Source organism: Microbacterium sp. CFBP9023 (assembly GCF_034045055.1).
In the GTDB taxonomy this organism is placed as follows: domain Bacteria; phylum Actinomycetota; class Actinomycetes; order Actinomycetales; family Microbacteriaceae; genus Microbacterium.
The window spans coordinates 1-87,702 of record NZ_JAXCWI010000004.1 but is presented as its reverse complement, the minus strand read 5'-3'; the positions used below and the strand labels follow the sequence as shown (position 1 = coordinate 87,702).

The following is an 87,702-nucleotide window of genomic DNA, read 5'->3' as shown; positions in this document are numbered from 1 at the left end:
GAGGTCACGGGATCGACGCCCGTCGGAGCCACAGGGTGATCATTACAGTCACCTTAGGAACCCTCGCCTAGCTTCTACATGGCGGGGGTTTCCGCTTTTTCCGGTGAGAGTCGGTGTCTGCTCCGCTCCCCTGGGCTGCTGGTTCTGTGCTTGTCGTCACGCGCACCAGCCACGAGACGACACGTCTCGGGACGACCGTCTCGATGCGTCGAGCAGGTGCACGGGCCGCAGGTCAAACACGCATCTGCTCGGCGGACAGCCGCGCCATACCTATGCGCCGTAATATACCGATATGGGACCTGAACTGCCCGTTGTGCCTGGGGCGCAGCGGAACCTCGGAGCTGAAGAGCTCTTTCGTCGACTCGCGACGTCGATCGCCGACGGCACCTACGCGCCTGGCGCGAAACTGAGCGACAAGGCGATCGCGGACGATCTGGGAGTCACCCGCACCCCCGTCCGAGAGGCCGTGCAGCGACTGGCGCGCGCCGGGCTGATGGAGGTCCACGCGAACCGCTACTCGATGGTCACCGACATCACCGACGAGCGGTCCCGCATCACCCGCGAGTTCGCCGCCTCTCAGGGCGGGGAGATCATCCGTGAGGCCGCGCTTGCGCTGTCCGAGGCGGATCTCGCCATCGCGTGCGAACTGATCGCCGACGCCATCCGGTCCGTCGAGACGGGCGAGGGATGGATCGAAGCCCATGTGGAGCTCTTCGAGTTCCTCACCGACCGCGCGCTCAACGATCTCTATCGACTCATGCTGAGCGACTTCTGGTATCTCGTGTTCCGCGACCTTTACCTCGGCGAGCCCCGGGTGGACACGAAGGAATCGCTCGAGGAGCTCGAGTTCGCGATGCGCGCCCGCAGCGCGAACGCCGGCGTGAAGGCCGTGCAGAGGATGCTCCGCCTGAAGTAGCGGCCACTCCCGAGGGAGTTGGTTCCGGTCCCCCGCGCCCGAACGGGGGGACCGGAGCAGTCGATGAGAAGGTCCGCAAGCGCACCCACCCCCATGTGGGCGCTCAAGACCGAGAGAACTCGAGGGCACCGTCTGGTTCGACCGACGGAAAGCGGCAGATGCTGCTCGTCGTGTTCTCAGCGTATGGCCGCACCCCGTCTTGACGCTGATCGGAGCTCATCCATTGACGCGGGCCCACTCCGACTGCTACGGCGGGACTCCCGCGCGCGGACCGTGCCGGTGGCGACGACGTGCTTCCGGGCTGGATACGCTCGAACCATGCTCGAGACGCTCACCGGATTCGCCGTCGTGGGAGTCGCGATCGCACTCGGCTATGTGCTCGGCCGGATCGACCTGCTCGGACCGCACGCCCGGCACGTGCTCGGGCGTCTGATCTTCTTCGTGCTGTCGCCGTTCCTGCTCTTCACCGTGCTCGCCCACGCCGATGCGAAGATGCTCTTCTCCTCGCTGCTCCCCGTGTCGGCGATCGCGGCCGTCGCGATCATCGGGATCTACACACTCATCGCGCGGCTCTGGTGGAAGCGTCCGGTCGGAGAGACCCTGATCGGAGCGCTGTCGGCGGGGCAGGTCAACTCGAACAACATCGGCATCCCGTTGTCGCTCTACCTTCTCGGCAGCGCCGCGTACCCCGCACCGGTGGTGCTGATGCAGTTGCTGGTGTTCACCCCGATCTCGCTGACGATCCTCGACGCCGTCACGAGCGATCGCGTCTCGCTGCGCAAGACGCTCGTGCGCACGGCGACGAATCCCATCATCATCGCGTCACTCCTCGGCACGCTCATCTCGGTGCTGGGCCTCACAGTGCCGCCCATCATCATGGAGCCGGCTCAGCTGATCGCCGATGCCGCCGTGCCGGTTCTGCTGATCAGCTACGGCATCTCCCTGCACGGCCAGCGCGTGCTCGGGGCTCCCGGCCACCGGCGGGACATCATCCTCGCCACCTCGCTCAAGCTCCTCGCGATGCCGCTGATCGCGTGGGTGGTGGCCGAGTTCGTCTTCGGGCTCTCGCCGGCCGAGGTGCTGATCGTCGTGATCCTCGCCGCGCTCCCCACCGCACAGAACGTCTTCAATTACTCGCAGCGCTACGACATCGGCGAGACGATCTCGCGCGACACCGTATTCCTGACCACTCTCGGCTGCCTGCCCGTGCTGATCCTCATCATGTTCCTGCTGGGCTGAGCACCGCGTCGATCCGGGACTCGCGCACGTCCGACAGCGTCAGCGGAAGATCGCGCATCACGACGACACTGTCGAACACCACTGAGCCGGCGGGAAGAGCGTCGAAGAACGACGAGCTCACGCTGTGCAGGTGTGCGTTCTCGACCCTCCACGCGTCGGTGGTGAGCGCGACCGATTCGACGCTGCGCCCTCCCCGCGCCGCCGACCAGCCGAGCCGACCGGCGCGATAGAAGTCCGAGGCCTCGTCGATCGAGGCGAAGAGAGAGCTCGACCATGCGCCTCCCACCTCGACATCCGCGCAGAGACTGTGCTCGCCGGCATCCATTGTGACCGCGTAGCGATCATCCCCCTCCTCGATCTCGAACCTCGCTCGGCGATGCACCCCCGGGAACAACCGTCCGCCGAAGATGACCGGATGCCACGCCGAGCTGTGCCGACCGACGATGAAGACGCCTTTCTGCACGCCATCCTCGGTGTCCCACTCGACGGCGACCCGGTGGGCGGCGTTCTCGGAGCGCAGACCCCACCGGCCCCGCGCCCAGCTCGGTCGGATCGACTCCAGCCCCAGCACGCACACGCCGGCCACCGCAGACCCGTCGACGATCTGCGGGCGGAATCCCGTGGGCAGCAAGGAGGAGGCGACCTCCGGCTCGACCCGATAGGTGATCAGGAGTCGCCGACGGAGCTGAGCACGGACACCGCGGATGATCGTCATGCTCCGAATGTAGCACTGGAGCTAAATTCCTCCAAGGCCTCGGGGACGAGGTGCACGTAGGTTGTATCCGTGGACAATCCGCTCATCTACATCGCCGCGATCGGCGCGATCATCGTGCTCGCGATCCTCCTGCCCCGCTGGGTCCGTCGCTCCACCGGCGCCGCCGGCGGCAGAGCAGGGCAGCGTCACGTGGCCGACCGCCTCACCGGGATACTCGAGGAACTGGGCACGACGCTCGTGCTGCAGACGTCTGAGGCCACGGCGAGGGAGATCGTCGACGGGGTCGTGCGTCAGCAGCCACGCAAGTTCACCCCGCTCGCGAGCGGAGGCTACGGTATCCGATTCGTCGAACCGGATGACGCGATCGTGCGGGTGGTCGACGATGAGAACGGGACCCGTCTGCAGGTGGAGAGGATCCGCGAGCATCTGGGCGTTCCCAACACTTCCGAGTTCTGGTCAGACCTGCGCTCCGCCGTCTCCGCCGCAGCACGCGCTGAGGGCGTCCAGGTCTCGCCCGGGCCGCCCTTGCGGCACCGGCGCGACGATGCGACCGAGTCGTGGATCGCGGAGTAGAGAAGCCCAGTGCGTACCGGAACATCGGGTGCATCTCACAGCCGTCGCAACTAGGCTGTGTTACTGCTGATCACGCACCGGCCAGCCCACAGCCGGCCTCGCGACGGCACCATTTCTCATCACAGCTCTCAGTCCCTGTGACCTGCGCCGGAAAGGCCGACCCATGAGTGAATCCCCCGACAACGACCGGACCCCCGACTTCTTCGACAAGCTGATCGAAGAGACGCCGCGCGAGCAGTCCGGCTTCACGGCCTCGTTCCGCGGCTACGACAAGGCGGAGGTCGACTCGGCCCTCAGCACTCTGCGCAATCAGCTGAAGCAGGCGAAGGCCGACCTCGCCGCCACCGAGGCACGCCACGAGGACGCAGTCGAGGCGCTTCGCGAAGAAGAGCGCATCGCCCGCGAAGAGCTCGAGGCGGAGCTCCTCGCCACCAAGGCGAAGGCTGCCGAGACCGAGCAGCAGGTCGCCACCCTCACCAACGAGCTCGTCGACACCCCGCGCGCGGATGGCCAGGAGGCACCGTCGCGGGAACAGTTCGAGGCGATCCTCCGGGTGGCCGAGGAGCAGGCCAACGTCCTCATCCAGAACGCCGCCGTGCAGGCCGACCGTCTGATGGCGGCCGCGCGCGAAGAGGTCACCGCACAGCGGGCCGAGGCGGATGCCGACGTCACCCGCATCATCGCGCACGCTCAGCACGACGCCGACCAGGTGCGCCTGAAGATCGACACCGAGTACACCGCCCACCAGGCGACGCTCGAGCGCGAGGCCGCGCACGCCGCAGAGCGGGTGCATCAGGCGACGCAGGAGGCCACGGCCATCCGCACCGAGGCGGAGAAGGGCGCTGCGGCGCTCCGCTCGCTCGTCACCCGCGAGACCACCCAGCTGCGCGCCGAGGCCGAGCGCGAGGTGCGCGAGATGAACGCCCGCGTCCTCGAGTTCGAGGAGACGCTCACCCGTCGGCAGGACGACGCTCAGCAGGAGTTCCTGGTGCTGCACAACCAGGCCGTCGCCCACGCCGAGCGCATCACCACCGATGCCAACGAGCAGGTGGCCGCTTCGCTCGATCACGCGCAGCGCATCTCGGCGAAGGCTGACGACTACGAGCGCCTGATGCGGTCGCAGGCGCAGACCATCGAAGCGGATGCTCAGGTGCGCGCCCGCGACACCCTGGACCGTGCCCGCGTGAAGTCGCAGAAGATCGTCGACTCGGTGACGGGTCACACGTCCGCCGTGCTGCGGGATGCCGAGGACCACGCGCGCCAGCTGCGCTGGCAGCAGCAGCAGCTCGCCAGCTTCATGGCCGAGGTGCGCGAGCTGATCCGCCCGGAGGGCATCTTCAGCGACGAGGCATCATCCGTCGGCTCTGCAGCGGCCGCGTCGCAGGTCGATGACGACACCGACGCCGAGACCGTCGAGGTCGAGGAAGCCGAGCTGATCGACGACTCCGACGACGCGGTCGACGAGGTCACCGGCGACGAGGAGTTCCGCGGTGACGAGGCGCTGGAGGACGAGCTCCTCGACGAGAACGCCGAGACGATCGACGGCAAGATCACCATCGAGGTCGTCGAGTCCGATCAGAAGGCCTCCCGCTGAGCGACTTCTCCTGACTGACCGAGCGGGGGCGTGGGCGGATATCCGTCCACGCCCCCGCTTCGTTCACCCGTCCTGCTATCGCTCGGAGCCGTCAGCGTGCACGCTGTACCTATGACAGACAGCGTGATCGAGGTGCGGGATCTCCGCAAGGAGTACGGGGGTGCCGTCGCAGTCGACGGCATCAGCTTCGACATCCGCCGGGGAGAGACCTTCGCTCTTCTGGGCCCGAACGGCGCGGGCAAGTCGACGACCATCGAGATCCTCGAGGGCTATCGTCACCGCACGTCCGGCGACGTGCGCGTGCTCGGTGTCGATCCCCAGCGCGGCGGTCTGGCGTGGAAGGCGCGACTGGGGATCGTCCTGCAGTCCACCGGAGAGGCCGGCAACTTCACCGTGCGGGAGCTGCTCACCGAGTTCGCCGGTTATTACCCCCACCCTCGTCCTGTGGACGAGGTGATCGCCGCCGTGGGGCTCGAGCACAAGCAGCGATCCAGAGCGGGCAAGCTGTCCGGTGGTCAGCAGCGCCGTCTCGATGTCGCCCTCGGGATCATCGGACGCCCCGAACTCCTGTTCCTCGATGAGCCGACGACCGGCTTCGATCCCGAGGCCCGACAGCAGTTCTGGCAGCTCATCCGCACCCTGAAGTCCGAGGGCACCAGCATCCTGCTGACCACTCACTATCTCGATGAGGCCGCCCGGCTGGGCGATCGCGCGGCGGTGATCACAGACGGGCGCATCGTGGCGATCGGCAAGATCGACGAGATCGGCGGGCCCGAGGCGAGGACGCCGATGGTGCGCTGGAGGGATGCCGCCGGCGTGCGCCACGAGCAGCGCACGACCGCTCCCGGTGCGGTCGTCTCCGAGCTTCAGCGAGCGGGCGGCGAGCCGGACGGCCTCGAGGTCGTGCGTCCCACTCTCGAGGACATCTACCTCGGCCTCATCCGTGAGCACGGAGCCGCATCCGATTCCGATCCGACCGCAGAGGCCCTGCGGGCAGATGTGGCGGAGTCCGCATGAGCACCACGACTGCCACGCCGAACTTCGGGCTCGCTCGCACGGTTCGCCTCGGGGTCCGCCGCATCCCGTTCGAACTGCGTCAGTACTTCCGCGCCAGCGACCAGGTCTTCTTCACGTTCCTGTTCCCCACCCTCATGTACCTCATCTTCGCGACGATCTTCACGGGCGACATCGGCGAAGGGCCCGACAAGATCAGCATGGCGACGTACTACCTTCCCGGTCTCGTCGCAGGAGGCATCTTCCTCTCCGGGATGCAGGGCCTGTCGATCGAGATCGCAGTGGAGAAGAGCGACGGAACCCTCAAGCGGCTGGGCAGCACGCCGATCTCACCGGCGACGTACTTCATCGGCAAGATCGGTGAGGTCTTCGTCACCGCGATCCTGCAGATCACTCTGCTGCTGGTCGTCGCGGTCGTCCTCTATCAGGTCGAGCTGCCCTCGGATGCTGAGGCCTGGGGTCGCTTCGCCTGGGTCTTCGTGCTCGGCCTGCTCTCGTGCACGCTTCTCGGCATCGCACTGTCTGCCGTGCCGCGGTCGGGCAAGACGGCGTCCGCCGTGGTGATCCCGGTCGTGCTGCTGCTGCAGTTCATCTCCGGCGTCTACATCGCCTTCACCGCGCTGCCGGAATGGCTGCAGAACGTCGCTGCGGTCTTTCCCCTCAAGTGGATGGCTCAGGGTATGCGCGCGGCGATCCTGCCCGAGTCGTTCTCCTCGGCAGAGCCGAGCGGATCATGGGATCTCGGGCTCGTGGCGGTCGCCCTCGCCGCATGGCTCGTGGTCGGCTTCATCCTCAGCCGCGCGACGTTCCGCTGGATCCGGCGGAACTGACCGTCTGGCATGCGAACGGCCCCATCCCGAAGGATGGGGCCGTTCGATGTGCGGGTCGGCTGCGATGCCGCGAGAGTGTTTACGCCCGGACGAACTGGGCCGCTGCGGGGCAGTCGAACGGATCAGCACCGGCGGCGAGACCGACGCGGTTGAGGTACTCGATCACGATCGCGTACGACCGGCCGAGGCTGGTCTCGGTGTAGGGCACGTTGTTGGCGGCGCAGTAGTCGCGCACGACCTCGCGAGCCTTCGAGAGGTGCGGGCGGGGCATGTTCGGGAACAGGTGGTGCTCGACCTGGTAGTTGAGTCCGCCCATGAGCCAGGTGGCCCACCATCCGCCGCGGATGTTGCGAGAGGTGCGCACCTGCTTCGAGAAGAAGTCGAGACGGGCGTTGGGATCGATGATCGGCATGCCCTTGTGGTTCGGCGCGAAGGACGCGCCCATGTAGACGCCGAAGACGGCGAGCTGCACACCCATGAAGGCGAATGCCATGCCGAGCGGCAGCATCAGGAACACAGGCACGAGGACGATCGCGAACCGGAGGGCGATGAGGCCCAGCTCGATCCAGCGGCCCTTGGCCTTCTTGCTGGTCACCAGGTGCTTCACGCCCAGGTAGTGGAGGTTCAGGCCCTCGAGCGTCAGCAGCGGGAAGAACAGCCACCCCTGCTTGCGCGTGATCAGACGGACGATACCGCGGGACTGCGCGGCGTCGGTCTCGAGGAACGAAATCGTGTCGACCTCGATGTCGGGGTCCTTGCCGACCTGGTTCGGGTTGCCGTGGTGCTTGGTGTGCTTGGAGTCCCACCAGGAATAGCTGATTCCCACCACGCCGGCGGCGAGGATGCGGGCGAGGCGGAAGTTCGCCGGGCCCGTGGAGAGGATCTGACGATGCGCGGCCTCATGGGCGAGGAACGCCACCTGCGTGAGGATGATGCCGAGAGCCCCGGCCATCAGGAGCTGGAGCCAGCTGTCGCCGAGAAGGATGAAGCCGGTGATGACTCCGCCCAGAGCCACGGCGATGCCGGCGGCCACGAAGATGTAGAACCATCCGGCGCGCTGGAGGAGGCCGGTTTCGCGGATGACCTGCGAGACCTGCTTGTAGGCGTGGGTCATCGGAGGAATGTCCGCATTGCCCGAATACGTCTGACGTACCGGTCCGAGAACTGCGTCGGTCTTTTCGACCTGTGAAATGGAGATGTTGCTCTCCCGTCGATCGGAGCCCTTGAGCTGATGTGAAGCCCAAGGCAGATCGCCGAACGCTTAACTCAGGCTAACCCTGCCCTCATGCGATTTGGGGAATACATCAGCATCCCTTGACGATTCACAGTTCCCCCGCATGGAACGGTCAGGCGCGTGCGCGACGCGGTCGGCTGCGGAGGGCGCGGCGAAAGGGAGAGCTGAGGCTGCGCGGGCGAGATCTCGGCGCATTCGCGCTCTCGAGGGCGTCACGGGCGGCATCCAGCGACTCGAACGAGCCGAGGTCGTCACCGCGCTGGTCGCGGGCGACATGCGCGGTGCCGTCGAATTCGACGAACCCGGCGAACTCGCCGCCGCGGGTCGCGACGTGCACATCTGTGTCGGCCTGTTTCCAGGTCAACGGATCGGAAGGATGAAAAGTGGTCGTGCTCATGGTGATACTCATTGCTGTGTGACGGGCACGCGTTGTCGCGACCCGCAAGATGTGAGATCGAAGGCGGATGCCGCGCGCATCGATGCGCTTGGTCCGTAATGGCCCTGATCAGTGGCTCCGTGGTGGCCTAGAGGGCGGCCAGAACTCACGTTGCTCCATCAGTCTAGCAGGTCGGCGCCGCGCACGCGGGCCTCCGCCTCAGCGGGCTCCCACACGCGCCGTGGATGACCGGACGATCCAGCCACGATCCAGCGCCCCTCGGGCTCCGGCTGCGGGGCCTCAGCGGCTTTCGAGCCGTCCGGCTCCTCCCCCGCACCCCACGCCTCGCGGATGATCTGCCTCGGGTCGTACTGCCGAGGATCCACGGCGGTCCATTCCTGGCGGATGCTCGCCACTCCGGCCTCCTGCTCGGCTCGCCGCGCCGCCTCGCCGACGGTGAGCGTCACCCGGCGGACGAGGGCGCCGAGACGGCCCGCATACTCCGGCAGTCGCCGAGGACCGATGATCACGGTTGCGATCAGCGCGACGAGGAACAGCTTCTCGATCGTGAGTCCGAACATCGTCATGCCTCCGTTGTGCCGACGGCCGACTCCCCGACCCTGCGATCATGCAGCCATGCGAGCAGCAGGGCGATCAGGAACAGCAGGGTCATGGGAATCGCGATCAGGAACATCGACAGCACGTCGGCCGCGGGGGTCACGACCGCACTGAAGAGGACGATCGCGACGACGACGAGACGCCAGCTCCGCGCGATCGCCGCCGCCGACACGACACCGAGCAGGTTGAGCATCACGACGAACACCGGGAGCACGAAGGCGACCCCGGTCGCGAGCACGATCTTGAGGATGAAGTCGACGTAGTACGACGCCTGCAGCAGCGTGCTGTCCTCGGTCGAGGCGAAGCTCGCGAGCAGCTCGACCATGTGGGGGAAGAGAAGGAAGCCCATCAGGCATCCGCCGACGAACAGGGGAACGGATGCCGCCAGGAAGCCGAACGTGTACCTCTTCTCTCTGGTGGTCAGACCCGGAGCGAGGAACGCGAGCAGCTCGTGCATCCAGACGGGACTCGACAGCGCGACACCGGCGAAGAGCGCGATCTTGAGCCGAAGGTCGAAAGCCCCGGTGATGCTGTCGTAGTTGAGGCTCGCATCGCGCGATTCGGCGAGCGCACTGATCGGTGCTCGCACGACCTCGAGGATCTGGTCCGAGAGGAGATACCCGGCGACCACCCCGGTCAGGAGCGCCGCCGTCGCACGGAACGAGCGCGTGCGCGCCTCCCGCAGGTGCGAGGACAGCGGCATCCGGGCCAGGGCGGGCGCGGTGCTCGCCTCGACGGCATCAGCGGCGAGCGAGGACACGGTTTACTCCGCGGGCCGCAGGACGGGCTGCGGGAGGTCTGCGGACTCCCGAGCGTCGACACGGTCCCGGCCCCTCGGCGTCGGCTCGACCCGTGCCTCGTTCGAAGGCTCGGCGACCTCCGATCTGAGGATGCGCATCGACTGGCCGACGCTCTTGGCGAGGGCGGGGAGCTTCGCGGCGCCGAAGACGAGGACGACGATCGCGAGGATGATCAGGGCGTGCCACCCTGTGAGGTTCTGGAGCATGGTCTCTGTTCTTTCGCGTGGAGGGGTTGTCGGGGTTCGGGTTCAGTCGGACGGCGGCTCGCCGCCACCGGGGCCGCCCGCGCCGCCCGACGGCGCGGAGCCTGCGCTGGGCGTCGTGGCCGTGTCGACGCCGACCATGAGCGTCGCGGTGTATCCGCTGCCGCCGCCGGTGACAGTGGCCAGCTGAAGGGCGCCGGAGTCGTCGCCGAAGACGTTGTCGCCGGAGAGGCTCGTCTGCGACAGGTTCTGCGTCGAGCCCGGGTAGCGGGAATCGGCGTAGACGGTGGCGCAGACCTCTTCGGGCAGTGCCAGCTGGGACGTGGCGATGGCGTTGGCCGAGTCGGTGATCGAGGCGAGGTCGGGGTAGACCTCGAAGTGGATGTGCGGCCAGCGGCCCGAGTAGCAGCCGGGGAAGATCGACGTGAACGAGACCTTCCCCTCGGCATCCGCCACCTGCACTCCTCGGAGGTAGGTGACATCCTCGAGCCCCGACGAGTACATCGAGTACTCCCCCTCAGCTGTGCAGTGCCATGCGTACACCGCGACGCCCTCGAAGGGGACGCTGCCGTTCGCGAGGTCGACCACCTGGAACTCGAAGGTCAGCGGGATGCCGTCGGCTGTCGCCGACCCGTCGATCGACGTCGTGATGTCCTGTCGCACGATGCCCGAATCCTCGAGGACGTCCGGTCCGTTCGATCCGTCTCCGGGGTAGGGACCTGCGGTCTCGTCGGGTATCTCGCCGGCCGCTGTCGCGGTCGACGATCCGGACGTCGTCCCCGTATCGCTCGTCGATGTCGACTCGCTCGTGCTGCCACTGCCCGACGGGGCGCACGCGGCGAGCACCATCGCGCCCACCCCGAGTCCGGCGAGTCCGAGAATGCCGCGGCGCGTCACCAGGGTGCGGATGTCGAAGGCGGCGCCCTGATCCACGACCTCCTCATCGGTACGGTCGAGCAGCCGCCCCTCGTAGGTCGGGCCCTCAGGGGTCTGTACGGGTTCGGGAATGCGGCTCATCATCGTGCTCCTCTCGATGTGGATGGGTGTCGATGTACCCATGGTCACGGAGGAGCCGATCAGCGAGCTATGCCGCGTCTATGCAGAATCTATGGCTCTCGACGCACCGGCGGATGGAGGACGAGGACGACCACGATCACCACGAGAACGAGGGCGCTGACCGCGACGGGGATGGGCAGCACGGCGTCGAGGAGGACGACAGCCGCACCGACCGGCACGACGGTGTTCACCACCCTGTCGGCGTTCTCGCGGATCGCGATCCACCAGACGCCGAGCAGGAAGATCGCGATCGGGATGGTCACGGTGAACGACGCCTGGATGGTGGAGAGATGGCTCTCCCCTATCAGGACGTCGAGTTCGACCTCGATGCCCGCCGAGAAGGCGGCGGCCGCGGCGAAGACGAGATAGTGCGTGTACCCGTAGCGGAGCGAGCGGCCGAACGTCGTGATCGCCCTGTGGTGCGGCGCCCAGAAGTAGATCCACCAGAGAGACGCGGTCACGACCAGGGTCAGCACGGAGATCGAGATGAGAGGGACGAAGGAGTCGAGTTCGTTCTTCGCGTCGATGATCGCATTGGCGGAGGCGAGGAGGCTCTCGCCGAGCACGATCAGGGTGAACAGCCCGTAGCGCTCGGTGATGTGATGCGGATGCCAGGGCGTCTGTCTGCGGTGCTCGGCGAACACGGGCACGCTGACCTCGACGAGAGCGAAGATCACGAAGGCCACGAGCTGGAGGGGGCCCGACGGGATGAGCAGGAAGAGCACCCAGAGCACCTGCACACCGGCGATCCCGATGGCGTACCGACGCGCGGCGGCCTTGAGATCTCCCGCACCGCGGGACGCCCGGAGCCACTGCGCGATCATGGCCACACGCATGACGATGTAGCCGATCACCGGGACGGTGAAGTCCCCCTCCTCGAACGCCGCAGGGATGCCGGCAGCGAGCACGAGCACCCCGCCCATCTGGATGATGGTGGTGACGCGATACAACCAGTCGTCTGTGTCGAAGGAGGTGGCGAACCAGGTGAAGTTCATCCACGCCCACCAGACCGCGAAGAACACCATCGCGTAGGAGGTGATTCCGTGCACGAAGTCGCCGTGGCTCAGCGCGTGGTGCAGCTGGGCGGAGGCGATGCTCACCGCGACGACGAAGACGAGATCGAAGAACAGCTCGAGCGTGCTGGCCGTGCGATGAGGCTGAGCCGGATCCCTCGGCAGCATGCGGCTGAGATGGAATCGAGGCGCTGAAGTGGTGGTCACGCGGTCAGAATATCGGGGCGGGGCTCCGACTTGGCATACCAAAATCGATTCCTCCAGTCGCCAGATTTACCTATCGCTCGACGCTCCCTTCCGCTAGAGTGATCGAAGTCTGCAGCGCCTGCTGCCAGCACCACCGTGTGGGACGGTGACCGCAACCCGTGATGTGGGATCACGGATGCAGCAGGACCCGAGGGGTCGGGAACGCAGACGATGCCATGGACGTGGGGTCCGTGGTCTGGGGAATATCTGGGGAAAAATATGGCGCACTGGGGAATTCTGCGTACATTCACGGCTCAAGGAGCCTCGGCATGACGTCCGTCGAGGATGCTGTGAGCATCACTCGCGCGGGTTCGGTCTTCACGCCGGTCTCTGCTCCGCGAGCCGCGAAGTCGGTCACGCGCACGGTGGTCACACCGCGCGTGTCCGCGACGCTGGAGCGACGCCGGCAGTGGGAGCGGCGCTATCGGATGCGACTGCGGATCACGGATGCTGGGGTCATCCTGTTCGCGGTCGGAATCACAGCAGGGCTCCAGGTGATGAGCGGTGTCGCAGGGGAAGAGGCCCTGCGCAACGGCATTCTGCTGGCCACGCTCTGGTATCTGATGCTCGGCGCGCTGCACACCCGTGACGCAGCGCTGTTCCGCGCCAGCGCCACCGAGTACCGCGGTGTGGCACACGCGAGTGGTTTGGCGTTCGGGATCATCGCCATGCTCAGCGTCGTGCTCGGCTGGCAGACGATGCAGCTCGTGCTGCTCGTCGGCCTGCCGCTCGGTGTCCTCACGCTGCTCGTCACGCGCTGGGCGTGGCGGCACTGGCTGACGGCGCAGCGTGCGCGAGGTCGTTTCGCCTCGCGCACGCTCGTCGTCGGCAACCGCGACGACGTCGAGTACGTCATCCGCACCCTGCACCCGATCGGCGCCTCCGGGTACCAGGTGGTGGGCGCGACGCTGCTCGACGGTAACGCGCGAGATGTCGAAGCCCGCGGCGAGCAGTACCCGGTGCTCGGCAACGTCAACTCCGTCTCCACCGTGGCTGCCGAGCTGGGTGCCGACACGATCATCGTCGCGAGCCGTCCCGACGGCGAGCCCGATTTCGTGAAGCACCTCAGCTGGCAGCTCGAGGGCACCGCCGCTCAGCTCGTGCTCTCGAGCCGTCTCACCGATGTCGCCGGCCCGCGCATTTCCTTCTCGCCGGTCGAAGGCCTTCCGCTCATCCAGGTGCAGATCCCCTCATACGAGGGCGGTCAGCACGTGCTGAAGCGCGCACTCGACATCGCTGTCGCATCCATCGCGCTCGTCCCGATCGCGCTCATCACGCCGATCCTCGCGCTCCTCGTCAAGCTGGACTCGCCCGGACCGCTGTTCTTCTCGCAGGAGCGCGTCGGTCGCGACGGTCGCACCTTCAAGATCATGAAGTTCCGCTCGATGAAGACCGACGCCGAGCAGCAGCTCGCGACGCTCAAGGAGCAGAACCAGGGTGCGGGCCTGCTGTTCAAGATGAAGGACGACCCCCGCGTCACGCGGGTGGGCAGGATCCTGCGCAAGCTGTCTCTCGACGAGCTGCCGCAGTTCTGGAACGTCCTCATCGGCGACATGAGCGTCGTGGGTCCGCGCCCGCCGCTGCCCACCGAGGTCACTGCCTACGACGGCACCGTGTTCCGTCGGCTCTACATCAAGCCGGGCATCACGGGCCTGTGGCAGGTCTCCGGGCGCAGCGATCTCTCGTGGGACGAGAGCGTTCGCCTCGACCTGCGGTACGTCGAGAACTGGTCGGTCATGAACGACCTGCAGATCATGTGGCGCACCGCCAAGGTCATGGTCCAGCCCAGCGGAGCATACTGAGTACATGATCAAGGGAAATGCCCTCACCATTGCGATGGTGGGGACACGGGGGGTGCCCGCGGCCTACGGCGGATTCGAGACGGCTGTCGAAGAGGTCGGTCGACGGCTCGCAGACCGAGGTCACGACGTCGTGGTGTACACCCGGGGTTCGCAGAGCCGCGAGAAGGAGTACCTCGGAATGCGCGTGGTCCACCTTCCCGCCATCCCGGTGAAGCAGGTCGAGACTTTGAGCCACACCGGTTTCTCGGCGCTCCACTTGATCTTCCGGAGGCGTCCCGACGCGGCGTTCGTGTTCAATGCCGCCAACTCACCGTTCGTCCCCCTGTTCCGCCTGCGGCGCGTACCCACCGCCCTCCACATGGACGGCCTCGAGTGGCGGCGATCCAAGTGGGGCCCGCGCGGCAAGGCGTACTACCGATGGGCGGAGCAGTTCGGCGTGCGCACGAGCGATGCGCTGATCGCGGATGCCCCGGGGATCGCCGACTACTACACGCATCAGTTCGACGTGCCGACCGAGATGATCCGCTACGGCGCTCCCATCCTCGACTCGGTAGCCGATGCCCGCCTCGACGAGCTCGACCTCCGCCCCGGCGGATACCACCTGGTCGTCGCACGCTTCGAACCCGAGAACCACGTGCTCGAGATCGTCGAGGGATTCCGCCGGAGCAACGCGACCCTCCCGCTCGTCGTCGTCGGATCAGCCCCGTACAGCAACGAGTACACCGAGCAGATCCAGCAGGCAGCTCACGGCGACGACCGCATCCGTCTGGTCGGCGGCGTGTACGACCAGGAACTCCTCGACGCCCTGTACTTCCATGCCCTCACGTACGACCACGGTCATTCTGTCGGCGGCACGAATCCTTCACTCCTGCGGGCCATGGGCGCAGGCACGGCGACGATCGCGTTTGATGTCGGCTTCAACCGCGAGGTGCTGGACAACCAGGGTTGGTTCTTCTCCTCCCCCGCCGAGGCCGCACGAGCATTCGAGGAGGCCGAAGCGAACTCTGAGACAACCACCCGTCGCGGCGATGCCGCGCGGAACCGCGCTCGCGCCTCGTTCAAGTGGGACGACGTCACTGACGCGTACGAGGCCCTGGCCCGCTCGATCGCTGACGGGACGTCGATCCATCGTCTCGCTCGCAACGCGCGCCGTCAGGTGGATGAGTGGGAATCGCCGTCGAGCATCGAGCAGACTCATCGATGAGCGCCGAGATCCCCACACGACGTACAGTCCTGCTGGTTCATCCCGGTGCCGAGATGTTCGGGTCCGATCGGATGCTGCTCGAGAGCGCGCGGGCGCTTCTCGCCGCCGACCGTCGCGTAGTCGTGGCGCTGCCGAGCCGCGGCCTCCTCGATGACGAGCTCCGGAAGGCAGGAGCGGAGGTTGTCGTCATTCCGATGCTCGTGCTGCGGAAGACCCTGCTATCGCCGCGTGGACTCCCAACTCTCGTTCGCGATTCGATCAAGGGCTTCATCGCGGCCTGGCGCCTCATCGGACGCCTCCGCCCGAACGTCGTATACGTATCTACAATCGTCGCCCCGCAATGGCCGGTCGTTGCTCGTCTGCGTGGGACGAAGGCCGTGAGCCACGTGCACGAGGCCGAGGCATCGGGCAAGCGACTCATTAACCGCGCGCTCTACCTTCCGCATCTGGCGTCAACGCGGACCCTCGTCAACAGCCAATTCAGCCTAGAGACCATCCGAGCGTCGCTGCCGGCTCTCGCGAAGCGAGCGACCGTGGTGTACAACGGCGTCACGTCTCCCCCCGACCCCACTCCACCTCGCGTGAGCGTCGACGGTGCGCTGCGTGTGCTCTATATCGGCAGGCTGTCCCCACGAAAGGGACCGGACCTTCTGGTCGACGCTGCCGCGCTGCTCCGTGCGCGCGGTCGAAAGGTGACCTTGACGCTCCTCGGAGCGGTCTTCACCGGCTACGAATGGTACGAGCGGGAGCTGCGCACGAAGGCGGCGACCGCGGGGCTCGACGTCGAGTTCGCCGGTTTTCACAGCGAGATCTGGCCGTTCCTGGCCTTAGCGGACGTCTTGGTCGTTCCGTCGCGGGTCGACGAGCCCTTCGGGAACACCGCGGTCGAGGGGGTGCTCGCAAGGCGTCCCGTCGTAGCAAGCAACAGCAGCGGCCTCCGCGAAGCCGCAGGCGGCTACTCGACCTCTCGACTGGTCCCCGCAGACAGCGCCGACGCCATCGCGTCAGCACTGGAGGACCTAGCAACACAGTGGGATGCCGTGGTTGCGGGAGTGGAAGAGAGCCGCCTCGAGGCACTGCGCCGTCACGCTCCGGACGCTTACCGTGTCGAGATAGCAGCTGCAGTCATCGGTGTCGAACGGCGCACCTCCAGCCGCCGCTGACTCCCCACCGTCGAACGGAGTCTGTCAGTCGGAGGTCTCGACGTGACGCGCACCGGCCCAGGCGCCAGCGAACATCATCACTGCCTCGGTCACGGCGCGGTAGACCTCGTCGTGCTTCCGCGTTTCGCCGATGTGCGCGTCAGGGATCGCGATGCCGTAGCTCGAGCGCAACGGCGAAAACCGGTGACGGCGCCGCGCCTCCGGAAGGTCCACCAGTCCGCGCTGCGCGTGCATACGAACGGCGAGCTCGCCGAATGACGTATCGACAGCGAGCGGAGAGACAGAACGTGCTCCGTGAGCCGCCTCCACCAACGTAAAGGTCTTCGGCCGCGCCTCTGGTGCGAGCATCGCGACCGCGGACCGCTCCGCCTCGGATGCGGTGAGGATCAAATCAGCCCGGTCGACACTGTTCACATCGAGTCGGGTGGCAACGTGCTCCTTCAAGAGATCCGCGTTGCCCGCGAAGGCCGCGATCCGTTCTTCCGTGAAACGGCACAGCGGATCACCAGCACGCGCGGTGACGCCAGCGCTCGAGACGTCCGCACCGGGGAGCTCCCGCCCAAGCAGGAACGCGGCGAAGGGTGAGCGGCAGACATTGGCCGCGCACACGACAAGCAGGCTGCCCCGCACTCCTTCAGACACAGCGACAACTCCGACTCGGCTAGACTCTCGACAGGGGACCAGGGGTAATCTTAGTTGCCCCGCTTGGAGGGGACATGACGATCGGTGACTACGCGCGAGCCATCCTTCGCAGTTGGCTTGTCATCGTTGTCCTGGCGGCCTTGGGCGCCGCGGGCGGCTACGGCCTGGCGAAGCTCACTCCCGACACCTACCGATCGACGGGAGCCCTCCTTGTCACAAGCGATCGCGGCGACAGCACGTCGGAGCTCGTCCAGGGAAGCGCATACGTTCAGAACCTCGTTGCCACCTACGTGCTTCTAGCTCGCTCCGAGCTCGTGCTGCAGCCGGTTATCGACGAACTCGATCTCGACACGACCCCTCGCGCACTCGCGTCCACGATTACGGCGGCGTCGCCTCTCAACTCGGTAGTCATCGAGGTCAGCGCCACCAGTCGTTCAGCCCAACTTGCCGAGAAGATCACCGAGGCGGTGATGGAGAGCCTGGCAACAGTAGTGTCGAGGGACGTCGCGCCGCAGGCAGACGGCCAACCTACCGTCCGACTCACGGTGATCCAGAACTCCGACGAGCCGCGCTTCCCCTTCGCGCCCAGCACTCGGAACTACGTCCTACTCGGATTCTTGGGGGGGCTCGCGGTCGGGATCGCCTTCAGCGTCCTCCGTGCTTTCGCGTGGCAGACAGTCCGCAGCCGCGCCGATATAAAGAGGCTTACCGGCATCCCCGTCCTCGGCGAGGTCGTAGAGACACGACGGGGCACCCGACTGTCCGCCGCTGTCTTGAAAGACCGCTTAGGCATCGAGGCCGAATCCGTGCGGGCCGTGGCGGCCAATCTCAATTTCCTGAAGGTGGACGGCGGACTTAAATCGGTTGTCATCACCTCCGCTGCGTCGGGTGAGGCCAAGAGTTCACTCGTGATCGCTCTCGGGGTCATGATCGCCGAGTCATCGCGACGCGTGCTCCTCATCGATGCCGACCTCAGGAGCCCCTCGCTCGCCGACTACACCCAGCTTGACGGCGGCGTAGGGCTCACGAATGTGCTGATTGGCGAAGCGACGCTCGCCGAAGCCGCGCAGGAGTGGGGCGCGGAAGGACTCAGCGTCCTGACTAGCGGCGCGGATGCCCCCAATCCGAGCCAGCTGCTCACTAGCCAGCGCATGACCGACCTACTAGAAGAGGCTCGCGCCGAGTTCGACTTCATCCTCATCGACTGCGCGCCCCTACTCGCCGTGACGGACGCCACGTGGCTGGGGAACCAGGCCGATGGCGCGCTTCTGGCGGTGCTTTATGACAAGACAAGGGTGCACAACCTGGAGAAGGTCGTCAACGCCGCCGCAGTCGGTGGGTTGAACGTGCTCGGCGCTGTTCTGACGCGCGTCCCCCGACGCGGCGTGAGCCGATACGGAGTCGGGAGCTACGGCGCTCGGACGCCCGCGGACAGCGGTCGGCAGCGCCGTAGATATCGGTCGACCGCGACGTAGATAACGGACGATCACGGGGCCTGACATCCTCGACGGGGTGTTCGAGCGCGCTGCCTCGAATAAGGTCGCTTCCAGCTTGCGCACAGGCTCTGCTGAGGTTACATTCAGGCAACGGTCCTGCAGAAGGTGCTACCTTCGGCGATGGCAGGGGGACCCCGATACGGAACTGCTCAGGATATCTATGACTTTCGCGACCCATGCGACACCCCACACCCGACGCTTTACCCGAATTCCCACAATCGCTACCGTGGCCTTCGCCGTCATGATCGCCGGAATGGCGGCCCCCGCTGCTGCATCCGGCGCGGAGACCGGCACGTACGCCGAAGATCACTTCGAGCGGACGAACGCCGCCGGCTGGGGCACCGCGCCCAGCGGCGGAGCTTGGTCGAGTATCAACCCGCCGGTGCTCGCATCGGCGGCTGGCGCAGGCGTCTTCCGGCTCAAGCCCTCGACCTTCGCTGTCAACACGCTCGCGACGGCACTCGAGCTCGACTCTTCGGTTAAGTTCTCATTCTGGTTATCCGAGCTGCCGAAGAGCGGGAATGGTGCGACGGCGTCCGCGGTACTTCGCGCCGCCGACGGACACTCGTACCAGGCCCGAGCACGAATCACGTCGTCCAATCGCGTCGCAGTGACGATAAGCCGCTACGACGGAAGCACGTCGCGGGAGTCCGTGCTCGTCACCGACACGATACTGCTGCGCGACATCACTGCGGCCGACCGATTCACAATCGAGTTCTCCGCGACAGGCGACGCCGAAGTGTCCCTCGCCGCGCGCGTCTGGAAGGCTGGCACGACCGCGCCCGCCTGGCAGCTGACGCACAAGGACCGCTCACCGGAGCGTATCGGCCGGGCTGGCGCTGCAGGAGTCGGCGCATACCTGTCCTCGAGCACTCAGGCCCTCGATCTGATGGTGGATGACTTCAGTGCGAGTCACGCAGCCCCGGCGCAGCCGACTCCGCCGCCCACCGAGCCCACGGTACCAACAGCACCCACAGCACCCACAGCACCCACAGCACCCACAGCACCCACAGCACCCGCAACGACCCCCGCTCCATCCGGCGTGGCCGGCTCGGCCGCCGTCGGATCCACCAAGTACGCCGTGCCGTCGGGAGCACTCTTTGTCTCCGCCAAGGGCACGAACTCAGGTAGCGGTACATCCCAGTCGCCGTACGGCAGCCTGGCCTATGCAGTCTCGAAGGCGCCGGCCGGGGCGACACTCGTGCTGCGCGCTGGCTCCTATCACGAGACCGTGACCATCCCCATCGGCAAGAAACTCACGGTTCAGTCGTATCCAGGCGAAGCCGTCTGGCTCGACGGCACCTCGAAGGTCACCGGCTGGCAGCAGTCGGGCTCCACCTGGGCCGTGAACGGTTGGAACCACAACTTCGACCGTCGCGTGTCGTTCAGCAAGGGCTCCGACGAGACCTCCCGCTGGACGGACTCCACCAACCCCTACGCCGGCTACCCCGACCAGGTCTGGATCAACGGTGTGGCGCAGCGCCAGGTGGGCAGCGCGTCGCAGGTGAAGGCTGGCACTTTCTACGTAGATACCGCGCAAAAGAAGCTCATCCTCGGTTCGAATCCGAGCGGGAAGACGGTGCAAGCGAGCACGCTACAGAAAGCGCTCACTATCGGCGGTGCGGGATCGACGGTGCGCGGTCTCGGCGTAAGAGGGTATGCAACAACCGTGAGCCAGATGGGCGCGATCACGGCTGAGATGCCGAGGATCACCCTCGAGAACCTGGTCATCACCCAGAACGCGAGCATCGGCCTGTACGCCTGGGCTGCGGATCATCAGTTTCGCAATTTGACGGTCACTCAGAACGGCCTCATGGGCATCGGTGCGAATAAGGCCGACCGCCTGTCGCTCAAGAACTCAAAGATCGACGGCAACAACGTCGAGCGCTTCAAGCCCGCCCCGGTATCCGGAGGAATGAAGATCACCGCTTCTAGCGATGTCGTGATCAATAACAACTCGTTCTCGGACAACGTGTCCTCGGGCCTCTGGTTTGACATGTCCGCCTACAACGCCACCATCGTCGGCAACACGATCTCCGGCAACGGGCGCTACGGACTGCTATACGAGGCGAGCGAAAAGGCTCTAATCGCTGACAACATCTTCACCAATGCGGGTCACACGGCGCTGATGATTTACAACGCCGGAAGTGTTCAAGTTTGGAACAACTCGTTCGCCGCCAACAGCCGATCTCTGTGGTTCATGCAGGACGAGCGTCGGCAGACAGACCCTACCCTGGCAACCAGGATCCCGTGGGTGGTCAAGAACATCACGGTAAAGAACAATGTCATCTCCTACGGGACAGGATCGTGCCCGATCCTGACGCAGGACATCACCGAGCGCTGGTATGGGAACGACTTCAAGATCACGATGGATTCGAACCTCTACCACCGCGCGACCACGTCGGCGCCCGCGAACTTCGCTTGCTGGGCGAACGGACCCGCCGGAACCCGCAGCTTCAAGACGCTCGCGGACTTCCAGGCACACACCGGCGGCGACAAGCGGTCGAAGCTGATCGAGGGCGCCTCACCTCTAACCGGGACGCAGACCCTCACCGCGTCTGCGCTCAGCCTTGTCTCAAGCATCGCCTCGCCGTTGCCGACGACTATCGCATCGCAGATCGAGGTGACTGGAGCGCCACTCGGGCAGATCGTGCGCTGACCGCGAGCAATGCAAGACGCAGCGCGGGCATACACGCAATTTGGTATGCCCGCGCTGCGTGCTTCCGACCTCCGTTGGTAGGCTTCAGTAGTCACGCAGGCCGCGTGGGACTGCTGGGGCGGTGGGAGGTGGTGTCTATGACCTCTGCGCCTGTCTCCGCACTCCCGCTCACAGTGGCCCCTCGCAACGAGGCCCGCTCCCCCGCAGCGCAGGCTATCGCACTCGGTGTCACCGCCCTCATCGCGATGCGCGTCGATGTACAGTTCTCGCTGACGGCTGGTGGAGCTGTCGCTCTCGTACTCGCACCGCTGTGGTTCGGCACTGCGGTGAGAACGCCGTGGGCACGGGTGCTCGGCCTTCTGTCCATACTCGCGGTGACTTCCGGCGCCATCCTCACCATGGTGAACTCGATCGATCACACGCAACTGAGCTACGATCTCGCATCGCGGACGGTGGCCCTGCTCCAGCTGACAGCCGTTGTCGGCTTCCTCGTCTGGTCCCACCGGGTCACCTCGCTCGCGAAGACCTCTGTGGCCTTTGCCGCAGGGCTCGCGGCATCGATCCCTCTCAATGTGAGCGACGACCCGAACATCTGGCGGTTCACCCTCTCCGTGCCGCTAGGGGTGTTTGTCCTCGCACTGTGTTCTCTGACCGATCGACTGATGCTGACGCTGGCTGCCATCGGTGGACTCGCGATCATCGGACTCCTCAACGACTCACGATCAAATTCCGCCTTTCTGCTGCTGACCGGTGTGGTGCTCATCTGGCAGCGTCTCTCCGTCGCAGGCTCACGGCGATCCCGCGGTTGGGGGGGTGTGCTGTCTCTCGCCGCCGCGGGCATCCTTATAGCGATGCTTCTCCAAGGAGCTATCCTCGAGGGTTACTTCGGCGAGGTTACTCAGACACGCACAGCGGAGCAGATCGCCCGTGGTGGCAGCGTGGTCGTCGGCGGGCGCCCTGAGGTCGCCGCGAGCGTCGCGCTCATCGAGCGGTATCCTTGGGGACTCGGCTCAGGAATCAAGGCGACGTACGACGATATCCTGGCCGCGAAGTCTGGGATGGCGGGTATCGGTTACGATCCGAACAACGGATACGTCGAGCGCTTCATGTTCGGAACCGGGATCGAAGTCCACTCGGTGGCGGGCGATTTCTGGATATGGTTCGGACTGGCAGGCGTAGCGATGATCCTGGCGGTTCTCGTGCTGCTGATCACTGCGATCAAGCGCGGATACGTCGCTGGCGCGCTAACGCCACTTCTCGTGTACCTCGTCATCCGGGCCTTCTGGGACATCCCATTCAGTCCTTTCGATTCCGCGCTCCGCCTTTGGCCACTAACGCTGTCGCTCGCCATCGGATACGCCTGCTACCTCTTCGCGCGGCCGCGAGCGGATCTGAACGTCCTCTCGCCGCGGCCCGCGGGCCGAGCCGTCCCTCGACCGAAAGCAGACTTATGAACGCCCCCGCGAAGCAACGGATCGACTGGGTCGATGCCGGCCGCGGCTTGGCGATCGCACTGGTCGTCCTGTTCCACTCCACGAACTGGCTCGGCGAGGCGGGCTTCGGAATCGCCGGATGGGATTTTTTCAACGAGACGGTCGCATCGATCCGACTTCCGCTGTTCTTCACGATGTCCGGCCTGTTCGCCGTCAAATGGATGCGAGCCAGTTGGCGCAACCTGTGGGTGTCCAAGGTCTCGTTGTTTGTATGGGTATTCGCTGTGTGGAGCGTCATCGCGACCTTTTCCTTCATGCTGGGCCTGAACCTCCAGGGCCAAGAGGGCAACTACCTCGGGCAGCTCAAGGACCTGCTCTGGGCTCCACTGCTGCCGCGATTCGAGCTGTGGTTCATCTGGGCACTCGCCGTCTTCTTCGTGGTCGCCAAGCTGATCCGACGGCTCCCCGTCGGCGTCCAGCTCGTCACAACCGGCCTCCTGTCGATCGTGGCGCTGTCCGACTTCTTGGTCGGCAACGTGGGGTGGATCGGCAGTGCCAAGTACTTCTTCTTCTTCCTGAGTGGAATTCTGCTGCGCGACGGGATCATCCGCTGGAGCAGCTCCACACGACCCGTCGCCCTCACATCTGTCTTCGTTCTCTGGATTGGTGCCGCGCTCGGAGGGAGCGCACTCGGACTGCGGTCCTTCCCCGGCTACTATTTCCTGTGTTGCGTGATCGGGGTCTTCGCCGGGGTTGCGGTCAGCCGAGTACTGGCCGGCGTGCCGGGACCAAGATTTCTCGGCACGCGCACTCTGCCGGTGTACCTCACACACACGACAATCATCCTCGTGGTCGTCTGGGTGCTCGGACGCACAGTACCTCTTCCCGACCTGGCGGCGCTCGGCGCTGTGCTTCCGCCCGTGCTCGCGGCGGTCGCCATCGCGGTGTCGCTGCTTCTCAGTCGAGCTGCCGCACGGAACCGCGTGCTGCGATACGCGTACGAGCAGCCGCGCTGGTTTGCTCGACGTTGAGTCGCTCCTAGTTTGCCGGATGCCTCACGAGACCCGAGCCGGCTGCGGAGCGACTATCGCCCGGCGACGACGCACGTCCAAGCGCACGTAAATCAGGTTCGGAATGACCTGGCACACAGCCACCGCAAACGAGACTGCAATGAGATTGCCTGCGGCGCCGAGCGTCGGGATTAGGAGCCAGGACCCACCCAGCGCGATCGGGATCATGATGATCGTCGGCAGCACCTGGAAGCGCAGGCCCGCGAGATCGGTCATGTACATTCCGACCGGGTACTTTGCCGACTGAAGCGTCACGAATACGACGAAGGTGATGATCAGCGGCCATGTCAGCTCAAGCGCACCATCGGAGATCGTCGACGCCAACCAGGGCGAGATCGCGGCCATCGATCCCGCGATCGCGAGACCTCCGCCGAGGAACCAGATGGTGGGAACCCACGGGCTCTCGACGCGACCCGCCGCGCGCGCTCGAGCGAATATCGGCCACAGCGCCACACCTGCTGCAGAGATAGTCTGCAGCGCGATTCCGAAGATCTGATATCCAAGGTTGTATTCGGCCAGCTCGGAGACGCCGCCAAGGTGACTGACCATGATGCGCCCTGTCTGCATCGCGATCGGCAGAGCGAGAAGCTGCACGAGCATCGGCCAGGCCATGTTGATCACCGAGACGCCCGGCGCTTTGCGCACGTGCAGCACCTCCCGGGCGAGGGTGCCCATCTGCGGCGATATCAGCCGCGCAGCGATCACGAGTGCGATTATCGCCACCACTGTGGAAGCAAGGTAGGCCGCAACGGCGAGGTACTGATCGGCCTGCACTCCGAAGATAACGCAGGCGCCGATCAGAACGAAGATGAGCGGAGCGGTGATCACCTGCGTAGCAATCTGGGTTGTGTTGCGCCCCAGCCCGATGAGGATGCGTGGCCCGAGCGTCAGCGGGAGGCTGATGCCGAAGAGCGCGAGGCAAGCGCCCGCCACGAGGTTGCCCTCGGGCATGAGTCCCTCTCCGAGGATGACCGGCCACGCGTCGAGAAGGGTGAGCAGGAAGGCGACGGTCACGACAACCGCGGCCGCGACGAGCAGCAGCCGGACGGTGCTGAGCAGCGCACGGCGCATCTTCGGATCACTGCGAGGGTCATCTGTTGCCGCGACGGCGTTGATGACGACTGCGGCCAGTCCGAGGTCGGCGAAAGGCAGCAGAGTCGGGAGACTCGCCAGCAGACCATACTGCGCGTACGCCTCGATTCCGAAGTTCTGGATGATCATCCGGCTCGTTATGAGCCCGACAAGGCCGGTGATCCCCATGACCGCGACCTTCACGACCGCAGCAGATCCGACGTTGCGCCACATGCTCATGCGTCCACCTTCGCGGTGACGATCCAGCGCTCGGCCTCGGCGCGTCCATCCTTCGTTGGAAGGTCCGCGATCACCTCGGCCGGCGTGCGGCCGCTTGTCAGCGATGCGATGAGCGCAACACTGAAGCGCTCGACATCGGCCGGTTCCTCGACGACCTCATGTCCGTGTTCCTCAAGCCAAGGCGCGAGGCCGGACTCCGACGACGTGACCACGAGGCATCCGCTTCCGAGAGCCTCCACGATCGGCAGGCCGACCTGCTCGCGCCACCGGGGCCGAGGCTGAGAGAGCAGGGCTAACACCTTTGTCGCACGCAGCGACTCGAAGATCAGTGTTCGCGGCGGATTGATCTCCACACGCACGGCAGGATCACGAGCGGCCAGCTCCTTTGCCTCGGCGGTGCCCTCGCCTTTGCCGATGAGAACCAAACGTGCCTCCGGGCACGCCTTCTTAACCGACGGCCACGCCCTGAGCAGGTGAGGGAAGCCCTTACGTTCGGAGAACTCACCGAGGAAGGTCACCACCGGTTCGCGCACCTGCACATCGGCGGCGCCGTCCTCGGCCACCGGTAGAGCCGGGAAGAGACGCTGATCTGCACGCTGGCCGCCGAGAAGGCGCGAATAGAGCTCCTGTGCCTGAGATGTTCCGAAGGCCACACGATCGAGCGACGCCCACAGCGGCCGAACCAAGAGATGCTGCGCCCGCAGCTTGAGCCGGGCCCGAAGCGGGAGAGTCCGAATCCCGTCCCGTGGGTCCTTGTTTTCGATCGCGTATGTGACTACGGCGAGTTCCGTCTGACGAATACCGGACCGAAGCCGGGCTCCCCAGATTGCAGCGAGCGATCGTGGCGCCGCTCTCACCAAGAGCGGCTCGGCCACTTCGAGCACTCCTATGTCGTGACGCAGGGTGAACCAGAAGGCTCCCATGACACCCGCTCGACGGGCTCCGACCCGCGCCGCCAGGGCTGAGTCGAAGTCGTAGCGACGTTCAGCATAGAGGACGATGGTCGCTGCATCTGACCGCACGATCCGCTCGAAGTGGGCCGTGCGAGCCACGTCATACAGTTGCACATGTGTGACAGGTCGCATGGCCTGCTTCTCGAGCCCTTCGGTCGTCACTGCGCTGCGGTTGGGTCCTTGACGGTGATCGCATCGAACGATACTCCACCGCCGGTCGGCGTGCTGGGGAGGTAGGTGAACACCGACACCGCTCCGGGCACCTGCAGTGCGGCGAGAGCGTTGGTGCCCTCGCGCTGCCACGCTGCCGGTTCGGCCTCGGACTGCTTCCACACCTTCGCCTTGATGGTTGTCGGGTTAGTGCCCGTGACCTCCATGCTCAGGACATACTTCTCGCCGGGCACGATGGTGATCGGTACCTGGAGCGTCGGAGCGATCGCGGTCGCGCCGTCCTGGAGGAGATACAGTTTGACCCCGCCGTCCGCCTGCAGCCTCAGTCGGGCGATGTAGTTCGTCGTGCCAACCCGTCGTCCAGTGACCGCGACGTACTGTCCCTCTACCAACGAGTCCACGCTGAACACAGCGTCGACCCTGGTGTTCGCGCTGCTGACTCCATTGAGATCGGCATACAGGGTGTTCGCCGCGGATGCGGGAAGAGCGATCTTGCCGAGCCCGCCCGTGACAGAGAACCGGCTGGCGGTTCCGCGAAGCGTCCACGCCCCGCCAAGATCCGCCGTGCCCCAGGCGTTCGCCACGGTCCGGTCGAAGGTGTCGGAGGCGATGAGTCCAACGACTGCCTTCGCCACTGTGACCTGAGCCGTCTTCTCCGCCGTCGCTCCGTCGTCGTCCGTCACCGTCAGGGTCACGGTGTAGGTGCCGGCCGCCGCATACGTGTGTGCGGCCGTCGCCGTCGAGGCGGTTGCGCCGTCACCGAAGTTCCAGGCGTAGCCCGCGATCGTCCCGTCGGGATCCGTCGAAGTGCTGCCGTCTACCGCGATGGACAGCGAGTCGATCGCGGGCGACGAGAACTGCGCCGTCGGCGCCTGATTCGGGATGGGTGCGACGGTCACCTCGGAGGTGGCCTGCGCCGTGGCCCCGTCGTCGTCTGTCACCGTGAGCTTCACTGTGTACGTTCCGGCGGTGGTGTACGTCTTCGAGACGGCGGCTCCGGTCCCGGACGTGCCGTCGCCGAAGTCCCAGCTGTACGACGCGATAGTGCCGTCGCTGTCCGTGCCTCCGCCGTTGAACGCTACGTCGAGACCGGTCACCACGGGTGCATCGATCGCCGCCGTCGGAGCAGAGTTCGGCAGCGAACCGGTCGTACCCACGCTGTAGTGCGAGGAGACCCGCGCCGCCGACAGCACCTCGTTGTAGACGGCCACCTCATCAAGAGAGCCTTCAAACTGCACGCTCGACGGAGCGCCCGGCCATCCACCCAAGTTATCGTTTCCGACCCTCCAGTAGCCCTGATAGGACTGCCCGGAAGTCGTATCTGCCCGCTGGTCCTTCAGATCGCCATCGACGTAGAGCTTCATGCCGTCCGAACCGAGACTCGCGACAACGTGGTGCCACTCCCCGTCCCGGTATGACTGAGAGGTGTTGACGGTGCGCGTGTCACCCGGATACACGCCGAAGTAGATCTGGCCCGAGTTGTTCATGTACACCTGACGGTCGTACGAACCCGAGTTACCGGTCTGCGAGTTGCCGAAGCCGATGATCTTTCCGCCGCTCGTCGACGTCGTGCGGAACCAGGCCTCGACGGTGAACGTGTTCGAGCCCTGTTCCGCCACCGTCGAGTATGCGTTGCCATTGTTCTGGCCGGCGAAATTGCTCGTGTTGAAGGCGATCGCTTTGTCCGTGTCGCCCGAGATCGCACCGGTCTCGCCGCGCGTCATCCGCCCAGCGAGATTCAGATTCGATCCGCCGACGAGGTCAACAGAGACGCCGGTGTCCTCACCGAGACGCCAGAGATGTGCGATGTCATCGCCCGCCACATTCTGCAGGTACGGCGAGGCGGTACCGGCCGCAACGGTCGCGCCTACCCAGTCGGACTTGAACGTGTTGCCGTATGGGTCGCTCACCACACTTCGCAGCTGGTGTGCGGAGCCGGGGGCGAGACCGGTGATGCTGGCGGTGAGGTTCTGGTACTGCCAGAACGGGGTATCAAGTTTGAACTCCCTCACGAGCCCTGCCGCGTTCTCCGAATCGATGTATAGGCGGTACGTCAGATCCGTGTCGTCACGGTCGAAAATCGTCGGGAACGAAGCCCGGAGGACACCGGGGATTGAGGAGTTCACCTTCGGGGCCCACCATGCGCTAAACGTCTGGCCGTTATCGTGTGCCTGACGTTCCTGCTCCTGTGACGGGCGGGGGCCCTGCTTGTTCGGCGCGTTCGACTTCACCGTGTAGCGGACCAAGCCCTGCTGGGACCCGCCGTTCACGGAGGTGAACTCGCCGCCGTAGACAACGTACTGCTCGTTGCCGTCGACCGACCAGACCGCCTGGTTCTTACCGGTGTACGTACCCGAGGGCGTGTACGGGAACCAGTACGTCAGCTGCGGGTGCGCGGTACCGGGGTGGTCCGGGTAGCCGTACGGGTCGGCAGTGTTGGTGCCCGCGATCTCCTTGCTCCACGCCGTGGAGTGGTAGAACGTCCAGCCACCCTGGTCGACCTGCGAGAATCCGCCCGAGTTACCGCAGTAGTGGCTGTGTGACGCAGTGTAGACGAGTTCGCCCACTGAGGCGATGTCATAGCTGTCGCCGTGGCAGTCCTCGATCCAGTTGAGGTCGCCGTTCGCCCAGTCGATGGAGAACGCACCCTCGATGGTGCCAGCAGAGCCCCAGTGGCCGCCGGTGCCGTACGCGTAGTCGCTGTCGGACGTGAGAGAGAAGATCCACGCGTTGCCGCCAGCGTTTCGCACCGCGCTGTTCGCATTGAGGGTGAGCGCCTTCGAACCGTCCGCGGTGTCAAACATCGCGATGCCGTAGCCCTGCGAGTTGCCGTCACGCCCGTTCGAGGTCGTGTAGGACGTGCCTCCCGCGCCGTTCGCGAAGGCGGCTCGCGTGAAGTTTCCGGCCGCCATGAGTTTCGTGCCTTCGTTGTTCACGGTCAGCGCGAGCACCTGGTTGTCAGGGATCGTTGGCTGGCGAACTCCGTTTGCGTCATTGAAGCGAGTCCGGAAGCCGGCGACGATGTTGCCGTTGGTGAGTCGGATCGCGCCGAGCCGCGCGCTGCTCTCGCCGTTGACGGCGCTAAAGTACCCACCGACGTAGGCGATTGTATTCGTCAAGGCGACCGACGAGGCCGGCCCGTTCAAATCGGGCGTTTTCGACAGCGGGGCGAGTTGACCGGTGGCCAAGTCGAAGACCGCGATGCGGTTGCGCGTCTGCCCACTCACCTGAGTGAAGTTTCCGACCACGACGAGCTTGGAGCCGTCGGGCGTGACGGCCACGTCCTTGACGGCCGCGTTGAAGGTGGGCGCGAAGGGGAGCAGCTCGCCCGTGGCGACGTTGAAGGCCAGGAAGTTGCCGCGGGGCTGCTCACTGACACCGGGGGCCGCGCCTGCGGGCCGCGCCGTGGTGAACTCGCCGACCGCAAAGCCGGTGTTGCCCGAGACCTCGACGCTCCAGATGACGCCGTTGCCGATCTGCACGGTTGGCAGCGCGTCGGCGGACACGGGCTCCGGCCAGTCCTCTCTGGGAAGCTGATCCTCCCATGAGGCGGCGTTCGCGGCGACCGGGACCACTGCGAGCAGCGTCCCGATGAAGGTCGCGACGACCACAGCTGCCAATGATTTCCAGAACGGCGTGTTCGCACGCATGGACATATCCCCAATTGCCATGAGGCCGCTCAGCGGCCAATCCCCAGTAAGAAGCTCACCGTTCCCCAACGGTGTAGCTCCTTGATACTAAGGCCAGGGGATCCTCTTGTAAAGGGCAAATATATCGGCGGATGCGCGATGCCTCGCCGAGACCTCGACGGGGCAACGATCGCAGTTCAGGCGACGGCGCCTTCGAAGAGCACGACCGGCAGGTCGACGGAAAGATCTACTTCGACAACCACCTGGCCGCGCGCAGCCTCGGGCACGCTGAAGGCGTATACCCCTTCCGCCGTCTCACCCGCTGGGATCTGCAGCGGGAGGTCCTTCCGCGGGCGGACGAGGATGTTCGCTGGCGTGCGCTCGGGGCCGTAGTAAACATTGACGATCATCGTGTCGGTGAGCGCCTCATCGTCGGACAGATTCGCGACGTCGACTGTGACCTGGAGCGCGGGCCCTTCCACCTCACCCGGCACGGATGCCTGTCCCGAAATGGCGATGATGGAAGCGAGCGAGACGCGCACCCCCTCCGCGGGCTGCGCAGGCTGGTCCAGGCCGACGGGAGGCGCGGTGACGCGAGGCTCCACTGCCGGAGGAACGTCGTCGCCCTCCTCCTCGGGCGAAGCCGTGGGCGACTCCCCCGGCGACGGCGACCCCGAAGGCGCGGGGGAAGGCGATCCGCTCACCGTGGGGTTCTGGTGGCTGTCCCCTTCGGTCGTGGGCGCCCCACTGCCCCATCCGTTCGCGATGCCGACGGCGCTAATTACGACGATCGCCAGGGCCGCAGCGCCGCCGATCCACCACCAACGACGGCTCCCGGGCAGCCCCGGGGAACTTTCTTCGTCTGTCACGATTCTCCCTGCCCGTCATCCACCGCGGTTACGTCGCTGTTCGAACTGTACCGGCGGCCGTCGTGTTCCGGCCCGAGCGGATGCAGGCTGCGCCGATTCGTTACGGACAGTCGGCGTCCGTCTCTCACCCCGCGATAAGCCGCGCGCAGCGGTTTCCACGGCCAAAGGAACTGGCGGCGACCGCCACGGAGGAGAACCTCCCGGGCCGACGCCCAGGCACCACGCCGCCACCGCTTCACGCTCTCGTCGTCCAGGTGCTTGACCGCGAACATCAACCGGTTCCGAATGTTGTAGTAGTAATAGGTTTCGGACTTCGCGCGCTCCAACGGCCCTCGGCCCTGTGTGCCGCCCTCGTCGTGCACGGCGGATGCCTCACCCACGACCTGAAGCGTTCCGCCAGCGGCGACGACCCGACGCGAGTAGTCGACGTCCTCCCAGTACAGGAAATAGTCCTCGTCGAAACCCTTTGTCGTGCGCCAGAGCTCGTCGGGCACGAGCAGGCAGGCCCCGGACAGCCATTCCCAGCGCTGTTCACCGGGGCGCGCGCCGCGACGTCGCACTCCCATCGTCCTCCCGTCCGAAAGGTAGAGGTCCGCTCCGTCGAACCACACCTTCCCCGACCCGTCGAGCACACGGGGTGCGAGCGCAGCCATCCGCGAGTCTTCGGCGCGCTCCTGCAGAGCACGGACCGCATCCGCGGTGATGGTGGCGTCGGGATTGAGCAGCAGGAGGTCCTTGGCACCCAGCTCCAGTGCACGCGCCGCTCCCAGGTTCATCCCGCCCCCGAAGCCGAGGTTCGCCTCCGTCTCCACCACGGTCCATCCCGCCGCGTCTGCGAGGGCCCGGACCGTGGCTCGTTCGGCTGCGGACGACATGTTGTCGACGACGATGACGTGCGCCGGCCTCACGTCGTCGACAGTGCGTGCCAGGTTCTGCGCCAACAGAGCCGATGAGGCGTAGTTGACGACGACTATCGCCAGGGGCACGGCCATGTCAGAGGGTCTTCATCTCTCTAAACCAGCGGACGGAGGCAAGGGCGAGAAACGCCAGGGCGGCTGCGGTGAGGAGCGCATAGACGACGATGAATCCTGTGGTCCAGCCCCAGAGCACGAACACCAGACAAACGATGCCGAAGTCCGTGGGCAGCAGAATTGTCGAGCGCAGAAGCGTGCCTCCGCCGCGCGAGTGCGTGGATGCCGCGTTGCGCGATGTCTTGAGCAGATCGTTCAACAGCATGCCGAAGAACGTGACCGTGGAGATCGCCGAGAACGCGAGCGGCACAAGCAGCCAGGCGGTGTCGCGCAGCGGGGTGTGCATCCACAGCCCGACGAGCACACCGAGGTGGAGCACGGAGAGCTTGGTCGCATCGACGAAGTGGTCGAGCCACTCCCCCGCGGCGCTGCCTCCGCCGCGCAGGCGGGCAACCTGGCCGTCGGCAGAGTCCCACGCGTATCCGCAGAGCAGAAGTGCCGCGATCAAGAGGCCGGACCACCAGGACGGCGGCAGGGCGACAATCAAAGCGATCCCGGCGAACGTGTGCACGGCGCTGATTGCGGTCACCCGGTTCGGCGTCCACCCACGTATGTACGCGAAGGCGGCGAAGACGCGGCCGATGCGGCGATTGACGTACACGGAGTACGCCGGCGCGCCCCTCGCGTGGCCCTTCTGCGCTGACTTCAGAGTCGCGAAAGCCTCGCGATAACTCACCGTCTGCCACTGCATCCGCCCCACGCTCCCTGTGTCCGCGGTATCTCTCGATCTCCGCATCCGTGCCGAACCCCGGCTCTATCGGATCCCGCCCCCACCGTATAGGTCTCGAGTGCGATTCCACGCACCCGAGAATCCGCCCCGTCCGCGCGCGCGCTCCCTCGCACCGGTGGCACCGAGTGCATCAGACCTCGTGACGGCGCCCATGGCGCCGCGCGCGACTCCCCCGATCCACCGCAGCGAGCCCGCGCTGATGGCCCTCGCTCTGACCACGGCCCTCTCTGTAGGGGAGCCTGCCAGCGCGAGCGCCACCCGCACCCCCGCGTTGGCCATTCCCCGCGCGCGTTCGAGCGCGTGCGCGCGGGTTCGGCGCTCGACCGGAAGGTGGTCGAGCACGACCGCCTCTGCGCACCAGACCATTTGCGCCCCCGCGGCGTGGAGCTGCGAGGTGAAGAGCGAGTCCTCTCCGCCGGTGCGACCGAACCGCGGATCGAACCGGATGCCGGTTCTTTCGACGAACCGGAGATCGAGGAGCAGGTTATTCGTGGCCGCTCGGGCGATGCGGTGTCCGGTGATGAGGCCGGTCCGGTGAGTCCTTGCGAAGAATCCACCGGCGACGATCCAGGGATCGAGCGATTCCTCCGCGACGGTGCGCACAGGACCCGCCACTACGGTCGCGTCGAATTCCCTGCGCGCGGCGAGGAGGTGGGCGAGCCAGTGCGCGTCGGCAGGGGTCTCATCGTCGTCGATGAAGACGACGATGTCGTGTCCCTTCGCCTCGTCGAGCGCGCGATTGCGCACGGCGACCACTCCACGCTCGGGTTCGACGACGTAGCGCACAGCCATTGTCGACGATCGCGCCGTCTGCTGGGCGCTCGCCGTCGAGTCGTTGTCCACCACGATCACCGCGATTTCGCCGAGCCGTCCGTCCGTCCTGGCCACGTCGACGACCGCCGGAAGCGCGTCGAGGAGTCGGGCGAGATCGCGTTGCCTCCGAAAGGTAGGGATGCAGAGAGCGAGAGACACCTCGTCTTCGTCGCGTGCGGCGCCGTTCCCCATCCGATTCCTCCCCATCCGGTGCCGCGCGCGAGCGAGCGGCTCTCGCAGACAATCCTGTATGACTTAGTATTCAACAGGTTCGTACGCCTGGGGAGTCGGTGAGCCCAGAGCACAGACGTAGGGGAGCGGGATGGATTCGGAAGTTCGTTCGGATGCGCCGCGGCGCCCCCGCGTTGTCATCGGCGGCTACGCCTGCGGCCCCGTGTCCGAGCCTGAGGCCCGCGCCGGCTGGGAGCTCGCTCGCGCTGCGACCCGTGACCACGACGTGTGGGTGATTACCCGGCACCGATTCCGCGACGCCATCGAGACCGCCTTTGCGGATGACCCCGCTCTCGCCGAGCGGCTGCAGGTGACCTACCTCGACCTGTCTCCGAAGGTCATGCGGTTCAAGCGGCACTCGTGGGACCTCTACTGGTATTACGCCGCGTGGCAGCGCGCTCTGGGGCGCACGGCTCAACGGTTGCATCGGGAGATCCGCTTCGATGTCGCCCACCACGTGTCCTTTGCGAACGACTGGATGCCGTGCGGTCTCACGACGCTCACCGGCGTTCCGCTAGTCTGGGGTCCGGTAGGTGGTGCGAGCACTCCCCCCGCGCTGAGGCTCTCCCGCTGGCTGGGATTGCGCGGGACGGCGACGGAGGTCGTGCGCGGATCGTTCACGGCGGTCGTGCGACGCTTCGTCGGCGATCGGGTCGCGCGTCACGCAGCACTCGTGATCGCCCAGAATCAGCAAGGCGCTGACCACTTCGCTCGGCTGTCGACCGCCGTCGTCGAACCGAACGCAACCCTCGACGAGCTGCCCCCGCGGGCCGACGACATCACACCGCGGCGGGCGGTCTTCGCCGGCCGCCTCATCGCCCTCAAGGGTGCGGCGATGGCGATAGATGCGATAGGACGCACCGATGACTGGACGCTCGACCTGTACGGTGACGGCTACGAAGAGAAGCGGCTCCGCGCCCGCGTGCACCGTCTCGGCCTCGACGACCGCGTCCGCTTTCTCGGTCATCGGCCACGCGACGAGGTGTTAGACGCCATCGCTCGCGCAGAGGTCTTCCTCTTCCCGTCGATGCGCGATCAGGCGGGGTGGGTCGTCGCCGAGGCCAGCACCATCGGCTGCCCCGTGGTGTGCCTCCCTCTCGGCGGTCCGCCAGCGTTGGCCGGCACCAACGGACACGTCGCGTCGCTTGAAGGCGATGTTGTGGGCAACATCGCCGCGAAACTCCGCGAGGCGGCCGCGGAGGGCGGCAAGCCGACCGATCGCTGGTCGATCTCCCGTCTTCCCAGCCTCGTCTCGGAGTGGTACGGGCGCGCTATCGCGTCTCAGAAATTCCCGCCGATGTCCCCTCGTGACAGCCGTCGGATGCGCATCCTCGCGTCGTATCGACGCCCCAAGAGCACGACGAACCCCTACATCACGCAGCTGTTCAACTCACTAAACGAGCGGGCGGACGTCATCCCGTACAGCCCCCGATCCGCGCTGTTTGGTCGATACGACGTCGTGCACCTACACTGGCCCGAACTGCTCGTCGGTGGCCACAATTGGCGCGGTCGGACCGTGCGACGCACGGTGACCTCGCTGCTCCTGCTGCGCTGGCAACTCACCCGCGTGCCCCTCGTCCGCACGGTGCACAACCTCGAGCGGCCGTCGAATATCAACGCCTTCGACCATCGCGTCCTGGATCGGATCGATCGCCTGACGACGTTGGATATCCGGCTGAATGAGCAGACTCCACCTCGCGAGGGCATCCCAGGGACAACGATCGAGCATGGTCACTATCGTGACTGGTTCGCCCCGTTTGCCGGCGGCGCGGCGATCCCAGGGCGCATCGGGTACGTCGGCCTGATCCGTCGTTACAAAGGTGTCGAGGACCTGGTTAGTGCCTTCAGGCGCATCGACGATCCGAGCGCGTCTCTTCATGTCGCCGGCAAGCCTTCGACCGACGACCTCGTCGAGGCTCTGCAGGAGGCCGCAGCGGGAGACCCCCGGGTGACAATGGATCCTCGATTCCTCGATGAGGAGGAACTCGTCCGCGCGATGACCGATGCGGAGCTCATCGTCCTGCCGTACCGCCACATGCACAACAGCGGGACCGCACTCGCTGCGCTCTCCGTAGACCGCCCCGTGCTTGTGCCGGACAACGAGGTCAACCGGGCGCTGGCCGCAGAGGTAGGTCCCGGATGGGTGCTGGTGTTCGACGGCGCTCTGACCACACAGACCTTGAGCAACGCGTCCCGGTCTGCCGTGGCACGCACATCGCGACCCGATCTCTCCGCACGCGAATGGTCTGTCTCCCGCGACAAACACCTCGCTGCCTTCCGCCGCGCCATCACCCTCGCCCACGGCTCGACCCAGTAGGACGACGCGACGGATCAGAGCTCGCCGGGCTTCATCGCCTCGGCATCGATCGCCCGTATGATGCGCAGCGTCGCCGTGTCCGGCTTCGGCTCCCCGTCCTCCGTCGCCTCCTTCGCCCGCCGCTGCGGCGCGTAGACCACGAGGGAGTGGAAGAGGAATCGCGCGAAGAAGGCGACGATGAGCGACAGCCCCGTCGCGAGCACGCTGGAGATATGCCAGGTCTCGACCATGAGCGCCATCACGGGGATCCGCAGTGCGGCTTCGACGTTGTTGAAGGTGAACGACGCGGCGAATCGGCCGCCCAGTCCGCGTGCGTCCGTGCGCATGTCTGCGAAGACGAACCGCTCCTGCAGGAGGAAGTTGCCGATGATCGTGACCTCGGCGCCGATGATCGCGGCCCATATATAAGGAACACCTGCGGCGGTGAGCAGCCACATGATCCCCAGGTTCGCGGCCGCGCCGATCACTCCGATGATCGCGAAGAGCGACATCTTGCCGAATCGGAGTCTGGCCAGGTGCGCGACGAAAGTCGCCCCCTGACGCAGGCTCGCTTTGGAGGTCCCGTGACGACGCTCGCCGAACTCCATCGGCACCTCGGCGATGCGGAGGTCCGTGCGAGCGAGGATCTCGAGGAGGATCTTGAATCCCTGCGGCTTGAGGGCTGCCAGGTCCAGACGCGACCGGTCGACGAGGAAGAACCCGGTCATCGGATCGGTGCTGCGGGCGAGACGGATCGGGAACATCGCCCGTGTCAGCCAGGTGGCCGCCCTGGAGACACCGAAGCGGACCGCCGTTCCCAAGCCGCTCGTGTCGCCGCCGCCGATGTATCTCGAGGCGGCCACGAGATCGGCGTCGCCTTCGCCGTGCCTTCCCAGGAGAACGGGAAGCAGCTCGGGCGGATGCTGCAGGTCGCCGTCCATGACGATGCAGAGATCGTGCTGTGCGGCCTCCAGCCCGACGACGACCGCTCCCCCGAGCCCGCCGGTGTTGTCGGCCCGGTGGATCACGCGCACGGGCAGCGGAGCATCGGCTGCCACCCGCTCGACCTCGGCGGCCGTGCTGTCTGTGCTGTCGTCGACGAACAGGATCTCGGCATCGTACGCGGCGAGCGCGAGCGCGGTGCGGGCCACCAGTTCAGCGACGTTGTCGCGTTCGTTGAAGGTCGGCACGATGACGGTGACCGCTGTCCCCACTGTCCGCCCCCTTCGCCTGTGCCGGCATCACTGCGGACTCCATAGTTCCATGTGTTCCTATGCGTCGGGAAACCGCGACCTGCTAGAGTGACGGGATGCGGCTGTGGGAGTCGCTGGGCGGATGGGGATCCGCCTCTGGGGAAATACTGATCTGGGGAGATCATGGGGACGCGCATCGGCTATGCCGTGGGTGCTTTCGACCTGTTTCACGTCGGGCATCTCAACCTTCTTCGTCACGCCAAGCAGCACTGCGACATTCTCGTCGCCGGTGTCGTCAGCGATGAGATGCTGCGGCAGGTGAAGGGCATCGAGCCCGTCATCCCGACCGTTGAGCGGGCGGAGATCGTCCGTCACATCTCGTTCGTCGATGATGTGTACGTCGAGACCACGCCGTCGAAGATGGATTCGTGGCGAGACGTGCAGTTCACGCACTTCTTCAAGGGCGACGACTGGCGGGGCACCGAGAAGGGCCTGCGGCTCGAGAGGGAGTTCGGGGAGGTCGGCGTCGAGGTCGTGTACTTCCCGTACACCGCGCACACGTCGAGCTCGTCGCTGCGTCGTGCGCTCGATGCGATCAGCGCAGGCGCGACCGTCGGCGGCGCTCCTGCGCTCGCGACGCGCTGACTGCCCCTGACTGACGGCGGGGCGGGCCCGGGCCGGACCCTGCCGTCAGTCAGTTCGCGACGCCGAGCAGGCTGCGCGCCATCCGTGCGACGTGCGGCGGCGTGTGCGCACCGAGCCAGACCGTCCATTGCAGCGCCGGCTCCGCGCACGTCCACTCGACGCACCAGGAGTGCACCGCGTTCGCGAGGCGCTCGCCTTTCGCATGCTGACGGGCACCGTCACCGCGCAGCAGCCACCGCACGGACACTCCCTCGGGCACGTCGATGTGGCGGAACTGGATGCGAGCGGCCGCCTCGATGAGGATGACCCCCTCGGCATCCCACGGCATGCGAGCGGCGATGGCGGCGATGGCCCCAGCATCGGTCGAATCACCCGCGATCAGCACGACTCCCTCGATGTTCTCCCAGTCCGGATCCTCGAGGTGCTCGCATGCGCTGTTCATACGCCCGAGTATAGGTAAGGGTACCCTTATCTATCAATGGCGGATCAGTCGCATCGCCGCATCCGCCGTCTCGGCGCCTGCCCAGCCGAGCGGCTCTACGCTGGATACATGACTTCTCCTGCAGACTCCGCCATCACGATGTTCGGTGCCGATTGGTGCCGCGACTGCATCCGCACCAAGAAGCAGCTCGACTCCCTCGGCGTGGAGTACACCTATGTCGACCTCGTCGCCGACCCCTCCGCGGCCGACGTCGCGAAGGAGATCTCCGGTCGCACGAACATCCCCGTCGTGGTCTACCCCGACTCCTCGCACCACGTCGAGCCGTCGAACGCGGACGTCGAGTCGAAGCTCCGCGAACTCTCCCTGATCTGACCTGAAGCGGCCTCGTCGCGCACCGATACACTGGCGCGATGAGCACCGCGGCTCGGCCCGAACGGGCGTCCGTCCGCCTGCCCGTTCGCACGGTCGCCCTGTACGCGATCGGCTCGCTCGGCACAGGCGGCTATGCCACGCTGCCCGGGCTCGTGCTGACGTACTTCCTGACCGACAATCTCGGCGTCGCCGCACTCGCGGCCGGTCTCATCGTGACCGCGGCGAAGATCTGGGACGTCATCATCGACCCCCTGATCGGCGCAGCCTCGGACCGCCAGTACGCGAAGACCGGTTCGCGTCGCGGACTCATGGTCGTCGGCGCTCTGACACTCCCCGTGTTCTTCGCGTTGACTTTCGCGGTGCCGCCGTCGTGGGGGCCCCTCGCCGGCGCGGTGTGCGTGCTGCTCGCGTTCCTCGCCACCGCGACGTCATTCAGCCTGTTCCAGGTGCCCTACGTCGCGCTGCCCGCCGAGTTGACGTCGGGGTACGACGAGCGCACCCGCCTGCTCGGGTGGCGCGTGGTCGTGCTCACCGCATCCATCCTGCTCTTCGGCGCCGGTGGACCCGAGTTGAGACGGGCGACCGCCGACCCCGTCACGGGATACCTGCTGATGGGCGTGGTCGCCGGTGTGGTCATCAGCATCGGCATGCTCATCGCATCGCGGACAGCCGATGCGGCCGCGCGGAGCATGGCCGCGGCTGACCGACCGAAGGCCCTCGCCCCCGTGGGCCTGCGTGAGCAGTACGCTGCGGGCCTGCGCACGTTGCGTCGCAGCCAGCCCTTCCGCGCACTGCTCGGCACGTTCCTCCTGCAGGCGCTCGCCACCGGCACGATGCTCGCCGGCGCGCAGTACGTGGCCACTTGGGTGCTGCGCTCGGAGGACGCCGTCACGCTGGTCTTCCTGGCACTCGTCGGTCCCGCCCTGGTGGCGACGCCCGGCTGGACGATCGTGGCGCGACGCCTGGGCAAGGAGCGGGCGTTCGCGATCGCGAGCGGGGTCTTCCTGACCGCCGCCGCATCGCTCGTCGTCGCGGTCTGGACGCCGGGAGCATGGATGTACGGCTCGATCGCGGTGGCGGGCATCGCCTACGCCGGACTGCAGTCGCTGCCCATGGCGATGCTCCCCGACGTGATCTCGCACGATGAGCGGCACAGCGGGCGCGGGCAGGCGGGCACCTTCACGGGAGTGTGGACGGCGGGAGAGACCATCGGGTTCGCGCTCGGAGCGAGCGCTGTGTCCCTCACCCTCGCCGCGACGGGCTACGTGTCGAGCGTCGCAGGTGCCACAGCCTCACAACCGGATGCCGCGATCACGGGCATCGTGCTCGCGTTCAGCATCCTCCCCTCGTTCCTGATGGCAGCGAGCCTGCTGACGCTCCGCCGCTACCGTCTGCGTCGCGCCGACATCGACACCCGACCGGAGTACGCGACATAAGCTGGGATCCCGTCCGAAGGAGACGCCGATGACTTCTGCGACAACGCCCGCCGCTTCGACGGCGAGCCCCGAGCTGGGTGAGGCCGAGCGCACTCGCCTCGACACCGCGATCGAGGACCTGCACGCCGGCACCCGAACCTGGGCAGCGCTGACGCTGGCTCAGCGGGTCACGCTCCTGCGGGCCGTCCGCTCGAGCGTCGCCGCCGCTGCTGAGGACTGGGCGCACACCGCAGCCGCCTCGAAGGGCCTCGACGCCCGGCATCCGCTGCGTGGCGAGGAATGGCTCAGCGGTCCCTACAGCGTTCTCGGCGCCCTCGACGCCTACATCGAGACCCTCGCGCGCCTCGCGCACGGCACCAATCCGCTCGACGGGATCACGATCGACCGCGCCCCCGGTGGACGCACCCGCGTGCATGCCTTCCCTCTCACGGGCCTCGATCGGTTCCTGCTCTCGGGCTACACGGGCGAGGTCTGGCTCGAACCCGGGGTGACCCCGAACGGCGCACGCGCCGCGGCCGGACTGGCCCAGCGCACACCCTCGGAATCGGGAGGCGTGGGGCTCGTGCTCGGCGCCGGCAACATCACCTCGATCCCCGTGCTCGACGTGCTCTACGAACTGCTCGCGCACAATCGCACGGCGCTGCTCAAGGTCAATCCGACCCAGGATGCGCTGGTGCCCGTCTACAAGCGGGCGCTCGCACCGCTCATCGGCCCAGGACTGCTGCGCATCACCCGTGGCGGGCCCGAGGTCGGCACCTACCTCACCGGCCATTCCGGCCTCGCGCACGTGCACATCACCGGATCGGCCGCGACCTTCGACACGATCGTGTGGGGCACCGGAGCTGCCGCCACCCGGCGACGCCGTGAGGACCGCCCGCTGCTGAAGAAGCCCATCACCGCCGAGCTCGGCGGAGTATCGCCCATCATCATCGTGCCGGGCGAGTGGACCGACGCCGATCTCACGTACCAGGCCGAGCACGTCGCCACCATGCGCCTGCAGAACAGCGGCCACAACTGCATCGCCGGGCAGGTGGTCATCATGTCCTCCGACTGGGCGCAGGCCGATGACTTCCGGGCGGCCCTCCGCCGCGCCTATGCGAACGCTCCGGAACGACCGATCTGGTACCCGGGCTCCCCCTCGCGGATGCACCTCGCGACCGACGCGTACCCCGATGCCCTCGTGCTCGGCGACAGAGTGCTGGTCGAGGTCTCCGACGGCGACGACGCCACGGCGCTGCAGAGCACCGAGTACTTCGCCCCGGTGCTGGGCGTCGTCTCGCTCACCGGAACCGGTCAGGAGTTCCTCGACTCGGCGGTGGCCTATGCGAATGACCGGCTGCAGGGGACCCTCGGGGCGAACCTGCTCATCGAGCCGTCGACCGAGAAGGCCCTCGGCGCCGGATTCGACCGTGCCATCGCCGCCCTGCGCTACGGGTCTATCGCGATCAACGGCTGGACCGCCTTCGGCTTCATCACCCCGACGATGACCTGGGGAGCATTCCCCGGCAGCACGATCGCCGACGTCGGCAGCGGCATCGGAGTGGTCCACAACGCGCTCCTGCTCGACCGCGTCGAGCGCTCGGTGATCCGCGGACCGTTCCGTCCCTTCCCCCGGTCGCTCCCGGTGGCGAATGGCGGCGGACGCCTCAGCATCCTCCCGAAGCCGCCGTGGTTCGTCTCCGCGCGCACGGGGGCGACGGTCAGCGAAGGGCTCACGCGATTCCGCGCCGACGGCGGTCTGATCCGGCTGGTGAAGACGCTGACTGCGGCTCTGCGCGCCTGACGCACTCCCTGCGGCCGCGAGCCGTCAGGCCGAGAAGCGGTCGGTCGCTGCACGCAGCGCTCGCTGGATGCCGGGCTCCGTCGCCGAGTGACCCGCGTCGTCGACCACGACGAACTCCGCCTCCGGCCAGGCCACGTGCAGATCCCACGCCGTCATCATCGGCGTGCACACGTCGTGGCGTCCCTGCACGATGACCGTCGGGATATGGCGGATGCCGTCGACACCGTCGATCAGCTGACCCTCGCTCCACCATCCGCGATTCACGAAGAAGTGATTCTCGATCCGGGCGAAGGCGATAGCCGTGTCCGGGTCTGACATCGCCTCGATCTGCGCGGCGTCCGGGCGAAGGGTCACGGTCGACGCCTCCCACCGTGACCAGGCCACCGCCGCCGGACCATGCACCGCAGGGTCGGCGTCGAACAGACGCCGGTGGTAGGCCTCGATCATGTGCGAGCGCTCGAGCACCGGAATCGGAGCGATGAACTCCTCCCACAGGTCGGGGAACAGCGCGGCGGCCCCGCCCTCGTAGAACCATTCGAGCTCTGCGCGCCGAAGGGTGAAGACGCCTCGCAGGATCAGCTCGCTGACGGCATCCGGATGAGCCTGCGCATAGGCGAGTGCGAGCGCGCTACCCCACGATCCCCCGAACACCTGCCACTGCTCGACGCCGAGGTTCTTGCGCAGCAGCTCGATGTCGGCGATCAGGTGCGCGGTGGTGACGAAGCGGAGGTCGGCGTCCGGCGCACTCGCGTGCGGGGTGCTGCGCCCGCAGCCCCTCTGGTCGAGCAGCACGATGCGGTAGACCTCCGGGTCGAAGAATCGTCGCTGCCAGGGCGAGGTGCCACTGCCCGGTCCGCCGTGGAGGAAGACCACGGGCTTGCCCTCGGGGTTCCCGCTGACCTCCCAGTACATGCGGTGTCCGTCACCGACGAGCAGCTCGCCCGTCTCATGGGGCTCGATGGGCGGGTACAGCGCGTCCAGGTCCATCGCGCCTGCCTACAGCTCTCCGCCGGACACGGTCAGCGGCTGCTCACAGACGTCCAGACCGTTGGTGTATCCCTGGGCGAACCAGGCCTTGCGCTGCACACTCGTGCCGTGCGTGAAGCTCTCGGGATTGACGGTGCCGGACGACTGCTGCTGGATGTTGTCGTCGCCGACGGTGTTCGCGGCGTTAAGGGCGTCCTCGAGCTCCGCCTCGGTCGGCGGCAGGAGGTAGGGAACCCCGTCGGGGTCCTTCTCCTTCGTCATCTGCCCGATCCACGCACCCGCATAGCAGTCGGCCTGCAGCTCGACGCGCACGCCGTTGCTGTCCGGCCCCGTGCCGTTGTTCGGGTACCTGTCCATGACGCCGGTGATGTACTGGATGTGGTGTCCCCACTCGTGCCCGACGATGTACAGCTGGGCGAGGTTGCCGGCGGATGCTCCGAACTGCTGCTCCATCAGATCGAAGAACGTGGGGTCGATGTAGACCGTCTCATCCGGCGGGCAGTAGAAGGGACCGACCGCGTTCGACGCGGTGCCGCAGGCGGTCGAGGTCGCTCCATCGACCACGATCAGCTGCGGCGGCCGATACGGATCGATGTAGTCCTCCCAGTAGCCGTCGAGCGCGAGCTGGGATGCGGCGACACGGCAGTCGACGTTCTCGTTGGCATCCTCGCCGGTCTGGCAGTTCTCGATCACACTGCCACCCTGCGGCTCCGTCCCGCCACCCGTCGTGCCGCCGCCCAGGAGGCCGGTCAGATCGATGCCGAGCAGGGGTCCGGCGATCAGGGCGATGATGCCGAGCAGGCCGACGCCGCCCGCTCCGGCTACGACGGCACCACGGCCACGTCGGCGGGCCGTGTTGCCGGAGACGTCTGCGTCAGGGTTGAAGGTCATGCCACGAGGGTACTCTGCACCACGGGCTCGCACCGTCGTAGGCTCGAGGCATGACGACCACCATCACGCTCACGGGTGCGGGCGGACAGATCGGCTACGCACTGCTCTTCAGGATCGCCGCGGGAGACCTGCTGGGCCCCGACGAGAAGGTACGGCTGCGGCTGCTCGAGATCCCTCAGGGACTCGGCGCCGCCGAGGGTGCGGCCCTCGAACTGCAGGACGGCGCCTTCGGACTGCTCGAGCACGTCGAGGTCACGGACGACCCGGCCGTCGGCTTCGACGGGTGCGATCTCGCTCTGCTCGTCGGCGCGAGACCGCGCGGGCCGGGCATGGAGCGCGGAGACCTGCTCGCGGCCAACGCCGGCATCTTCGGCCCCCAGGGTGCCGCGATCGCCGCCCATGCCGCGGATGGCGTGCGGGTCACGGTGGTCGGCAACCCGGCGAACACGAACGCGCTGATCGCGTCGGCCTCCGCGGACGGCGTTCCGGCCGAGCGATTCGCGGCGCTCACCCGGCTCGACGAGAATCGCGCCAGAGCCCAGCTGGCACAGACGCTCGCCGTGCCGGTCGACACCGTGCGACGTGTGCCGATCTGGGGCAATCACTCCGCGACGCAGTTCCCCGACGTCTCGCACGCGACCGTCGGCGGCAGGCCCGTCGCGGATGCGCTCGAGGCCATCGTCGGCGATGTGCCCACGTGGCTCGAGCAGACCTTCATCCCCCGGGTCGCGAAGCGAGGTGCCGAGATCATCGAGGTGCGCGGCTCATCGTCCGTCGCCTCCGCCGCGAACGCCACGATCGAGCATGTGCGCGACTGGGTGCGCGGCACCGACGACTGGACCTCGGCCGGCGTGGTCTCGCATGGCGAGTACGGCGTGCCCGCCGGCCTGATCTCGTCGTTCCCCGTGCGGTCGGTCGACGGAGAATGGCAGATCGTCGAGGGGCTCGAGGTCAGCGAGTGGGCCCGCACGCGCATCGACGCCTCGGTGGCCGAGCTCGTCGAGGAACGGGACGCGGTCACAGCCCTCGGGATGCTCTGAAAGGTCACCGCTCCGGCTCCGCGCAGGGCAGAATGGATGCCGGAGGTGCGCGATGAGCGAGACGATCGATCCCATGAAGGCGACGGCATCCGTCGACGAGGCCCTGACGAGCCCGCTGCATCTGCCGCACGCGGCTGCGGAGTGCCCCAAGTGCTTCACCGAACTGCAGCAGAATCGCGACTTCTGGCTCGCACGCCCGGACGGTTCACGTCTGGTCGGGCTCGTGGTCTCCCGCGAGGGCATGCCCTCGGTGGTCGAGCAGCGCGACGATCTCACGCGTTTCGGGGTGCCGATCGAAGGATTCCGGCACCCCGCTCCCGACATCCTCGAGAGCTGGAGCGATCGGCTGTCGCGATTGATCAGCACACTGAAGCCCGGTGACGTCCTGGTCGTGGCGAACATCAACGCTCTCGGCCGCGACTCCGAAGAGGGCGCGCGTACCGCCAAGGAGCTGCGTCGCCACGGCATCATCGTCAAGGTGCTGAGTCACGACGCGCGTCATCTGGCCGACGCCACGCGCTGAGCTCGCGGGTTCACATGTCTCGCGCTCAGAAGTCTCCCGAGCGAAGTCGAGCGAGAGTTCCCGCTCCGATCTCGGCGCGGGCCTCGGGGCGTTTCCCGTAGAAGGAGACGAGTTCCGCGAGGATCACCGGATCACTCGCGAGATCGCGCGTCGCCCACGAGGATGGTCGCGTCGTCGTCGTCCGGACGACCACGCGATCGCCCTCCAATGATGCAGCCGAGATCTCATCCCAGGCCGCATTCACGCGGTTGCGTGGAATCCGCAGCTCGACCCCGTCACGACGCAGGGTGAGGCGATGGCCGTCGAGAGGACGGAACCACGAGCGCACGCCGACGGTGAGCAGGATCAGCCCGATCACCGGCACGCCCAGCAGAGTCAGTATCGTCATCCGTTCGGCAGGAACGGTGAAGATGCTCCACGCCCATCCGGCGAGGAGCAGCGCTCCGGCTGCGACGAACGCGCGCAGCGGCCAGACGACCTCCGCCGCACCGCCGAACACGACCGTCGATCCGTCGACCGCAACCCGTACGACCCTCACCCGTTCGATCCGGAGATGAGCGGTCAACAGCCACGCCGCGACGCCGACCGCCAGCACGACCCCCGATCCGAGGACCTTCATGGCCGGGGCGGGGTCAGCCAGCAGTGTGACCGCATAGAAGACGACTGCTGCCGTGAGCACGACGCCGAGCACCACCAGCCCCGTCGTCGACCCCTTCTGGCCCTGCCATCCGGCATGGCCGGGAACCCAGACGGTCTCCGCGGTCTTCTCCTGCCCCATCACCCGAACAGACCCTTCCACGCCTTCCCGACGCCGTCACCGACGTCGCCGACGAAATCGGTGGTGTTCTCCCACGCGTCCTCGGCGAAGTCCGTGGTCGCGTCCCATGCGTTCTCCATCCCTGCATCGATGGACTCCCGCACGTCCTGCGGCACCCAGCTCTCGTACGCCCAGACAGCGCCGGCGCCCACTGCCACCGCAGCCCCGCCGACGACGACCGCAGTGCCCCAGACCGGCAGGGTGATCACGCCCGCCGCGGCGAGAGCCGCAACGCCGGCGGTGGCAGCGATGCCGCCGACGACACCGCCGCCGATCTCCACAGCAGTGGAGGAGGGGTCGTCACCTGTGGACATGTCGGAACCCAGGTTCCAGATGTCGATGCCCCAGCCCACGACCGGCAGCGCCTTGCCCGCTCGGGAGAGTCGCCGAGCGAGGTCTTCCGCCTCGTCCGCCGCCCAGCGCATTCCGCCGGGGTTGGCCGCCTCCGCAGCCGCCTTCACAGCCGGGTTCCCGGACCGCAGCTCGCGCACGAAGTCGGAGGCCCCGAGGCGGAGATCCTCCGCATGGGAGACAAGGTCGGTCGCCGTCGTCTTCCACGCGAGCGCCTGCCCTTCGAGGTAGATCTTCGGAGCCTCACCGCCCGCCTCGTGGAGCCCGGCGAGGATCTTCTGTGCGGTGGACTGCGTCGGGAGCCCATCGAGGAAGCCGTCGAGATTCTCGCTGATCCAGACTTCGAGCTCGCCCCACCACGAACCGACGTCCTCGGCGATCTTGTTGTACAGGTCGATGCGGTCGAGGTGCTGCTGCCACTCATCCCAGTACGGATCGTCGCGCGTCGCAGGACACACGGGAATCAGGGAGACCGGCCGCCCGATCACCATTCCGTTCACGGGGAGCCCCTCGCCGCGGGCCTTCTCCCGATGCGCGGCGAAGTCCTCCTTCATCCGCTCCAACTGGCCGGCGTACGAGCGCAGCTTCTCCGCCGCGTCGCGCGCCAACCCTGCGATCTCGTCCGCCGCGTCCGTGGTTCGCGACAGGATGGTGACGTAGTCGTCAGCCGATTCGCCGTACCAGTGCGATCGCACGCCCGTCGGGATGAAGCTCGTCGTGCGGGACGACCCGTCGGCCGCGTCTTTCAGACCGGGATCGAGCCACTCCGCAGCCGCCCGCACCTGGGCGGCGTCACCATGGGTGGTCGTGTCGATCGTCATCAGAGGTCCTCGACGATCGTCGCGACCGGGGTGAGCTGATCGATCACGTCCTGCTCGTTCGTCGCGGAATCCTGTGCGATGGCACGGACGATCTCTCCGAGCGTGCCGTTGATCCGGTACAGCGCGTCGACGCCGTCACCGACCCGCATCATGATCGCCGCCACCGCATCGGAAGCGAGGCCACCGTCGACGGCGGTCGGAATGGCGGCGAGCTTGCCTTCGATCGCCTCCACGGCCTCCTCATGCATGCTCGCGTGGACGGCCATGACCTCCGGGTCCATCGCGATGCGAGTCATGCGATCGCCCCGTCCCGTCGATACGACGCGGGCACATCGAGATCGAAGATCACGACGTCGTACGGCTGCGCGCGCTTGATCTCCGCGAGGTCCTCAGTGCGCACCAGGATCCACGGCTGCCGTTCGCCCGCAAGCGTCAGCAGCCGGTCGAGCGCCGTGTATGCAAGGAGAGCGAGCCGCCCGTCCTTCAACTCCCTGATCTCGACGAGCTGCGCCTCCGGAGTCGACGTCACGCTCAACGGCAGATACAGCACGGGCGGCACCATCGGCTGAGACGGCGTTAGGGGTTCGAAGGTCATGACGGCCTCTCTCTCGGTCCTACTGGTAGCTCGGCGGCACCCACAGCAGCTGGGCGGCGACCAGCCCGCGGTCTCGGCTGACGATCTGGGCACGCCCCGGAATGGCCGGGATCGCCTTGACCTTGCCGATCAGCTGACCCTCCTCGGGGTTTCCCGAGAGCAGGATGCCGGTGGCACCCAGGTCGGTCATCCGCTGGATGATCGGATCGTAGGCCGCGCGGCTGGCTCCGCCGGTGCGACGCGTGAGGATCACGTGGAGCCCGAGGTCGGCGGCCTGCGCGAGCAGAGGTGCGAGCACAGCGACCGGATTGCCCTGCGACGTCGCCACGAGGTCGTAGTCGTCGATCAGCACGAAACCTTCGGCGCCCTTCCACCACGACCGGGAGCGCAGCTGGTCGGGCGTGACATCGGCGCCGGGGATGCGGCTCTGGAAGAACTGCGCGAGCTCGCTCATCCCGCCCTCGGTCATCTCGTGCGACGTGAGGTAGGCGCCGAGATACTCCTGCGGTATCTCGCCCAGCAGCGCTCGGCGATAGTCGACGACGAAGATCTTCGCCTCCGTCGGGCCGTAGAGACGCGTGATCTCATGCACGACACCACGGAGCATCGACGACTTGCCCGAGTCGGCGTCGCCGTAGAGGTAGAGCAGAGGCTCTTCGAGCGGATCGATCGAGAACGGGGCGAGGTTGGCCTCGTCGATTCCCAGCAGGATCTCGCGGGGTTCCGAGCCGTCGGTCGAAGCGGCGGCGGCGACCGCTCGCAGATCGGCGTGGCTGATGCGCGACGGCAGCAGACGAAGCTTCGGACCCGCGGGGCCGTGCCACGCTGATGCCACCCGGGTGACCAGGTCATCGATGCCGTCGGCCAGCGAGGAGGCGTCATCGACACCGTCGATGCGCGGCAGTGCGGTCAGCATCTGCAGGCCGTTCTCGTTGAGTCCGCGGCCCGGGATCGACGTGACGTTCTCGGCGGCCTTGCGGTTGACCTCGGAGTCGGTCGGATCGCCGAGGCGCAGCTCGATGCGGGTGCCGATGAGGTCCTTGATGTTGGCTCGGACCTCCATCCAGCGCGACGCCGTGATGACGATGTGCACACCGTAGGTGAGACCGCGCGCGGCGATCGCCTGGATCTGCGGTTCGAGCATCTCGAACTCGGCACGCAGGGTTCCCCAGCCGTCGACCAGGAGGAAGATGTCGCCGTAGCCGTCGTCGGCGAGGCCCTGGGCGCGGCGCTGGCGATAGGTGTCGATCGAGTCGATGCCGTTCTGACGGAAGTACACCTCGCGGGCGTTGAGCAGGCCCGTGACCTCGGCCACCGTGCGACGCACGATGTCGGGTTCCGAACGCGTGGCCACCCCGCTGATGTGCGTGAACCGCTGCAGGCCGGTGAAGCTGCCGCCGCCGAAGTCGATGACGAAGAACTGCACCTCCTGCGGAGTGTGCGTGAGCGCCAGCGCGACCAACGTGGTGCGGGCGAGGGTGCTCTTGCCGCTGAGCGGAGCGCCCACGATCGCCATGTGACCGGCCGCCCCTCCGAGCGAGATCGCGAGGTTCTCGCGTCGCTGTTCGAGCGGCACGTCGACGATTCCCAGCGGCACGGTGAGTGCGCCGGCGCCCCGCCAGCGCGGGGAGATGAGACCGAGGGCGGGGTCTTCGACGAGGTCGCCGAAAAGCTGGTCGAGCGTCGCGGGCGTCTCGAGCGGCGGGAGCCACACCTGATGGGCGGCCGGTCCTCGGCCACTCATCGTCTCGACGGCGATCTCGAACGTGTTGCGCTTCTCTTCGGGCTCGGCGTCGACGACGACCTCAGGCTCGTCGACGGGCGTCTCGGCCCGCCACACGGGTGCTGCGGTGAAGAGCTCGACCGCTGTCGACCCGGTGCTCTGCGCAGAGCCCGATGTCGCGCGGCGCCGACGGCGGGGCGGGGGCCCGGACACATAGGCTGCGCGGAACTGCGTCATCGTCTCGGTGTCGGACTTCAGGATTCCGGCACCGGGCTGAGTGGGCAGGTGGTACGCGTCAGGAACTCCGAGCACGGTGCGCGACTCGGCGGCTGAGAACGTGCGGAGGCCGATCCGGTACGACAGGTGCGTGTCGAGACCGCGCAGCTTGCCCTCCTCCAGGCGCTGCGAGGAGAGCAGCAGGTGCACCTGGAGCGAACGTCCGAGGCGACCGATGTTGACGAACGTGTCGACGAACTCCGGCTTCGCCGACAGCAGCTCCGAGAACTCGTCGGCGACGATGAGCAGAGCGGGAAGCGGAGCGAGGTCCGTGCGTCCGCCACGGCGGGCCTTCTCGTAGTCTGCGACGTTGGCGAAGGGCCCCGTCGCCCGCAGCAGCTCCTGACGGCGGACCATCTCGCCTTGCAGCGCATCCTGCATACGGTCGACGAGCGAGATCTCCTCGCCGAGGTTCGTGATGATCGCCGAGACGTGGGGCATGTCCGCCATACCGGCGAAGGTGGCACCACCCTTGAAGTCGACCAGCACGAAGTTGAGCTGCTCGGGAGAATGCGTCATCGCCAGCGCGAGCACGAGCGTGCGGAGGACCTCGGACTTGCCCGAACCCGTCGCACCGATGATGAGGCCGTGCGGGCCCATGCCCTGCTGGGCCGATTCCTTGATGTCGAGGATCAGAGGGCTGCCGTCTTCGGTCTGCCCGATGGGCACCCGGAGACGGTCGCGCTCGAGACGCGGGGCCCACGCGGCATCGAGATCGAGATCGCGGACGTCGGGAAGGCCGAGCAGCTCGACGAGCTCCGCCTGATCCGTCGCGCTCTTCTTCTTCGCGATGGTCGTGCCACCCGCGTAGAGGGCGATGAGTCGACGCGCTGTCGCCTCGGCCTCGACGATGCTGATCGAGTCGGCTTCGAACGGACGCGCGGGAACCTGCAGGCTGACCAGCTCGGCTCGGCGACCCTTGTCCCCCGGCTCGAACGCGATGCGCAGGGCGTTCGGATCGTCGAGATCGCCCCACCGCGAGGGGAGGTCGATCACGGTCACACCCTGCACGCCGTCGCCGCTGACGAGCGCGTCGTTGAAGGAGGTGCTGACCCCATCGGTCAGGATGACGATGTGCGGCACCTTGGCACCGGATCCGTCGCGCGCGAAACGCGACCGCTCCCTGACCTCGGCCGGAAGCATCTCCTCGAGCTCCGACAGCTGAGAGCCGATCATGCGCGCAGCGCCGAGTCCGTCCCTGACCGTGCGCGAGTGCGTGTGCGGCATCCACTTCGCCCACTCCCACTGCGGGAGCACCGCCGCGTCCGCCGCGATGACGACCTGCACCGTGTCGGGGTCGTGCATCGTCGCGAGGTGCAGCAGGATGGCGCGCGCGAGGCCGCGGGACTCGGTCTCGTCTCCCGTGATCTCGACACGGGCGTAGTCGCGCAGCGTGATGCCGAGCGAGAGGTTCTTCTGGATCTCGTGCGTCAGCATGAAGCGGTGCGCGGCAGAGGCGGCGACCGGGTCGAGCTGGGCGAGCGGCGGCAGCTCCGGCGCCTCAAGCGAGATGCACAGCGGCTGGTCGCTCGTGCCGACACGCACCGTGAGGAAGTCGGGGTCGTTCATCCCGCGTTCCCACACCCTGGTGCGCTCTTCGGCGATGTACGGCAGCGCCGACGGTGCGGGGAGGTGCCAGTTCGCGGCACGGCGCTGCTGGCGAGCCGCGACCCGCACGGTCTGACGCAGCTCGGTCAGGTAGGCGAGATACTCACGGCGCGAGCCGAGCGTCGCGGCCTGCCGCTGGGATCGCTGACGCCATCCGTTCACCGCCACGAAGCCGAGCGACGACAGCAGGAACATCCCGCCGGTGAGCAGTCCGGTCACCGACTGGTTCGACATCGTGACCATGACGATCGCGCCCACGCTGCCCAGCATCGGCAGGAGGGATCCGAGGATTCCCATACCGCCGTCATTGGGCTGCAGCTCGGGCGGCGCCTGGACGGGGAGCTTTCCGGAGGGGACTCGGGGCGGCGCGAGACGGGGTCCTGTCATGCTCTCTCTCCGGCGCTGCTGTCGGTGGCCAGCAGGAGGCTGATGGTGAAGCTGCGATTGCCGATGCGCACCCGGTCGGCGTCGTCGAGCAGAACGCGCTCGCCGGCGACGAGCTCGGTCGTCTGCCCGTCGTCGGATCGGATGTCGGACCCGTTGGTGGAGCCGAAATCGGTCACCCAGGTTCTGCCGCGCGAGTGCTCGAGCCGGAGGTGCGTCTTCGACACCGAGGAGTCGGGGTCGGTCACGGTCACCAGCCGATCGTCGTGCACACTCGCCACCGGCGCGCGACCGATGTTCGCCGCCAGAGGGAGCCCCAGCTGCACGCGCTGGCCGGTGTCGAAGATCAGGAGCAGCGCCCCGGACTCGGATGCCGGAGTCGGAGCATCGGAATGCTGCGCAGCCGCCGGGGCGACCGTGAAGAGCGGCTTGTCGTCACCCTGGGCCGCGGGGGCGGGCTTCTCGGTGCGGTGCGAGGCCGCGCGGGCGTCGGTGGGCTCGGAGTCCTCGTCGACGACGGACGGATGGGCACCGAGAGGCACGACCTGCGGAGGAGCGAGCGGAGTGGCGACCTCGGCGACCGTCGCCTCCTGCGGCGCATCGGCGGGCGCCCGAGGCGGGACGGCGACGACGACCGTGCCGGCCACGCGATCGGCCCACGATTGACGACGTCCGCCACGGTCCCATGCGCTCGAGGCGACGACGACCCAGCTGCCGACCGCGACGAGGAAGCCGGCGCCGGTGATGATCCCCCGCACGAACTGGCGCCCCACGCCGGGCGAGTACGGCCGGTCGCCGCGAGACGCGCGCAGACGCAGCACGGCGTTGCCCAGGGTGAGTCCTGTGCGCGCTTCGAGCACGCACAGGAAGATCGCGAGCTCGGCGACCGTGAGGCCGGCCAGCAGCATGCTGCGAGTGGTGATGAGGACGATGGACGCGGCGAGGATGACGGCGGCGCTGTCGAGCGTGAAGGCGGCGATCCGCGCCCCGGTCCCCGCGGGCGAGCCGACGAAAGCCGGACCGAGCCCGTCTTCGGGTCGTCTCGTCCTGGCGCGTGTCGAGACGATCGGAGTGGGGCTGGGAGGCGCGGATGCGGACCGGAGGGGCGCGCCGTCGACACCGGGTGCCGCGGCGATCAGTGCCGGTGGCAGCGCCGGGACCTCCCCGAGCTGGCCGGGTCCGGGCTGGACGGGTGGGATCGCTCCACCGCCCGGCCAGGACTGTGGTTCACCGTTCCCGCTCATCCGGCCATCATTCCACGAACGAGGGACAGCACATTCGCGTAGAGCAGCGCCGCGGGAAGGGCGAGGGCGACGGCGAGCCATTCGAAGGCGTCACCGAAGCGCGACCAGATGAGTGAGCTCGCGCCGCGGGAGACGGGGATGATCACGGCGACCGCCGCGAGGCCCACCGCGAACAGCACGGCGGCGCCGAGCACCTGGAAGCCGGAGCCCAGCGCTGCGGCCGCCTGCAGCCCGGCGACCACGGACACCACCGCCGCCGCCGCACGCGGGAGCCAGCGGAGGATGCGCGACGTCGTGTGCCGAGGGGTGAGGAGGAGTGCGAGCGCGACGCAGACGAGGAGTGCGATGCCACCCGAGATCACGAAGGGGTCGTCCGGCCACGGGCGCAGGAAGGCGAGAGGAGCCATGAGCGCGGCGACGACGCTGAGCACCGCTGTTCCGGCGATGAGCCGGGCCGAGGAGTCATCGACGACGGCGATGATGCGCTCGGGCCGCAGCAGCCCGACCGACTCCGGGATCGCCCCTCGGACCGTCCACCGGCTGGTCATGAAGTGCTTGTAGTCGATGAAGTACCCCTCCGGGAGGTTCACCAGGCTGCTGGGCAGTGCGCGCAGCCCGAGCGGCACGAGTCCGAGAGAGATGGCTGCGGCCTCGGCGGGGCCCCATCGCAGCAGCAGCGAGAGCCCCCAGACCGCCGCGAGACCCACGAGGAGCACGGTCGCCGTTCCGGCGGCCGCGCGCATCGGACGGGCTCGCGCAGAGACGGCGATGACCGAAGTGGTGATGCCCGCGGCGAGGAACCCGGATGCGGCAGAGAGGTGCGCACTCGCGTCGAGCTGAGCCGGGATCAGGAGCGCTCCGGCCGAGAACGACAGGAGGACAGGCGCGAGGACGCCGAGGATGCCGCGCACCCCCGCTGCGGAGTCCCGGCGCGACCATGCGACGGCACCGCTCACGGCGCCGACCACGAGGAGGAGACCGATCAGGAGCCTGAGCAGCGGATCTCCGGCCCCCTGGGCGAAGACCGCGACGAGCAGCAGTCCGCTGACGCCGAGCATCCACCATCGGGCGCCGTGGTCCGCGCGCGAAGGCCGCTCCGGCGCGCCCGTGGCTCGCGCCTGCGGCGCGAGTGCCGTGCGGTCGATCAGCGCGTAGAGGCCTCCGTCGATGAGGTCCTCGCATTCGGTGTCGCCGGGGATCTCGAATCCGCCGGGACCGATCGTCGCGAAGCGATCGGCCGTCGACAGTCCGCTGAGGACGAGCGCGTCATCGAGGGTCTCGTCGAAGGGAAGCGAGAGGTCGAAACGACGGTCCTCGCTCTGAAGAACGATCCGACGCCGTTCTACCGTTTCGACTGACATACCTGAACCCTATCGACCGTGTGCGGCTGCTCACTCCGCGGCGTGACCGACCACCGACCATGCACGCGTGCGGGGCGTGGACGGCATCCGCCGTCCACGCCCGCCGCGGTGATCCTGATCAGTCCGCGTGCTCGTCGCGGGAGCCCGCCTGGGCGCCCTTGGCACGCGGACCGCGCTCCTCGTCGTCTTCGAGCTTGGGAGCGATCGGACCACCGAGACCGGAGCGCTTGGCCTTCTCCTCCTCGTCGGCGCCTCCCGCGCCGCCCATCATTCCCATACCCGGACGCATGCCGGAGCCTGCTGCGCCGGACGAGCCCGCCGCACCGCCTGCTCCGCCGACACCGCCAACACCGCCAGCGCCACCGACGCCGCCAGCGCCACCGACACCTGAGCCGAATCCACCCGCGCCGCGCGCACCCACTCCGCCGACGGCGGACTTGCCCAGCAGGCCGCCACTGCCTCTCTGGCCGGCGCCGGACGAGCCTCCGAGTGCGGATCCGCCGAGGGTGCCCATGCTGCCGATACCGGCGATCTTGGATCCCGCAGCGATGGCCGCGGCTCCCGCGCCGCCGCCCACGATGCCGCCGATGCCGCTGCCCCCACCGATGACTCCGCCGGGGAGCGTCGAACCGGGGTGCAACGGATACCCGCCTCCGGTTCCTGAACCGCCGCCACCGGTGCCTCCCGGCAGCACGCCGCCGCCGGGGAAGTCGACCGTCGGGTCATCGCCGCCGGTATCACCGGGGCCTCCCGGTCCGTCGGGGTCGTACTCCCAGTCTCCGGGACCATCGGGAATCGTCGGATAGGTGGGGTCAGGCAGGTACTCGGGGACGGTCGGGTCCGTCGGCGTCGGCGGGACATACTCGCCGACCCCGCCTCCACCGCCACCGGTCTGGTATCCACCGCCACCGGGCGTGTACCCGGACGGGCCGCCGCCGATCCCCGGGGATCCGATCCTCGGGGCGTCGATCTGCGTGCCCGGGATCGGCTCGTCAGAACCGGACGGGGCCTTCGACGACCGGTAGTCGACCTCGTTCATCGCGCGGGCCGCCTGAGCCAGCTTGTTCGTCGGCTCCGTCAGCGACGCCTCGACCTTCTGAACGACCTCGCGCGCGGCATCCTCCCGCTGGTTGCCGAGGAAGTCGCCGATGGCGTCCAGAGCCTTGTCCGCCGCGAGCGGACCGAGGACCGGGTGCACCACCAAGGACGCGCCCTTGGCAGCGTTCGCCCAGAAGGGGTCGATCGATGCCGACGGGAGTTCGGCGGCCGCGATCTCGCGTCGAGCCGAGTTGCCTTCGACGACCGCGGAGTCCACGGCCTCGACGAGTCTGAGAATGGCCGATACCTTCGACCGGATCTCGTCGATGTCAGCGGTCGCCCCCTTGGCGGACTCGCCCTCCCAGAACTCGGAGAGGCGCACGGCCGAGAGCGCTCGCTCCAGTGAGGTGAACGCATTCGTCACGGCGGAGAGCCGCGGGATGATCGAGTCGTCGAGCTGCCGGATGCGGTTCAGTTCCGCCTCGTACCCGCCCGGGCCCATCTGCTTACCGGCCATGGTTTCCCCCTTGTTCGGTGGTGTCTCGTCGTGAGGAGCGTGTCAGTACGATCGCGAGGATGATCCCGCCGATCACCAGCAGCAGGAGGACGATCCCTCCGCCGATGAGCCAGGGCGTGATCGGCGATGCCTGCTGATCGGGTTGCTCGGCGACCGGCGCGTCTGTCGGGACGGGTGTCTGCGCGCCGCCTCCGAGCGCCGCCTTCGCCTCGTTCACGTCGCCGAGAGACGGCTGCGCGTACGTGTCCTCGGTGTCGAAGAGCGGGTTCACGTCAGGATATTTCGACGGGTCGACCGCGAGCATCCCCGTGAGGGAGGCCGCTCCATACCCGGTGCTGTCGTTCCACTCCGGCTCGTGCTCGCCCTTGGTTCCCGTGTTGTGGATCAGGCTCTGGATCAGCTGCCCTGCTGTCGCATCCGGGTACTTCTGCTTGACCATCGCGAGGAAGCCCGCGACGATCGGCGTCGAGAACGACGTTCCCGACCCGATCTGCTGGGCGTCCCAGGAATCCGGGGTCCCCTGCAGGAGGAGCCCGACCCCGGGTGCGGCGACGACGACGTCCTCCGCCAGGTTCGGCTTGCCGTTCGTTCCGGTCTGGATCTTGCCGTCCTCACCGAAGGCCTGCACCGCGACGACTCCGTTGAGCCCCGCGGGCCACAGGCTGATCCCGTCCTCGTTCGACATGCCGGCGACGACGACCGCGTCGGAGGCATAGGCGTCGGCGAGACCCTGCCGCATGTTGATGCTGCTTCCGGAGGAGATCGAGATGATGTCGGCGCCATCTGCCGCGGCGTCCGAGATCGCGCGGTCGAGAGCGAAACGACCGTCGTCGCCCAGCTCCTCGCCGTTCTCCTGGAGGCACTCCGCATCGCCGCCGTCTTCGCCGATGACGCCGTCGAGGACGCCGGTGCTGTAGAAGACCACCTCTGCCCCCGGCGCCACACCCTTGACCGGGGCACCCCCGGCCGGAGCCTCGCCGGTTCCGGCGATCATCGAGACCACCTGGGTGCCGTGAGAGGACTTGCCGTACTCGGCAGAGACCGCCGGATACGGCTGGCCGGTCGCGTCGAAGCAGTACGAGGAGTCATCGACGGTGACGTTCGCCCCGCGGAGCCCGACCACGTCGGGGTTGATCTGACTGTCGATCACGGCGATCTTGATTCCCGCCCCGTCGAAGCCCGCATCGTGCGCCTCTTGGACCTTGCCGCGATCGAACCACCACAGACCCGATGCGGCGGCCGCTGTCGCGCTCGAGGGCACCGCGATCGCGGCGGCCAGCGCCATAGCGCCGACCGCCGCGATCACTCCGCGGCGAGTGCGTCTCATCAGTAGTCGGCCTCTTCGGGCTCATCGGCACCCGTAGACGTCGGTGCAGATGCCTGGACTCCGGCTGAGCCCCCACCCGTCGCGCCGGTCCCAGCGCCTGTCGATGTCGCGGTGTCGCCGTCGCCCTGGGCAACGGCCGAGTCCAGCAGCGATACGATCAGCTTCGTCTCGTCGGCGAGCGACGCGTCCTGCTCGGCGATCTGCATCACGGCGGCGCGAATCACGTCGTGAGTGTCCTGGATCTTGGCGATGGTCCGCGCCGTGGCGTCTCCCATCGACTGCGCGGCATCGGCCACGGCCCGCCGGAAGTCGACGGTGGCCTTCGACGACCCTCCCTCGGAGACCGCCACCTCAGACGGGCTGGGGAACTCCTGCAGCTCACGCAGGATCCGCTTCAGCTCAGCGAACACTCCATCGAAGTCGATTGCGATGCTCATCGACGACCCTCCCCTTCACAACGGCAGATGATTCCGAAACATCTGCTGCGCCCTCCGACTCGATCGCCGAACAGCACAGCAGACGGCGCGGGCCCGGCGCATCGCTGCGTCGGGCCCGCGCCACGGATCAGGCCCCGAAACGCCCAGCGGCCGACTTGTCGGTCTGGACGTACTGGCCCGAGATCTCCTCGGTCTTGCCCGCGATCTGCGTGAGAAGCTGCTGCATCTCGCTCAGCGAACGGTTCCACTTGGCCTGAGCCTGGTCATACGCCTGCTGCGCGGAACCATCCCACGCCGCACGGAGCTTGCTGACCTCGGACTCGAGACGGTCCAGCTCGGAACGAATACCCTGCGACCCGCTGCGGATCTGCGCTGCCAGAGCGTTGACCTGCTCCGGGCGAACTGACATCGACTGCATCATGTTCTCCTTGAAATCTCTGTGGTCTACGCTCAGGCGCCCATCATCGAGCCGAGGCCCGAGATGGTCTGCTGGTGAGCTTCTTCGGTCGCAGCCTGGTCACGCTCGGTGCCCGCAAGAGCATCCTCGAGCGTCACGAGGACCTCGTTCAGCTGACGCGCCTGCTCGTCCCAGCGCGACATCAGCGTCGTGAACGACACAGCAGCCGCACCGGTCCAGAAACCACGCAGCTGCTCGATCTCACCGCGGACCTTCTTGGTCTGCTGGTCGATCCCGGACTTGGTCTCCCGCACCGCCTGGGCTCCGCGACGCAGAGCCCCTTCTTCTGCGGAGATGACATCAGCCATAACTCACTCCCTCCGGTCCACATGGGACACACGTGCGGGGGAGCGCATCCCAGTCTTGGGACGACAACGAAACAACCCCCCACGAATCTGTTTCACGACACAGGCTAGAACACATCGGAACGAATCGCCAGATTTCATGATGCATCCGAGCGGAGATCCTGCAGTCGATGGAGAAAATCGAAGATGCTCAGTTCCGCGCCCTGTCACGGGCACACGATCAGCGCACTGGTTCCCCCGCGCTTCGAGTATCGCGTAGAGGCTCGAGAGGTCCTGCCTCCGATCACCAGAACGCACAGCGCATCCTCCGGGAGATCGTGCAGTCGATGGAGAAACGTCGCATCCTGCGACTGTGCGTTGTCGCACGCCTCAACTAGGGTGAAAGGCGGAATGCGCAGCCACGGGTCTCCTCCCGCCCGGCTGCACACCATGGAGGGGGCATCGTTCCATGACTCAGAGCAGCGCAACGGCAGGCACCGTGCTGCGGCTTTCCGTCGTCAGCGACGACCGTCGGCTCGACGTCGGCGTGCCGTCGCAGGTCCCGCTGGTCGAGATCATCCCCGGGTTCGCCCGTAGTCTCGGCGTGCTCGACCCGACTCTCACCCACGGCGGCTACTCGTTGCAGCGAGCCGATGGCACGCCCCTGGACCCGGCACGCGGCGCGGCGGCGCAGGGTGTGCACGACGGAGAGCTGCTCACTCTCGTCCGCGGCGGCCTCATGCAGGAGCCGCGCGTCTACGACGACGTCGTCGAAGCGGTGATCGACGCGACGGCAGAGCAGCACGGCTCCTGGACGCCCGCGGACAGCTCGCGCACGGCGCTCTTCGTCAGCCTCACCTTCCTCGCCCTCTGCGCGCTGCTGCTCGTCGCCACACCGCCGACGTCCCTCCTGCCCGCGATCATCGCGGGCTCGGGAGCCATCGTCCTCAGCGTCGCGGCCGCCGTGCTCATGCGCCTCCGTCAGCCGGAAGCCGGACACGCCCTGGGACTCACCGCCGCGGCATACGGAGGGCTCGCGGGTTTCCTCGCCGTTCCCGTGCAGAGCATCTGGGGCTGGCCGCTCGCGGCCATGGGACTGGGTCTCGTCATCGTCGGCGGCCTCGGCCTCGCCGTCACCCAGGAGAAGCCCGAGATCCATCTCGTGCCGATCGCGCTCGGCGCCTCGATCGGCATCACCGCGACGACCGCCGCGATCTTCGGCGATGCGCTCGCTCCCTACGCGATCATGCTCGCCACGACCGCACTGCTCGCGAACGGCATCCCGTGGCTCGCTCTCAGCTCGACGCGTATCAGAGTCATCTCCCCTCAGAGCGACGCCGACATGTTCGCCGCACCCGAGCCCATCGATGCCGACGAGGTCAAGCGCCGCGCCGCCGCGGGGACGCGCACTCTCATCGCACTGCGCGCTGCGCTGGGCCTCGCGGCGCTGATCGCGACCCCTCTGGTCGCCGGGAGCGGCGTCTTCGGCGCTCTGCTCTGCGTGCTCGCGTTCGTGGGCATGATGTTCCAGTCGCGTCAGATCCACGCGCGCCTCGGCGTGCTCGTCCTCATGGCCATCGGCGCGATCGGGCTCGCCGTCACCGGTGTGACGGTGGCACTCGCTCTGCCCGACGTCCGCACCTGGATGCTTCTCATCCTCGTCGTGGCCACCGTGATCCTGGTCGGTCTCACGCTGCTCACGCCGAAAGCGCGTCTGCGGCTCACGAGGCTGGGCGACACGGTCGAGGTCATCGCACTCGCTCTGCTGCTGCCGCTCGGCGTCACGACGGCCGGACTCATCTGACCCATGGCGACCAAGAAGGATCTGATCGAGGCCCAGGGCTTCAGCAGGCGCCGCCTCCTCTCGGCGTTCACCGGCGGAGCCCCCGGGGGCAAAGAGCTCGATCCCGCCAAGCCCCTGCGCGCGGTCGTCGCCGGAGTCGCACTCACGGTCGGCGTGATCCTCGTCGGGGTGTTCTGGGGAATCATGCAGCCCGGGCTCCCCGGCGACTGGCAGAACAACCGCCTGATCGTCGCGACCGACACCGGTGCCCGCTACGTCTCCGTCGAGGGCACGCTGTACCCGGTGATCAACACGGCCAGCGCGCGGCTTCTGATCCCCGCCGGAGAGTTCAAGGTGGTGCGCACGGATCAGGCGGCGCTCGACGGGATCCCGGTCGGCCCCTCGATCGGCATCCTCGGTGCGCCCGATGATCTGCCCGCGCCCGCGGCACTGATCAACTCCTCCTGGACAGCGTGCATCGACGACACGGCCGGCGCCGCCGTGTCACTGTCGAGCGCGCCGATCGCCGAGGTGTCGACGGGAACCGGTGCCGTCGTCCAGCGCGGCGACGAGCTGTTCGTGATCGCAGACGGCAAACGCCACGCAGTGCCCGCCGACGATGCCAACGCCGTGCTCCGCGCCGTCGGACTCGGCACCAGCGACGTCCTCGAGGTCGACGGACGATGGCTCAACCTCTTCGAGTCCGGTGACGAGCTCGAGCCGATCCGCATCAACGGCGTCGGCGCATCGGTGCCCGGAACGGATCTGAGAGCCGGCACGATCGTGCACACCCAGGGCAGCCCTGCCGACGAGCGCTACGTGGCGCTCGGCACCGGCGAGCTCGCCAGGCTCAGTCCCCTCGCATATCAGCTCTACCTCCTCGGCAGCGGCCAGGAGGTCGGTGCTCAGCAGGAGGTCTCCCCCGCCGAGGTCGCCGACGTGGAGACCCGCCCGTACATCGGGGGCGAGGACTGGCCGACGCTGCCGTTGACCACGCTCGCCGCCGGCGAGACGCCCTGCGCGATGCTCACCGATGACGCGCATACGGTGCTCGCGGCGACGACCACCGAGTTGCCCGACCAGCGCTCCGGCGTCGATGTGAAGGTCGGTGGCGGCGCCCTCGTCGAGGTCACGGGTTGGTCCGAGGACGCGGCGGGTCTGGCCGTGCTCATCGACGAATCCGGCACCGCGTTCGCGATCCCCGGTGCTGCAGCAGCGCAGAGCGCCGAGGAGTCTGCAAGCGGCCCCATCGCTCAGCTCGGGTACTCCCCCGATGACGTCGGACAGGTGTCGGACGCGTGGATCGAGTTCTTCGCCGCCGGCCCCGCGCTGACCTCCGATGCTGCGAGAGAGTCGCCCGGCTCGGGGACCGACTGATGCGCGGCCGCACAGCCGCTCTCACGGCGGTCATCCTCGGCGCCACGCTGCTGGGCGCACCGGCATCCGCTCTGGCATCGCCTGCCGTCCCGACGTCGATCGCATCGATGGCGACGTCCGGCGATGCCTGCACACCCGGCAACGTGGTGTTCACGCCCGAGGTCCCACCCGCCCTCGCACTGCTCGGTGCTGACGAGGCCCACCGCGTCGCCACGGGCCGAGGGGTCGTCGTCGCCGTCGTCGACTCGGGCATCGATGCGGGCAATCCGCATCTCGCCGGAGCCGTGATCGGCGGTGTCGATCTCGTCGGAGACGGCGAGCGGGCTGACGGTCTGACCGACACGACCGGGCATGGCACGGCGATCGCCGGGCAGATCGCCGCACAGCCGGTCGCGGACTCCGGCGTCGTCGGACTCGCGCCCGACGCCCGGCTGCTCTCCGTGCGAGTGTTCCGCAGCGAGCAGCAGCAGGACAAGGACAAGGGGTACGGGCCCACCTCGCAGCGCATCGCGGACGGCATCCACTGGGCGGCCGACAACGGCGCGGACATCATCAACGTCTCGATCTCGCAGACAGCCGACTCCCCCGATCTCCGGGCGGCGGTCGAACACGCGTCCGCCGTCGGCGCCCTGGTCGTGGCGAGCGCCGGGAACAGGGCGTCAGATCCGGACGCGGAAGACGGCGCTCGCTACCCCGCGGCCTATGAGCAGGTTCTCGGGGTCAGCGCGGCCGACGCCACCGGACGCGCGACCGATGACTCGATCCACGGACCCCAGGTCGGTGTGACAGCCCCCGGAAGCACGGTGCTGAGCGCAGCGGTGGGCGGGGGCGACTGCGTCTTCGCCGCCGATGCCCCTGCCTCGAGCTTCGCGACCGGATACGCGAGCGCGGCTGCCGCACTGGTGGCGCAAGCGCACCCCGAGGATCCGCCCGCCGGCTGGGCGTATCGGCTCACCGCCACCGCGCTGCGAACCGACGCCGACAATCGGGACGACATCGACGGCTGGGGCTTCATCCAGCCGCTCGCCGCCATCGAGCTGCTCCCGGATGAGACGACGCGCGGGCCCGTGAGCCCATACTTCGACACCTCGGAGAGCGCCGTGCGACCGCCCGCAGCCACCGCCGACCCCGACCATGGAGCGTCGCCGTTCCTGCTCACACGGGAGGCCGCGCTGTTCACCGCGATCGGCGGAGCGACTCTGCTCGGTGTGCTCGGCATCCTCATCGTGCTGCGTCGCCGCAGAGAGCAGCCGGTCGTGGATCCGGTCGAGGTCGAACGCGAAGGCGGACTGCTCAACATCCCTGGTCCGGCATCGGGTGACCCGAGCACGTTTCACTGAGACGCGCGGCGCGATGGTCCGCAGCGACACGGCGCGGCCGCTTCAGGGCACCCAGGCGGCCCGACGGCCGGTGGGAGTGCGCGGACGCTGAGCACGGCTCCGTCAGGGTGAGGGCGTCACCCGAAGACGAAGAAGCCCAGACCCACCAGACCCGCGACGGAGACGACGCAGGCTGCTGCGAACGTGGTGAGGGCCGCCCGGCTCCAGCGCAGTCCCTGCTTCGCGACCGACGGGAGATCCGGGTCCACCGTGCGCGTGGGCGCCGCGGCGCCGATCACGACGGGCGGGGCTGAAGGGCCGAGCGGGGCCGGACGCGGCCGGTAGATCTCCGGTGCCGGCGCATCCGTCGGCGCCTCGAACGAGGCGGGTACGTCAGCCTCTGCGCGGTCGGCAGAGTCGTCGCTGTCGGCGGGCTGTTCCGATCTCTTGCGTCGCACACGACGCGGCGTCCGGGAGACGAGCACCGTCGACTCGTCGACAGGGTCGTCCTCCCGATCGGCACCTGGCTCCTCAGCCTCCGCGGGTCTCCGGTCGACGACGACCGTCGCCTCGTCCACGTCATCCGCTGGCTCAGCGGGTTCGGCGACTTCGGCGGGCTCGGCAGGCTCGGCGGGCTCAGCGGACTCGGCAGGCTCGACGGGCTCAGCAGACTCGGCGACTTCGCCGGACTCGGCGACCGGTCTCCCCCGGCGCCGATCGCGTCTGGTCAGCATGACGGTCTCTTCGACCTCGGTCTCGTCGTCCGTCATCTGGCTCGAACCGGGATCGTCGTGCCCTCGAGCATCGAATCGGTCAGCGAGGCGGATGCGGCATCGCGGCCCGCAGTGAGGTCGTCCGAGTGCCCGTTCGCGCCTCCCGAGATCACGTCGATCACGACGACCGACACGTTGTCGCGACCACCCGCTTTGAGCGCCCGGCTCACGAGAGCCGCTGCCGCGGTCTCCGGTCGCCCGTTCATCGTCATGGTCGCTCGGATCGCCTCGTCGCTCACCTCGCCGCTCAGGCCGTCGGAGCAGATCAGCAGTCGCTCGCCGTCGACCACGGGCAGCAGCCAGCTGTCCGCGGTGCTGTCGGGAGCACCGATCGCCCTCGTGATGACGTTGCGCTGCGAGAACGTCGAGAGATCCTCGGCGCGGAGCTCACCGGCATCCACCAGTTCCTGCCCCAGCGAATGATCGATCGTCAGCTGCGTCAGCTCGTTGCCGTGGTGCCGGTAGACGCGGGAATCGCCGACATTGAAGACGAGCCAGTGCGGCACGCCGTCGTGATCGACGAGAGCGACACCGGTCACGGTGCTTCCTGCCCCGCGCTTGTGCTCGGCGGAGATGTCATCGACCACAGCCGAAGCGCGACTCAATGCCTGTCCGATGTCGGCGACGTCGACCGTCGCCCCGCGAAGCGGCTCGAACGCCTCCACCACCGCAGCGCTCGCACGATCCCCCGCCTCATGCCCGCCCATGCCGTCCGCGACGAGGAAGACCGGGGACGCCACCAGCACCGAGTCCTCATTCGCCGAGCGCGTGAGACCGGTGTCGGTGAGTGACGCGACGCTGAGGACGACCGAGGAGAGCGTCATGAATCGCGCTCCGCGATCACATGCATCCCCACTTCACCGAGGATGAAGCGGCCGTTGCCGGTGACGCTCTCTCCGGGATCGAGCAGGGTCTCGGTGCCGTTCTCCTCGACCACGACGACGCCGTTCGTGGCGTGCAGATCGGTGAGACGCCACTCGTCGTCGTGCACGACGAGACGAGCGTGCGTCTTCGACAGCGTGCGGGTCGTATCGGAGATGGCGAGTCGCTGCTCGCCCGGCTCGCCGATCGGATTGCGGCCGATCACGACGCTGGCGCCGGACAGCGAGAACTTCCGTCCGTCATCGAGCACGAGCGATCGGCGGACTCCGCGCTTGCGGGCGACGACGACGGTGGCGTCGAGGTCCTCGTCGACATCGTGCGTCGGACGCGGCGTGACGACCGTCTTGTCGACGTCGGCCGCGAGGCCTCCGAACGGCATCGCGAGGGGCGCCGGGACGGGTTCCTCGACCGCGGGTGCGGGCGCTGCATCGGCCGGGGGCACCACGGCGGTCGCAGGCACATCCGCGGTGGTCCCCGCAGCTACGGGGGACGACGGGACAGGACGGATCACCGGCGCCTGCGGCTGTTCATCCGAAAGGCCACCATCTCGGAACGAGGGCGGAGCGGGCCGCACCATCCGCTGCGCCTCTTCGGCGGGCGCCGCGGGAGGCGGGTTCTCCGCCGGCCGCTCGAACTCGGGCACGGGAGCGGATGCCGGGGCCGCCGCCGGTGTCGGCGCCGGTGTCTGTGCCGGTTGCTGAGGCACGACGTCGTCGGATACCGGCACCGGCGGCGCGGGTGGCTGCGGCGCCGCCGGAGCCACAGGCGCGCCACCCATTGCGGCCATGATGCCGGTGGTCGGGTGCGCCTCGGTCGGAGCCGGCGGGTTCGCGGCGGGTGCCCGCTCCGCTGCAGGGGGCTCAGGTGCGCGCACCGGCGCGGGCGGCGCAGGAGGCTGCAAAGCCGGCGCCTGAGGAGCAGGAGGCTGAGGCGCAGGAGGCTGAGGAGCAGGAGGCTGAGGCGCAGGAGGCTGAGGAGCAGGAGGCTGCTGCGCGAAGGACGAGGCGGGCGGCTGCGGCGGAGCGAATGATGCCGCCGGCGCACCCTGCACCGGGGGCTGTCCGGCGACGGGAACCGGCGGGGCGCCCGGGACGGGAGGCGCGCCCCACCCTGAACCCGCGGGACCACCGCTCGCCGCGGCTGCGGTCGCAGTCCGGTCGGGCTGCACGGCCGGACGGCTCGGTGCGGCGTAGTCGGGGAACACGGGCGCGGGGGCGTCAGGCTGGCTCTGGGTATGCGGAGCCAGGGACGGGATCGTGTATCCCGATGCGTCCCTCGCCGGGGTGGCCGTGGGCTGCGAGCTTCGGCGCGGGCCGGGCTGCAGAGCGGCCAGCCGTTCGCCCTCGGGATACGGCGGGGCGCCCCAGGCGAGAACCGTCGCCCAGACAGGAGGTAGAAGGATCGCGAGCACCGTCATTCCCGCACCGCGACCGAACCTCCGATTGATGCGGTGGGTCGCGACGACCTTGAGGTAGATGCCGTACAGCTGCACGATCGGGATGAAGTAGAACACCACCGACCACGCCGGCACTCCGCCGCGCGCCAGGATCTCCGCCTCGTTGAGGATGGGGACCCAGCCCTTCCACCCCTCTCCGTCGATGCGCGGGAAGAGGCGCGACAGCGCCAGCGCGTACCAGACGTAGACGGCGAGGCCGATGAGCACGCCGACGCCGCCGACGATGGCGAGCATCGTGACGTAGCCGGTATCCACGGGCGCGATCATGAGTTCCCCTTCTTCCGGTCGCCGGGCGACCAGGTCAATCCGAGCGTAGCGAGCACAGGCACGGCGGCCGTGAATCCACGACCGTTCGCGCCCCGTATGCGACCGACGAACGACGTCGGTCGCACGCGCATGACAATGCGATGCCACCATCTGCCTGCCGCTGCGAGCTCCGTCCGCTCGGCGTCGACGATCTCCCAGGCGGCGCGCGCATCCTCGTCCGTCGGAGGATGCTCGGCGAACACGGCGCGATCGACGATCTCTGCCAGGCGGTCCGCTGCCTCTCGGTCGGTCGAGAGCGCGCGCTGGATGCGGGTGCCTTCGGCATCCATCGGCACATCGTGGTCGGCGTACACGTCGACCAGCTCCTCCCACGCCCCGGCGAGACGCACCTCGGGATCTTCGGCGGTTCGGCGGGCCCTGGCTCGCTGCCGTTTGGCCAGCAGCAGCACGAGGAAGGGCAGCGCGAGCAATGCCAGCGCGAGCATGCCGAGCCCCACAGCGCGGAGGATCGGCAGCAGGACGGCGAGCACCTCTGACTGCGGCGACTCGAGCGGAGGCGCGTCATTGTTGGAATCGCTCTGCGCCTGAGGCGGATCCAACGCCTCCGACCGGGGCTGCTCGGGCACCGTGGGATGCTCGGGCAGCTGCTCGCCCTCGGTGATGGAACTCGGAAGCATCGCGTACTGCGGTGTGGTGTCGACCGGCATCCACTCGCCGCCCGATCCTCTCACCTCGACCCAGGCGCTCATGTTCGCGCCCGTGCAGGTCTCCGTGCAGGCGGGAATGCCGGGCACCTCTTCTGCGGCCGCAAGGCGCGCACCGATCACGACTCGGGACTCGAGCCCCCAGTGCTCGGCGAGAAGCGCCGCTGCCACTGAGAACTGCTCATCGTCGCCGACCGCCGACACGAGCAGCTCGGGCGCGGCATCCGAGCCTGCCCTGCGCTCCTGTTCGAGCAGGTCGGTGAACAGCTCCTCGATGCGGGCCGCGGAGTGTCCCGCATAGCTGGGTGCGAACGCGTACCCCTCGGACTCCTTCAACGAGGCGATCCATCCCGCCGCCGCCTCATCGTCGATCAGCGCGTGGCTGAGGTAACCGCGAGAGCGCAGGCGGTCGATGATCTCGAGATAGCCGGCCCCGGTGCGGGGCTGCTCCTGCATCTCGGCCCACTCGGTGAGCGCGGGATACAGGTCGGTGTCGAGGTTCGAGGCACCGCCCTGCACGGCGGTGATGTCGCCGGGGCTCGCCGGGGCGTCCACAAGCACTCTGTAGCGATCGCCCGGAACGAGCCCTTCCCCCCCGCCGGGCGCCTCTGCCACGGTGATCGCCGTGTCGCCGCCCGAGTTGACGTGGAACCCGTCGGCGAGCGCTTCGGCGCGCGCACCCGAGAAGTCCGGCGCCTCGGCGAGACCGGCCGGTGAGGGGACCCAGATGCCCCGGTAGGCGTCGCCGATCGTGATCCCGAGCGACACGCGGCCCTCGCCGGGCATCGCACTGCGGGGCAGCCGGCTGAACCGGTCGTCCGGCGCGATGTGGAAGTCCTCGCCGTCGTACGAGTCGAGGGTGACGAGCCGGAGGCGCTCCAGCGCTCCAGAATCGCCCTCCACCTGCACGACCGTGTCATCGAGAGTGCTGCCGGCGAACCACGACCGGTAGGCGCTGAGGGGGCTCGCCTGCTGCTGCACGACGATCATCGGCTCGACCTCGTCGCGCAGAACGGAGCGGTCGCTCCACCCTGCCGCGGCGGGAGCCACCGCGAAACCGGCGACGAGGGCGATCACCGCGAGACCGGCCGACAGGAGATGCCGACGGATCGTGAGCCACACCGGGGTCGCCCGGCGCGAGATGTTCGCCGCCGCGACGGTGCGCAGCGCCTGTGCCCGCTGAAGCCGCGAGCGTCCGACCAACCAGACGAGAGAGACCACGAAGAGCGCGACGCCGATCAGCCATTCCCGAGGAGCGGGAAGCGCGACGCCGAGCACCGAGACCGGAGCCGTCGTGCCGCTCACACCGAAGGCGATGCCGAAGACGCTCATCGCGGTCACGACGGGAACCGCTATGGTCGCCCGACGTCCGCCTTCGAGCACGAGCAGAGTGGCGATGAAGGAACCGAACAGCATGACCACGAGGAGCGGGATGAGCACCGCCTGGTACTCACCGAGGGGCGGGTTCAGCGTCAGCATCTGCTTCCAGCCGAGCACCACCCCCAGCACCGCGTCGCGGATTCCGCCCAGGAACGCGGGAAGCGACGAGAGCGCCGATGGGATGGCGAGCGGAACCGAGACGACCAGATAGGCGCCGGTCACCGCGAGCGCACCGATCAGCAGCCCCCACCGCAGCAGCCGGGTCAACACGGCGACGACCATGCCCAGCAGGCCGCCGATCAGGCCGACCGCCAGCGCCCGGGGGGACTCGTACACCGGCCATGCAGCCGCCGTGGCGAGACCGATGCCGACCAGCACATATCCGAGAGACCAGAGGGTCAGAGCCGAGAGCGCGAACGTCCGGCGCGACCTCGCGACGCCGCGCCGCGGACCCGCGGCGCTCATCGCAGTGCTCCGCGGGCGAGCATCTGCGGAAGGTCGCCGAGTGCGCCCAGCGTCATCACGGCGAGTTCGCGCGCCGTGCGCAGGGTGGGCTGCTCGCCGAGTTCGCTGCGCACCGCGACCGCCTCGACCGCCGCTGGCAGAGTGATGGCGGCGTGGCGCAGACGCTCGAGCGGCATGCGCGAGCCCGTCATCAGGAATCCGATCGACAGGTCGGGGTAGGACTGGGCGGTGAGCGCGGCGACCGCCTCGAGCCGCATCACGCGGTCAGCCGGATCGATGGTCGAGGTGGCATCGAGGAGGGCCTTGGGAGTCACCGTGGGAAGAGTGCGTATCGACAGCAACTCGGCACGGCTGTGCTCGGGGATCTCGTTGCTCACCGAGAAGAGCACGTCACGACCGTCGCGCACACCCTGCAGGGCGAGGGATGCGGCGGCGCTGACCGTGTTCTCGAACTCGTCGTCGCTCTCGTACGACTCGCTGTCGAGGTCGAGGATGATGGCGATGCGAGCGTGCCGCGACTCCTCGTACTGACGCACCATGAGCTTGCCGGTCTTGGCGGTCGACTTCCAGTGAACGTGCCGCTGCGAATCGCCCACGACGTACTCGCGCACCGCGTGGAACGAGAGGTCGGCATCGACGAGGGTCGAACTCGGCGTGCCCTCGAGATCGCGGATGAGACCGGCGCTGGTGCTGGGCAGGCGCACCGTGACCGGATGCACGTGGATGCGCTGGACATCGGGCCAGCGCAGCTCACGGCGGAGGATGCCGATCGGATCACCGCGGGTGATGGTCATGGGGCCGACGTCGATGACACCGCGGCGGTGGGCGGCGATCGTCAGCTGCTCGCGATGGTGGGCGGCGGGGCGCAACAGGGGGACGTGCGCTTCGACGAGCCCCTCCCCCACGGGAACGTCGACGATGCCGGGCAGCGACAGACGCTCGCTGTTGTTGCGCACGTCGAGCGTCGCACCGATCTCGGCACCGGCGACCACGCGGTCGCGGTCGAGGGTCAGCTCGATGCGATAGTCGTGGGTGCCGAGGATGAAGGGGATGCAGGCGATCAGCAGCACGAGCGCGATCGCCGCCACCGCCCACGCCTCGACCCAGCCGAACAGCAGCCCGGCGGTGACGCACAGGACCAGCGCCGCGACGACCAGCATCCCGGCGGATGTGACCGTCTCACGCACCCACGCGACAGCCGCTCGGGTTGCGCGCTCCGTGCTGCGAGCGGCCCGACGCACGCCGAAGACGGCGCCGCGGACGGGGCCGCGGCGCGTGCGGTCGTAGCGCGTGACCGTCGACGTGCGCGTCGACGTGCTGGTGCCCGCCGTGGTGCGCGTCAGACGGGACTCGGTGCTGAAGCTCACGCAGTGCCGTTCTCGCGCGGCGGCTCGACGTCGAGCAGGATCTGCCCCACCACGGCGACCGCGGTGACGCCGTCGAACTCGGCCTCCGGCTCGAGCACCAGGCGGTGCGCGAGGGCGACGACGGCGAGCTCTCGGACGTCGTCGGGGGTGACGAAGGTGCGACCGTTCTTGGCAGCCCACGTCATCACGAGACGTGACAGGGCGAGGGCTCCTCGCACACTGGCACCGAGGCGGACCTCGGACGCTCGACGCGTCGCATCGACGATGCGCATGATGTAGTCGGAGACCAGCGGGTTCACGTACACGCCGCGGGTCATCTCGGCCATCGTGAGGATGGTGTCGACGCCGACGATGCCGTCGAGCACGTGCTTCGGCTGGGCTGCTCCCTGGAGGATGCGCATGGTCGCGGCTTCGTCGGGGTATCCGATCGACGTCTTGATCATGAAGCGGTCGAGCTGCGCCTCGGGCAGACGGTAGGTGCCGCCCTGCTCGATCGGGTTCTGCGTCGCCATCACGAGGAACGGCGATCCGACCGGCCGCGTGACGCCGTCGACCGTGACCGTGCCCTCTTCCATGACCTCCAGCAGCGCCGACTGCGTCTTCGGGCTCGCCCGGTTGATCTCGTCGGCGAGCACGATGTTCGCGAAGACGGGACCGGCGTGGAACTCGAAGGCGCCCTCCTTCTGGTCGTAGACGGTGATGCCCGTGACATCGCCGGGGAGCAGGTCGGGCGTGAACTGGATCCGGGTGCTCGTTCCCGTCACGGTCTGCGCGATCGCCCGCGCGAGAGCCGTCTTGCCTGTGCCGGGGAAGTCCTCGAGCAGCACGTGGCCGCCGCTGACCGCCGCGGCGAGCACGAGCTCGATCACGTGCCGCTTGCCGAGGATCGCCTGTTCGACGTTGGCGGTGAGGATCGAGAACGTCTCGGCGAACCAGGCGGCCTGTTCGGCGGCGATGGTCACGGGAGCAGCGGAGGGAGCAGGCATAGGGCAACCGTATTCGTCTCTGGCACCTGCGGTGTGCAGGGCGGTGGGGAGGAGGGAGTCGTCATCGCGGCGGGTTCATCCGGCAGGATCGGCGGGGTCGGCGGGCTTGTCGGAGTCCTTCGGATCCTCCGGCTCCGGCTCCGGTTGCGTGCACAGCGTCACGCGGTGCGTGATCGGCTTGAGCGAACTGAAAGCGCCCGTCCACGTGATCTTCATGTCGACCATGGAGATGCCGTCGACGATCCTCGGAGTCACGGCGAGGGAGTACGACCCGCGGGCGGCAGGGCTGACGACGAACGCGTCATCCGGGTTGGCGGGCACGCACTCGCGGAACTGCACGGCCACCGTCGTCGGCGCCGTCCGGGGCGAGATCTCGACCGAATCGGAGCAGTACTCCCGCAGCACCGCGTGGCAGGAGCGCGCCCCGACCGGCAACGGTGATGAGTCGGTGCTCAGCTGGAAGTCCGACCGCCACGACCCGTACATGTAGTACTGCGGAACGAAGCCGTCTCGCACGGCGATGTCGGGCGCCGACTCGAGCCGGTAGGAATAGCGGTTGTCCTGGACCGACGGCTGAGTGGCGATCGTGTAGCTCGTGTTGCCCTTCGGGCCTTCCACGAAGGTGAACGTGAAGACCTGGGTGGTCGCCGACTCGGCGACGCCGAAGCCGTTCGATGCGCACGCCTTCACGTTGTAGGTCGAGTACTCGGCGAGCTTGGTGAGGGTGGGTGACGACGACTGCGCCTCCGCACCCGAGACCTGCAGACGACCGTCGCCGTCAGCGGTGCAGCTCGCATTGCCCGATCGCCAGGCGAGGTACACGACGTCGATGCCGAGGGCGCTGCCGTTCGGCTGCGCTGCCACTCCCGAGACGTCGATCGAGGTGTTCGACGTCGCGGTCGCGCGTGCTCCCGAGGGGTCGAAGTAGACGGTTCCCGCAGCGGTGACGGACGTGCGGAAGGCTCCGCCCTCGTTTCCACCGTCACCCGTCGGCGGCTGGAACTGGCTGATCGGGACGATCGTGATGTTCTGCGGGCCCGGCGCCAGCGCGATGTCGGCCGTCGTCGTCGCGCCGGTGCGGTTGATGACCTGCCCGGTCTCCTCGATGCGGAACGCGAGGGAGTCGTCCGACGCGTCGACCGCGAGAGCGACGATGCCGCGCCCGCGCTCCGTGCTGCCGGGGCGATAGACGGGTGTGGCGTTCGCCTTCGACACCACAGGGGCGGCGTACGCCCAGCTGGTGTGCGGTGACGTCGCCGCCGATGTGCCGACCGCGTTGACGGCCGCCGCGGTGAAGACGTGCGGCGCTCCGTTGACGAGTCCGTTCACCGTGCACCGGTAGGCACCTGCCGCCGGGCTGCACGACGCGTTCGCCGGCGCTCCGTCCTGCAGGATCTCGACCCCCGTGACGCCGGGGTGCGCGCGACCGGCCTCACCGAGGGGCACGTCGAGCACCACGGTCGAGCGGGTGAATCCGACCGTCGTGACGCTGGCGGGTGCCTGCGGGAAGCCCTGCAGATCGAGGGTCAGGGTTCCGGTGCCGGTGCGCCCCTGCGCATCCTGCACGACGAAGGGGATGATGCACTGTCCACCCGGCGCCTGCCCTCCGCCGGGCCAGCTCGCCGTGATCGCCTTGCTTCCCGAAGTCGAGATCGACGCGACATCGCATCGTGTGCCCCCGCCGAGGGACATCAGTCGGAGGCCCGATCCGGGCTTCCCGGCGAACGGGTCGTACTCCCCGGCGACGTCGACGACGTCGATGGTGCAGCTGGGGTTCGTCACGATGCACTGCTTCGTGAAGGTCGCGCCGCGCGGCGCATCCGGCGGCGCGGCTCCGACGACGAGGCGGACGGATGCCGACGGCTCGCCGTACTGGGGCACCGTGACGCTGACGTTCTCGGCGTTGCCGGGTCGCGCGTCTGCGCGTGCCTCGATGGTCAGCTGAGGCCCGTTTCGGGTGACGATGAAGGCCGAGCCCGAATAGACGATCCGGTACTCGAGGGATCCCGCGTCACCCTCACGTCCGCCCTCCCACGCGGCCATGTTCGCGTACATGTCGACCGTCTCGGTGGTTCCGGGGGCGATCGTGTGCGAGATCGACGACAGCAGCAGCTGCGGCTCGGCAGGACGGATGCTGATCGGCACGTCTATGAACGACCAGCGCTCCTGCCCCTGCAACCGCACCTGGACCAGGCAGGTGTCCGACCATGGCGCTTCACGGCCGGCGCGATACGTCACGCTGCCTGCACCCTCGGCGGAGCACGACGCGGCTGCCCGCTGCGCGGTGAACTGCCCGGATCCCACTTCGAGGGCATCTGAGGAGGTCAGGTCGACGTAGTCGGCCGCATCGAACGAGACCGAGGCGTCCTCGTCGACCACGACAGGAGTCGAGGCGGGCTTGAGCTGGACCTGCATGTCGTCGAAGGCGGGTATGCGCAGGAACCCGTAGGCGACCACCGCTCTGCCGCCCGATCCCTCGCCCTTCAGCTGGAACGGAACGAGCGCACCGTCTTCGGGGGCAGCGCCCACGATGCGGTTCCCCTGAACAGTGAACCCGGGCTGGTCGCCCCACAGGCTCAAGGTGAGGGAGGAGGCGTCACCCGAGGGCCAACTGACACGATCGGTCACGACGTCGATGCCGCGATCCGGGAGCTCCTCCCGATCGCGCGCAGTGAGCACCGTGTCGGCGACGCTCGGCTGGTCGGCGACCGCACCGTCGGTCACGGTCACGACGATGAGACCCTGCGCCGTGCTGGATGTGCGAGTGGACCTGACCGTATAGAAGTAGGAGTTCGTGCCGGCGGTGTCTCCCGCGCGCAGCACGACACGGCCGTCTTCGAGAGAGGTGTCGGGATCGATCAGCGCGTTCAGGCGGTCGTAGAGCGGATTCCCCTTGACCGGTGGCGCGTTCGGGACGAGTTCGGTGATCTCGAGCTCGCTCTGCGCCGGATCGAGGTCGTTGAGACGCGGGTCGAGGACGATCGGTGTCGTCGACCCGGCCTCGACGCGCACGTAGTCGCTGAAGGTCACGGGCGCCGCGTCATCGATGTCCGCGTCGAGCACGCCGACGCGGACGGTGCCCGTCCCCTGCTCGCCCTGCGGGTCGCGCACCGTGTAACCGAAGCTCACCTGACCGCCGTCGACACCGCCCGCGGGCGCCCGGTAGACGATCGCGTCGCCGTCGGCCGAGATCGTCGCCGTGCCCGCACCCTTCTGGGGCTGGTCGACGCCCGCGAGCACGACTCGATCACCATCGCTGTCCATGCCGGTCGAAGGCACAGGCAGCGACACGGTCTGACCGCTGAGGACTCGGCCGGTCAGGGTCGACGGCGTCGGGGCACGGTTGGTGCCCGGAGGCACGACCGTGACCGTCACGACACCGTTGTCGGCGAGGGCGGGGTTGCGCTCGAGTGACACCGAGTACGACAGACGGTAGGTGCCGGGCGTCGTGGGTGCGAGGTAGCGCAGCGCGTTGCGGTCGGCGAAGACGAGCTCACCCGATTCGCCCGAGCCGGTCACCTCGGGGAGAACGACCAGAGGCTCCCCTCGCGGCGCCACGTCGTTGGCCGTGACAGCGATACGCGTGAGCGAACCTGCGCGCACGGTGATCGCATCGGGGAAGACGATCGGACGCGTCACCGTCGACGGCGGCGTGAGGAAGACCGTGACGGTTCCCTGCACTGCGGCGCCGGTGCCGTCGGCGATCGTCACGGTGGCCTTGCCGATCACCCCGGGCTCGCCGTCCTCCGTGGTGCCGTTCACCCGGATGCTCTCGTTGCCGACCACACGCACGCCGAGCTGCGGCGTCGAGCTCACCGCATCGGCCAGCATCAGCACCCGACCACTGGTGTTCTGCACGGCGCGGATGACGTCGACCGTCGTGTCCTCGCCCTCGCGGACGAACGCGGTCAGCGGTGCCATCGCGAGGCCCGCGGATCCGTCGACCGCGGTGATGCGGATGACGGCCGACTGCTCGGCCTGGGTGGTGACGTCCTGAGCCGTGTAGGTGACGACGTACTGCCCCGGTTCGGCCACCGTCATCTCGACGGTGCCGGATGCCGCGTTCGGGTTGACCTCGAGTCCCTGCGCGGTCGCCGCAGTCTGCACGGCGTCGACGAGACGATACGAACCGGAGCCGCCGGACAGATGATCCGAGATGCGCACCGATTGGAGCTCCCCGACACGCGCGGTCAGCGCGACCGGCGAGGCGACGAGAGCCGGGCTCCCTGTGACCTGCACATCGAGGGTCTTCTCCGCGGTCGCACCGTGCACGTCCTCGACCACCACGGTGACCGAGATCACGGCATCCGCGGCATTCGGGTCGGTGTGGCGGATGGCCACCCGTCCGTCGGCCATCGGCACGACCATGACGGGCGACGAGGAATCGGTCTCGTAGGCATCGCTGAGCACGAACGGATCGCCCTCGGGATCGACCCAGCCCGACAACGCCGAGACGACCGTGCTGCCGCCCGGAAGGAGCTGGGGCGTCGGCCACTCCTGCTGGCAGGCGTCGACTCCGCACCACACGGGCGCGGAGTTCGCTCCCGGATCGACGACGGTCAGGGTCACGGTCGCCGGAGCCGACACCGCGGCGCCGTCGGCGACCGCATATGTGAAGCTCGCCTGCCCCGAGCCCGCCTTGACGTCGACCACCAGCGACTGCCCGTTCGCGACGAGGGTCAGGTCACCGAACGCCGGGTCGCCGAGCCCGCCCGAGACCGATTCGGGATCGATCGACAGCACGTCCTTCTTGTTCGGATCGTGGTCGTTGAGGAGCACCGGCAGGATCACCTGCTCGCCCGCACGGACACCGAATGCGTCGTCGACGGCGACGGGCGGCATCTGCTCGGCCACGTCCTCGACGATGATCGTGCCCTCCTGCTGCTCGGTGTCGTCTTCGATCGCCCACTGCTCGAGCGGGATGAGCACGCCGTCGGGGGCCGTCCAGATGAGTCCGGTGCCGATCTCGCTCAGCACCGCTCGATCGCCGTTCTCCTGGAAGACCGGTTCGATCGTCGAAGAGTCGAGGGCCTCGTCCGGAACACGCAGCGGAACGGTCTCGCCACCTGCCCACAGAGTGCCCGCACCCGTGTCGAGCCAGGCGGCATAGACCTCGCCGTCGACGACGACCGGCATCGCCGGCACGCCCGACGCGTCAGCGACCCGCTCCGACTCTCCGGAATCCAGATCGACCGACACGAGTCCGTCGGAGTCGGCGATCGACACGTTCTCGCCCGACTCAGCGCCCTCCTGGAGACGCGCGTCCTCAGCGACGTCCAGCTCCACGGGTTCGTCGCGCCCCTGCAGCCACAGCTCGCCGGTGCCCGCCTGGAGCATCGCCCAGCGGTCGCCCACGACCGTGACGAGGAGGCCCTCTGCGGCATCCGGAGCCTGCGAGACGGACTCGGGATCGCCGAGGAAGCGGTGCTCGTCGATGTCGAACCGGCGGATCGCGCCCTCGTCTGCGGAGAAGAGCACCAGCAGGCCCGCGGGCGACAGCCCGATCGCATCCGCCGTGTACGTCGGAGGGTCCTCGCCCTCCTCGACCTCGACGCCCGCGAACGGGTCGACGAGAGCAGTGGCGGCACCCGCCTCGAGAGTGGTGACCGATACCTGGCCGGTGTCGGTGCGATACGCCACATAGGCACCGGCCGACAGGATCTCCCGCGTGCCCGCCGGCGTCGGCTCGGAAGCGATCGGCGTGCCTTCATCCGACGCGTCGGAGAGCAGGTCGGCGGGATTCGCGGGGTCGAGATCCCACCGCTGCCTGTTGCCCTGGGCGTAGATGACGGCCGCCGAGCCGCTCTGCCAGACGGCCTCGGGATCGTCGACGTTGCGCACGGTGTCGATCTCGGCGAGCTCGGTGTTCACGCGGGCGTACTGGCCGCTGTCGCGCATGACCCAGACGGACGACTCGAGGCGGGGCACCTCCTGCGACTGGTATCCCTGGGCCGTGATGGCGAGCGTGAGCACCACCGCCAGGGCGGCGACACCCGAGATGGCCGCGATCAGGCGTCCGCGCGATCGGGGGTTCGCCTCCGCGCGAGCGCGGTCGCCGATGGCCATCACAGGACCCCGGTCAGGTAGAGCACGCCGACGCCGACGCCACCGAGGACCGCCGCTCCGATCAACGCGCCGATCACGCCGGCGACGAGGGGCGAGCGGGTCTTCGCACGCGCGGCGGGCAGTTCGTCGCGGTCGCGCGGCATCGCCTGCTGCTTCGCGGCGCGCACTGCACGTCGCGAGTCGGGGGCGACGGTGGTGATCACCGGGCCGCGGGCGCTGGAGTCGGAGAAGCTGACGGGCGCTGCTGCGGCCCATTCAGCGGACGCCGCCTCGAAGGCCGTCGGGTGCAGACCCAGCTCGAACTGCGCCCAGCGCAGGCGTTCCGCGAAGTCGGCCATGCTTGCGAACCGTCTGGCCGGATCACGGTGCATCGCGGTCGCGAAGATCTCGTCGATGATCGGCGGGATGCCGGGTATCGGCACCGCGGTATAGCGCGCCTTGATGATGCGCTCGGTGAGCTGGTCGCGGGAGTTGGAGCCTCGGTCGGCGCGTTCGAACGGGCTTCTTCCCGCGAGGAGCGTGTACAGGGTGGCTCCGAGGCTCCAGATCTCGCTCGGGACGGATCCGGAGACGCGCTCCTGCAGCACCTCCGGCGAGCTCCACGGCACCGACATCGCGATGGTCTCTCCGTCGCCCTCGTCGATCACGGCGGCCGCGATGCCGAAGTCGGCCAGCACGGGGGCGCCGAGGGAGTTGATGAGCACGTTGGACGGCTTGATGTCGCGATGCAGGAGTCCGGCCCTGTGCACGGTCTCGAGGGCCCCTGCCATGCGCACGCCCGTGTCGAGCACCTCGGCGAGCGCCAGCGGCGCCTTCTTGTACCGGGCGCTCATGGTGTCGGGGCAGTACTCCATCGCGAAGTACGGCCGACCGTCTGCAGAGATGGACGCCTGATAGATGGTGACGATCGAGGGGTGGGCGCTGAGCCGCGCGGAGATGTCGGCCTCGACGTTGAAGGTGCGGAGAACCTCGCGGTTCACGGCATCCGCCAGCAGCACCTTCACAGCGGCGACGCGTCGCGGCATGTCCTGTTCGTAGAGGAAGACATCTGCGAACCCGCCGGATCCGAGCGGACGCACATAGCTGTACCCCGCCAGCGTCGGCGGTGTCGATGCCATGCGCGTGGCCACCCATGCTCCTCACGGTCGGTCGGGAGACCGCGCTCTGCATGATCCCTGCGCGCCGCGCTGGGCGATCCCCCCGACCACGAGTATATCGAGGGTGTGGACGATCCCGAAGGCGGGCGATCGCCCCTGCACTCGCCCCGACACGGCGGGCGCGCCCAGCACGCCTCGGTGGTCAGGCGCGCCAGCACCCGACCACATGATCGTCGACCATGCCCGCGGACTGCATGAGCGCGTACAACGTCGTCGGACCCACGAATCGGAAGCCGCGACGACGCAGTTCCTTGCTCATCGCCGTAGACTCCGGCGTCACCGCCGGAACATCCGCGAACGATGCGGGCCGCGGTCCCGATGCCGGCGCGAACGACCACATCAGCTCATCCAGCTCGCCGTCTGCCATCGAGCGCACGATTCGGGCGTTGCCGATGGTGGCCTCGATCTTCGCCCGGTTGCGGATGATCCCCGCGTCCGCCATGAGCCGCTCGACGTCGGATCGGTCGAACTCGGCGACCCGCTCGGGCTCGAAGCCGGCGAAGACCTCGCGGAACCGGGGGCGCTTGCGCAGGATGGTGATCCACGAGAGCCCCGCCTGAAACCCCTCGAGGGCCATCTTCTCGAACAGCGCCCGGTCGCCGTGGAGCGGGGTGCCCCATTCCTCGTCGTGATACCGGCGGTATTCGGCGTCGTCGCCCACCCACCCGCATCGGTCGCGGAGGTCGGGGCCGGCGATCAGAGACGTCATGAGCCCACGCTAGCCGCCGCCACCGACACGGCGGGTGATCCCGGCTCTCCTGCCGGGACTACGCAGCGGCCTCTGCGGGGCCGGATCCGAGCGCGTCGATGAACGACGTCGAGAACCCGTCGAGGGCTTCGCGCGCCGCGGCAGCATCCTGTCGTTCGATGGCGGCGAGGGCGGCGGAGAGGAGACGGCGGCGGGAGGCCCGATCCGTGTCGAGATCGATGCCGTGGTGGCGGGCCGTCTGCGGATCCACGAACAGCCGCAGCGGGTCGATGTGGTCGCGGGCGAGGCGGGGGCCCAGACGGCCGAGCTCCCGCGAGATGAGGATCTCGGAGAGCTCGAGGTAGCCGAGCAGCTCGCAGGTCTCGTCCGCCAGTCGCGTCGACTGCTGGTGCGTGCGCACGGGCGGGCCGATGCAGCTCTTCTCGACGATCAGGCGACCGACGACGTGAGCGCGCTCGATCATGTCAGCGCGCGACCACTCCGCCACACGAGTTCCGGCGCTCGGAGACACCTGGACGAACCGCATCTCGACAAGCCGTTGCAGCGCCTCGCGCACCGGCGTCCGGGAGACGGCCCACGCGTGGGCGAGCAGATCGAGCCGCAGTCGCTGGCCGGGCGGGATGCGGCCGCTCACGATCTCGGCGAGCAGGCGCTCGTAAGCGAGACCGCTGAGAAGCTGCGGGCGCAGTTGGTCCTCAAGGGAGCCCATGGGCATGATCACATCGCTCTCATCAACTAACATATTGGATGATTAGAGGATGACATAAGTTAGCCGCGGACACAAATCATCTGATATTTCAATGCTCGGGCACCCTGCCTGAAGTCGTCGCCTCATCCACCGAGAGCCAGGGCATGGGTATATATTGCGGGCGATTGATATATCAGGTACCCAGATGATTCCGACTAGCATTGACCCATGCCTGTGCCCAAGACCCCGGCGCAAATGCCCCGAAAGCTGCTGCGCGACCAGATCTTCGACACGCTTCTGGATGCCATCGTCGCCGGTGACCTGGCCGCAGGAGAGCCGATCTCCGATAAGCAGCTCGAGAGCTGGTTGGGCGCCTCGCGCACGCCGATCCGGGAGGCGGTGAACCGGCTCGCCGGCATGGGGCTGATCGAAGTGCTTCCTCAGAGGGGCACCCGCATCGCACCTCTCGATCCCACGAGGTTCGCAGAGGAGATGGAGATGCTCGGCGTCGTGTACTCGGCGACGGTGCGCGAGGCTGTCCCGCTCCTCACCGACGCGGACCGGACGCAGATCGCCGACCTGCACACGACGGTGAGCCGGACCTCGAACGCCCTCGAACGCGCACGGATCGTGAACAACCTGATGAACGTGTTCGTCGACCGCTACCGCAACACCCTCGTTCAGCGCATCCGCGAGAAGTCGGTGCCCCACGTCACCCGGATGATCACCGCTCGACCCGGCGCACTCGACGCGACCGACACATCGGCCGCGCTCGACGCACTTGCCTCCGCCGCCGCCACAGGGAACGCGGATGCCGCAGCCCTGGCCGCACAGGCGTACTTCACTGCAGGGGCCGCAAGCGTGCAGGCACGAGATGCGGCCGAATCGAGCCCGCAGGTCGCTGCTGGCGCCGATACAGCTGAGCGGCGCGGAAGCGAGGACGCGTGATGCCCACGAGGGACACACCTCCGCCGCGGCGGCTGCTTCGCGACGAGGTCTACGACACGATCCTCGGGGCGATCCTCGACGGGACGTTGGAACCCGGGGAAGTTCTCCACGACGAGGAGCTCATGACGTGGCTCGGGTCGTCCAGAACCCCGATCCGCGAGGCGCTCAATCGACTCGCCGAGGAGGACGTCGTCGAGTTGGTGCCGCACCGTCACACCCGGGTGGCCCCGGTGAACGTCGCGGCGATCAACGAGAGCCTGTTCGTGATCGGAGTGATCCACGAGCACCTTGCCCGCACCACCACCGCCGACCTCGCGGATGCGCATATCGCCGACCTGCGTCGCGAGCTGGCGCATGTCGAGGATGCGGTGGATGCAGATGACGCGGCCGCTCTCGGACGAGCGATCCGCCGGTATTTCCTCGTCGTCGTCCGCGCCGCGACGAACTCCGTGCTGCGAGCGAAGGCCGAGACCCTGTCGCTGCAGCTGGTGCGCTTCCTCACGCCTCGCGAGAACCTCGTCACGCCTCTCCAGGCGCGCGATTTCATCCGCGCGATCACTGCAGCGGCCGAAGCCCGTGACGGCGAACGAGCCGGAGATCTGATCCACGAGCTGCACGCCGCGACGCGCAGCAACTTCCTCGAGTACTACCGCGAGCCGGATCCCGCGAACTGAGCGCGGCTACGGCTACGGCTACCGCGCCGCCCCGCCGCACAGGCCCAGCACCACCCCGACCCACACCGCCGCACCCACTGCGCGAACGGTCCCAGGGGAGCAACCGACGGGGGTCCCCTGGGGCGTACCCCGAGGACCCCCTCCGGAACTCAGTCGGCGATGGTCGCGGCGTCGATCACGAAGCGATAGCGCACGTCAGAGGCGAGCACGCGCTCGTACGCCTCGTTGATCTGCGATGCGCTGATGATCTCGATCTCGGCTGCGATGCCGTGTTCGGCGCAGAAATCGAGCATCTCCTGGGTCTCCTGGATGCCGCCGATGTTGGACCCCGCGAGCGATCGACGCCCGCCGATCAGAGACGAGACGTTCACTGAGAGCGGTTCTGCGGGGGCTCCCACGCAGACCATCGACCCGCCCACGTCGAGCAGACCGAGGTAGGCGCGGAGGTCGACGACCGCGCTGACCGTGTTGAGGATGACGTCGAACGACCCGCGCAGCGAGCGGAACGTCTCGGGATCGCTCGTCGCATAGTAGTGATCGGCACCGAGACGGAGGCCGTCATCCTTCTTGCTGAGCGTCTGCGACAGCACGGTGACCTCTGCTCCGAGAGCGTGCGCGATCTGCACGCCCATGTGGCCGAGTCCGCCGAGGCCGACGACTGCCACGCGCGTGCCGGGTCCGACGTTCCAGTGCCGCAGCGGGGAGTACGTGGTGATTCCTGCGCAGAGCAGGGGTGCCGCGACGTCGAGCCCGAGCGCGTCGGGGATGCGCACGGCGAAGGACTCGGTCACCACGACCTGCTCGGAGTATCCGCCCTGAGTGACGCTGCCGTCACGGTCGGTGCTGCCGTAGGTGAAGATCGCACCGTTGGAGCAGAACTGCTCGTCGCCGCGCAGGCAGTTGCGGCATTCTCCGCACGAGTTCACGAGACAGCCGACGCCGACCCGATCGCCGACGGCGTGCTTGGTGACATCCGATCCGATGGCCGCGACGGTTCCGGCGATCTCGTGTCCGGGTGCGAGCGGGTACTGCTGCGGCCCCCAGTCTCCGCGCACCGTGTGGATGTCGGAGTGGCAGATGCCGGCGAACGCGATGTCGATCAGGATGTCGTTCGGGCCGAGCTCGCGGCGCTCGATGACGGTCTTCTCGAGCGGTGCGGCCTCGTTGGGTGCGGCATAGGCGGTGACACGGGTCATCTCGGACTCCTCTGATCGGTGCGGATGGGCCAGATCGACACTACTCGCGCCCTCCTCTGCGGCACCTGACCACCGACGACGAAGGCCGGGACCACTGATCCCGGCCTTCGTCAGCGGAGCGAGGAGGAAACCTCAGCGCTTCGCGTTCTTCTTGAGCGCCTTCTCCAGCACAGGGGCGTCACCGGATGCCGCGAGCGCCGCGTAGTACTCCCGAGCCTCGTCCTGCCGCACGCGCTCGGCGCCGGAGGCGATGGGCGCCCGGACGTGCTCCGGCTCGTAGCCGAACGCGTCGACCAGGTCGAGTGCGTACGGACGGAGCCTGGCGCACAGACGGTCGATGTATCGCGAGACCGCGGCGGCGCGCTGCGTCGAGAGACGCCCGTGGATGAGGTGCCAGGCGAGGTGCTTCTCGATGAGCTGCAGACCGAAGAGGTCGCGCAGCCACGTGAGCACCTTCTTGGTGTCGGCGTCGTCGACGCGGTGGACGGCATCCGTGAACGCCTCCCACTGCAGCAGCTCACCGTGCGCACGGGCCGCCTCGATCAGCTCGGCCTGATTCTCGTTGAACAGCTTCGCGCCGAGGGCCTTGTCCTTGCCCGCCGGACGCAGCCGGCCGGCGATGTCGGCGACCATCTGCTGCACGCGCTCGGCGAGCAGCTGGTGCTGCTGCTCCTCACGCAGACCGTTCTCGACCGAACGCGAGACCTGACCGAGGTCGACGACCGACTGGCCGAACTGACGAAGGCCTGCGCCGTGGAACAGCTTGCCGGCGGTCATGCCTACGGCGAACTTGGCCAGGGCCGCAGCATCCTTGCCGGTGAACTGCTTGGCGTAGTCGGTGAGCAGCCGCTTGCCGACCAGCTGAAGGAGCACATTGTTGTCGCCCTCGAAAGTGACATAGATGTCGAGGTCGGCGCGAAGTCCCACGAGACGGTTCTCGAACATGAAGCCCGCTCCGCCGCAGGCCTCGCGAGCCTCCTGGAGGGTGTCGAGCGCGTGCCAGGTCGAGAGCGGCTTGAGGGCTGCTGCCAGGGTCTCGAGGTCCTCACGGTCATCAGGGGTGTCGATGCGGCCGGAGAACACGCCGTCGAACTTCTGCAGGAACTCGTCGTGCGCGAAGATCTGCGCGTAGGTCGTCGCCAGGCGCGGCAGCAGGCGGCGCTGGTGCTTGCCGTAGTCCATGAGCACGACCTCCTGGCCGTCTGCTCCGTCGAACTGGCGGCGCTGCGTCGCGTAGGTGATCGCGATCTTCAGCCCGAGAGCCGAAGCCCACGACGCGGCGCCGTCGAGCGAGACCCGTCCCTGCACCAGCGTGCCGAGCATCGTGAAGAAGCGGCGACCGGGGCTGTCGATCGCGCTCGAGTACGTGCCGTCGGCCGCCACATCGCCGTACTTGTTCAGCAGGTTCGTGCGGGGGATGCGGATGTGGTCGAAGCTGAGGCGGCCGTTGTCGATGCCGTTGAGTCCGCCCTTGAGTCCGTCATCCTCACGACCGATGCCGGGAAGATCGACGCCGTCTTCGCCGCGCAGCGGCACGTAGAAGCAGTGCACCCCGTGGTTCACGCCGTTCGTGATCAGCTGAGCGAACACCGTCGCCGCCACGCCGTGCAGCGCCGCGTTGCCGAGGTACTCCTTCGTCGCGCCGCGGAACGGCGTGTTGATCACGAACTCCTCGGTGCTCGGGTCGTACGTAGCGGTGGTGCCGACCGCTGCCACGTCGGAGCCGTGCCCGATCTCGGTCATCGCGAAGGCGCCGGGGATCGAGAGATCCATGACACCGGGCAGCCACTTCTCGTGGTGCTCGGCGGTGCCGAGCTGCAGGATGGCGGAGCCGAACAGCCCCCACTGCACTCCCGACTTGATCTGCAGACTCGGATCGGCGACGACGAGCTCCTCGAAGCCGGCGATGTTGCCGCCGTTGTTGTCTTCTCCGCCGAGTGCGGTCGGGAACGCCCGGTGCACTGCCTTGTTCTCGACGAGCAGGTGCAGCTGGCTGAGCACGCGCTCGCGGTGCTCGTCCTTGCTCAGCGCGTCATCGCGCCAGAACGCCGAATCCTTGATCAGTTCGCGCGCCTCGCGGCGCGTGTCAGCCCAGGTGCCCATCAGCAGATCGGTGACCCGGGCGACATCGAACCGCAGGTTCGCATCTGCGCTGTCGGTGTGCGGGCGAGTCGTCTTCGGACGGACGGCGGCGTCGACCATGAGCGTTCCTCTCAGAGGGAAGTAGGGATACTCCAATGGTAGGTCTGCCACAACCAGGAGCGAACTGCTGTGTGCGCATCCTCCAACAAGCTCCCGGGACGGCGCCCGGTCGGATTGTCGTCAGACCACAGTCTCAGCCCAGCCGCAGCCTCAGGCCTCGACGCGTGCGGGCGCGGGAGGCGCGGTCTGCGCCTGCTCCCACCGCCGTCTCGTCCCTTCGCTCAACCGCGCCCACGTCCGATCGCGGATGAAGATCGAGTCGATCGCGATCATCGTCAGCGAGAACCACGGCAGCCCCATCAGCACGCCGATGCCGATGTGGAAGGAGAGGATGCCGATGAGGCCGATCAGCCGAGTGGGCCGTGTGAGCAGCATCAGCGGGAACGCCACCTGCAGGATGATCGAACCCCAGGTCGCCGCGACGACCATCGGGCCCCAGGTCGTGACCAGGTCGCTCAGCACCGGCCACGTGCCGAACCGAGCGGTCTGCAGAGGGTTGTACACCGCGTAGCCCTCTTCCCAGGGCGCACCTCCCGCCTTGTAGAGAGCACCCGATGCGTACACGAAGCACACCTGCGCGGTCAGCGCCACGAGGGCCAGATTGTGGAAGACCGTTCCCAGGAGGGCGGGCTGGCTTCCCGGAGCGAACCACTCCCCCTTCTTGGCACGACGTCTGGCATCGATCGACCAGCGAGCGGCCGGGTCGGCGAAGAACAGCAGGAGCAGCGCGATGCGGAACATGTTGTCGCCCTGATCGCCCACCATGTCGTTCGCCTCGATGAACCCGACCCAGAGGCAGAAGAACACCGGGAGGACGATCCGGAAACGCCAGCCGAGGACGAACAGCATCGCCAGCACGCCGAGCAGCAGATAGAGGGCGGTGTAGAGCGCGTCATTGCCCATCGCGGCATGGAACGCGCTGAAGATCCAGATCTTCGGGAACTCGCTGACGGGTTCGGCAAGTTCGCCGTTCCACGCCGACCCCGAGCCGAACGTATAGAGACGAGTGCTGAAGTTCGACGCGAGCAGGCCGATCGCCGTGATGCCGAAGAGGATGCGGGTGACCGCGAGACCGTAGAGGGCCTTCTTGCCGTTGAAGAGCCAGTCCCCCACGAACGCGGAGATCCGGTCGATCGCCGAGAGGACCATCGACCACAGTCCGCCGATCATCGACGAGGCGAAGCTCAGCAGGCGGGTCACGAAAGACCGGGGAGGCGGGGCGGCAGGCGCAGGCATGCGCGGCGGCGAAGGCTCGGGGGCAGAGGCGGGTGGAGCGGATGCCGGAGCGGGCGCCGTCACGGTCGACCGCCCGGCAGCATCCTTCTTCCGGTCCCGGTTCGCGGCGCCGTTCGTCTGGGGCGCGGTCTTGGTGGGCGCGCTCACGGCTGGATCCTCTCGAACTGGGCGCGGAAGGTGTTCGCGAAGTTCTCGCGACTCTGCCCTTCCTCTTCTATAGGCAGGCGCCACCCGGTGGTCGAGAACGTGGGGTCGGGGCGCTGCGCGCTCGGATCGTTGCGATCCGCATAGGGCACCACGTTCTGGCGGCTCACGCGGTACTGGACCTTGATGACGGAGTCGGCGCCCCAGATCGCATAGGCCACCTGGGTGGCGTAGGCGGTGGAGAGGTGCTCTTCCGCCATGTACGCGTCGGTCGACGGGTTGTCGCCCTCGAGTTCGTCGAAGGAGCGCACCATCCACTCCTCCCAGCCATCCTCGGCGAAGTCGAGCCCGACGACGGCCTTCTGGTCGTCGTCCAGCTTGTTGTAGGCGTTCATCTGGCCGCTCGCGACCTCGCTCGACTGGATCCCTGCTCGGGGCGGGAAGAGGTTGTAGCGGATCATCGAGAGCTCGACGTCGGTGGCGCTCACCCACCCGGTCTCGATCTCCTCGCCGTCCTTCTCGATGACGGCACGCACGTTGAAGTGGTAGTCGCCGTTGATGGGCTCGGGCGCGAAGACGCTCCACGACTGCCCGAACATCGGCAGCATGTACCCGGCGAGGACTTCTTGCGTGGGGATCTCGCGGAGCGCCGAGTACGGAGCGATCCACAGGAACGACGCCCCCACGTGCCACAGGGTGAGCAGACACGCGGCGAACGCGATGAGCTTCACCCACCAGGTCGGGCGCGGTCGAGGGGCGGTCGCGGCGACCGCCGCATCCTGCACTTCGGGTGAGGTCTCAGTCATCGTGCCCATCCACATCCTTCTCACCGCTGAAGGTCGGGGCCGCCGCAGCGACGGCCCCGACCTCTCAGCGTTCCTGCACTGCGTTACTCCGTCTGGACGAGCGGCCGTCTGGAACGCGCGACCCTTGTCATCCCGAGTCCGAGCATCAGCAGCAGAGCCGCCAGCGCGATCCACCCGCCCTGGATCTCACCACCGGTGGTGGCGAGGCCCGTGGCCACGACCTGGAACGAGGCCGACACGCTGCCGGAGGTCGCTCCGGTCAGTGTCACGGCGTGGGTTCCGAGGTCGGTGCCGGAGGGGATCGTCCAGGTGAAGGTGACCGTGCCCTGCGCATCGGCGACCTGGGTGCCCAGTGCGATCGGCTCGGACGTCATCACACCGGTGACGGACTCGCCGGGCTGGAACCCGGTGCCGACCGCCGTCTGCTTCTCACCGCGCTCCAGAACCGGGACCTTGATCGTGATGGCGATCGGTCCGGTCGGGTCGGCTGCCGCGTCTGCAGACGCCGAGGCCTCAGCAGTCGCCGAGGCGGATGCCTCGGCAGCAGCCTCAGCGGAAGCATCAGCCGCCGCCGTCGCGGACGCCGTGGCCGACGACGAGGCGTTGGCCGCCGCGGCCGCCGACGCGTTCGGATC

At 67.9% G+C, this 87,702-nt stretch carries 71 protein-coding genes and 1 pseudogene; 25 read left to right on the top strand and 47 right to left on the bottom strand.

All coding sequences use genetic code 11. From position 1 onward, the window contains the following. Positions 1-292 precede the first annotated feature (292 nt). Both SOM10_RS17915 and SOM10_RS17910 read left to right on the top strand, forming a co-directional pair. Positions 293-916: a GntR family transcriptional regulator gene (locus SOM10_RS17915; protein ID WP_320491454.1), complete on the top strand. Its 624-nt coding sequence runs from the start codon at positions 293-295 to the stop codon at positions 914-916. Positions 917-1,234: 318 nt separating this feature from the next. Further along, positions 1,235-2,155: an AEC family transporter gene (locus tag SOM10_RS17910; RefSeq protein ID WP_320491453.1), complete on the top strand. Its 921-nt coding sequence runs from the start codon at positions 1,235-1,237 to the stop codon at positions 2,153-2,155. Here the strand turns inward: SOM10_RS17910 and SOM10_RS17905 are convergent. Continuing rightward, entirely contained in the window at positions 2,136-2,870 is a 735-nt protein-coding gene (locus SOM10_RS17905; protein WP_320491452.1) for a DUF2071 domain-containing protein, read from the bottom strand. The genes SOM10_RS17910 and SOM10_RS17905 overlap by 20 nt on opposite strands. Positions 2,871-2,939: 69 nt before the next feature. Here SOM10_RS17905 and SOM10_RS17900 point away from each other — a divergent pair, with 69 nt between their 5' ends. The 4 genes from SOM10_RS17900 (at position 2,940) to SOM10_RS17885 (ending at position 6,881) form a co-directional block, all read left to right on the top strand. Beyond that, on the top strand, positions 2,940-3,443 hold the full coding sequence (locus tag SOM10_RS17900) for a hypothetical protein (RefSeq protein ID WP_056276735.1): 504 nt from the start codon (positions 2,940-2,942) through the stop codon (positions 3,441-3,443). Between the two features lie 163 nt (positions 3,444-3,606). After that, positions 3,607-5,037, top strand: a complete 1,431-nt coding sequence (locus tag SOM10_RS17895; RefSeq protein WP_056276732.1) for a hypothetical protein — start codon at positions 3,607-3,609, stop codon at positions 5,035-5,037. Between the two features lie 111 nt (positions 5,038-5,148). Next, entirely contained in the window at positions 5,149-6,054 is a 906-nt protein-coding gene (locus SOM10_RS17890) for an ABC transporter ATP-binding protein (RefSeq protein ID WP_072590696.1), read from the top strand. Continuing rightward, on the top strand, positions 6,051-6,881 hold the full coding sequence (locus SOM10_RS17885; protein ID WP_230100971.1) for an ABC transporter permease: 831 nt from the start codon (positions 6,051-6,053) through the stop codon (positions 6,879-6,881). The genes SOM10_RS17890 and SOM10_RS17885 overlap by 4 nt, the downstream gene beginning before the upstream one ends. A gap of 79 nt (positions 6,882-6,960) precedes the next feature. Here the strand turns inward: SOM10_RS17885 and SOM10_RS17880 are convergent, their stop codons facing one another. The 7 genes from SOM10_RS17880 to SOM10_RS17850 form a co-directional block, all read right to left on the bottom strand. After that, positions 6,961-8,079 (bottom strand): fatty acid desaturase family protein, encoded by a 1,119-nt coding sequence (locus SOM10_RS17880; protein WP_053098710.1) that lies wholly within the window; start codon positions 8,077-8,079, stop codon positions 6,961-6,963. Between the two features lie 148 nt (positions 8,080-8,227). Beyond that, positions 8,228-8,512 carry a hypothetical protein gene (locus SOM10_RS17875; protein WP_320491449.1) on the bottom strand — a complete coding sequence of 95 codons (285 nt, stop codon included), beginning with the start codon at positions 8,510-8,512 and terminating at the stop codon, positions 8,228-8,230. A gap of 158 nt (positions 8,513-8,670) precedes the next feature. Beyond that, a complete protein-coding gene (locus SOM10_RS17870) occupies positions 8,671-9,078 on the bottom strand; it encodes a hypothetical protein (RefSeq protein WP_320491447.1) in 408 nt (135 codons plus the stop codon). After that, complete coding sequence (gene tatC, locus SOM10_RS17865; RefSeq protein ID WP_320491445.1) at positions 9,075-9,869, bottom strand: twin-arginine translocase subunit TatC; 795 nt, start codon at positions 9,867-9,869, stop codon at positions 9,075-9,077. The genes SOM10_RS17870 and tatC overlap by 4 nt, the downstream gene beginning before the upstream one ends. 3 nt (positions 9,870-9,872) lie before the next feature. After that, positions 9,873-10,115, bottom strand: a complete 243-nt coding sequence (locus SOM10_RS17860) for a twin-arginine translocase TatA/TatE family subunit (protein ID WP_056276723.1) — start codon at positions 10,113-10,115, stop codon at positions 9,873-9,875. Positions 10,116-10,157: 42 nt separating this feature from the next. Next, a complete protein-coding gene (locus SOM10_RS17855; RefSeq protein WP_320491443.1) occupies positions 10,158-11,129 on the bottom strand; it encodes an intradiol ring-cleavage dioxygenase in 972 nt (323 codons plus the stop codon). Between the two features lie 89 nt (positions 11,130-11,218). After that, positions 11,219-12,349 carry a low temperature requirement protein A gene (locus SOM10_RS17850; RefSeq protein ID WP_056276717.1) on the bottom strand — a complete coding sequence of 377 codons (1,131 nt, stop codon included), beginning with the start codon at positions 12,347-12,349 and terminating at the stop codon, positions 11,219-11,221. A gap of 347 nt (positions 12,350-12,696) precedes the next feature. On the opposite strand from SOM10_RS17850, the gene SOM10_RS17845 reads away from it, so the two are divergent. From SOM10_RS17845 to SOM10_RS17835, 3 genes are read left to right on the top strand one after another with little or no spacing between them, the layout of a single operon-like run. Then, the gene (locus SOM10_RS17845; RefSeq protein WP_320491441.1) at positions 12,697-14,229 is read left to right on the top strand and encodes a sugar transferase; all 1,533 of its coding nucleotides are present in this window, start codon (positions 12,697-12,699) and stop codon (positions 14,227-14,229) included. A 4-nt stretch (positions 14,230-14,233) separates the two neighbouring features. Then, positions 14,234-15,433: a DUF1972 domain-containing protein gene (locus SOM10_RS17840; RefSeq protein ID WP_320491440.1), complete on the top strand. Its 1,200-nt coding sequence runs from the start codon at positions 14,234-14,236 to the stop codon at positions 15,431-15,433. Beyond that, on the top strand, positions 15,430-16,596 hold the full coding sequence (locus tag SOM10_RS17835) for a glycosyltransferase (RefSeq protein ID WP_320491439.1): 1,167 nt from the start codon (positions 15,430-15,432) through the stop codon (positions 16,594-16,596). The genes SOM10_RS17840 and SOM10_RS17835 overlap by 4 nt, the downstream gene beginning before the upstream one ends. Before the next feature lie 24 nt (positions 16,597-16,620). On the opposite strand, the gene SOM10_RS17830 is transcribed toward SOM10_RS17835, so the two are convergent. Further along, the gene (locus SOM10_RS17830) at positions 16,621-17,238 is read right to left on the bottom strand and encodes a hypothetical protein (protein ID WP_320491438.1); all 618 of its coding nucleotides are present in this window, start codon (positions 17,236-17,238) and stop codon (positions 16,621-16,623) included. 74 nt (positions 17,239-17,312) lie between these two features. Here SOM10_RS17830 and SOM10_RS17825 point away from each other — a divergent pair, with 74 nt between their 5' ends. The 4 genes from SOM10_RS17825 to SOM10_RS17810 all read left to right on the top strand — a co-directional run bounded on the left by SOM10_RS17825 (position 17,313) and on the right by SOM10_RS17810 (position 23,857). Further along, the gene (locus SOM10_RS17825) at positions 17,313-18,713 is read left to right on the top strand and encodes a polysaccharide biosynthesis tyrosine autokinase (protein ID WP_320491436.1); all 1,401 of its coding nucleotides are present in this window, start codon (positions 17,313-17,315) and stop codon (positions 18,711-18,713) included. A 247-nt stretch (positions 18,714-18,960) separates the two neighbouring features. Then, positions 18,961-21,393, top strand: coding sequence for a right-handed parallel beta-helix repeat-containing protein (locus SOM10_RS17820; RefSeq protein WP_320491435.1), 2,433 nt, complete (start codon positions 18,961-18,963; stop codon positions 21,391-21,393). 137 nt (positions 21,394-21,530) lie between these two features. Beyond that, the gene (locus SOM10_RS17815; RefSeq protein ID WP_320491433.1) at positions 21,531-22,847 is read left to right on the top strand and encodes a hypothetical protein; all 1,317 of its coding nucleotides are present in this window, start codon (positions 21,531-21,533) and stop codon (positions 22,845-22,847) included. Next, entirely contained in the window at positions 22,844-23,857 is a 1,014-nt protein-coding gene (locus SOM10_RS17810; protein WP_320491431.1) for an acyltransferase family protein, read from the top strand. The genes SOM10_RS17815 and SOM10_RS17810 overlap by 4 nt, the downstream gene beginning before the upstream one ends. 24 nt (positions 23,858-23,881) lie before the next feature. Here SOM10_RS17810 and SOM10_RS17805 read toward each other — a convergent pair whose 3' ends face one another. The 7 genes from SOM10_RS17805 to SOM10_RS17775 all read right to left on the bottom strand — a co-directional run bounded on the left by SOM10_RS17805 (position 23,882) and on the right by SOM10_RS17775 (position 33,595). Continuing rightward, positions 23,882-24,967, bottom strand: a complete 1,086-nt coding sequence (locus tag SOM10_RS17805) for an oligosaccharide flippase family protein (protein WP_341850236.1) — start codon at positions 24,965-24,967, stop codon at positions 23,882-23,884. Positions 24,968-25,203: 236 nt separating this feature from the next. Then, positions 25,204-26,292: a glycosyltransferase gene (locus tag SOM10_RS17800; protein WP_320491429.1), complete on the bottom strand. Its 1,089-nt coding sequence runs from the start codon at positions 26,290-26,292 to the stop codon at positions 25,204-25,206. A gap of 26 nt (positions 26,293-26,318) precedes the next feature. Further along, a complete protein-coding gene (locus SOM10_RS17795; RefSeq protein WP_320491428.1) occupies positions 26,319-29,981 on the bottom strand; it encodes a PKD domain-containing protein in 3,663 nt (1,220 codons plus the stop codon). 176 nt (positions 29,982-30,157) lie between these two features. Further along, the gene (locus tag SOM10_RS17790) at positions 30,158-30,829 is read right to left on the bottom strand and encodes a hypothetical protein (RefSeq protein WP_320491426.1); all 672 of its coding nucleotides are present in this window, start codon (positions 30,827-30,829) and stop codon (positions 30,158-30,160) included. Then, positions 30,826-31,821, bottom strand: a complete 996-nt coding sequence (locus SOM10_RS17785; protein ID WP_320491424.1) for a glycosyltransferase family 2 protein — start codon at positions 31,819-31,821, stop codon at positions 30,826-30,828. The genes SOM10_RS17790 and SOM10_RS17785 overlap by 4 nt, the downstream gene beginning before the upstream one ends. Before the next feature lies 1 nt (position 31,822). Continuing rightward, positions 31,823-32,551: a CDP-alcohol phosphatidyltransferase family protein gene (locus SOM10_RS17780; protein ID WP_320491422.1), complete on the bottom strand. Its 729-nt coding sequence runs from the start codon at positions 32,549-32,551 to the stop codon at positions 31,823-31,825. 63 nt (positions 32,552-32,614) lie between these two features. Continuing rightward, positions 32,615-33,595, bottom strand: coding sequence for a glycosyltransferase family 2 protein (locus SOM10_RS17775; RefSeq protein WP_320491421.1), 981 nt, complete (start codon positions 33,593-33,595; stop codon positions 32,615-32,617). Between the two features lie 130 nt (positions 33,596-33,725). Here SOM10_RS17775 and SOM10_RS17770 point away from each other — a divergent pair, with 130 nt between their 5' ends. After that, the gene (locus tag SOM10_RS17770) at positions 33,726-35,951 is read left to right on the top strand and encodes a glycosyltransferase (RefSeq protein WP_320491419.1); all 2,226 of its coding nucleotides are present in this window, start codon (positions 33,726-33,728) and stop codon (positions 35,949-35,951) included. 14 nt (positions 35,952-35,965) lie between these two features. Here the strand turns inward: SOM10_RS17770 and SOM10_RS17765 are convergent, their stop codons facing one another. After that, entirely contained in the window at positions 35,966-37,144 is a 1,179-nt protein-coding gene (locus SOM10_RS17765) for a glycosyltransferase (protein ID WP_320491417.1), read from the bottom strand. A 162-nt stretch (positions 37,145-37,306) separates the two neighbouring features. On the opposite strand from SOM10_RS17765, the gene SOM10_RS17760 reads away from it, so the two are divergent. After that, entirely contained in the window at positions 37,307-37,768 is a 462-nt protein-coding gene (locus SOM10_RS17760; protein WP_053098689.1) for an adenylyltransferase/cytidyltransferase family protein, read from the top strand. Between the two features lie 49 nt (positions 37,769-37,817). Here SOM10_RS17760 and SOM10_RS17755 read toward each other — a convergent pair whose 3' ends face one another. After that, on the bottom strand, positions 37,818-38,210 hold the full coding sequence (locus SOM10_RS17755; protein ID WP_056276678.1) for an SIP domain-containing protein: 393 nt from the start codon (positions 38,208-38,210) through the stop codon (positions 37,818-37,820). 108 nt (positions 38,211-38,318) lie between these two features. Between SOM10_RS17755 and SOM10_RS17750 the strand changes: the two genes are divergently transcribed. From SOM10_RS17750 to SOM10_RS17740, 3 genes are read left to right on the top strand one after another with little or no spacing between them, the layout of a single operon-like run. Further along, positions 38,319-38,582 carry a glutaredoxin family protein gene (locus SOM10_RS17750; RefSeq protein ID WP_053098687.1) on the top strand — a complete coding sequence of 88 codons (264 nt, stop codon included), beginning with the start codon at positions 38,319-38,321 and terminating at the stop codon, positions 38,580-38,582. 38 nt (positions 38,583-38,620) lie between these two features. Beyond that, positions 38,621-40,018, top strand: coding sequence for an MFS transporter (locus tag SOM10_RS17745; protein WP_320491413.1), 1,398 nt, complete (start codon positions 38,621-38,623; stop codon positions 40,016-40,018). Positions 40,019-40,046: 28 nt separating this feature from the next. Further along, positions 40,047-41,801, top strand: a complete 1,755-nt coding sequence (locus SOM10_RS17740; protein WP_320491411.1) for an aldehyde dehydrogenase family protein — start codon at positions 40,047-40,049, stop codon at positions 41,799-41,801. A 24-nt stretch (positions 41,802-41,825) separates the two neighbouring features. On the opposite strand, the gene pip is transcribed toward SOM10_RS17740, so the two are convergent. Both pip and ypfJ read right to left on the bottom strand, forming a co-directional pair. Then, on the bottom strand, positions 41,826-42,788 hold the full coding sequence (gene pip / locus SOM10_RS17735; RefSeq protein WP_320491409.1) for a prolyl aminopeptidase: 963 nt from the start codon (positions 42,786-42,788) through the stop codon (positions 41,826-41,828). 9 nt (positions 42,789-42,797) lie between these two features. After that, positions 42,798-43,679 (bottom strand): KPN_02809 family neutral zinc metallopeptidase, encoded by an 882-nt coding sequence (gene ypfJ, locus SOM10_RS17730; RefSeq protein ID WP_056276671.1) that lies wholly within the window; start codon positions 43,677-43,679, stop codon positions 42,798-42,800. 50 nt (positions 43,680-43,729) lie between these two features. Here ypfJ and SOM10_RS17725 point away from each other — a divergent pair, with 50 nt between their 5' ends. Both SOM10_RS17725 and SOM10_RS17720 read left to right on the top strand, forming a co-directional pair. Further along, positions 43,730-44,719: a malate dehydrogenase gene (locus tag SOM10_RS17725; RefSeq protein ID WP_072590671.1), complete on the top strand. Its 990-nt coding sequence runs from the start codon at positions 43,730-43,732 to the stop codon at positions 44,717-44,719. A gap of 52 nt (positions 44,720-44,771) precedes the next feature. After that, positions 44,772-45,242, top strand: a complete 471-nt coding sequence (locus SOM10_RS17720) for a recombinase family protein (protein ID WP_056276664.1) — start codon at positions 44,772-44,774, stop codon at positions 45,240-45,242. A 25-nt stretch (positions 45,243-45,267) separates the two neighbouring features. Here the strand turns inward: SOM10_RS17720 and SOM10_RS17715 are convergent, their stop codons facing one another. The 12 genes from SOM10_RS17715 to SOM10_RS17660 all read right to left on the bottom strand — a co-directional run bounded on the left by SOM10_RS17715 (position 45,268) and on the right by SOM10_RS17660 (position 58,506). Beyond that, entirely contained in the window at positions 45,268-46,020 is a 753-nt protein-coding gene (locus tag SOM10_RS17715) for a hypothetical protein (protein WP_320491404.1), read from the bottom strand. Beyond that, positions 46,020-47,231 (bottom strand): hypothetical protein, encoded by a 1,212-nt coding sequence (locus tag SOM10_RS17710; protein WP_285363885.1) that lies wholly within the window; start codon positions 47,229-47,231, stop codon positions 46,020-46,022. Before SOM10_RS17710 ends, SOM10_RS17715 begins: the two co-directional genes overlap by 1 nt. Next, positions 47,231-47,527, bottom strand: a complete 297-nt coding sequence (locus tag SOM10_RS17705) for a hypothetical protein (RefSeq protein ID WP_053098679.1) — start codon at positions 47,525-47,527, stop codon at positions 47,231-47,233. The genes SOM10_RS17710 and SOM10_RS17705 overlap by 1 nt, the downstream gene beginning before the upstream one ends. Further along, positions 47,524-47,826: an SAV_915 family protein gene (locus tag SOM10_RS17700; protein WP_053098678.1), complete on the bottom strand. Its 303-nt coding sequence runs from the start codon at positions 47,824-47,826 to the stop codon at positions 47,524-47,526. The genes SOM10_RS17705 and SOM10_RS17700 overlap by 4 nt, the downstream gene beginning before the upstream one ends. A gap of 19 nt (positions 47,827-47,845) precedes the next feature. Further along, positions 47,846-51,820, bottom strand: coding sequence for a type VII secretion protein EccCa (eccCa, locus tag SOM10_RS17695; protein ID WP_230100959.1), 3,975 nt, complete (start codon positions 51,818-51,820; stop codon positions 47,846-47,848). Continuing rightward, positions 51,817-53,061, bottom strand: a complete 1,245-nt coding sequence (locus SOM10_RS17690; RefSeq protein ID WP_053098676.1) for an FHA domain-containing protein — start codon at positions 53,059-53,061, stop codon at positions 51,817-51,819. The genes eccCa and SOM10_RS17690 overlap by 4 nt, the downstream gene beginning before the upstream one ends. After that, entirely contained in the window at positions 53,058-54,422 is a 1,365-nt protein-coding gene (locus SOM10_RS17685) for a hypothetical protein (RefSeq protein WP_053098675.1), read from the bottom strand. Before SOM10_RS17685 ends, SOM10_RS17690 begins: the two co-directional genes overlap by 4 nt. A 118-nt stretch (positions 54,423-54,540) precedes the next feature. Beyond that, positions 54,541-55,977 (bottom strand): hypothetical protein, encoded by a 1,437-nt coding sequence (locus tag SOM10_RS17680; protein WP_053098674.1) that lies wholly within the window; start codon positions 55,975-55,977, stop codon positions 54,541-54,543. Continuing rightward, the gene (locus tag SOM10_RS17675) at positions 55,967-57,304 is read right to left on the bottom strand and encodes a S8 family peptidase (RefSeq protein WP_082586491.1); all 1,338 of its coding nucleotides are present in this window, start codon (positions 57,302-57,304) and stop codon (positions 55,967-55,969) included. Before SOM10_RS17675 ends, SOM10_RS17680 begins: the two co-directional genes overlap by 11 nt. Then, positions 57,304-57,741: a hypothetical protein gene (locus tag SOM10_RS17670; protein WP_053098672.1), complete on the bottom strand. Its 438-nt coding sequence runs from the start codon at positions 57,739-57,741 to the stop codon at positions 57,304-57,306. The genes SOM10_RS17675 and SOM10_RS17670 overlap by 1 nt, the downstream gene beginning before the upstream one ends. 127 nt (positions 57,742-57,868) lie before the next feature. Continuing rightward, complete coding sequence (locus SOM10_RS17665; RefSeq protein ID WP_082298072.1) at positions 57,869-58,150, bottom strand: WXG100 family type VII secretion target; 282 nt, start codon at positions 58,148-58,150, stop codon at positions 57,869-57,871. 41 nt (positions 58,151-58,191) lie between these two features. Beyond that, complete coding sequence (locus SOM10_RS17660; RefSeq protein WP_053098670.1) at positions 58,192-58,506, bottom strand: WXG100 family type VII secretion target; 315 nt, start codon at positions 58,504-58,506, stop codon at positions 58,192-58,194. A gap of 445 nt (positions 58,507-58,951) precedes the next feature. Between SOM10_RS17660 and eccD the strand changes: the two genes are divergently transcribed. The 3 genes from eccD to SOM10_RS17645 are packed head-to-tail and all read left to right on the top strand — an operon-like array spanning position 58,952 to position 62,982. Further along, complete coding sequence (eccD, locus tag SOM10_RS17655; protein WP_056276643.1) at positions 58,952-60,286, top strand: type VII secretion integral membrane protein EccD; 1,335 nt, start codon at positions 58,952-58,954, stop codon at positions 60,284-60,286. Positions 60,287-60,289: 3 nt separating this feature from the next. Next, a complete protein-coding gene (eccB, locus tag SOM10_RS17650) occupies positions 60,290-61,642 on the top strand; it encodes a type VII secretion protein EccB (protein WP_320491397.1) in 1,353 nt (450 codons plus the stop codon). Further along, entirely contained in the window at positions 61,642-62,982 is a 1,341-nt protein-coding gene (locus SOM10_RS17645) for a S8 family serine peptidase (RefSeq protein WP_053098667.1), read from the top strand. Before eccB ends, SOM10_RS17645 begins: the two co-directional genes overlap by 1 nt. 116 nt (positions 62,983-63,098) lie before the next feature. Here SOM10_RS17645 and SOM10_RS17640 read toward each other — a convergent pair whose 3' ends face one another. From SOM10_RS17640 to SOM10_RS17595, 10 genes are all read right to left on the bottom strand, one after another. Continuing rightward, positions 63,099-63,731: a hypothetical protein gene (locus SOM10_RS17640; RefSeq protein WP_320491396.1), complete on the bottom strand. Its 633-nt coding sequence runs from the start codon at positions 63,729-63,731 to the stop codon at positions 63,099-63,101. Continuing rightward, positions 63,728-64,558, bottom strand: a complete 831-nt coding sequence (locus SOM10_RS17635; RefSeq protein ID WP_320491395.1) for a PP2C family protein-serine/threonine phosphatase — start codon at positions 64,556-64,558, stop codon at positions 63,728-63,730. Before SOM10_RS17635 ends, SOM10_RS17640 begins: the two co-directional genes overlap by 4 nt. Continuing rightward, a complete protein-coding gene (locus SOM10_RS17630) occupies positions 64,555-66,339 on the bottom strand; it encodes a DUF5684 domain-containing protein (protein WP_320491393.1) in 1,785 nt (594 codons plus the stop codon). Before SOM10_RS17630 ends, SOM10_RS17635 begins: the two co-directional genes overlap by 4 nt. Then, positions 66,336-68,888 (bottom strand): transglutaminase domain-containing protein, encoded by a 2,553-nt coding sequence (locus SOM10_RS17625; protein WP_187248888.1) that lies wholly within the window; start codon positions 68,886-68,888, stop codon positions 66,336-66,338. Before SOM10_RS17625 ends, SOM10_RS17630 begins: the two co-directional genes overlap by 4 nt. Continuing rightward, the gene (locus SOM10_RS17620; RefSeq protein WP_053098662.1) at positions 68,885-70,255 is read right to left on the bottom strand and encodes a DUF58 domain-containing protein; all 1,371 of its coding nucleotides are present in this window, start codon (positions 70,253-70,255) and stop codon (positions 68,885-68,887) included. Before SOM10_RS17620 ends, SOM10_RS17625 begins: the two co-directional genes overlap by 4 nt. Continuing rightward, positions 70,252-71,217 (bottom strand): AAA family ATPase, encoded by a 966-nt coding sequence (locus SOM10_RS17615; RefSeq protein ID WP_053099368.1) that lies wholly within the window; start codon positions 71,215-71,217, stop codon positions 70,252-70,254. The genes SOM10_RS17620 and SOM10_RS17615 overlap by 4 nt, the downstream gene beginning before the upstream one ends. Positions 71,218-71,316: 99 nt before the next feature. Further along, on the bottom strand, positions 71,317-77,307 hold the full coding sequence (locus SOM10_RS17610) for an Ig-like domain-containing protein (protein ID WP_320491390.1): 5,991 nt from the start codon (positions 77,305-77,307) through the stop codon (positions 71,317-71,319). Beyond that, the gene (locus SOM10_RS17605; RefSeq protein WP_230100873.1) at positions 77,307-78,437 is read right to left on the bottom strand and encodes a serine/threonine-protein kinase; all 1,131 of its coding nucleotides are present in this window, start codon (positions 78,435-78,437) and stop codon (positions 77,307-77,309) included. The genes SOM10_RS17610 and SOM10_RS17605 overlap by 1 nt, the downstream gene beginning before the upstream one ends. Before the next feature lie 169 nt (positions 78,438-78,606). Then, a complete protein-coding gene (locus SOM10_RS17600) occupies positions 78,607-79,173 on the bottom strand; it encodes a DNA-3-methyladenine glycosylase I (protein ID WP_320491387.1) in 567 nt (188 codons plus the stop codon). Between the two features lie 58 nt (positions 79,174-79,231). Beyond that, on the bottom strand, positions 79,232-79,882 hold the full coding sequence (locus SOM10_RS17595; RefSeq protein WP_150115204.1) for a GntR family transcriptional regulator: 651 nt from the start codon (positions 79,880-79,882) through the stop codon (positions 79,232-79,234). Between the two features lie 207 nt (positions 79,883-80,089). On the opposite strand from SOM10_RS17595, the gene SOM10_RS17590 reads away from it, so the two are divergent. Both SOM10_RS17590 and SOM10_RS17585 read left to right on the top strand, forming a co-directional pair. After that, positions 80,090-80,809 (top strand): GntR family transcriptional regulator, encoded by a 720-nt coding sequence (locus SOM10_RS17590; protein WP_187248890.1) that lies wholly within the window; start codon positions 80,090-80,092, stop codon positions 80,807-80,809. Beyond that, positions 80,809-81,483 carry a GntR family transcriptional regulator gene (locus SOM10_RS17585; protein ID WP_295100767.1) on the top strand — a complete coding sequence of 225 codons (675 nt, stop codon included), beginning with the start codon at positions 80,809-80,811 and terminating at the stop codon, positions 81,481-81,483. Before SOM10_RS17590 ends, SOM10_RS17585 begins: the two co-directional genes overlap by 1 nt. A 149-nt stretch (positions 81,484-81,632) precedes the next feature. Here the strand turns inward: SOM10_RS17585 and SOM10_RS17580 are convergent, their stop codons facing one another. The 5 genes and pseudogenes from SOM10_RS17580 to SOM10_RS17560 all read right to left on the bottom strand — a co-directional run. Then, positions 81,633-82,679: an NAD(P)-dependent alcohol dehydrogenase gene (locus tag SOM10_RS17580; RefSeq protein WP_320491384.1), complete on the bottom strand. Its 1,047-nt coding sequence runs from the start codon at positions 82,677-82,679 to the stop codon at positions 81,633-81,635. Between the two features lie 132 nt (positions 82,680-82,811). Beyond that, positions 82,812-84,881, bottom strand: a complete 2,070-nt coding sequence (locus SOM10_RS17575) for an acyl-CoA dehydrogenase (RefSeq protein ID WP_056276610.1) — start codon at positions 84,879-84,881, stop codon at positions 82,812-82,814. A 150-nt stretch (positions 84,882-85,031) separates the two neighbouring features. Beyond that, the gene (locus tag SOM10_RS17570) at positions 85,032-86,264 is read right to left on the bottom strand and encodes an HTTM domain-containing protein (RefSeq protein ID WP_320491383.1); all 1,233 of its coding nucleotides are present in this window, start codon (positions 86,262-86,264) and stop codon (positions 85,032-85,034) included. Continuing rightward, the gene (locus tag SOM10_RS17565; RefSeq protein ID WP_230100871.1) at positions 86,261-87,067 is read right to left on the bottom strand and encodes a DUF5819 family protein; all 807 of its coding nucleotides are present in this window, start codon (positions 87,065-87,067) and stop codon (positions 86,261-86,263) included. Before SOM10_RS17565 ends, SOM10_RS17570 begins: the two co-directional genes overlap by 4 nt. A gap of 83 nt (positions 87,068-87,150) precedes the next feature. Then, positions 87,151-87,702, bottom strand: a pseudogene (locus tag SOM10_RS17560) (hypothetical protein); the annotation flags it as partial.

Bases quoted from the DNA above. Each gene is read 5' to 3' on its own strand.
- SOM10_RS17645 (WP_053098667.1), top strand. From the start codon at position 61,642: ATGCGCGGCCGCACAGCCGCTCTCACGGCGGTCATCCTCGGCGCCACG.
- SOM10_RS17690 (WP_053098676.1), bottom strand. From the start codon at position 53,061: ATGAGCGGGAACGGTGAACCACAGTCCTGGCCGGGCGGTGGAGCGATC.
- SOM10_RS17755 (WP_056276678.1), bottom strand. From the start codon at position 38,210: ATGAACAGCGCATGCGAGCACCTCGAGGATCCGGACTGGGAGAACATC.
- SOM10_RS17705 (WP_053098679.1), bottom strand. From the start codon at position 47,527: ATGACTCGCATCGCGATGGACCCGGAGGTCATGGCCGTCCACGCGAGC.
- SOM10_RS17575 (WP_056276610.1), bottom strand. From the start codon at position 84,881: ATGGTCGACGCCGCCGTCCGTCCGAAGACGACTCGCCCGCACACCGAC.
- SOM10_RS17760 (WP_053098689.1), top strand. From the start codon at position 37,307: ATGGGGACGCGCATCGGCTATGCCGTGGGTGCTTTCGACCTGTTTCAC.
- pip (WP_320491409.1), bottom strand. From the start codon at position 42,788: ATGGACCTGGACGCGCTGTACCCGCCCATCGAGCCCCATGAGACGGGC.
- SOM10_RS17685 (WP_053098675.1), bottom strand. From the start codon at position 54,422: ATGTCAGTCGAAACGGTAGAACGGCGTCGGATCGTTCTTCAGAGCGAG.
- SOM10_RS17635 (WP_320491395.1), bottom strand. From the start codon at position 64,558: ATGACGCTCTCCTCGGTCGTCCTCAGCGTCGCGTCACTCACCGACACC.
- SOM10_RS17715 (WP_320491404.1), bottom strand. From the start codon at position 46,020: ATGGGGCAGGAGAAGACCGCGGAGACCGTCTGGGTTCCCGGCCATGCC.
- SOM10_RS17800 (WP_320491429.1), bottom strand. From the start codon at position 26,292: ATGCGACCTGTCACACATGTGCAACTGTATGACGTGGCTCGCACGGCC.
- SOM10_RS17815 (WP_320491433.1), top strand. From the start codon at position 21,531: ATGACCTCTGCGCCTGTCTCCGCACTCCCGCTCACAGTGGCCCCTCGC.
- SOM10_RS17770 (WP_320491419.1), top strand. From the start codon at position 33,726: ATGGATTCGGAAGTTCGTTCGGATGCGCCGCGGCGCCCCCGCGTTGTC.
- SOM10_RS17750 (WP_053098687.1), top strand. From the start codon at position 38,319: ATGACTTCTCCTGCAGACTCCGCCATCACGATGTTCGGTGCCGATTGG.
- ypfJ (WP_056276671.1), bottom strand. From the start codon at position 43,679: ATGACCTTCAACCCTGACGCAGACGTCTCCGGCAACACGGCCCGCCGA.
- SOM10_RS17810 (WP_320491431.1), top strand. From the start codon at position 22,844: ATGAACGCCCCCGCGAAGCAACGGATCGACTGGGTCGATGCCGGCCGC.
- SOM10_RS17885 (WP_230100971.1), top strand. From the start codon at position 6,051: ATGAGCACCACGACTGCCACGCCGAACTTCGGGCTCGCTCGCACGGTT.
- SOM10_RS17640 (WP_320491396.1), bottom strand. From the start codon at position 63,731: ATGACGGACGACGAGACCGAGGTCGAAGAGACCGTCATGCTGACCAGA.
- SOM10_RS17745 (WP_320491413.1), top strand. From the start codon at position 38,621: ATGAGCACCGCGGCTCGGCCCGAACGGGCGTCCGTCCGCCTGCCCGTT.
- SOM10_RS17780 (WP_320491422.1), bottom strand. From the start codon at position 32,551: ATGCAGTGGCAGACGGTGAGTTATCGCGAGGCTTTCGCGACTCTGAAG.
- SOM10_RS17740 (WP_320491411.1), top strand. From the start codon at position 40,047: ATGACTTCTGCGACAACGCCCGCCGCTTCGACGGCGAGCCCCGAGCTG.
- SOM10_RS17610 (WP_320491390.1), bottom strand. From the start codon at position 77,307: ATGGCCATCGGCGACCGCGCTCGCGCGGAGGCGAACCCCCGATCGCGC.
- SOM10_RS17795 (WP_320491428.1), bottom strand. From the start codon at position 29,981: ATGCGTGCGAACACGCCGTTCTGGAAATCATTGGCAGCTGTGGTCGTC.
- SOM10_RS17870 (WP_320491447.1), bottom strand. From the start codon at position 9,078: ATGACGATGTTCGGACTCACGATCGAGAAGCTGTTCCTCGTCGCGCTG.
- SOM10_RS17850 (WP_056276717.1), bottom strand. From the start codon at position 12,349: ATGCTGCCGAGGGATCCGGCTCAGCCTCATCGCACGGCCAGCACGCTC.
- SOM10_RS17565 (WP_230100871.1), bottom strand. From the start codon at position 87,067: ATGACTGAGACCTCACCCGAAGTGCAGGATGCGGCGGTCGCCGCGACC.
- SOM10_RS17595 (WP_150115204.1), bottom strand. From the start codon at position 79,882: ATGGGCTCCCTTGAGGACCAACTGCGCCCGCAGCTTCTCAGCGGTCTC.
- SOM10_RS17895 (WP_056276732.1), top strand. From the start codon at position 3,607: ATGAGTGAATCCCCCGACAACGACCGGACCCCCGACTTCTTCGACAAG.
- SOM10_RS17590 (WP_187248890.1), top strand. From the start codon at position 80,090: ATGCCTGTGCCCAAGACCCCGGCGCAAATGCCCCGAAAGCTGCTGCGC.
- eccCa (WP_230100959.1), bottom strand. From the start codon at position 51,820: ATGACAGGACCCCGTCTCGCGCCGCCCCGAGTCCCCTCCGGAAAGCTC.
- eccD (WP_056276643.1), top strand. From the start codon at position 58,952: ATGACTCAGAGCAGCGCAACGGCAGGCACCGTGCTGCGGCTTTCCGTC.
- SOM10_RS17630 (WP_320491393.1), bottom strand. From the start codon at position 66,339: ATGATCGCGCCCGTGGATACCGGCTACGTCACGATGCTCGCCATCGTC.
- SOM10_RS17785 (WP_320491424.1), bottom strand. From the start codon at position 31,821: ATGGCCGTGCCCCTGGCGATAGTCGTCGTCAACTACGCCTCATCGGCT.
- SOM10_RS17710 (WP_285363885.1), bottom strand. From the start codon at position 47,231: ATGACGATCGACACGACCACCCATGGTGACGCCGCCCAGGTGCGGGCG.
- eccB (WP_320491397.1), top strand. From the start codon at position 60,290: ATGGCGACCAAGAAGGATCTGATCGAGGCCCAGGGCTTCAGCAGGCGC.
- SOM10_RS17845 (WP_320491441.1), top strand. From the start codon at position 12,697: ATGACGTCCGTCGAGGATGCTGTGAGCATCACTCGCGCGGGTTCGGTC.
- SOM10_RS17840 (WP_320491440.1), top strand. From the start codon at position 14,234: ATGATCAAGGGAAATGCCCTCACCATTGCGATGGTGGGGACACGGGGG.
- SOM10_RS17775 (WP_320491421.1), bottom strand. From the start codon at position 33,595: ATGGGGAACGGCGCCGCACGCGACGAAGACGAGGTGTCTCTCGCTCTC.
- SOM10_RS17910 (WP_320491453.1), top strand. From the start codon at position 1,235: ATGCTCGAGACGCTCACCGGATTCGCCGTCGTGGGAGTCGCGATCGCA.
- SOM10_RS17855 (WP_320491443.1), bottom strand. From the start codon at position 11,129: ATGAGCCGCATTCCCGAACCCGTACAGACCCCTGAGGGCCCGACCTAC.
- SOM10_RS17665 (WP_082298072.1), bottom strand. From the start codon at position 58,150: ATGTCAGTTCGCCCGGAGCAGGTCAACGCTCTGGCAGCGCAGATCCGC.
- SOM10_RS17675 (WP_082586491.1), bottom strand. From the start codon at position 57,304: ATGAGACGCACTCGCCGCGGAGTGATCGCGGCGGTCGGCGCTATGGCG.
- SOM10_RS17700 (WP_053098678.1), bottom strand. From the start codon at position 47,826: ATGACCTTCGAACCCCTAACGCCGTCTCAGCCGATGGTGCCGCCCGTG.
- SOM10_RS17875 (WP_320491449.1), bottom strand. From the start codon at position 8,512: ATGAGCACGACCACTTTTCATCCTTCCGATCCGTTGACCTGGAAACAG.
- SOM10_RS17580 (WP_320491384.1), bottom strand. From the start codon at position 82,679: ATGACCCGTGTCACCGCCTATGCCGCACCCAACGAGGCCGCACCGCTC.
- SOM10_RS17660 (WP_053098670.1), bottom strand. From the start codon at position 58,506: ATGGCTGATGTCATCTCCGCAGAAGAAGGGGCTCTGCGTCGCGGAGCC.
- SOM10_RS17720 (WP_056276664.1), top strand. From the start codon at position 44,772: ATGAGCGAGACGATCGATCCCATGAAGGCGACGGCATCCGTCGACGAG.
- SOM10_RS17835 (WP_320491439.1), top strand. From the start codon at position 15,430: ATGAGCGCCGAGATCCCCACACGACGTACAGTCCTGCTGGTTCATCCC.
- SOM10_RS17905 (WP_320491452.1), bottom strand. From the start codon at position 2,870: ATGACGATCATCCGCGGTGTCCGTGCTCAGCTCCGTCGGCGACTCCTG.
- SOM10_RS17585 (WP_295100767.1), top strand. From the start codon at position 80,809: ATGCCCACGAGGGACACACCTCCGCCGCGGCGGCTGCTTCGCGACGAG.
- SOM10_RS17915 (WP_320491454.1), top strand. From the start codon at position 293: ATGGGACCTGAACTGCCCGTTGTGCCTGGGGCGCAGCGGAACCTCGGA.
- SOM10_RS17725 (WP_072590671.1), top strand. From the start codon at position 43,730: ATGACGACCACCATCACGCTCACGGGTGCGGGCGGACAGATCGGCTAC.
- SOM10_RS17825 (WP_320491436.1), top strand. From the start codon at position 17,313: ATGACGATCGGTGACTACGCGCGAGCCATCCTTCGCAGTTGGCTTGTC.
- SOM10_RS17805 (WP_341850236.1), bottom strand. From the start codon at position 24,967: ATGCGCCGTGCGCTGCTCAGCACCGTCCGGCTGCTGCTCGTCGCGGCC.
- SOM10_RS17680 (WP_053098674.1), bottom strand. From the start codon at position 55,977: ATGGCCGGTAAGCAGATGGGCCCGGGCGGGTACGAGGCGGAACTGAAC.
- SOM10_RS17860 (WP_056276723.1), bottom strand. From the start codon at position 10,115: ATGCTCCAGAACCTCACAGGGTGGCACGCCCTGATCATCCTCGCGATC.
- SOM10_RS17625 (WP_187248888.1), bottom strand. From the start codon at position 68,888: ATGAGCGCCGCGGGTCCGCGGCGCGGCGTCGCGAGGTCGCGCCGGACG.
- SOM10_RS17670 (WP_053098672.1), bottom strand. From the start codon at position 57,741: ATGAGCATCGCAATCGACTTCGATGGAGTGTTCGCTGAGCTGAAGCGG.
- SOM10_RS17890 (WP_072590696.1), top strand. From the start codon at position 5,149: ATGACAGACAGCGTGATCGAGGTGCGGGATCTCCGCAAGGAGTACGGG.
- SOM10_RS17600 (WP_320491387.1), bottom strand. From the start codon at position 79,173: ATGACGTCTCTGATCGCCGGCCCCGACCTCCGCGACCGATGCGGGTGG.